Here is a 108,300-nt window from a genome sequence, read left to right as displayed (position 1 = left end):
GTCATCCCCGCTCGGCCGCCGAACCTTGCTGAGATCACCTCCATGTGTTGCGTCACCTCAAGCCGACAATGCCCGAACAGATGAAGACGCTGTACGGCTGGACGGTCGCCCAGTTCGACAGCGCGTCGTCCGCGAAGCTGTTCGGCGCTCCCATCGCGGCCAGCTTCAGCAGGTCCACGCCGCAGGAACTGTCCCTGCTGAATGCTGACGGCACCACGGTCAAGGTCGTCGCCGCGATCCTGATCGCCGCAATGATCGCTACGACGTTCCTGACTAGCCGTCAAATGATTCTGAAGGCTGGGTGGGCCGAGGACCCGCAACAGAAAATGGTGCAGCGGCTGATGCTCTACGGCGTCCCGTTCTCGCTGCTCATCTCGGGCTCGATCTTCCCGATCGGTGTGATCATCTACTGGGTGACCACGAACCTCTTCTCACTCGGCCAGCAAACGTGGGTGCTACGCAAGTACCCACCGGTGACCGTGAACAGTGGATCCGGCGCGGCTGAGCAGACGGGCCACGCCGGCGACAAGAGTGGCAATAGGGCCTCACCGGTCAAACCCACGGTGCCCGGCCCGAAAACCGGCGCGAAGCCGGTCAACCGCAAGAAGGGTGGTGGGGCCAAGCGGTAGGCGCCTCGATGTGAGCGGATGGGCCCCGTGAGGATCGACGACCGTTCATCGTTCTTGCGGATTCCGACGTTGGCAGATCGTTCCCATCGCCCGCAGGCCCATCCGGCACAGACCAGCCCGAAGGTCGAAGCGGCGATCTGCGAACTGCGCCGCGGGCATCCGCGGTGGGGCCAGCGCCGGCTGCAGTTCGAGCTGGGCCGCTTCGGCTGCCCGGGTCCGGTACCGTCGCTGAGCACCATCTACCGGGTCCTGGTACGGCACGGCCTCATTGACCCGGTCCCTCGTCGGCACTGGCGGGAGGATTACCGGCGTTGGGAACGGGATCGGCCGATGGAGCTGTGGCAGCTGGACATCGTCGGCGGAATCACGCTGGCCAGCGGCGCCGAAGCCAAGATCGTCACCGGCGTTCGACCAACCCGAATCAGAAATCGCGGCGGCCAGACGCCGGCTGCCCAGCAGACCGGCGGTGTACAGGTCCTCCAGAACCAGCCGGTCGTGAGTCTTGACCAGCCGACTGGCGACCTCGTGCAGAAAATGGCGACGCACGTTCGCGACACGCAGGTGGACACGGCCCAGCCGGGCAACAGCCTCAGCCCGGTTGCGCGAGCCTCGCTGTTTGCGGGGGACCTGGCGGGATAGACGCCGTAGCCGGGGCAGGGCGGTCCGCAGCGGGCGCGGCGGGTCAGTGACGCGCAGTCGCTGTCGGCCGGTGGTGTCGGCGGCCACGACGAGAGCGGCAAGACCCCGATCGATGCCCACCCAACCACCACCGCTGTCCGGGTCGGTGTCGGGGCGGGGCGGATGCTGGCGCGCGGGATGCAGGTCTACTGCCTCCACCGTCACCGCGATGGTCCACCGGCCGGCCCGGCCAGAGACGGTGGCATACCGGATGTGGGCTCGGCCCGTGCGGATCATCCGCCGGAGCCGTTTGAATGTCGGGAACCCCACCCGACGGCCCGGCCGGTTCCCCCGTCGCGAGTCGGCCCACGGTCGTAGATCGACGTCTGACGCACGAAAGCGCCTGTCCTGCAGGGAAGTTCGGATCGCGGGATACCGGAAGGCCCGAGGGGTGCCACACCACGGACCGGCCACCCCGCCCAGTGGGCGAGGTGGCCGGTCCTGTCAGCCGGTCGTGCTGGCCGGTCTAGAACCGGCGTGTGACTAGAGCGAAGCGCACTGTCCCTTCTTCTGACCCGTGACGACGTTGGCCCTGTCGTAGTTGGTCAGGCCCGGCTCGTTGGTCGAGCAGGACAACGAACCCTGCACGGTGTTGGCCGCCACGACGGACGCCACGCGAGTCTCGCTGCCCGTCACTGAGACGACCCCGCCCACCGAGTTCCCGGCGAGGATGAGCAACTCGCCGGCACCGGCGACGGAGAGACCACCGGCGACAGTGACTCCGGCACAGTCGCTCGGGCCCCCGCCGATCCGGACGCGCTGCCCGTCAGTGATCGCCACGTTCGAGTTGACGGAGCCGCCGCAGAACGTGACGTCCTTCGCCCCGGTGGCCGAGACCCCGCCGTTCACCGTCGAGCCGAGGGACACGAGGCTCGCGCCCGGGTTGACCGTGACCTGCCCGGTGATCGTGGCCCCGTCGAGGCAGGTCACACCGGAGGTCACCTTAAGCGCACCCCGATGCGTGCCAGTGATCGTGCTCGAACACTCCGGCAGCGCCACTCGCATCGCCAGCGTGCGGTCGCCGTGGACATCGAGCGTCTGCTGGACCAGAGCCTGGCCCGAGGTCGCCTCAAACGTGCACGTCGCGTGCGGGAAGACCCCGACGAGACGGCCAGCCGCGTCGGTGGTGCCCACCGGTCGCCAGCCGTCGCCGCAGTTCGCCCGCACCGGCGTGTCGGACAGCTTGGCGCCGTCAGCACCAGTCGCGTTGATCGTCACGGTGTTGAGCGCGTTGTAGGCCGCCGCGCCCCCGACGACGTCGAGCGTGATCTGCAGTCGCTTCGCGCTGACGTTGTCCATCGTGTCGTCCGGCCGGTGGTACTGCGGCTCGGTCGTGTACGTGCCGCGGCTGATGCTCTCGCAGGTGGCGGGCGCCTTGGGCATGTTGTAGTCGAGCCAGATGAACAGCGACGACGGAATCCCGAGGTCGAAGAACGCCTGGTGATCACTCTGCCCGAGCTTGCAGTTCTGCAGGTTGACGTCGTCACGGCCGAGCCGGTCGACGTCCTCCGGGCTCAGCCGGGCCTGCGCGTCGTACGCCGACTGGACGACGGAGTTGGACTTCCCGTCCGGGGTCAGCGCGAAGAAGCCGGCCGGCTTGTACGTGGTGCCGACCATGTCCATCTGCCATTCGCCGACGAACCGGTTGATCTCGTCCGGGGTCAGCGTCTTGGAGTAGGCGCGCGACCCGAGCAGGCCACCTTCCTCACCACCGAAGCCGCCGATCCGGATTTCCTTGTCGAGTGGGTACTGGCTGATGACACGGGCGAATTCGAGCGAGACCCCGTTGCCGGAGGCGTCGTCGTGGGCGCCGGGTCCGCCGAGCACGGAGTCGATGTGTGCGCCGACCATGACGATCGGTGCCTTCGTGCCCTGCGGGTCACCGACGGCATGCCGGGTCCCGATGACGTAGCTGCCATCGGGGTTGAGGTACTCGTGGGTCGAGATGTTCAGGGTGAGTGGCCCCTCGGCCAGCAGTCCCCGGATCCACTTGGTGTGGGCCGTGCCACCGCCCAGCACCGGGATGGTCGGCTGCGCGGTCGTCAACGTGAACGTCGGCGGGGCGGAGTTGCCGGACGGGTAGGCCAGGATGACCGCCACCGCACCAGCCTGAACGGCATTGGCAACAATGGCGTTCCGGGTCGTGGCGGTCGTCGTGTAGTCCGCGAAGACGATCTTGCCCGCGGCGCCGTCGAGGGCCCCCGGGGTGAGGCCCGTCCCGGCGTCGACGACAGCGGCACGAACGGCAGGACCGGCCTCGGTGAACTTGCCACTCGTCGAGGCGGACATCTGCCAGTTCGGTCCGCCGGGGAGCTTGGCGTTCGGCGAGGTCACCGTGCCCACGCGCTTCGTCGAGACCGGTCCCCAGTGCCCGATCTTCGCCTCGAAGCCGTAGGAAGTGAGCACGGACCCGATGTACTCGGCGGCGAGCAACTCCTGGGGCGTGCCGTTCAGACGCGGCCCGATGTCCTCGGCGAGGTGTCGGACGTGCTCGTACGAGTTGGCCGAGTCGAACTTGCTGACGATCTCCTTGTCGTAACTCGCGAGCGGTTCTGCCGACGCCCTCGCGGACGAGGCGGCGGTATCGGAGGCGGCAGCTGGGTTCGCCACCCAGGCCGCTCCTGACATGAGCAGACCCGCAGCGGCAACCGGCGCGATCAGGCGCCGGCGCACTCTTGCGCGAGTCGACGAGTGAAGCTTGATATCCATGCGAATGTCGAGCCTTCCGTCGGTCGAGGGACATCTCAGGCGGCGTCCCGAGATCGGTTCCGTCGAATCGTGCCGCTGAACGTAGCCATTTCCTGCGCATTGGACAACGGTTGACTCACGCATCACGCGCTGATATTCGCGTGCGTGACAGAGCTGCACGGGATCCCGGACGGGCTCGCACCTCCTGTATGCCGCTCACCCCGGTTCTCCAGATCCGCTGGCTCCCGCACGCAGCAGCATGGGCTCTCAGAGCAGATGTCACTGACGCGCGCGCTGTCTCGCCTCAGGTGTCGAAGCAGGTTCGAGACACAGGAAGGTAAACGCGGTCGCGGTGACGGCCAGAAGGCCCGTACTCGAGTTGGCGGAGCGAGGGCCGCGGCCCAATCTCCCCCGCACGGGGGAGGCAAAACCCCCGTAGTCCGGGAGGCGTGAGGCACCGAATCGCTGGCATGCTCGCAGCCATGGCCAACCCTGACCTCCCACATTTGTCGTCGGGCGCTACGCAGACAGGGCGCTCGGTCGGCTTCTCCGTGTCTGGAGCCGGCCTGCGGGCCGCCCTGGCCGCGTCGGCTGCGCCATTGGCGCTCGCGTTCGTCGTGGGGCTCGTGCTCCTAGCGACCCCGGCCCCGTGGCCGCAGATACATGTCTTCGGTGACTTCCCCAGCGCTGTGCTGGGTGCTGACGGCATGGGTCGCATCGCGCTCGGGCTTGCCAACCTCGCCGCGATCATGGCGGTCGCGTTGTCCCGGTACCGGCTCGGGCTGGCCTGCGTGCTGGCCACTGTCCCCTGGGTGCTCTCGCCGTTGGCGGCAACGATGGAGTGGGGTTGGTGGCTCGCCGGCTTGGCCGTGCTCGGGGTTGCGGTCTTCGACGGCGCCCGCAGACGCGCACTATGGGTCGCGGCCTTGGTGATCACCCTGGCGCTGGCCTACTGCACGACCGGGGTGCACTGGAACGTGCCGCTCGTCGGGCCGGTTAATCTGTACGGCAGCGACCCAGACCGATGGCTCGACGACACAAGGCTGTTTTACATGGCGGCGTACCTGGGCACGATAGGCGTCGTCGTATTGGCCGCCGTGCTCACCAGAGCTGCGGCGCGCCGACAGCGGGCCACCCGCGCCGCCTCGACGTCCGCACAGCCGATGGCGGCGTCCGCCGACCCGTCCACCCCGGCCGAAAGCGCACCATCGCATTCCGCCGAACGGACCCCATCAGGGCCATGGGCCAAACAGATCGCCACGCTCACCCGGCGCGAGCGGGAAGTACTGCTCGCCGCCGCCCGGGGCTTGTCCAACGCCGAGATCGCCGCTGACCTGGTCATCGGCGAGGAGACGGTCAAGACCCATATCTCCGAGGTGCTCCGAAAACTCGGCTGCCGCGACCGCGTGCAGGCCGTCATCGCGGCCTACGAGTCGGGTCTCGTAACACCCACGTCCGTATAGCCAGCGGACGGCCAACCAGCGAGATCAACAACACCGTCACAGCCGCCAACACGCAACCCGTGATCGGGATCATGCCATCGCTGCCGCACTGGACGCCTTGATCGAGGAGACGCGAGGCGAGGTCAGCGCATGACCTGGCACGTAGCGGCCCGAGAGCAGGTGAAATGACAAACGCCCTGGTGTGAGATCCTGTCCCTCACCAGGGCGTTTCGCTTTGGGTGGAGCCGAGGGGACTCGAACCCCTGACCCCCACACTGCCAGTGTGGTGCGCTACCAGCTGCGCCACGGCCCCTTGCTGTCGTCCCGGTCGCCCGGGCACGCAGAGAACTATACACACGCCGGCCAGCATGGTCATCTCGCGGGGGTGCCCCCTGCTCCGGATCAGTTCAACGCCACGTCCGGCGGGAAGTGCGCGACCGCTGCCAGCATGCCGCCCTGCCGGCGCAGCACCATCGGCCAGAGATCGTCCGGCCGGTCGACGAAGGCGTCCCCCGGTAGGGCGTCCAGAACGAGCCAGGACCCCTCCTCGATCTCCTGCTCCAGCTGCCCGGCGCCCCAGCCTGAGTAGCCGGCGAAGACCCGGATCCCGCCGATGGCCTCCCGCAGCCGTTCGGGGTCGACGGAGAGGTCGATGGTGCCCACCGCGCCCGAGACCCGGTGGAAGCCTTTCACCGGTTTCACCGGGTGGCGCATCCGGGCCAGGCAGATGGCCGAGTCGGGCTGCACGGGGCCGCCCTCGAAGAGCACCGCGGGGTGGCGGGCCAGGTCGCTCCAGTCGCCCAGGACGTCGGCGACCGGCACCTCGGTGGCCCGGTTCAGCACCACGCCGAGCGCGCCACCGTGCTCGTGGGCCACCAGCAGCACGACCGTACGGTCGAAGTTCGGGTCCTTCAGCGCCGGAGTCGCCACCAGCAGCCGCCCGGTCATCGACTCCATGGCTCGGCCACCGATCGCCTGTCCCTCACCCTGCATGTCCGACACCCGTCAGCCGCACGCCGGTGTTGTCGATCCGACGCCGTCGACCAGCCGCGCTGTCAACGCCATGTCACGCACGATAGCCTGCGGCCGGCCCGCTGGTTAAGGGCTGAACGACAGATGATCGCGACGGACAGAGGGAGGGCCGGGATGAGTTCGACGGCCGAAGTGGCGGTGATCGGCGGATCGGGCCTGTACGCCCTGCTCGACGGCGCCACCGAACACGTGCTGGACACACCGTACGGGCCACCGTCGGACGCGGTCACCATCGCCGAACTGGGCGGGCGGCGGGTGGCGTTCCTGCCCCGGCACGGACGCGACCACCGCTACCCGCCGCACCTGATCCCGTACCGGGCGAACCTGTGGGCGCTGCGGTCGCTCGGCGTACGCCAGGTGCTCGCTCCGTGCGCGGTGGGCGGGCTGCGGCCGGAGCTGGGCCCGGGCACGTTCGTGGTGCCGGACCAGCTCATCGACCGTACCAGCGGGCGCGCCCAGACCTACTACGACCGAGGTGCGGTGCACGTCCCGTTCGCCGATCCGTACTGCCCGGTCGGACGGCGGACGCTGCTCGACGCGGCGGCCGGACGCGCCGTGCCTGCGGTGGACGGCGGGACGATGGTGGTGGTCGAGGGACCGCGCTTCTCCACCCGGGCCGAGTCACGCTGGTTCGCCTCGATCGGCGGCACGGTGGTCAACATGTCCGGCCACCCGGAGGCGGTGCTCGCCCGCGAGTTGGCCCTCTGCTACACGTCGATCGCGCTGGTCACCGACCTGGACGCGGGCGTCGACGCCGGCGAGTCGGTCACCCAGGAGGAGGTCTTCCGGGTCTTCGCGGAGAACACCGACCGGCTGCGCGGGGTGCTGCTGGACGCGGCCGCCGCACTGCCGAGCGAGCGGGACTGCCCGTGCGGGCACGCACTCGACGGGATCAAACTGCCGTTCCCGCTGCCCTGACCGCTGGCCGGCCGGCCACCGCCGCCGTCGAACTTGGGAAGCGGCCGAAAAGCCGGCATCCTCCCGATACATTCGGCTGATCGGGGAACTGATCACCAAGCCGTCCCCGGCACCGTGAACGACGGAGGCTCCTCGGCGATGGCAACGGTCCGCGACACGACGTACGACCTGCTCCGCGATTTGGGCCTGACCACCGTCTTCGGCAACCCCGGCTCCACCGAGGAACCCTTCCTGCGGGACTTCCCGGCCGACTTCCGCTACGTCCACGCGCTGCAGGAGGCGGCGGCGATGGGCATGGCCGACGGGTACGCGCAGGCCACCGGCCGCCCCGCGCACGTCAACCTGCACACCGCCCCGGGCACCGGCAACGGCATGGGCAACCTGATCACCGCCTGGCACAACAAGACCCCGCTGATCGTCAGCGCCGGCCAGCAGACCCGGCAGATGCTGCTGATCGAACCCCGACTGGTCAGCCTCCGGGCGGTCGAACTGGCCCAGCCGTACGTCAAGTGGGCCCACGAGCCGGCCCGCGCGCAGGACATCCCGGCGGCCTTCATGCGGGCGTACGTCACCGCTGTGCAGCCCCCGGCCGGGCCGGTCTTCCTCTCCCTGCCCATGGACGACTGGGATCAACCCGCCGACCCGCCCCCGCACGTACGCACGGTGGCCACCCGGTTCGCCCCCGACCCGGACCGGCTGCGCGGCTTCGCCGCCACCCTCGCGGCCAGCCGCGCCCCGGTGCTGGTGCTCGGCGCGGCGGTGGACCGGGCCGACGCCTGGCCGGCAGCCGTGGCGCTGGCCGAACGGCTGGCCGCCCCGGTCTGGGCCGCGCCGGCGCCGGAACGGGCCGTCTTCCCCGAGGATCATCCGCATTTCCGGGGCGTCCTGCCGTACGCGATCGGCCCGCTCGCCGAGGCGCTGCGCGGACACGACACGGTGCTGGTGCTCGGCGCGCCGGTGTTCCGCTACTACCCGCACGTGCCGGGCGACTACCTTCCGGCCGAGGCGCAGCTACTGCACGTGACCGACGACCCGGACGAGTCGGCCCGCGCCCCGGTCGGGGAGAGCCTGCTCGGCGACCCGGGGCTGGCCCTGACCGGCCTGCTGGAGCTGCTGCCGCCGGCGGACCGGCCGGCACCGCCCGCCCGCGGTGTTCCGGAGCTACCCGCGGCGATTAGCCCACCGAGTGCCGACGCGCTCTTCGCCGCGCTGGCCCGGCACTGGCCGGCCGACGGAGTGTTGGTGCAGGAGTCACCGTCGAACCTGTCCGCGCTGCGCCGCCGGCTACGGATCAGCCGGCCCCGGTCGTACTTCACCATGGCCAGTGGGGGTCTCGGCTTCGGCCTGCCGGCGGCGGTCGGGATCGCCCTCGCCGAACGGGACACCGGGCGCGGCCGGCCGGTGGTGGCGGTGATCGGCGACGGCTCGTTGCACTATTCGGTGCAGGCGCTGTGGACCGCCGCGCAGCTGCGTCTGCCGCTCGCCGTCGTGGTCCCGGTCAACCAGCAGTACGCGATCCTCAAGGCGTTCGCCGAGCTGAAGCAGACGCCCGGGGTGCCCGCGCTGGACCTGCCCGGGTTGGACGTGACCGCGGTCGCCCGCGGCTACGGCTGCGCGGCGGAGGTGGTGGAGTCGCTGGACGGCCTCGGCGCGGCGCTCGACACCGCGCTGGCCGCCGACCGGCCGACCGTGCTGCCGGTGCCGATCAGCACCGAGGTGCCGCGCATCCTCTGAGCCGGCGTGTCAGAACGAGCGGCGTGCCCTCGCCCACGTCCAGCACCATCCTGGAGTCAGTCCTCCCCGCCCAGGTCGGTCTGGTACGCCTCCCACAGCAGGTCGGCGCCGCGCTGCCGGTGCCGGTCGAGAGCACCCAGCAGGTGCCCGACCCGGTCGCGCAGCTCCTCGGCGGACACGCCGGGCAGCGCGGCCGCCTGCTGCAGGGCGGCGATGGCCGTGGCGATGGCGTTGTGCTCGCCGGTCAGCCGCCGCACGCCGCGATCCAGCCGCGGAGCCTCGTGCAGCAGTGCGGCGTACAGACCGGTGGGGCCCTCGGTGACCCGGACGTGTTCGGCGAAGCCCTTCCGGACCGGGCCGAGGTGGAGGATCAGTTGCTCCCGCCAGCGCGGCTCTCCGGGCGACGCGGCGAGCGCCCGGGCGAGTGCGCGCACGTCGCCGAGGAAATTGGGCCGGGGCTGGCGCGCGGCGGGCGGCCGGGCCGCCCCGGCGACGGTGGACGGCTGCTGGATCGGACCGGTGACCATGGGCACCTCCCGGCTGGTGCGCTACCGCGTACCGCGATGGTGAACCCGTACGGACGGGCTGTCCAGCCCCCCGGGCGCCTCATTCGCCCCATCCGCCCCAACTGACCCAGCAGCCTCTAGTGGCCCAGAGGATTGTCCGCCATCGTCCGCAACTGGCCGGCGAGAGCGTGCGCGTCCGCGTCCCGGCCGTTGTTCGGCCGGCCTGCGGTCATCGCGTCGGCGAGCGCCCGAAGCTCGTACGGCGGCAGGGTGGCCAGCCCCATTCCCTGCAGCGGGATGGTGATCCGGCGGCCGGTGTCCCGGTCGCGGGCGACCACGGTCGGCACCCGCACCACCGCGTCCCCGCCGGCCGGGTAGGCGGCCGTCCCGCCGTGGACCTCGGCGGTGGCCAGGTCGACGGTGCGGGCGCCGAACGCGCCGCGTACGGAGGCGCGGGTCCCCTGCAGCCAGGCGGCGGTGCGCAGCACCCGCAGCAGCAGATAGAGCCCGAGCAGGACGAACGGAAGGCCGCACAGCCCGACGAGCCGGAACCTCCCCGGCGCGGCCGCGGCCCCGTCGTGCAGATCCGGCGGGAGCATCCCGGGCGGCAGGTCACGCGCGTCGTCGTACGACGGGAAGGGGTCGCCGTAGCCGGTCAGCCGGGCCAGCAGGCGGTCGGCGATCAGCGGCAGCAGCACGAAGGCCGCGCCGAACGCGCTGAACAGGAAACCCACCACCGCGGCGAAGGCCCGCTGGCCTGGCCCGGCGCCCACGGACAGCGAAATCTTCTCGTTCGTCACACGCGGCAGCCTAGACGTCAGGTGCCCCGTCCCCCACGCCCGTCGGGCATGGAAAAGGCCCTGAGAGTGTCGGACACTCTCAGGGCCTCGATCGGTGGAGGTGCCGGGAATCGAACCCGGGTCCTTCGCCGCCTTGTCAGGGCTTCTCCGAGCGCAGCTCGCTGTGCCTCTACTCGGCCCCTCCGATCACGCGAGCGAGTCGGTGTGACGGGCCCAGTCGCTGATTGATCTCGCCGCACGGACCCCGCGACCGGGTCCGATTGGCCAGCCTCCTAGCTGATGCCGGCTAACTGGGTCGAAGGCACTCCCAGGCCGACAGACTTGCTACTCGCCTCAGGCGGCGAGAGCGAAGTCAGCGCGATTGTTCTTGGCGCTTATTGGTTTCCGACGACCGATTCACGAGACGACGTCGGCTTCCTCGGCTCGCTTCCCCTGCCGCAACGTACGAAGTCGAAACCAGTCACCCCCTCGACGGCTGCCCCTGTCGGCAGCACCGCCAAGCCTAACGCCTGGCGCAACCGGATTCATCCCGAGGGCGGCCGGAAACCGGCGCCCGGACAAACCGGTCGTTTCACCCACCCATCCCCTTGCCGCGCCGGCCCACCGCGCGAACCATCTCCCGCTCGGCGTCCCGCTTGGCCAGGTCCTGGCGCTTGTCGTACGACTTCTTACCCCTGGCCAGGCCGATCTCCACCTTCGCCCAGCCGTCGGAGAAGTAGACCTGCAACGGCACCATGGTGAGACCGCTCTCCCGGGTCTTGCCGATCAGCCGGTCGATCTCCAGCCGCTTGAGCAGCAGTTTCCGGGTCCGCCGGGGCTCGTGGTTGGTCCAGGTGCCCTGCGTGTACTCCGGGATGTGCATGCCGTGCAGGTAGAGCTCACCGTCGCGCTCCTGGGCGAACGCGTCGACCAGCGACGCCCGCCCGGCCCGCAGCGACTTGACCTCGGTGCCGGTCAGCGCCATACCTGCCTCGTACGTGTCGAGGATGGCGTAGTCGTGGCGCGCCTTCTTGTTGGAGGCGACCACCTTGCGGCCCTTTTCCCGTGGCATCGGCGCCACCTCCCTTCCGATCGGTCCGCGGCCACCGCATGCTACCCGAATGACAAGGGCCCGCCCGCGCGGTTTATTCCGGCACGGGAGGGCCCTTGGAGAGCCGCCGCGGTGACTAGACCCGCAGGTAGAAACGGAGCGTGACCCAGGCGGTGATCGCGCTGACCAGGCCGCCCACGCCGGCCATCAGCGGGAACATCAGGAAGATGTCGGACCAGGAGACCGGCGTGATCAGACCCTCCAGGGCCGCCATCGAGCCGCGGGCCGCCACGACCTTCAAGGCGGCCAGCGCGGCCAGGCCGAAGATCGAGCCGATCAGGCCGGCGACCACCGCCTCCAGCACGAACGGGGCCTGGATGAACCAGTTGGAGGCACCGACCAACTTCATGACCGCCACCTCGCGGCGCTTGCTGTACGCGGCCACCTGGATGGTGTTCGCGACCAGCAGCAGCGCGGCGATCGCCATCACGAGCGCGATGGCCAGCGCGAAGTTCTGGATCCCGGTGAGGACGCCGAAGACCTTGTCGAGCAGCTTGCTCTGGTCGACGATCTCGTCGACCCCCTCGGAGTCCTTGTACTGGTCGTAGATGTTCTTGTACTGCTCCGGATTCTGCAGCTTGAGCCGGAAGGACTCGGGCAGCTGATCGGGCTTGACGGCGTTCACCAGGTCGGGAGCGTCGGCGTACATCTTCTGGAAGCGCTCGTACGCCTGCTTCTTGTCGACGTACGTGACCTGCTTGACCAGGGGGTCGCTGCTCAGCTTGGTCTCGAGGTCGGTGCGCTGCGCCTCGGGAACGTCGGTCTTGAGGAAGATCGAGACCTCGACGTTCTCGTAGTAGAGGTCCTTCATGTCCCCGACCTTCTGGTAGAGAAGGCCGCTGCCGCCCAGCATGAACAGCGATACCGCCAACGTGATGATCATCGCGATCGTCATCGTGACGTTGCGCCACAGTCCGACCAGTACCTCGGACAAGACGTACTTCATCCGCATCGGGAAATTCCTCCGGCTCTCCGGCGTGAGGTGTTCGTCGTCAGGGTCTACGGATCGTCAGCGAAGACGGCTCAGCCGTAGACACCACGGTGCTGGTCGCGCACGATGCGGCCGCTCTCGATCTCGATGACGCGGCGGCGCATCTGGTTCACGATGTTGGAGTCGTGCGTGACCATCACGACGGTCGTGCCGGTGCGGTTGATCCGGTCCAGCAGGCGCATGATCTCGATCGACGTGTCCGGGTCCAGGTTTCCGGTGGGCTCGTCGGCGAGCAGGATCAGCGGCCGGTTCACGAACGCCCGGGCCACCGCGACTCGCTGCTGCTCACCGCCGGAGAGCTCGTGGGGGTAGCGGTGTTCCTTCCCACCGAGGCCGACCAGCTCCAGCACCTCCGGAACGACCCGGCGGGCGACCGCCTTGGTCTTGCCGATCACCTCCAGGGCGAACGCCACGTTCTCGTACGCGGTGCGGTTCGGCAGGAGGCGGAAGTCCTGGAAGACGCAGCCGATGGAGCGGCGGAAGTGGGGTCGCTTCCAGGACCGCATCGACGTGACGTCCTTGCCGTTGACGACGACCCGCCCCTTGTTGGGGGTGACCTCGTGCAGCAGCATCTTGATGATCGTGGACTTGCCGGAGCCGGATGGACCGATGAAGAAGACGAACTCGCCCTTCTCGATCGAGACGGACACGTTGTCGAGCGAAGGCCGCGAGGACTTCGGGTACGTCTTCGTCACTTGCTCAAGCTGAATCACGGGTCGAGAGTCTACGCGGTGTAACCGGAGAGCCAAGCCCCCCGCCCCGCCGATGCGAGGCGCGTCATCGATTCAGCCGGTCAAACAGAGATCGACGACGCGCTCCGTCGGAGGCTGATCACGCACCGTCAGCGCTGAGTTGCTGCTGCTTGCGCCACCGGATGCCTGCTTCGATGAAAGTGTCCAGCTCGCCGTCGAAGACCGAGGACGGATTGCCCGTCTCCTGCTCAGTACGCAGATCCTTCACCATCTGATACGGGTGCAGGACGTACGAGCGCATCTGGTCGCCCCACGAGCCGGCGGCCTCGGTCTTCAGGCCCTGGAGCTTGGCCTGCTCCTCCTGCCGCTTGCGCTCCAGCAGCCGGGCCTGGAGCACCCGCAGCGCGGAGGCCTTGTTCTGCAGCTGCGACTTCTCGTTCTGGCAGGTGACCACGATGCCGGTCGGGATGTGGGTGATCCGGACCGCCGAGTCGGTGGTGTTGACGCTCTGCCCACCCGGGCCCGAGGAGCGGTAGACGTCGATCCGCATCTCGTTCTCGGGGAGCTCGATGTGGTCGGTCTGCTCGACGACCGGCAGCACCTCGACGCCGGCGAAGCTGGTCTGCCGCCGCCCCTGGTTGTCGAACGGGCTGATCCGCACCAGCCGGTGCGTGCCGGACTCGACGCTGAGCGTGCCGTACGCGTAAGGCACCTTGACCGTGAAGGTGGCCGACTTGAGGCCCGCCTCCTCGGCGTACGAGGTCTCGTAGACCTCGGTCGGGTAGCCATGCCGCTCGGCCCAGCGCAGGTACATCCGGAGCAGCATCTCGGCGAAGTCCGCCGCGTCCACGCCGCCGGCGCCGGCGCGGATGGCCACCAGCGCCTCCCGGGAGTCGTACTCGCCGGAGAGCAGCGTGCGGACCTCCATCTCCTGGATCGCCTTGGTCAGCCCGGTGATCTCCGACTCCACCTCAGCGAGCGTGCCGGGGTCGGACTCGGCCTGGGCGAGCTCCAGCAGCACCCCGGCGTCGTCGAGCCGGGAGCGGAGGTCGCCAAGCTTGTTGATCTCACCGTTGACGTACGACAGCTGCGACGTCACCTGCTGCGCCTTGGCCTGGTCGTCCCAGAGGTCCGGCGCGGAGGCCTCCTGCTCCAGGCGGGCCTTCTGCTCGCGCAGCTTGTCGAGGTCGAGGACGGCCTCGATGTTGCGGAGAGTGGCGTCGAGTTCCTTGAGCTGTTCGGCGTAATCGGCAGCGGTCACAACAGACAAGCGTACTGCCTCGGCTCGGCTGACCGGCGCAGGTGGTCAGCCCGTGGCCGGCGCAGGTGCTCAGCCGGTGGCCGGCGCAGGTGGTCAGCCGGTGGCCGGCGCGGACTTGAGCCAGGACAGGGCCGCCCGGTGGTAGGCGACCGCGAACTCCAGCGCGCTGGCGTCGTAGTTGTCGCCTTCCTTCTTGGCGTTCTTGACCTGCTCACGCGCCGCCGCCAGGGCTTCGGTGTGGTACTCGTTCGCCGTGGCGTACAGGTTCTTCAGCTGAGTGGGCGAGTGCAGGCTGCCGAAGGCGATGCGCAGCGCGACCGGGTTACGGATAGTGTCCTTGCCGGGGTTTTCGGCCAGCCAGCGGGTGAATGTCCGTTTTCCGGCGGCCGTGACCGCATACGGCTGGCTCATCCGCGGCCCCGGCTTGCCGAGCCGCACCAGGCCCTTCTCCGCCAGCACCGGGAGCTCCCGATAGACCTGACTCCGCGTCATCGACCAGTAGGGCGCCAGCCGGCGCTCGGCGGCGGCCATGAGTTGGCCGCCTGTCATGGGGCCTTCGTGCAGCAGTCCCAGCAGGGCCGCCGCAGTCGGGTTGACTCCGATTTCCGCCATGCCCTCTAAGCTGCCACTTTGCCCGACCCGGCGTCCAGGATTTGCCGTTTTCGCCACCCGATGAGTCGTCCGATGTGCACTGTCGGCGGACGACAGTCCGCCGGGGACGGGGACCCGCCCCACCGATCGGCGGGTAAGGAGGGGCCCCCTTTTAACGTCCTATTAAAAGGGGGCCCCTCGTCACCCCTCAGCCCATGTGGGGGTACGTGTGGTCGGTCGCCGGAACGAAGGTCTCCTTGATCGTCCGCGGCGACATCCAGCGGACCAGGTTGTGCCAGGAGCCCGCCTTGTCGTTGGTGCCGCTGGCCCGGGCCCCGCCGAACGGCTGCTGCCCGACCACCGCGCCGGTCGGCTTGTCGTTGATGTAGAAGTTGCCGGCCGCGTACCGCATCTTCTCGGCCACCTGGTCGACCACCCGGCGGTCGGTCGCGAAGATCGACCCGGTCAGCGCGTACGGGGCGATCGACTCGGCCTGCGCGACCACCTCGTCGAACCGGGCGTCGTCGAAGACGTGCACGCCGAGGATCGGACCGAAGTACTCGGTGGTGAAGGTCTCGTGCGCGGCGTCGGAGCACTCGAACAGCGTCGGCCGGACGAAGTAGCCGACCGAGTCGTCAGCGGTGCCGCCGGCCAGGACCCGACAGGTGTCGTCACCATTGATCAACTCCAGGGCGGCGGTGTGCCGGCTGAACGCCTTGTCGTCGATCACCGCGCCACCGAAGTTGCTGAAGTCGGTGACGTCGCCATAGGTCAGCGAGTCGGCGGTGGCGGCCAGCCGGTCCCGCAGCCCACCCTCCCAGATCGACCGCGGGACGTACGCCCGGGACGCGGCCGAGCACTTCTGCCCCTGATACTCGTACGCGCCCCGGATGAGCGCGGTGTGCAGGCCGTCCACGTCGGCGCTGGGATGCGCGACCACAAAGTCCTTGCCGCCGGTCTCCCCGACCAGGCGCGGGTAGCCCCGGTAGCGGGCGATGTTCTCGCCGACGGTCCGCCACAGGTGCTGGAACACCTTTGTCGACCCGGTGAAGTGGATGCCGGCCAGATCCGGGTCGGCGAGCACCACGTCCGAGACCTCCTCGCCGCGCCCGGTGACCATGTTGATCACGCCGGGCGGCAGGCCGGCCGCCTCGAACAGCCGCATGGTGAAGTGCGCGGCGAACTGCTGGGTCGGGCCCGGCTTCCAGACCACGGTGTTGCCGAGCAGGGCCGGTGCCGAGGGCAGGTTGCCGGCGATCGCGGTGAAGTTGAACGGGGTGACCGCGTAGACGAAGCCTTCGAGGGGGCGGTGGTCGAGGCGGTTCCACACGCCCGGCGAGGACATCGGCTGCTCGGCCAGCAGCTTGCGGGCGAAGTACACGTTGAACCGCAGGAAGTCGATGAGCTCGCAGGCCGCGTCGATCTCGGCCTGGACGGCCGTCTTGGACTGGCCGAGCATGGTGGCCGCGTTGAGGGTGTCCCGCCAGGGGCCGGCGAGCAGGTCGGCGGCGCGCAGGAAGATCGCGGCGCGCTCCTCGAACGGCAGCGCCCGCCACATCGGGGCGGCGTCCATGGCGGCCTTGACCGCGGCGCGGGCGTCGTCGTGGTCGGCGTGCCCGGTGACGCCGAGCACGTGCGCGTGCTTGTGCGGCTGGACCACCTCGATCGGCGCGCCGCCGGCCATCCGCTGCTCGCCGGCGATGGTCATCGGCAGCTCGATCCGCTCGGCGGCCAACTCGGTCAGCCGCCGCTGGAGCCGCTCCCGCTCGGCGCTGCCGGGCTGGTAGGTGTGGACCGGCTCGTTGCGCGGCTCGGGTACGGAGAACACGGCATCCATCACGGCTCCTGTGCGATCTCGACGGCGATGGCGAAATCGGCCCCACGGGCACCGGCCGGGTGGCCGGGTGCCGGACACCGCGCGGGGGACCGGTCGCGGCGGCGGGACCTCGGCCGATTCTTTCATGCAGCGCCCACGGCTCCACCTCCGCCGCCCTCTGCGAGGCCACCCGCCTCCGGACACCCGGACGCACCGCCACACACCGGACCGTAGGCATGCGGGCCCCTTTACCTGACGATCTTTCACCAGACTCCCCCTCCCCACCTCCGATCCGTCACCGCCCTCCCTCCTGTTGATCATGGGGTCGGCTGCTGTCCCGGCCCCGTGGCACGCCGACCTCACGGTCGGCAGGACGGGCCGAGCGGGTCCGGAAGGAGCCCGGCGGTGCCGCGTACCCTGGATGACCGGTGACCTGCCCGGCCCGTCGCGGCCGATCCGGCGTCCGTCGAAGGGAACACGATGAGCAACCAGCCCGGCAGCTCCACGGCTGCGGAGCCGGACCAGCCCATGGCCACCCCGGCCGACGAGGCGGAGCAGCCGGGCCCCACCCGGGCGGGCGAGGCGGTCGCCCCGGAGGGTGCCGGACGGCCGGCGTACGCGCCCGGCACGGTGGTGCTGGCACTGGTGGCGGTCGGCTGGCTCGCCGCGATGCTCTGGTCCACCCGGGCCGCGATCAGCAACGCCGCGGCCGGCGTCACCGCGATCAGCCTCTCCGCGTACGCGCTGCCCGGCGTCATCACCGCCGCGCTCGTCGCCGGGGCCGCGGTCGCCCTGGTGGCGACCAACCCGGTCGGCCGGGTCACCCTGCGCTTCCTTGCCGCCGTCGGCACCGGCCTGCTGGTCGGGCTCGCCGCCGCGGTGGCGATCAACCTGGCGTACGCCGACAACGCAACCACCAACACCATCGCCGGCACCGCCGCCGCGGCGGCGATCATCGGCGGGGCGATGGCCGGCGCCCGCAACGCCCGGGTGGTGGCCGCCCTCGCCACCGCCACGCTGGCCGCACAGGTCTTCGTGGTGCTGTTCAGCCGCGCCCGGGACCCGCTGTCCGACCTGTTCGGGGCCGGGGACAGCCAGCAGTCGATGCTCGACGCCGCGAAGTGGGTGTCGCGGACCGAGTCGCTACTCGCCGGGCTGATCGCCGGCCTGTTGGCGTTCGGCTACCTGACCTGGGCCCGCCGCCGCGCCGCCCGACGGGACAGGTCCGCGCCGCTGCGCTGGCCGGCGTACCTGGTCGCCGGGGCCGGGCCGGGCCTGCTCCTGCTGCTCACCGAGGTGATCATCCGGATCGGCGGGCACGGCCTGCTGGACCTGGCCGCCGCCCTCAGCGAGGCGGACCAGGTGGCGCAGACCTCCCTCGGCACCTCCCGCGTCGACAACGGCATCTGGGTGCTCTTCGTCGGGGCGCTCACCGCGCTCGTCGCGTTCGGCCGCACCCTCGGCCCGCGGCAGGACGAGAACGAGCCCGCCGAGGAGCCGGCCGTCTGATCCGCGGCCCGGCCGACCTGACCCGCCGCCGATCGCCCGTCCGCCGCCGATCGCCCGACCAGCCGCCGGCCACCCGACCCGCCGCCGGGCGGTCAGGAGACCTCGCGCAACAGCAGCTCGAGCTCGGTCACGTCGTACCACTCCAGCTCGTGGTCCTCGGCGCCGTCGACGGTGAACTGGGCGTCCGGGTCGCCGGCCCGGGCGTCCGCAACCACCCCGGCGGCGGCCGCCACGTCGTCGGCCGCCTCCGCGCCGTCCACGTGGATCGCGGCGACCGTCTTGACGGGCACCGGCCCGGAGAGCCGGACCAGGCTGGACCCCAGCTCGCCACCGGCCCGGCCGACCGCGCGGGCCGGCAGGTCCGCCGAGACGACCACCCGCCGCCGAGGTGCGGCCGGATCGGCCCGCAGCAGCAGCAGCGCGTCCTGGGCGGCCCGGGTGAAGGCGACATACTCGAGCTCCTCCTCGTCGCCCTCGGCGTACCACTCGCGCAGCTCCGGGGTGACCGCGTGCGCCTCGTCGGCCGCGAGCCCCTGCTCGCGCAGCCGCGCCAGCATCGGGACGGTCGCCGGCACGTACACCCGGACAAGCTCGTCGGTCACCGGTGTCTCCCCTGCTCAGGCCCGACCGGCCAATGCCGGCTCCGGGCGCCGATCATGCCGTACGCCGTGACCGTCATACACCTCGCACCCACTCGGGGAAAGTCCCCCACCGGTGTGTCCCCGCCCGGATCGCCGTGACGGTAGCTGGGGCGGGACGGCCACTGATGGCAAACTGAGGCAAACGAAGCCGACCCGGGGGGTCACCGTGGAGCCGAGGTTCCTGCTGCTGTCCGACGTGGCCGCCGAGCTCAACGTCTCGGACTCGCAGGTCTACCACATGGTGCGCAGCGGTGAGCTGCCCGCGATCAAGGTCGGCGGCCGCGGGCAGTGGCGGGTCGAGCGCGCCCGCCTGGAGGAGTACATCCAGCGCAAGTACGCGGAGACCGCCGAGTGGGTACGCGGCAACCCGCTCGCCGACCGCGACGGCGAGTGACCACACGGTTCCGAAGCGGCATTGACGGCCAGCGTCATCCTGGCCGAGAATGAGACTCTGTCGGAGGCAAACGAAGGCAAACGCAATGAACAGGGGTTGAGGATGGCCGACACCCGTCGCCCGCTGGCACCGCGTCCCCCCGTCCGGCTCCGCCCGGCCCCGCCGATCGACCCGCCCTGCACGGACGAGGGCTCCCCCTGGGCCGACGTGGACCAGCTCGCCCTCGATCTGTTCGACCCGCGGCGACGAGATCCCGGCCGACCCGCCGGGCGGGCCCCCGAGGTGCGGCCGATGCCCACCGGCCCAGGCCGGCGCGTCACCGGACCACCCGCCGCCGCCCTGGCCACCGCCACCCCCGAGGCCACCCGCGCGGCCTACCGGTTCGTCCGCACCTTCTTGGAGATCGTCAACGGCTACCGGCCACCCGGGCAGCTCCGGCCGCACTGCCTCGCCGACGCCGCGGCCCGGGTGGCCGCCGAGCTGACCCGAGCGGCCCGACGGGTGGGCCCGGTACGCCGCCGCTCGGCCCGGCCGGTCCTCCAGCTCCGCCGGTTGCGCGTCTGCGAGCCGCGCGCCGGGGCGGCGGAGGCGGCCGCCGTGTTCGCCGGGGCCGGCGGCGCCAGCTGGGCCATCGCCCTGCGCCTGGAACACCGCCGCGGCAGCTGGCTCTGCACCGCCCTCGACGTCCTCTGACACGCGCCAGCACCGCCGGCTGCGGCCGCCGGCCCGCGTGATCAACTCGGGATGTCGCACATCGCGGCATCCATTGGCACGGACTACCCCACCTGCCGCAAGTCGAGTGGAGGACGGCGGGGGTGGAGACGCGGACGGGCCCCGGCCGTGTTGTTCGGCCGGGGCCCGTCGTCGCTGCTCTGGCGGGGTCAGTTGCCGCCGTTGGGGGAGCCGTGGCACCGCTTGTACTTGCGGCCGGAGCCGCACGGGCAGGGCGCGTTGCGGGACGGGCCGTCGCCGGCATCCACCTGCCCAGGGGTGGCCCGCCGAGCGGTGCTCGCCGCGACCGCCTGGCCGTTCATCCCGGCCGCCGCCGGGCGCCGCGGGTTGCCCGACCGGGACGGGGCGGCGGGACGTGCGGTCTTGTCCGGGCTGCCGATGCCCAAGGCCGGTGCCTGCTCTTCGGGGCGCTCGATGACCGGCGCACCCCGGCCGGCCTCGCCGTCGACGCCCGGCGCGGAGTACTGCAGGCCCTGCTGCTGCGGCGCGCGGTTGAGGCCCTTGGCGCGGATCTCCACCGGCTTCTCCAGCAGCTCCACCTCCTCGGCCTCCGGCTCGGGCTCCTGGACCTGCACCTCAAGGTTGTAGAGGAAGCCGACCGTCTCCTCCTTGATGCCGTCCATCATGGTGGCGAACATGTCGAAGCCCTCGCGCTGGTACTCGATGACCGGGTCGCGCTGGGCGTACGCCCGCAGGCTGATGCCCTCCTGGAGGTAGTCCATCTCGTAGAGGTGCTCGCGCCACTTACGGTCGATCACCTGGAGCAGGACCATCCGCTCGAGCTGGCGTACCGCCTCCTCACCGAGCTGCTCCTCGCGCCGGTCGTACGCGGCGTGCGCGTCCTCCTTGAGGCGGGCGAGCAGGAAGTCCTGGTCGAGGCCGGCCCGGGAGCCCACCTCCTCCTCCAGCTCCGCGACGGTGACACCCACCGGATAGAGCTGCTTGAGGCTGGACCAGAGCTGGTCGAGGTCCCAGTCCTCGGCGTAGCCCTCGCTGGTGGCGCCGGTGGCGTACGCGGTGACCACGTCGTCGATCATGTTGCGGACCTGGTCGGAGAGGTCCTCGCCGTTGAGCACCCGCAGGCGCTCGGCGTAGACCACCTGGCGCTGCTTGTTCATCACCTCGTCGTACTTGAGGACGTTCTTCCGGATCTCGGCGTTCTGGCCCTCGATCTGGGCCTGCGCGCTCTTGATCTGGCGGGTGACCATCTTCGACTCGATGGGCACGTCCTCCGGGATGTTGAAGCGCTCCATCACCGCCTCGACGGCACCCGCCCGGAAGCGCTTCATCAGCTCGTCCTGGAGGGAGAGGTAGAAGCGGGACTCGCCCGGGTCACCCTGGCGGCCGGCCCGGCCACGGAGCTGGTTGTCGATTCGGCGGGACTCGTGCCGCTCGGTGCCCAGCACGTAGAGGCCACCGGCGGCGGCGACCTCCTCAGCCTCGGCGTCGCAGGCCTGCTTCCACGTGGGCAGGACCTCCTCCATCGCCTTGGCGTAATCCTCCGGCTGCTCGACCGGGTCGAGGCCGCGCTGACGCAGCTCGTTGGCGGCGAGGAACTCGGCGTTGCCGCCGAGCAGGATGTCCGTACCACGACCGGCCATGTTGGTGGCGACGGTGACCGCGCCCTTACGCCCGGCCTGGGCGACGATCTCCGCCTCCTTGGCGTGGAACTTCGCGTTCAGCACCGAGTGCGGGATGCCGCGGCGGCGCAGCAACTGGGAGAGGATCTCGGAGTTTTCCACCGAGACCGTGCCGACCAGCACCGGCTGGCCCTGCTCGTGCCGCTCGGCGATGTCCTCGACCACGGCGTTGAACTTGGCCTTCTCGGTCTTGTAGATGACGTCCGGCCGGTCCATCCGGACCATCGGCCGGTGCGTCGGGATGGTCACCACGCCGACCTTGTAGACCTTGTTGAACTCACCCGCCTCGGTCTGGGCGGTACCGGTCATGCCCGAGAGCTTCTCGTAGAGCCGGAAGTAGTTCTGGAGGGTGATGGTGGCCAGGGTCTGGTTCTCCTGCTTGATCTCCACCCCCTCCTTGGCCTCGATCGCCTGGTGCATGCCCTCGTTGTAGCGGCGTCCGTGCAGGATGCGGCCGGTGAACTCGTCGACGATCAGGACCTCGCCCTCACTGACGATGTAGTCCTTGTCGCGCTTGTAGAGCTCCTTGGCCTTGATCGCGTTGTTGAGGTAGCCGACCAGCGGGGTGTTGACCGACTCGTAGAGGTTGTCGATGCCGAGCCGGTCCTCGACCTTGGCCACGCCGCGCTCGCTGATGGCGATGGTGCGCTTGGCGTAGTCGACCTCGTAGTCACCCTCGCCGTCGGTGCCCGCCTGGAGGCGGGCCACCACGGCGGCGAACTCCTGGTACCAGCGGGCGGAGTGCTCGGCCGGGCCGGAGATGATCAGCGGGGTCCGGGCCTCGTCGATGAGGATCGAGTCGACCTCGTCGACCACCGAGAAGAAGTGGCCGCGCTGGACCAGCTCCTCCTTCGACCAGGCCATGTTGTCGCGGAGGTAGTCGAAGCCGAACTCGTTGTTGGTGCCGTAGGTGATGTCGCACTCGTACGCGGCGCGGTGCTCGCTGGCCGGCCGGTTGGGCAGCACCACGCCGACGGTGAGGCCGAGGAACTCGTGCACCCGGCCCATCCACGCGGCGTCGCGCTCGGCCAGGTAGTCGTTCACCGTGATCACGTGCACGCCGTTGCCGGACAGCGCGTTGAGGTAGACCGGCATGACGGAGGTCAGGGTCTTGCCCTCACCGGTCTTCATCTCGGCGATGTTGCCGAAGTGCAGCGCCGCGCCGCCCATCACCTGCACGTCGTACGGCCGCTGACCGAGCACCCGCGAGGCGGCCTCCCGGCACACCGCGAACGCCTCGGGCAGCAGGTCGTCGAGGGTCTCCCCGTCGGCGAGCCGCTCCTTGAACTGGTCGGTCATGGCGCGCAGCTCGTCATCGGTGAGGTTGACGTAGTCGTCCTCGATCGAATTGACGGCTGCGGCGATGGCCTTGAGCCGACGCACCATGCGACCCTCGCCGGCGCGAAGGACCTTTTCCAGAATCGACACGGATCAACGCTCCCCTAGACGGTCTCGAACCATCGTAGGCGCTCCATCGCGGTGATGGTCACTGGTGGCGGCGGTCTGGGCCGACGAACCCGACATAACGCCTGACCATTACGCCGAGCGGCGGGTAATCGGGTTACGCCCAACGCGAACGATCCGGCACGATGCTCGGGTGGAGACGGTGGAGATCATCGAGGACGGCCTGCTGCTGCGCCCCTGGCGGGCTGAGGACGCCGACGCGGTGTACCGCGCCTGCCAGGACCCGGACATCCAGCGCTGGACCACCGTACCCCGCCCGTACCTGCCCGAACACGCCCTCGGCTTCGTCACCGGGAGCAGCCCGGCGGCCTGGGCGGCCGGCACCGGGGCGGAGTTCGCGGTCTGCGACGCCGCCAGCGGCGAACTGCTGGCCTCCTGCGGCCTGGTCTCGATCGACCCGGGCCTGGGCAGCGCCGAGATCGGCTACTGGACCGCGCCGTGGGCGCGGGGCCGCGGCGTCGCCGTCCGGGCCACCCGGGCGGTCGCCCGGTGGGCCTTCGACGTACGCAAGCTGCGCCGGCTGATCTGGCAGGCCGAGATCGGCAACCACGCCTCCCGGCTGGTCGGGCTGCGCGCCGGCTTCCGGATCGAGGGCGAGCTGCGGCTGGCCATGCCGGCCGCAGGGGGGCGCCGGGAGGGCTGGCTCGGCTCACTGCTCCCCGGCGAAGTGCCCGCGCCCGGCGAACCCGGCCCCGCCGGCCCGGACACTCTGGAAGCCCGCCGGGCCGCCGTGTTCGGCCGCCCGCAGCCCGTCCTCCTCGCCACCGTCGGTGCCACCGAGTTGCGGCTGCGCCCGATGGCGGAGCGCGACCTGGACGAGGTCGTGACGACCTGCCAGGACGAGCAGACCGTCCGCTGGACCAGCGTGCCGCACCCCTACCAGCGGGAGCACGCCGACGGCTACCTGCACGACGTCGCCCGCGCGGCCTGGGCCCGGGGCACCGGCGCCAACTACGCCATCGCCGACGCCGACGACCGGTACGCCGGCTCCATCGACCTGCGGATCTCCCCCGCCGACCCCCTCGTCGCCGACGTCGGCTTCATGACCGCCCCGCACGCCCGGGGCCGCGGGTACATGCCCGCCGCGGTGGCCGCGCTCTGCGTCTGGGGGTTCACCACGCTCGGCCTGGCCCGGATCGAGTGGCGGGCCAACGTGGGCAACACCGCCTCCCGCCGGGTCGCCGAGAAGGCGGGCTTCGCCTTCGAGGGCACTGCCCGCAGCGGCATCCAGCAGCGGAACGAACGGCCAGACGTGTGGGTGGCCGCGCTGCTCCCGCAGGACCTGTTGTGACGCCGGAGACGATCGAGGCGTACGGGGTGCGGCTGCGACCGTCCCGCCTCGACGACGTGGCGGACACCGCCGCGGGCTGCGCGGATCCGGTCACCCAGCGGGGCATCTCCGGTCTGCCGGACCCGTACACCGAGGAGAGCGCCCGGTGGTGGATCACCGAGGGCGCGCCCGCGGCCTGGGCCACCGGCGGCGCCGCGTACGCGATCGCGGACCCGGCCACCGACCGGCTGCTCGGCAGCATCGGCCTCAGCCAACCGGTGCCGACCCGCGGGCAGTGGGAGATCGGCTACTGGGTCGCACCCTGGGCGCGCGGACGCGGCGTCGCCACGGCCGCCACCCAGGCGCTGGCCGAGCAGGCCTTCGCCACCGGCTGCGCCCGCCTGGAACTGCTCACCAACGAGGAGAACACCGCCAGCCAGCGGGTCGCGCTGGCCGCCGGGTTCCGGCACGAGGGAGTACGCCGGGCAGCGAACCCGAGCCGTGGAGGAGGTCGGCACGACCTGATCGCCTGGGTACGCCTCGCCGACGACCCGCCCGGTCCGGCCCCTCGGCTGCTGCCCGACCTGCCCGACGGGCAGCTCACCGACGGCGTGGTGGCGCTGCGCCGGGTCGCCCCCGGCGACGCGGACGCGATGCACCGGCTACACACGCTGCCCGAGGTGGTGGCGAACCGGGTGCCGCCCGTCCCGCCCTCGTGGGAGTCGATCGAGCGGCGCTGCCGCCTGGCGGAGAGCCACTGGCTGGCCGGCCGCTCGGCCGACCTCGCGATCATGGACGCGGCGTCCGGCACGGTGACCGGCGGCTGCGCCCTGGTGTACGACGAGCCCGCCACCGGTCAGGCCATGCTCGGCTGCAGCATGCTGCCCCAGGCGCGCGGCCGTGGGCTGACCAGTCGGGCGGTACGCCTCGTCACCGGCTGGGCGTTCGACATCGGGCTGGCCCGGCTCTGGGCCGGCACCCGCCCGGAGAACATCGCCGCGCAACGGGTGCTGGAGAGGGTCGGCTTCCGGCGCGAGGGGCTGCTGCGCGGCCGCCTCCCCGGCCCCGACGGCACCCGCACCGACTCGGTCCTCTACGGCCTGCTCGCATCGGATCTGCCCGGTTGAGAGAGGCCCCTGCTCGTTGAGCAGGGGCCTCTTCCTCGGTCAGAAGGTGGTATCGAGCGAGATGATTCCGTAGTCGTAGGCGTGCCGGCGGTAGACCACGCTCGGGCGGCCGGACTCCTTGTCCTGGAACAGGTAGAAGTCGTGGCCGACCAGTTCCATCTGGAACAGCGCGTCGTCGACGGTCATCGGCTCCGCGGGGTGCACCTTCTCCCGCGCGATGTGCCACGGCTGGTCGTCGTACTCCTGGTAGCCGTCCTCGTCGGGACGTTCGGCGACCGCGGTGGCCGTTCCAGTGCCGTTCAGCACCGCCAGCCCGGGGCCGTCGAGGTCGGCGACCGGCAGGTCCGCGGTGGCGGCGGCGACGGAGAGCGGCGCGTGCCGCCCACGGTGGACGCGGCGCCGGTCCGCCGCCCGGCGGAACCGGGTGTCCAGCTTGGCGATGGCTGTGTCCAGCGCGCTGTAGAAATCGCTCGTGCAGGCCTCGGCCCGGATCACCGGGCCCCGCGTCACGCAGGTGATCTCCACCCGCTGACAGTGATCGGCCTGGCGCGGATTGCGCTCGTGGAACAACTCGACATCCACGCGAATGAGCTTGTGGTCGTAGCGTTCGATCTTTGCGAGCTTCTCGGCTACGTGCACCCGGTAATGATCCGGCACTTCGACGTTACGGCCCTTGACCACGATGTCCACGTGACCTCCCTTGTTCGGACGGTCGTTTGGTCCGGTACTCGGCCGACGCCCTGGGAGAATCCCGCTCGGCGTCGACCGGTTGGTACGGCTACGCCCCCCTTCCCACGCCGGGGAGCGGCTTGGGAAACCTCCTACCCCCGACACCGAAACGCTAACTCGTGTTCTGCCGACAGTCACCCCTCGCTGTCGGGACTGCCCTCGAAATCCCGCAGCTCATACACCAAGGGGTGAAACGGAGACACGAAGCGTCACCAAAGGGGTCGCTTTTGCGTTGCTGCCAACACCACCGCGGCCTTTGGCGTCATTCCCTCAGATCGCAAGATCCGGCTCACCGCCGCCAGCGTCGCCCCGGTGGTGAGGATGTCGTCGAGCAGCACCACCGGGCCATCCACTGGTACCCCGCCGGCCCGGCGCAGCCGGAACGCATTCTCGGCCGCGGCGGCTCGCCCGGCGCTGTCCAAAACGACCGAGTCCGGCCGGGGCAGCGCCCGCAGCGGCCGGAGCACGCGTACCTGCCAGCCGGCCGCCCGCAGCCGGCCCGCCGCATGGCGGGTCAACCGGTCCAGGTGATCGCCGTAGCGGGCCCGGGCCGCCCGGGCGGTGTCCGGCACCGGCACCAACGTCACCGGCCGGGCCGGGCCCACCGCGGCGGCCACCACCTCGGCGAGCAGCGCGCCCAGCGGCCGGGCCAGCCCGTGCCGGCCCCGCTCCTTGTACGCCAGCAGCCCCTCCCGCAGCGCACCCCCGTACGGGCCGAGGGCGACGCAGGGCGGCAGGTCAGGCGGGGCCGGATCCGGGCGGGCCGGCGCGGGGTGCAGCGCCTCCAGTTCGCCGACGCAGCGCAGACAGAAGCCCTGCTTCAGGCCCGGGACCCGGTCCGCGCAGCCGGCGCAGCCGACCGGCAGCACCAGGTCGGTCAGGTCCGACCAGATTCCGCCCAGGCCCCGCACCGGCACCTCAGTAGAAGAAGAAGGGGGCGGTCGGGTTGGGCGCCCGGACGCCCGGCGACGGCGACGACGCACCCAGCACCTGCTCCCGTCTGATGTTGTCGAACGGGTTGTTCCGGAAGGCCACCTTGTCTGCCTCGTACATGTAGGAGAAGGACGGCAGCCCGCCGGCCGAACCGCCCGGGTACGCGGCCAGCTGGGTCACCTCGGCGCCGATCTCCCGCTTGAGCGCGGTGTCCAGCGCACCGTCCACGGTGGTCTGGTAGATCGCCGGCCGGCCCTCCTCGTTGCCGGCGAAGACCAGCTGGTTCTCCGCGTACCAGTCGACGGCGGTGAGTCCGGTGAGCCGGGTGACCAGCCGACGGGGCTGGTTGACCGCGATACTCCCATCCACGCTCACCGAGGCCACGTACAGCCCACCCCCGATGATCAGCGCGATCCGGTCCCCGTCGAACGAGCCGGCGACCGCGGTGACCGGGCCGGGAACGGTCAGGGCGACCGCGTTCATCGCGGCCATGCCGTCGAACCGGTAGAGCCGGCCGTCGGCCACCACCAGCCCGCTCGGATGAGCGGGATCCAGCGAGCGGACCCAGACCGGGCGGCCCACCGCGCCGAACCACCCGTCTTTTTTCTCGTCGCTGGTGATCCGGCCGGCGCTGAACTGGGTGACCGGAGCCCGGCCCGCACCGACCACGAGCCGCTGCCGCCGGTCCGACCGGGTGACCACCAGCGCGGCCAGCACCCCGCTGCCGGCGTGGCTGAGCGCCGCCGACACGACGCCCTTGTTGGCGGCGGCCGACACCGGAACCGGGCCGGCCGGCTCGCCGGCCACGGAGACCGGATGGATCACACCGTCGTAGACGCAGAACCGCTCGGGAGCCCCGGAGGTGCGGTACAACGGGTGGGTTTCCCGCTCCTGCTTGAGGTCGACGGTGCGCCGGTTCTGATCGCGGATCTTGAGCTGAAGCTCGCCGGTGAACTCCTCCCCCAACGACCACGCGAGCTGGGTGGCGAGCCGGGCCAGCCGGGGCTCGTTCGCGTTGTTCATGGTCAGGTTGACCTCCCAGCGGCCGTCCGCGCCGGTCGCGTTGTTGATCGGCGCGGTGCCCTCGGGCAGCCGGGTCACCCCCGGCGCGAGCCAGTCGGGAGGACCACCGGCGAGCCACTTGACCACCTCGGTGACCCGGCGCTCGGGCGGCACCGTCGACGGCAGGTACCGCTGGTCGGGCACCAGCCGGCTCTGGTCGGCGTTCCAGAAGTAGATGGTGTGCGTGCCGTAGTAGCGGCGCAGGGCGTCGTCGCTGAGCAGCAGCACGTTCGGCAGGTCGGTGATGAACAGCCCGCTCTTGCCGGCGTCGGCCCGGCGGAGCTGGAACACGTAGTCGGTCTCGCTCGCCACCGGCGGCGCCAGGGTGCCGTCGGGCCGCAGCACACCGACCTGCTGCACCGGCACCTTGACCCGGCTGGTGCCCTCGTTGTTCGGCGGCGAGACATCCACCTTCTCCCGCAGCCGGACCACGGTCAGCTCGACTTCGCTGCTCTGCTGCTTCGCCCGCAGCCGGTCTTGCGATTCCGGCGCGATGAAACCCTTGGCCCGGTCGTACGCCTGGTCGCGCTCGCCCGCGGCGGCGGAGAGGTAGTTGATGATGAACTCGCTGGGGTCGCTGCTCGCCGCCTGGTTCGGCGGCTGGGCGGCACGGCCGTTGAGCGAGCCGGCCTCGGCCGCCGGCCCGGTGCCGTCGACATGCACCCCGGTCTGCTCGGGGATACCGCAGCCGGCCAGCCCGGCGGGCAGGAGCACACCGGCCAGCAGCACCGCCAGCAGCCTCCGCCTCACGGGCGCCACCTCAGATCGCGACTGCGGGGCTCGCAACCCCGGCTCACTCCTCGCGCTCACGGCGCCACCTCCGCCCGGCTGGCGTCCTCGGCCGGCCCGATGGCCAGTGCCCCCGCGGCACCCGGCTCGATGGCCAGCAGCCCACCGTGACGCGGGCCGCCGAACGGCACCGGGGCGTCGGCCGGCACCAGCCGCAGCGGCGAGGTCGTCAGCCGGTCACCGGCCCGCGCCGGCAGCGTCAGCCGGAACTGGGCGCCCTGCCCGGGCGCGCCCCACGCCTCCAGCCAGCCGCCGTGCAGCCGGGCGTCCTCGAGGCTGATCGAGAGGCCGAGGCCCGTACCGCCGGTCTGCCGGGCCCGGGACGGGTCGGCCCGCCAGAACCGGTTGAACACCAGCTTCTCCTCGCCCGGCTTGAGCCCCACGCCGTGGTCCCGCACGGTGACCGCCACCGCGTTCTCGTCCATCCCCAGGGTGATCCGCACCGGCTTGGCCTCGCCGTGCTCGACCGCGTTGCCGACCAGGTTGCGCAGCACCCGCTCGACCCGGCGCGGATCCACCTCGGCGATCACCGGCGCGTCCGGCACATCCAGCTCGATGGTCACCCCCGCCCGGTCGGCGAGCCCGGCCAGCCGCTCCGTCACCCGGTGCACCACCGGCACCAGGTCGGTCGGCTCGGCGTCCAGCATCGCGAAGCCGGCGTCGAAGCGGCTGATCTCCAGCAGGTCGGTGAGCAGTTCCTCGAACCGGTCCAGCTCGGCCTGGAGCAGCTCGGCACTGCGGGCCACCGCCGGATCGAACCCGTCCCGCTCGGCGAAGATCAGGTCGGCGGCCATCCGGACCGTGGTCAGCGGCGTACGCAGCTCGTGCGAGACGTCCGAGGTGAACCGGCGCTGCAACCGCGACATCTCCTCCAGCCGGAGGATCTGCCGCTGCAGGTTGGTCGCCATCTGGTTGAACGAGGCGGCCAGCAGGGCCAGGTCGTCCTCGCCGTTGACCACCATCCGCTGGTCGAGCAGCCCGGCGGAGAGCCGCTGGGCGGTCCGGGCGGCCACCCGCACCGGGATCACCACCAGCCGGGTGACCAGGGCGGCGAGCAGGCCGAGCAGGAGCACCAGGGCGGCGCCGGTGGCGACCACGGTGGCCCGGGCGGCGGCGGCGGTGGCGTCCTGCCGGGTCAGCGGGACGAGGTAGTAGAGCTCCAACTGCCCGAACTGGGTCGGCACCGGTGAGCCGTACACGAGGTATTTGGTGCGTGGACCGCCCAGCGCCCCGGTGCGGATCTGGTGGGCGACGTTGCCGGCGGCGACCGAGGCGCGCAGGTCGGAGCCGATCAGCGGGAGCACCTCGACCTCCGGGGAGGTACGCGGCTTGATGATCTCGTGGAAGCTCGGATCGTCCGCGGTGATCGCCACCACCACGCCGCTGGTCTGTGCCGGATCACCGCCGGCCAGGTAGTTCACCGTGCCGTCGATGGTGTCCTGGAGCTGGGCCTCCTCCGGCTTGCTGTAGAGGTTGAACTGCTTCGAGGCGTACTCGCTGCCGTTGCGCAGCCGCGCCAGGACGTCGGTCTCGGCGTTCTGCAGCAAGATGCCGGTGATCTTGTCGGCGATCAGGTAGGCGAAACCGCCCACCAGCAGGCTGGACGCCACCAACGTGATGGTTACCACACGGAGCTGGAGCGATCGCCGCCAGGCCCCGCGCAGGCCGGAGGCCAGCCGGGCCCCCTGACCGACGAGGGCACGCCACAACACCCGCGCCACCCGCAGCCAGCGGGACGCGGTGGTCAGGGAATCGGAGGGCGGGGAGGTCACCACAGTGACCCCCAGGCTATCCGGTACCCGCCTTGTAGCCCACGCCTCGCACGGTGAGGATGATTTCGGGTCGCTCCGGGTCCGGCTCGATCTTGGCGCGCAACCGCTGGACGTGCACGTTGACCAGGCGGGTGTCGGCGGCGTGTCGGTAGCCCCAGACCTGCTCCAGCAGCACCTCGCGGGTGAAGACCTGACGCGGCTTACGGGCGAGCGCGACCAGCAGGTCGAACTCCAGCGGGGTCAGCTTCACCTCCTCGCCGTCCCGGCTGACCGTGTGCGCCGGCACGTCGATCGAGATCTGGTTGCCGGGCGGGCCGATGGTGAGCAGCTCCGGTGCCACGTCCTCGCCGCGGCGCAGCCGGGCCCGCATCCGGGCCACCAGCTCCTTGGGCTTGAACGGCTTCACCACGTAGTCGTCGGCCCCGGACTCCAGCCCGAGCACCACGTCGACCGTGTCGCTCTTGGCGGTCAGCATGACGATCGGCACGCCGGACTCGGCCCGGATCGCCCGGGCAACGTCGATGCCACTCATACCGGGCAGCATCAGGTCGAGCAGGACGATGTCCGGCCGACTCTCACGGAACGCGGCCAGCGCCCGTTCCCCATCCGCCACGAAAGAGGGCACAAAGCCCTCGCTGCGCAGGACGATGCCGAGCATCTCGGCGAGCGCTGGGTCGTCGTCGACCACCAGTACCCGGGCTCTCATGGGGTTTATCGTTCCATCCCCGTTCGGTTCGAAGGGTTCGACGTCTTTCCGGCACGGTACCCGCGGCCGGCGGCCCCGCACCACAGCCAACCGGCCCTACCTGCCGCGTGGCGCGCCGCGGCGTACGGGTCCACCAGTATCGGACCGGCCGTGCAACCATGATCCCCCGGCACGTCGCCGCCCGCCACCACCGCCTGCCCGCCCCGACCGGGCACGGCTGGGTCGGTCAGGAGAAGAGCGCGCGGCCCCACCAGTCGGCGGCGTCGCGGACGCCCGGCGGGCAGGCGAACAGCCCGCTGGAGACGTGCCGCAGGTACTCGTTCATCGCGTCGTTCCGGGCGAGCCTGGTCTGGATCGGCACGAACTGCTTGCGCGGGTCGCGCTGGTAGGCGATGAAGAAGAGCCCGGCGTCGAGCCGCCCCAGCCCGTCCGAGCCGTCGACGAAGTTGTAGCCGCGGCGCAGCAGGTGGGCACCGCCGTTCCGGCTCGGATGGGCGAGCCGGACGTGCGCGGTCTCGGCGATGACGGGCTGCCCGTCGTCGCCCTTGGCGGCGAAGTCCGGCTCGTCGAACTCGCGGGCCTTGCCGAGCGGCGCGCCGCTGCCCTTGGTCCGCCCGACGATCCGCTCCTGCTCGGCGAGGGAGCCGCGGTCCCAGGTCTCGATCTGCATCCGGATCTTGCGGGTGACCAGGTACGACCCGCCGGTCATCCAGTCGGGCCCGTCGCCCGGCTGTGCCCAGAGCTGCTCGCGGAGCAGGTTGGTGTCCTCGGCCTTCAGGTTGGCGGTGCCGTCCTTGAAGCCGAACAGGTTGCGCGGGGTGGCCTGGTCCCGCGACGTCGACGACGTACGCCCGAAGCCGAGCTGTGACCAGCGGACGCTGACCACGCCCATGCCGATGCGGGCCAGGTTGCGAATGGCGTGCACCGCCACCTGCGGGTCGTTGGCGCAGGCCTGGACGCAGATGTCGCCACCGGAGATCTCCAGCTTGAGCGCGTCCCCGGCGAAGTGCGGCAGGTCGGCCAGGGCGGCGGGCCGCCGGTCGGCGACGCCGAACCGGTCCCGGCCCTGGGCGTCGCGGAACAGCGTCGGGCCGAAGCCGATGGTGAGGGTGAGCTGCGACGGGGGCAGCCCGAGCGCCTCGCCGGTGTCGTCCGGCGGGGCCTCCGGCACGCCGCCGACCGCGCCGATCAGCCCGGCGTCCTGGCCGGTGGTCATCCGGGCCGCGGCGGCGGTCCACTCCTGCAGCAGCGCGACCAGCTTCGCCCGGTCCTTGGTGATGATGTCGAACGCGACGAAGTGCAGCCGGTCCTGGGCGGGGGTGGTGATGCCGGCCTGGTGTGCGCCGTGGAACGGCACCGCACCGGCGGCCGCATCGGTCGCGGCCGCGTGGGTATCGCCGCCGATCAGGGCGCCCGCGCCGGCCGTCACCCCGGCCACGCTGGCGGCACCGACCCCGACCAGGGTGATGGCCCGCCGACGGGACAGGGTGGCCCCGCGCGGCGCCTCGGCGGGTGCCGCCTCGCTGCGCTCGCTCATCATCGCTTCACCTCCGGAGCCGGTCGTCACCGGGCGACGACCGCGGCGACCTTGCTGACCGGTTCGGCCAGCGCGTTGATGCTGTCCGACAGTTCCTTCAGCTCGGCCTTGCTGAGCTGGGTGTGCAGCTTCCAGCCGTCACCGGCCCGGTGCTTGCCGAGGGTGGCCTCGACGTTGGCGAACTCGGTGTCGAGCTGCTTGACCAGCTCGGGCGAACGCTGCTCCAGCCCCGGACGCAGCGCCGCGATGGCCGCCTTGGAGCCCTCCAGGTTGGCGTTGAAGTCCCAGAGGTCGGTGTGCGAGTAACGTTCCTCCTCGCCGGTGATCTTGCCGCTGGCGACCTCGTCGAGGAGCGCCTTGGCACCGTTGGCGAGCTGGAGCGGGGTGAGCTTCTCGGCGTTGGCCTTCGCCACCAGGGCCTTGACGTCGGCGACCAGCTGGTCGGCGATCGGGCCGTCCTTGCTGATGTCGCCGCTCGTCCAGAGATCCTTCTCGAGCCGGTGGTAGCCGGTCCACTCCATGCCCTCCTCGACGACCTCCTCCCGGCCGTCGATCTTCGGGTCGAGGTCGCCGAAGCTCGCCGCGACCGGCTCGATCCGCTCGAAGTAGGTGCGGGCCACCGGGTACAGCGCCTTGGCCTTCGCCACGTCGCCAGCCTTGACCGCGGCCGCGAACTCTTCGGTCCTGGTCAGCAGCGCGTCGGTCTGGCTGTTGATGTACCGCTGGTAGCTGGCAGTGGCCTCGGTCAGCACGGCGTCGGGCGCCACGCTCGCGGCGGTGCCGGTGACCTTCAGCGCGCCCCGGATGCCCCGGCCACTCATCCCGGGCTTGCAGGCCGTCTCGTACGTCCCCGCGGGCAGTTCGACCCGCAGCTCGCGGCTCAGCCCCGGGGCGATGTTCTCCACCTCGCCCATCACCCGGTCACCGGCGGCGTAGACGTAGAACTCGTTGACCTTGGACCCGGAGTTGGTGATGGCGAACGTCACCTGGCCGGCCTCGATCTCGGTGGCGCCGACCTCACAGGCGGCGTCGGTGGCCTTGACCATGATCGGCCCGCCGGCCTTCGCGTCCTTCTTGTCGCCGCCCCCGCAGCCGGCCAGGCCGGCGACGGCGAGCAGCCCGGCGGTGGCGAGCACGACGAATCGACTGGTACGCATCGGTGCTGGTCTCCTCTGAGGCGGGACGATCAGGCGCGCTGAGGCGTGGTGGCGGCGTCGGCCGCCGCCGGGGCGGCCGGGGCAGCCGGCTTGCCCGGCTTGCGCAGGAAGAGCACCATCACCGGCACCGCGTACGCCACCCAGGCGACCATCTCGAGCAGGCTCGGCGCGGGGGTGATGTTGAACATGCCGCTCAGCAGCATCGCGTACCAGCTGCCCGGGTCGAGGACCGAGGAGATGTCGAAGGCGTGGGTGTTCAGGCCGGGCACCACGTCGGCCTCCTGGAAGTCGTGCACGCCGTACTTGAAGATGCCGGCGGCGACCAGGATCAGCAGCGCGCCGGTCCAGGTGAAGAACTTGCCCAGGTTGAGCTTGAGGGCGCTGCGATAGAGCAGGAAGCCGATCACCACGGCGGTGGCGATGCCACCGACCAGCGCGAGCATGGCGTTCCGGCCGGCGCCGCCGGCGGTGCTCTGCGCGGCGGAGTAGAAGATCAGGGCGGTCTCCAGGCCCTCCCGGATGACCGCGAGGAACGCCATTCCCGTCACCGCGAACGCGCCGACGGCGAGCGCCTCGCTGAGCTTGCCACGCAGCTCACCGGCGATGCTCCGGGCGGCCTTGCGCATCCAGAAGATCATCCAGGTGACGAAGACCACGGCGCCGACGGAGGTGACCGCGTCGAAGAGTTCGCGTTGCCTCGAGGTGTTGAGCAGCGTGGTCGACGTGTACTCGATCACCCAGCCGAAGAAGACCGACAGTGCCACGGCCAGACCGACCCCGAGCCACACGTGCGGCAGCCGGTTGCGGCGGTCCGACTTGACCAGGAACGCGACCAGGATGCTGACCACCAGGGTCGCCTCCAGGCCTTCCCGCAGGCCGATCAGGTACGTGGCGAACATCGATACTCCGTCATTGGTTAGGCACGCCTCAGCTAAGTTAGGGCAGCCATACCTTCCCTCTGATCGGGGGTCGCGTCAAGTCGTTCACGACAACGTCACCCGGTCGGAGCGACGGACCGAGACCCCACGTACGCGAAAGGGACCGGGACGACCGCGCGGCGGCCGACCCCGGTCCCCTCCGGGCGTGGCTCAGTACCGGTAGTGCTCCGGCTTGAACGGGCCCTCCTGCGGCACGCCGAGGTAGGCGGCCTGCTCCTTCGTGAGCGTGCTCAGCTTGGCGCCGAGCGCGGCCAGGTGCAGCCGGGCGACCTTCTCGTCCAGGTGCTTGGGCAGCACGTACACGCCGATCGGGTATTCGTCCGTCTTCGTGTAGAGCTCGATCTGGGCGATGGTCTGGTTGGCGAACGAGTTGGACATCACAAAGCTCGGGTGGCCGGTGGCGTTGCCCAGGTTCAGCAGGCGGCCCTCGGAGAGCACGATGATGGCGTGGCCGTCGGCGAACTTCCAGAGGTCGACCTGCGGCTTGATGTTCTCCCGGGTGACGTCCGAGCGCTTGGCCAGGCCGGCCATGTCGATCTCGTTGTCGAAGTGGCCGATGTTGCCGACGATGGCCTGGTGCTTCATCCGGGCCATGTGCTCGTTACTGATGACGTTGAAGCAGCCGGTGGCGGTGACGAAGATGTCGGCCTGCTCGACCACGTCGTCCAGCGTGGCGACCTGGTAGCCGTCCATCGCCGCCTGGAGCGCGCAGATCGGGTCGACCTCGGTCACGACGACCCGGGCGCCCTGGCCGCGCAGCGACTCGGCGCAGCCCTTACCCACGTCGCCGTAGCCGAGCACGACGGCCATCTTACCGCCGATCAGCACGTCCGTGGCCCGGTTGATGCCGTCGACGAGCGAGTGGCGGCAGCCGTACTTGTTGTCGAACTTGCTCTTGGTCACCGAGTCGTTGACGTTGATGGCCGGGAAGAGCAGGGTGCCGTTGCGGTGCATCTCGTAGAGCCGGTGCACGCCGGTGGTGGTCTCCTCGGTGACGCCCTTGAGGCCGGCGGCGATCCGGGTCCAGCGCTGGCCGTCCTCGGCGAGCGAGCGGTGCAGCAGCCCGAGGATGACCGCGTACTCCTCGGAGTCGGCGGACTCGACCGGCGGCACGACGCCGGCCTGCTCGAACTCGGTTCCCTTGTGCACGAGCAGGGTGGCGTCACCGCCGTCGTCGAGGATCATGTTGGGTCCACCGGCTCCGCCGGCATCGCCTGCTGAGCCGTCCGGCCACGTCAGAGCCTTTTCGGTGCACCACCAGTACTCCTCGAGGCTCTCGCCCTTCCAGGCGTACACCGGGACGCCGGCCGGGGCCTCGGGCGTACCGTTCGGGCCGACGACGATCGCGGCAGCGGCGTGGTCCTGGGTGGAGAAGATGTTGCAGGACGCCCAGCGGACCTGCGCGCCGAGCGCGACCAGGGTCTCGATGAGGACGGCGGTCTGGATGGTCATGTGCAGCGAGCCGGTGATGCGGGCGCCGGCGAGCGGCTGCGCCTCGGCGAACTCGCGCCGGATCGCCATCAGCCCGGGCATCTCGTGCTCGGCGAGCCGGATCTCCTTGCGCCCGAACTCGGCGAGCGACAGATCCGCCACCTTGTAGTCGCCCTCGGCGACGGTGCTCGGCCGGGATCCGGACGACGCGCCGCTGGGGGCCGCCGGGAGGGTGCTGGTCATGGAAGCTCCTGTCGAACGAAGTGCTGCCCAGCCCTCCACCTTACGCGCGTGGAGTTCATTGTCCGGTCCCGGTTGGCCGAGGACGGACGGCCCGGCGGGCGGACAGCGCACGGGGCGGTCGGTCGTGAACGGACTCTCCGCCCACGGCCCGGCCGCCCCGTGCATCCCCCCGGTTTGGTTCCCCGCGCGCCACCGAGACCTTCGTCGCGACAACGCTGCGTACCCATAGAGTCACATTCGGCAACCGACGCGTCAAGCTATTCCGGGAAAGTCGGACTCGTCCGACTGCTCATCCTGCGGTCAGTGCAGGCCGCACGTGGCCACGAACGCCTGGCCCTGGCCGCCGACGACCAGCGGGCCGCCGGTCGCGGAGCCCACCGCCGACTGTCCCGGCTCGAGGACGACCGCGCCCACCCCGTCGTCGACGGCGAGCCGGCCCGCCTGGCAGAGCACCACCCGCGGCCCCGGCAGCGCCAACCGCACCCCCGGACCACCGGCCGCCAACTCGACCCGGTGCAGCGCGAAGTCCTCGACCGGCACCGGCCAGGTCACCACCCCGGGTGCCACTGGCACCGGCGCGACCACCGGCTCGTCGAGCACCTCGAACCGCAGCACCCGTAGCAGCTCGTCCACGTCGACCCGCTTCGGCGTGAGGCCGCCGCGCAGCACGTTGTCACTGGCCGCCATGATCTCCACGCCGGCGCCCCGCAGGTAGGCGTGCAGGTTGCCGGCCGGCATCCAGATCGCCTCGCCGGGTGCCAGCCGGACGTGGTGCAGCAGCAACGCCACCAGCACCCCCGGGTCGGCCGGATAGTCGACCGCCAGGCCACGGGCCAGCGTCGCGTCCGGCCCGGCGACCTGCGCCGCCAGCACGTCCGCCACCAGCCCGGGCCGCTCCGCCGCCGGCCAGCTCAACAGCAGGCGTACGGCCTCCCGCAGCCCCGCCGGCCCGGTACGCAGCGCCGCCACCACCGGCTCCAGCGCCGGTACGCCGAACGCGGCGATCACCGCCGCCGACTCGGCCGGGTCGCGGAACCCGCAGAGCGCGTCGAACTCCGACAGCGCGACCAGCAGCTCCGGCTTGTGGTACGGGTCCACGTAGTTGACCCGGTCCGCGTCGGCCGCGTACCCCGCCCGGGCCTGCTCGGCGTCCGGATGGGCCTGCAGGCTCAGCGGTGCGTCCGCGGCCAGCACCTTCAGCAGGAAGGGCAACCGGATGCCGAACCGGCCGACAAGCCGCTCGCCCAACCAGTGATCCGGCTCGGCGACCAGCAGCTCGGTGAGGCTGACCGAGGTTCCGTCCCGCTTCACGGTGGCCGGGGCGCCCGGGTGGGCACCCAGCCACAGCTCCGCCTCCGGCCCGTCGCTCGGCACCGGGCGTCCCTGCAACCGGGCGATCGCGGTACGGGAGCCCCAGGCGTAGTCCCGGATCCGGCCCTGCAACAGCTCCACGGTCAGCTCCTGGACCGCCCGGGCGTCTCGTCGGGCCCGGCCTCCGGCTCCGGCCCCGCCACGGCGCCCGTACCCGCCCGGTCGGCCGCCGCGCGGTAGATGTCCGGCTCCACGTAGATCACCCCGGCGATCGGCACCGCGCTGCGGATCCGCGCCTCGACCGCGTCGATGCCCCGGGCCACGTCCTCGGCCGTCTCGCAGGCCGACACCGCGACCTTCACGGCCACCATCAGCTCCTCCGGGCCCAGGTAGAGCGTCTTCATGTGGATGATCCGCTCAACCTCCGGGCCGGCGGTGACGGCCTGCTCGATCGCGGCCAGGTCCTTCGGCTCGGCGCCCTCCCCGACCAGCAGGCTCTTGGTCTCGACCGCGAGGACGATCGCGATGACCACCAGCAGCACACCGATCATCGCGCTGCCCAGCGCATCCCACTTGCCGTTGCCGGTGGCCAGGGTCATCCCCACGCCGAACAGCGCGAACACCAGACCGACCAGCGCGCCGGTGTCCTCCAGCAGCACCACCGGCAGCTCGGGCGCCTTCGCCCGCCGGATGAACCGCACCCACGACTGGCCGCCCCGGATCTGGTTGGACTCCTTCATCGCCGTACGGAACGAGAAGGACTCCATGGCGATCGCGACCAGCAGCACGGCCACCGGCACCCACTGAAATCTCGTGATCGGCTCCGGGTGCGCCAACTTGTGGTACGCCTCGTAGAGTGCGAACAGGCCACCGAGGCTGAACAGCACGATCGACACGATGAACGCGTAGATGTAGCGCTCCCGGCCGTACCCGAACGGGTGCTGGGGCGTCGCCTCCCGCTGGGCCCGCCGGCCGCCGAGCAGCAGCAGCCCCTGGTTGCCGGAGTCGGCCACCGAGTGGATCGCCTCGGCCAGCATCGACGCGGAACCGGTCAGCAGGTACGCGCCGAACTTGGTGATGGCGATACCGATGTTGGCCGCGAGGGCGGCGAAGATCGCCCTCGTCCCGCCGCTCGCGCTCACGCCGCCGCCTCACTTCGCTCGCCGGCGACGCGAGGCGCCACGCTGCTGAGCCAAATGGCTCGCTCGCTCCGCTCGCTCACGCCGCCGCCTCACTTCGCTCGCTCACTGGTTTGCCAGCTCCTTCATCTCGGAGACGGCCGGCACGGCCATCGGGTCCAACCCGTGCGCCAGGGCGAGGTAGACCGAGGCGAAATCCGGGACCGACAGCAACGAGGCGAGCCGCTCCAGCGCGGAGCCACCCTCGGCGGTGACCACGTCGCAGCGCACCCCGCGCCGCTCGGCCAGCGTCTGCACCGCGTCGGCCCGCCGCTCCTCCACCGCCAGGGGCTCGTCGGTGTCGTCCCCCGCGTTGAGCCCGCCGTCCCGCAGCAGCACCAGCCGCAGCCGGGTGGCGTCCGTAGGGGTCTCGTCCGGGTCGGCGAAGATGTCCCGCTCCCCCTCGGCCAGCCCGCCGAAGACCCCGTCGAGCAGGCCGACCCGGCCCCGCCCGGCCTCACCCAGCGCCCCGGTCACCACCGGATAGCGGGCGTTGGCCGAGAGCGTGTCACCGAACCGGCGTGCGGCCACGGCGGCCAGCGGGGACGACCCCCAGACGATCGGAATCGACCCGGCCAGGCCCAGCGCCAGCGACTTCGCCGGGTTGACGAAGGACTCGGCGGTCGGACGGCACCGGTCGGCGTCCGCGTCCAACCGGGCCGCGGTCTCGGCCAGGTCCGCCTCGTTCACCTTCACCAGCCCGAGCGTACGGGCGGCGAGCAGCACCGGCACCGTGAGCGCCCAGAGGCTGGCCCGGGCCGGGGCCCGCCGGGGCACCGGGATGAACGGCGCCCGGGCCCGCTCGGCCACCGACTGAAGCTGCGAATCCGGGGCGCCGACGGCGACCAGACGGGCACCCCGCCGGTGCGCGGCCTCGGCCGCACCCAGCGCCTCCGGGCTGCGCCCCGACGCACTGACCGCGATCACCACATCGGCCGCACCCACCCAGCCCGGCACACCGGCGCTGCGATGCGGGATCACCGGCACCGGACAACGCGGCCCGGCCACCGTCGCCAGCACGTCCCCGGTCCGTCCGGCGGTACCGATGCCGGCGATGACCACCGCCCGCGGCCGGCCCTCGTCGGCGAGCACGCTCAGGTTCGCCTCGGCGGCGAGCGCGGCCGACTCGCGTACCTGGGCGCCGCCGGAGGCGGTGAACCGGAGCATGCCGCCCGGGTCCCGCTCGGCCAGCAGGTCGGGGTCGTCCAGCAACGACTCGTCGGCGTGCTGGTGCCCGCTGACCCCGGCCGTACCCTCCATCATCGCTGCGGCGCGGAGCCGCCGCGGGCGTCGTCCGGCGCGGAGCCGCCGCGGGCGTCGTCCGGCGCGGGTCCACCGCGCGCCTCGTCCAGCAGCAGCACCGGCACGTCGTCGCGGACCTCGAAGATCCGACCGCAGTCGGTGCAGGTCAGCGTCTGGGCCTGCGGGTCGTAGTCGAGCGGGGCGTGGTGCGTGTCCGGGCAGGCCAGGATCTCGAGCAACTGCGGGTCCAGGGCCACGTCGCGGCTCCTTCCACGTATGCGGTCTCACCGGTCGGCGGTGCCGTCCGGCGCACGATCTTATCGGCGAACCGCTACGGGCACCGGCCACCGCGGCAACCGATTCGGGTCACGTCACCGCCGCCCCCGTCACCGTAACCCGCGACGGGCGGCCGGACTCCGGCTCAGCGGGGCCCGTGGGGCGGCACGCTGGTCGCGTCGCCACCCGGGGCCACCGGCGACTCACCCGCCGGGGCCACCGGCGGGTGACTGGCCGGAGCCACTGGCGGCTCACCGGCCGTGGGCACTGGCAGCTGGGCGTGCTGACCGGTGAATCGCAGATCAACGGCAGCTCGCTCACCTGCCGGCGGCGCTGGCGGCGCACCCGCCGGGGCCACTGGCGGCGCGCTGGCCGGAGCCACCGGCGGCGCACCGGCCGATCGGTCGGCCGCGGGCGAGCCGTACACGTTGCCGGTCGGGCGGGGCGACGCGGCCCCGCCGTAGACGGTCGAGGTCGGCGGCCTCTGCCCGTACACCTGTCCGACCGGGACCCCGGAGCGGTAGGTGGTGCCGCCCGCACTGCGGGGCAGCGGAACCTGCGGGTAGGCAGCCGCGGACTCGTCGACCTGGTCCGCGCGGTTGCGCCGGACCAGCAGCACGATCAGGGCGGCGCCGACGAGCACCAGGCCGATACCGAACCACATGATGGGGGAACCTCCGGAGGACGAGTCGGCGGCGGCAAGGGACCCGACGGCCGGGTCGACTGCGGCCGCCGCGGTGGGCGGCGGATCGTCGTCGCTCGACGACGGGGTGACGACACTCGGGGTCGGCGACGGCTTCCGGGTCGGCGTCGGGCTCGCCGCCCTCGCCCCGCCCACCACCCGGGCGGAGGTATCGGCCTGGCCGAGGAGCCGACCGGCGGCGGTGCTCGCGACGCCGATCACGGTCAGCCGGCCACCCGGCGCGCCGGCCAGGAAGGCGACCCGGTAGCGAATCGTCATCCCCTTGCCCCTGCAGAGGGCCGGCTTGTCCGGCGAGGTGGCGGCCGTGACGACCCCGCCGTCGCCGCCGGAGACCCCGACGGGCAGCCACCGCTCGCCGGCGTTGACCGCCACCTGAACCTGGTCGGCCCGGACGCCGTCGAGCCGCAGCCCCAGGCCGGTGCGCAGCTGCACGCACCCGTCGGTGCGCCTGCGCACCTCGATCGCGACCGTTTCCGGTGACCCGCCGGCCGTGAAGCTGCGGGCCGAACGAACGTTCACCCGGTCGCCCTCGGCCAGCGCCGGGGATGCCCCCACGGCCAACAGGGCGCCCAGCATCACGCCGGCCGTGGCCAGCCGCGCCGCGTGCCGCCTCATCGACATCTCCACCTCACCGTTTCCACCCCGATGGGGTCCGCCGCGTCAGGCTACTACCGGTCCTGAGCGGTCCCCGCCCATCGAGCGCTCGGCATGTGCGCCGCGACACTCCAGATCGGCGGTCAGGCCGATGCGGCGGACAGCGCCTGCCGGCACAGCCGGTCGGCCGTCCGGGTGGTCTCCGGCAGCCGGTACCGGGGCGTCAGCTCCAGCACCCGATCGGTGGCGTTGGCGAGGCTCATCCGGTGGCCGACGCTGACGAACACCGGCTTCACCCCGTCCTGGGTACGCAGCACCCGGCCGACCACCTCACCGCCGTCGCACAGCGGGGTCCAGGCACCCCGCCGCGGTCCCGGCTCCGCCCACTCGCCGACCAGTGGCGTCTTCCCCACTCCGATCGTCGGCAGCCCGGTGACCAGGCCGAGATGGCAGGCCAGCCCGAACCGGCGCGGGTGCGCCAACCCGTGCCCGTCGCAGACCAACAGCTCGGGGCGCACGGTCAGCCGGTCCAGGGCGGCCAGCAGCGCGGGCATCTCGCGGAACGCGAACAGCCCCGGCACGTACCCGAAGGCGGGCCGGCCCGCGCTGACCGCCTCGTCGACCACCGCCAGGGTGGCGACGTCCAGCACCGTGACGGCCGCCGCGAGGCGGTCACCGCTCTCCGCGTACGCGACGTCGAGGCCGGCCACCGTCGTAGGCGCGGTCGGACCGGGCCCGACCAGGTCCACCCGCGATCGCAACTCCTCCTGTACGCGCAGCGCCTCCGCGACGTCAGCCGGCGGCACGTACGGCATTCCTCCGGTCGTCATACCTCCGGCCGTTCCTCCGGTCGTCAGTCCGGTCGCCGTTGCCGGCGCTACTGGCCCACCCGGCCGTCGATCCGCTCACGCAGCAGGTCAGCGTGGCCGTTGTGCGGGCGTACTCCTCGATCATGTGCACCAGCAGCTCGCGGAGGCTGATCTCCTCCCCGTCCGACATCCGGGCCCGGGGGCCCAGCTCCGGCGTCGCGGCCACCAGCTCGTCGGCGAAGGCGATCTCCGCCCGCCAGGCGGCCCATGCCTGCGCCACCACCGCCGGATCCGCGACCACGCCGTCGAAGGCATCGAGGTCCGCGCACTTGAGTTCGAGGGTGAGACGCTGGTCCGGAGATAGCCCAGAAGCGTCGACCGCTCGTCGTCGAAGCCGCCGTCGGAGCGCGGATCGTCCTCCGGCTTGACGAACATGTTCGACCAGGCGAACTGAGGTGCGGACTGGCCGGTCTCGGGGCTGGTACGCGCGTCAGCCATGCCCGGACCCTCGCCCGTCGCCTCGCCGCTCGCAACGCCTTTTCGCCGTCACGACGTCAGGAGGTCGCGATGCTCGGGTCGGCACCGGGGTCTCCGGCCCGCTGCAACTGCTCCTCGAACATCACGAAGGTCCTCCGCCGGATGCCCTTGATCAGCGCCTGCTCGTGCGGCGTCGGATAGCGTCGCTCTTGGCCCAGGGTTTCCTCGATCGCCCTCACCGTTTCGTAAAGCGCGAAGACTGGCCCCTCACCCCGCAGATATCGACCCCGATCATGCTCGGTCCGTTGGATGAACTCTTCACGCGTGATTTCATCGATCTCGTCGCCGCCCACAAAGATGACCTTGTCGATCAGGTTGTTGGCTGGCCGCCAGCCACCGGTGTCACGGGATAGTCGCCACCCGGCAACCCCGCCGTCTGCCGTTGCCACCAGCTTCACTGGCGACTCGTAGTAGCTGTAAAAACTGGGAAGCACTAGGCCACTTATTTGGCTCATCGTGGTGCCACCTCTCCGAGCGCTTCGTTCAGCGCCTGCCAGTAGATGTCCTGTGCCCGTCGTAGCAGTCCATCCCGAATCGCTCGCTCGGCACTTGTCAGGGATCGGCCGTCGGACTCGGACAGCGCGTCGAGATCACGGCGGACCTCGTACAGGGCATGCTCCCATTCCGCGACGCCGTCGAGCGAGCCAAGGTGCAGCCGAAGTTCGGCCACATGCCCGTTCGACATGCGCAGATTCAGTAGCACGTCTCGATAGCCGCTGAGCTGCGGTGAGAGGAACCGGTCCTTGATCTTGAGTATGACCACCTGCGGGCCGACGGCAAGCTGCCCTAAGGCTCGATATACGTCACCGAGCTTGGCGAACTGCACCTTGGCACCGGCCAGGTCCTTCAGCCTGGAGGCATCGTTCTCGTACTCGACAAGCTTGTCCAGCACCCGATCTCGGCCCTTAGGCTCAGTCCGCCACTCTGGCCGCCCGTGATTTCCTGCGACGCCGAGGGCGACGCCGTTAAGTTCCCGCTGCGCCACTGCCGCGTCGGCATATAGCTGATCAACGTAGGCGAGCCGGTAGCTCTCGTCATCGCGCCGGGAGTCGTCAAAGCCCAGTTGCACGTTCGACTGTTGTCGGGCCGCCACTGCAGCACTGATCTGGTGCTGGTCCTTCGTCAGCGGCGTCGAGCGTGGAGTCGGCCTCTCTTCCTCAATCATCGCCTCGGGCCCGTGCTCGGCGAGGTCTTCCAGGACGTCGCCGAGTACGTCGATCGCCTCTTGGTGGCTGGCCAGGTGGTGCAGCGTCAACGGTCGCGCGGTCAGCGAGTTGGCCAGTTCCGGGGTAGCCAGGATCATCCGGGCCAGGTCGGGGCGCTGCGTGAGCTGGTGCACCAACGTTTCGGCCAGCAGAGGTTCGCCGCGCGGCGGCGCCTCCCAGGTCTGGTCGAGCATGTGCTGGACCCGCGGGTCCGCGAGCAGCCGCGTCACGTCGCCGGCTGCCGACTCGTTCAGTCCGGGCATCAGGCGCCGTAGGGCCGGCGCGTCGAGGTGCTGCGCCAGTTCGACCGGGGTCACCCCGGCGGCGAAGACCCCTTCCAGACTCGTGCTCGCGGCGATCGCGTCCCGGACGAACAAGCCGGCCGAGATCCGTTCGGCGTGGGCGTCGAGGTGCGACCGCCGTACGTCGTCCGCGTCAGGAGCCGGCGCGCTGCCGGGGAACGAAGTGCCATCCGCCCGATGGAACGTCGTCGACTCCCCCAGCAGGTGGACGTGGTTGAAGTCCGGCACATCGTCCGCGCCGTCGCGCGGCGGTGACGGGGCAGGCGGCGGCGGGGCAGGCGGCCGCGGCGGGCCGGGTCGTTCCAGCGGCTCGGACAGGACGTTGAAGTCACCGGGCGGCCGGCCGGAGAGCGGCATCGGTCGCCCGTCCGGCCCCAGCACCAGGGCGTCGATCCCGACCGGGTTGGTCTTCAGCCGGATGCCGCTGTGTGGGTAGAGCGGACGGTCCGAGACGAAGCCTGACTGCGGGTCGAGGTAGAGCACCGTGCCGTTCTGGTTCAGCGCCACCCAGGCGTGCGATCCGCCGCCCTGCCAACTGCTGATGAGAAAGGCGTAGCTGCCGTGGCCACCCGCCAGCAGTTGCCCATGCAGGTCCCGGTAGCCGCGTTCGACCATCTGCCGCATCCCGAGGTCCGTTGCGGGAGCGGCGTCGGCGCACAGCTTCTGGAACCGTCCGCCGGTGACCTCCTCGACCCGGCGCGGCCCGTCCTCCTCGCCGTCGACCGGACTGCGGACGTCCCCGTGGAGGTAGCCGTCGAAGGTACGCGGCGCGGAGACCCGCGGCCGGCCGTGCATCCAGGTCTCGTACAGCGACAGGGTGCAGTCGAGACAGTTGATTCCTCTGGTGGCGTCCGCCTCCGGACCGCCGTCGTTGGCGAGCCGGAACCAGCCGCCGTACCGGGGGTCGGCCGTACGCATCACGGTGCCGTCCGGGTTGCGGGGCATCTGCCGCTCCAGGTCGGTCTGGTGCAGCGCGAGCGGCGGACGCAACCCACCCCGCATGCCGTACCGACGGGAGCGGTCGATCGGCGGCGGGTGACCGTCACCGGTGAGTGCGGAGCGGTCCGCCGTCTCCACCGCGCCCGGCGCGAGGTCGGCAACGTCGTCGTTGACCCGGTAGAAGTCGGCGTCGTCCTCGATCATCACCTCGGCCGGCACCAGCGACCCGCCCAGGACCTGCTGCGCTTCCTCGCGCAACTCGTTGGCCTCGATGCTGGCCTCGTAAGCGGCCTTCTGCCACCGCTGCGCGAGCAGCTCGACGCCGGTTCGATGCAGTTGCCGCGCCCGCTCGCCGTATTCGTCAGCCCAGCGGTGGAAGCGGTCGGCCTTGTATCGGAGCCATTCTGCCTTTTGATGCCGGCGGTTCTCCTCGTACCACTCTCGCTGATCCCGGAGGTAACTCTGGTAGCGGCGTCGGTCGAGAGCTTCCCGTTCCGCGGCTCGCCACGCCGCCAGTTCCTCTGGTGTCCGCCGGCGGGGCGGAAGCGGATCGAAGGGACCCGGTAGGGCTGGCGGCGGACCGTCGGCGGGCCGGCGCGGTGCCGGGGCCAACGCCTCGAGCAGTGGGAAACGGGGGTTCGGTGCCGGCCGGGTGTCCGGGCCGGTGACCACCGGCCCGACTATCGGATCTGCTGTGGGCCGGCTGGCCAGTGGCGGGTTCGGCGGCCCAGGCTGCGGGGCCACGGTCCCGGCGGAGGACCGTTCAGTGGGAACCGGTGACGGCACATTGGGCACCGGCGACGGAGCGTTCGAAAACGGCGATACTGCCGGGGACCCGCTCGCCATCGTCGGGGCCGTGCTCGCCTGCGCAGGAGCCACCTGGCTCGGCGTGCCAGTATCGACCCCCGTGCCCGGACCGAGCCTCGGATCGGCGGCGACCAGATGATTGGCCGCGACCGGCGACGCGACGGCGACCGAAGAGAGCGTGGGGCTGGCCGAAACCTCGGGATGCGGCCGATGGGCATCGGGCTCGGCTACCGGATGCACCGATGACGCGGCCGTGTCGGCCAGCTGCTCCACGCGCACGGCCGAGGAAAGCTGTGCTGCCGCCGAAACCTCGTCATCCAGCCGCCGGGATCCAGCCACTGCGGCATCGCCAGCCACCGCCGCATGGTGGTGGACGGTGCCGACATCAGCCACGGACGCGGCAGCCCCGATGGGCGAGGTGGTCGCCGGGCCGAGCGGGTCGGGCGACCGCTGGGCCGGGATGAACCCACTCGTATCGGCGGTCCCGGGCGGCGGAAGGGCCAGGTCCACCGGCTCCGACGGCAGGCCGGTCAGCTTTCCGTCGAGCCGGTGGTGCAGGGCGGCGTCGGCCTGACCGGTGGCGGAGCCACTGATGCCGGAAACCGCAGCCCGAGTCAGGTCCTCCAGCGAGACGTTCTGCCCGGTGGCCAGCCCTGCGGCGCCCTCGGCCAGGGTCTCGCCGACCATCTGCCGCCCGAGGTGCTCCCCGATCTGCGTGAGACGCCCGTCCGCGTGCCGCCCCAGCCCAGCGAGCGGCGCCACCGCGCCACCCGCCAAGCCACCGAGCCCCGACATGCCCACGTCGGTCAGGTCCAGGCCGTCCCGGCGTCCGGTGGAGTTCTGGTACGCCTGGGTCGCCAGGCTGGTGCCCGCCTCCTGCCCGGCCTCGACGAGACCGCCGAGCGCGGCACGTCGGCCGAGCGTTCGTACGCCGCTCTTGCCGAGCTCCTTCGCGGCCCGCTCGCCGGCCTCCTTCAGCCCCGTCCTTCAGGGCCTTGCGGGCCAGCTGCGCCACGAGCCGCTTGAAGATCTGCTGCACTGCCATCCGGCTGGCGGCGATGGCCGCCCCGGCGGCCGGTGAGGCGGCGCCGGCGGTGAGCGCGGTCGCCACCGCCAACGAGAGCAGCTCGATGACCAGGATGCCCAGCTCGATCCAGGCCTCCAGCTTGGCTCCCTCGACGTCGCAGCCGCAGGAGTCGACCAGCTTGCCCAACTCGCCGGTGAGCGCGAGCAGGACGGGCAGCGTGGCGTCCGCGCCCTCGGCCACCTTGTGCCAGGCGGTGTCGAACGCCTCGGCCACCAGGCCGACCCCGCCGTAGCCGCTGCGCACCTCACCGGCGGCGGCGGCCGCGTCGGCACCTGGGCCGGCGAGGACGCCGGCGACGCCGTACCACTGGTCGGCGAGGTCCCAGACGGCGCGCTCGTTCCCGTCCGGCCACTCCACGCCGACGACCCAGTCGAGCGCCTCGTAGATCCAGCCGGGCACGTCCCAGGGGCAGTAGTCGAGCGGGTGCGGGATCGGGCTGGGCAGCATGCTCACGCCGCGGAACCTCCGGAGGTCAGCGCCAGTGCCGGTGTGAGGTGTGATGCTGGTGCGGGATCTCGCCGAGCTGGCGACCGTTGATCTCGTCGGCCTCCACGGTCGCGGCCACAGACCGGACCACATCGGAGCCCAGCCCTTCGAGGGATCGACCCAGTACCTCCCAGGCACGCAGCAGCGTCTCTTCGTAGCCGCGGTACTGCTTGTCGAATGCGGCGCCGATGTCGTCCCGGCCCCACGGCCGCTGGCCGCTCGCCGCCGCGATCGCACCGCCGGCCTCCCGCCGGGAGGCGCTGACCGCCTCCCCTGCCAGGGTCAGGTCGTCGCCGCCACGGCGGGCCCGGTCCGGGTCCAGCCAGACCTCGACCATTGTGGTCACTCGCCGCCGCGAGAGAGAACGGCGTCCGCCCGGCCGAGCAGGGTGCCGAAGTCATTCGTACGCAGGAACTCCACCGACGGCGAGCCGGGCGGAAGGTAGCCGGCCACCAGCTCCTGGGTCGCGGCGACCGCGGCGGCGGAGGCCCGCAGGACGGTCGTGGTGATCTTCCTGCTCAAGGCCTTGGCGTCCCGGTCGTGGAAGATCGATGGTGCGACCTCCACGCTGATCAGCTCGCCCCGGGCCCCGGCCACGACGGTCACCTGGCCGTCATCGGAGCGTTCGGTCACCCGCAGCTCGGCGAGCTTACCCTGGAGTTCGTCCAATCCGGACCGGAGTCGCTGGTACTGGCCGTACACCTCGTCGAAGCGCGCGCGCAGCGCACGGTTGGCATCCCGATCCGCGCTTTCGACCACCGTCGCTCCTCCCCGTCACCGTCGGTAGGGCCGACCATACCGGGCGCCACGGAGTCTGTGGGGTCGGGTAGCTTCACGCTGTGATCGAGCGACAGCAGGCCGAGCAACTCGCCGCCGTCTGGGCGCGCCGGGACGCCGAGCGCCTGGGACACCCGTGCACGCCGCTGATCGAGGAATTCGACCTGGGCTACCTGATCACGTCCACGGTCTCCCCCGAGGCGCGCGCCCTCCCGGGCTCCCTGCCGACCACTGTGGTCGACAAGGAGACCGGTGAGGTGTCGACCTGGCCCCGGCTGCCGCTCGCCGCCATCGCGCAGCTGTACCGGCAGCGCCGGCCGCCGGAGCCGCGCGCACCTCGCACCGTCGACCCCGCCAGCCAAGTGCTTCGCGAGATCACCCGACTGCCCACGCCCGGGGCTGCGGCGCATCTCACCCTCGACGGCCGCGTCCATGTGGCCCACGGGGTGAAGGGTGACGTCGAGCTGCACCATCATCCGCTGGTCCAGTCCTACTTGGACGGGCTACCTTCCGGGCACCTGGTCCGGGGCGGTGAGCGGCACGCCGAGATGATTGTTGTCTCGGACGTGCTGCACGAGCGAGACCACCGGCGGGTAGCCGAGGGCCTTGGCCCGTTGAGCATGGAAGAGGCGAGGCAGACCCTGGGCAGCAGTCGGATCGAGTTCTTCCGAATCCGCGAGGCGGGTGATTCCGCTGGTGGGCGAGCCCAAATACCCTGCGACTCATGCATCAATTTCCTGGTGCGGTTGAACGCGCTTCCTTGGTCTGACCAGGCATATGCCCAGGAGTGGCGGTCCCGACCCCAGGTCGACCCAGAGCCGGGGCGATTTCCAACCGAGGTTGCGAATGCGCTGGTGGAAGCCGGCTGGCGCCCTCACTTCGGTGACGAAGTGTTGGCCGAAGCGTCCGTCCGAGACGTCACCGCAGTCACCGGCCGGCGGCACGCCCATGAGGTTTTTCCCGCAGCCATTTCGACCCTTACCTCCTTTCCAGGTTTGGAGAGCCGCCGACAGGGCCCTGGCGAAGAGGTATGGATTTCTCGAGTAGAGATTCGCCCCTGGGACACCGCCCATAATGCCGACACGCTCGCGGACTTCGCTGCGGTGCTCGGCGTACGGCTCTTTCCGCTCGGGACGGAGCGTCAAGAGAGCATCATCGCCGTGGACGAGTACGGGCGGATCTTCGCACTCGATCAGGCCGGCGAGTGGTTCCTCGGTCCGGACATCGACGCCGCCCTGACCACCCTCCTGCTCGGCCGCGCTCCCGCCCGGGTACGCGACGAAGGCACCTGGTGACCCGGCGGGCCGGGACGCTACAGCGCCAGCCCGGTCAGCACCATGACGCGCGGCTCGGTGTAGTCCTCCATCGCGCTGCGCAGTCCTTCCCGCCCGACGCCGGAGCCCTTCACCCCGCCGTACGGCATCTGGTCGGCCCGGTACGACGGCACGTCCCCGACGATCACCCCACCGACCTCGAGGGTCCGGGACGCGAGGAAGGCGGTCTGCAGGTTGTGCGTGAAGACGCCCGCCTGCAACCCGTACGCGGAGTCGTTGACCGTGGCGAACGCGGCCTGGTCGCTCTCGACGCGGGCGACCACCAGCACCGGCCCGAAAACCTCCTCCTGGCAGACCTTCGCGGACGACGGCACCCCGGACAGCACGGTCGGCGGGTAGGTGGCGCCCTCCCGGCGTCCGCCGACCTCGATGGTGGCCCCGGCGGCGACCGCCTCGTCGACCCACGCCTCGACCCGCTCGGCCGCTTCGACGGAGACCAGCGGGCCGACGTCGGTCAGCTCCGAGGTCGGGTCCCCGGTCCGCAGTTCCTCCACGGCGGCGACGAGCCGGGGCAGGAAGCCGTCGTAGAGCCATTCGTGCACGTACACCCGCTGCACGGCGATGCACGACTGCCCGGCCTGGTAGTTGGAGAAGGTGGCGATCCGGTGCGCCGCGAAGGTGAGGTCCTCGTCCGACGACCAGTCTTCGCAGATCACCGCCGCCGCGTTGCCACCCAGTTCCAGGGTGACGTGCTTCTCCGGCGCGGCCCGGCGGATGGCCGCGCCGACCGGCCCGGAGCCGGTGAACGACACCACCGGCAGCCGGGGGTCGGCGACCAGTTCGGCGGCGCGCTCGTTGGGCAGCGGCAGCACCGAGAACATCCCCTCGGGCAGCTCGGTCTCGGCGAGGATCTCGCCGAGCAGCAGCGCGGACAGCGGGGTGGCCGGGGCCGGCTTGACGATGATCGGCGCACCGACGGCGATGGCCGGGGCGACCTTGTGCGCGACCAGGTTGAGCGGGAAGTTGAACGGTGCGATCCCCAGCACCGGCCCCTTCGGCACCCGCCGGACCAGCGCGATCCGCCCGGTCGCCGCCGGGTCGGTGTCCAGCCGCTGCAGCTCGCCCGAGAAGCGCCGGGCCTCCTCGGCCCCCCACCGGAACGTGGAGACCGCCCGGCCCACCTCGGCCTTCGCCCACTTGACCGGCTTGCCGTTCTCGGCGGTGATCAGGGCCGCGACCTCGTCGGCGCGTTCGGCGAGCCGCCGGGAGACGTGGTCCAGGGCCGCCGCGCGGACGTGCGCGGGCAGGGCCGCGGCCGTCGCGGCCACACCGGCGGCTGCCGCGACAGCGGCTTCAACCTGGTCGGCCGTGGCGAGCGTGGTACGCCCCACAGTCCGGCCGTCGTACGGGTGGGTGACGGTCAGCTCGCCCTCGCCGTGAACGGGGCGGCCGGCGACAAAGAAGGCTCTCGGCTCCACGACCGGCAGCGTAGACCACGCAAGCCCTCGCGGAAACAGTTGCCTCAGCCCTTGTCTGTTACGGATTCAGTGGCCAAGATGGCAGTCAGATTGCGATAACCTCCGCAGACCTTCCCCCCGGCCATCCCTCGGAGACTTCTGATGAGTGATCAGCAGCAGCTGCGCAACTTCGTCAACGGCGAGTACGTCGACCCGGTGGACGGCGGCTACGCCGACCTGATCGACCCGTGCACCGGCGAGGTCTTCGCCCAGGCTCCGGTCTCCGGAGCCGCGGACGTGGACGCCGCGATGAAGGCCGCCGCCACGGCGTTCGAGACGTGGCGGGACGCCACCCCGGCCGAGCGGCAGAAGGCCCTGCTCAAGTTCGCCGACGCCGTGGAGGCCCGGGCGGCCGATCTGGTGGACGCCGAGGTGCGCAACACCGGCAAGCCCCGCCAGCTCACCGCAGACGAGGAACTGCCGCCGGCCGTGGACGAGTTCCGCTTCTTCGCCGGCGCCGCCCGCCTCCTGGAGGGCCGTTCGGCCGGCGAGTACATGGCGGGCCACACCTCGTACGTGCGGCGCGAGCCGGTCGGCGTGTGCGCCCAGGTCACCCCGTGGAACTACCCGCTCATGATGGCGGTCTGGAAGATCGCCCCGGCCCTCGCGGCCGGCAACGCGGTGGTGCTCAAGCCGTCGGACACCACGCCGGTGTCGACGCTGCTGCTGGCCGAGATCGCGTCCGAGTTCTTCCCGCCGGGCGTCTTCAACGTCGTCTGCGGCGACCGGGACACCGGCCGTGCCCTCGTCTCCCACCCCACCCCGCAGCTGGTGTCGATCACCGGCTCGACCCGGGCCGGCATGGAGGTCGCCGCGGCGGCGGCCCCGGACCTGAAGCGGACCCACCTGGAGTTGGGCGGCAAGGCCCCGGTGGTCATCTTCGACGACGCGGACATCGCGGCGGCGGCCGAGGCGATCGCGGTGGGCGGCTACTTCAACGCGGGCCAGGACTGCACCGCCGCCACCCGGGTGCTCGCCGGCCCCGGCGTCCACGACGACTTCGTCGCGGCCCTCGCCGAGCAGGCCCGCAACACGAAGACCGGCGCACCGGACGACGAGGACGTGCTCTACGGCCCGCTGAACAACGCCAACCAGCTTGCCCGGGTACGCGGCTTCGTGGACCGGCTGCCGGATCACGCGAACATCGAGACGGGCGGCTCCCAGCTCGGCGAGCGCGGCTATTTCTACGCCCCCACCGTGGTCAGCGGAGTGCGCCAGCAGGACGAGGTCATCCAGCAGGAGGTGTTCGGTCCGGTCATCACCGTGCAGCGCTTCTCCGACGAGGACGAGGCGGTGCGCTGGGCCAACGGCGTGGACTACGGCCTGTCCGCCTCGGTCTGGACCAGGGACCACGGCCGGGCGATGCGGATGACCCGTCGGCTCGACTTCGGCTGCGTCTGGGTGAACACCCACATCCCGTTCATCTCCGAGATGCCGCACGGCGGCTTCAAGCACTCGGGCCACGGCAAGGACCTCTCGGTCTACAGCCTGGAGGACTACACCCGGATCAAGCACGTCATGCACAACATCGAGGGCTGACAACCATGACTTCTTCCGACGAGCTGCACAAGCGGCGCAGCGCGGCGGTCGCCCGCGGCGTCGGCAGCGTCATCCCGGCGTACGTGGACCGGGCCGGCGGCGGCACCATCACCGACGTCGACGGACGGGAGTGGATCGACTTCGCCGCCGGCATCGCGGTCACCAACGTCGGCAACTCCGCCCCGAAGGTGGTCGAGGCGGTCCGGGCACAGGTCGAACGCTTCACCCACACCTGCTTCATGGTCGCCCCGTACGAGTCGTACGTGACGGTCTGCGAGCAGCTCAACGCGCTGACCCCGGGCAGCTTCGAGAAGCGCACGGCGCTGTTCAACTCGGGCGCCGAGGCGGTGGAGAACGCCGTCAAGATCGCCCGGCACGCCACCGGGCGGCCGGCCGTGGTGGTCTTCGACCACGCGTACCACGGCCGGACCAACCTGACCATGGCGCTGACCGCGAAGAACATGCCGTACAAGCACCGGTTCGGGCCGTTCGCCGGCGAGGTCTACCGGGTGCCGATGTCGTACCCGCTGCGCGACGGCGGGCTGGACGGGGCGACCGCCGCCGCCCGGGCGATCGAGATGGTGGAGAAGCAGGTCGGCGCGGAGAACGTGGCCGCGCTGCTGATCGAGCCGATCCAGGGCGAGGGCGGTTTCGTCGTACCCGCGGAAGGCTTCCTGCCGGCGCTGCGCGAGTGGGCGACATCCACCGGGGTGGTCTTCGTCGCCGACGAGATCCAGACCGGCTTCTGCCGGACCGGGGACTGGTTCGCCTGCCAGCACGAGGGCGTCGAGCCGGACCTGGTCACCCTGGCCAAGGGCATCGCCGGCGGGCTTCCGCTGGCCGCGGTGACCGGGCGGGCGGAGCTGATGGACGCCGTACACGTGGGTGGCCTCGGCGGCACGTACGGCGGCAACCCGATCGCCTGCGCCGCCGCCCTCGCGGCCATCGAGACCATGCACGAGCTGGACCTGGCCGCCGCCGCCCGGCGGATCGGGGCGACCATGGTCGACCGGCTGCGCGCGATCGCCGCCCGCGACCCGCGCGTCGCCGAGGTACGCGGTCGCGGTGCCATGCTCGCCGTGGAGATCGTGCAGCCCGGCACCCTCACCCCGGACCCGGCCACCACGGCGGCGATCTCGGCGGCCTGCCACGCCGCCGGCCTGCTCACCCTCACCTGCGGCACGTACGGCAACGTGCTGCGCTTCCTGCCCCCGCTAGTCATCTCCGACGACGAACTGGCCCGCGGCCTGGACATCCTGGAGGCGGCGTTCGGCTGACCGATGGTCAGCCCGTGTTCGTGGCACACCATGGGTGCAGTCCCTCCCCAGGGCACCCATGGTGTTCCACCGCCGCCGCTCAGCCCGAGCAGTTTCACCAGATTCCGGCGGACCACCTTCCGCGCGTCCCGCTCGGCGAGATCCACCGGTGCGACTCATGCGATCTGACGAAGATCGTCTCCATAGTCAAAGATGATCCGTAGCCTGGCCCCGAGGGCGTGCGCGTACCGGCTCAAGGTGGCCACCTCGTTGACGTCGAGGTCGCCGTTCTCGATCTGGCTCACCCGGCCGGGCGTCACACCCATGAGGTCGGCGACCTGCCGCTGGGTGAGCCCCAGCCGCTTCCGCTCTTCGGCGAGGTGGAAGGCACTCACCCACGCCTCGGTGCGAGCTCGCTCCTCCGCGTAGGCCGATTCGTCACCGCCAAGCTCGGCGCGGACCTCGTCCCAGTCGTAAAACTCTGTCATGACTCCCCACTTCGCTCGCGCTCATTGTCGAGCCAAACCTTGTACGCAACCTCCGCCACCGGGATGTTCTGCTGATACCAACGGGTCCAGTTCCCCGCCTTGTTGCCCGCGACGAGGAGCACGGCCTGCGACCAGGGATCGAAGACGAACAAGACACGGATCGACGACCGCGGCCTCAGCTCCTTCAGGTTGCTGATGCTGCTGCCGCGCAATGGAGGGCGGCCCAGTCCCGGCCCGACCTCCGCCACCTTGTCCACGGCGACGCGGACACTCTCGTACGACGCCGGGTCGGTGCGCCGCAGGTCCCGAAGCCATTGGCGAACCTCACCGGTGACCCGGACCGACCGACGCCCCCGGCAGCACCCATTGGTCAACTATAGCTCGAACTAAACTCCACGGAAATGGATCAGCGGGCGTCGAGGAGGGGTTGGTGGGGGTTCCAGGGCGGGCCGCCGGCGGCGTCGCGGCGGCGGCGGGCGATCGCCGACAGGGCCTCCAGCACCACCCGGTTGCCCAGGTACGCGGTGATGTCGGCGTGGTCGTACGGCGGGGCGACCTCGACCACGTCGACCCCGACCACGGGCAGCTCGTAGCAGCAGCGGCGGACGGCGTCGAGCAGCTGCCGGGAGGTGAGCCCGCCGGGCTCCGGGGTGCCGGTGCCGGGGGCCATGCCGGGGTCCACCACGTCCACGTCGACGGAGAGGAACACCCCCTCGCACTCGTCCACCGCGATCCCGAACGCCTCCGAGAGACAGGAATCCAGACCGCGGGCCACCACCTCGGTCATCTCGTACGACCGCATCCGCTGCTCGGCCATCCACGCCAACGTCTCCGGGCCCGGCCAGTAGCCGCGCAGGCCGATCTGCAGGAAGCGGTCGCCGCGTACCGCACCGGACTCGATGAGGCGGCGCATCGGCTGGCCGTGGCCGTGCAGCGAGCCGAACTCGATGTCCCCGGTGTCGGCGTGCGCGTCGAAGTGCACCAGCGACACCCGGCCGAGCCCGTGGTGGCGAGCCACCCCGGTGGCGTCGGGCAGCGCGATGGAGTGGTCCCCGCCGAGCACGATCGGGATCGCCCCGGCGGCGGCCACCGTGTGCACGGCGGTCTCCAGGGCAGCCAGCGACCGCTCGATGTCGCCGGAGAACATCTCCACGTCGCCCGCGTCGTAGACCCGAAGGTCCTGCAGGCCGTCCACGCGCAGCGCCAGCGACGGGCGGGAGCCGTCGTGCGGCAGGTAGCAGGCCTGGCGGATGGCGGACGGGCCGAACCGGGTGCCCGGCCGGTGCGAGGTGCCGCCGTCGAAGGGCGCACCGACGATCACCACGTCCGCGTCCGTGTAGGTGGCCGGCTCCTCGAGGGTGCACGGGGGCACCCCGAGGAACGTCACGTCGGGGCCGAACATCGGGCCGTAGCGGGTCAACGCTCCTCCATTCCCCATGGTGAGCCGTAGCCGGTCAGCAGGTCGAGGAAGGGCCTCGGGGGCAGCGCCTCCGGGCCGATCACGCCGGTGCCGGACCAGGCGCCGGTGGCCAGCAACTCCAGCGCGACGATCGGGTTGACCGCGGTCTGCCAGACCACCGCCTGGTGGCCGTACTCCCGCATCGACCACTCGTTGTCGACCACGTGGTAGATGTAGACCTGCCGCGGCCGGCCGTCGACCCCGGTGCCGGTCACGTACGTGCCGGCGCAGGTCTTGCCGCGCATCCGGTCACCGAGGGTGGCCGGGTCGGGCAGGCAGGCGGCCACGACGTCGCGCGGGGAGACCTCCACGCCGCGCACCCGCACCGGGGAAACAGCGTCGAGGCCCAGCTTGTACAGGGTTTTCAGCACCTCGATGAACTCGTCGCCGAGGCCGTACTTGAAGGTGACCCGCCTGGCCTTGACCCAGCGCGGGATGAGCAGCACCTCCTCGTGCTCCACGTTGACGCACTCGACCGGGCCGATCCCCTCGGGGAACTCGAAGATCTCCGGCTCGGAGAACGGCGGGGTGGTGTACCAGCCCCGCTCGGCCTCCCAGATCACCGGCGGGTTCAGGCACTCCTCGATGGTGGTCCAGATGGAGAACGACGGCGCAAAGTCGTAGCCGTCGACGGTGAGGTTGGCGCCGTCGCGTACGCCGATCTCGTCGATCTCGGTGAACAGCTCGTCGGCGGCGTAGCGGGCGAAGACGTCGGACAGGCCCGGCTCGACGCCGATGCCGCAGAGCGCGAGCCGTCCGGCCGCCGCCCAGGCGGAGGCCACGGCGAACTGGTCGTCGCCGAGTTTCACGCCGGTCTCGGCGTAGGGTGCGGTCGGGTGCGGGTGGGAGAGCGACATCGCCATGTCCAGGTAGTCGGCCCCGGCGGCAAACGCGCCGTCGAAGATCGGCATGACGAAGCGCGGGTCGACCGCGTTGAGGACGTGGGTGATCCGGTGCTCCCGGCAGAGCGCGGTGACCGCCTCGGCCGAGGAGGCGTCAAGCTGGGTGGCGACGAACCGGTCGCCGTGGCCGGCGACCGCCCGCTCGGCGCGACCGAGGTCGTGGTCGGCGACCACCATGGTCTCGAAGAAGGAACGGCGGGCGGCGATGGCGACGGCGGCGGAGCCGACGCCGCCCGCGCCGACGAGCAGGATACGCATCAGGAATCGAACCCCAAACCAAGACGATCGAGCGTACGGAGCCACAGGTTGCGCCGCCCCTCGCGCTTGTCAGCGTTGGCCAGCGACCAGCGGGTGAGATTGATGCCGGTGGCCCGGAACGGCTCCGGCGGGAACGGCAGCGGCTTGCTGCGGACCAGATCGAGCCGGGTCAGCGGGGTCTCCTCGCCGCCGAGCAGGTCGAGCATCACCCGGGCACCGAACCGGGTCGCCCCCACGCCGAGCCCGGTGAACCCGGCCGCGTACGCCAGCCGTCCCTCGTAGGCGGTGCCGAAGAACGGGCAGAAGCGGGTGCAGGTGTCGATGACGCCGCCCCAGCGGTGACTGAACCGGAGACCATCCAGCTGGGGAAACGTGGTGAAGAAGTGCTGAGCCAGGGCGGTGAAGGTGGCCGCCCGCTGCTCCAGCTCTGGGGCCATCCGGTTGCCGTAGTGGTAGACGGCGTCGTAGCCGCCGAAGAGAATCCGGCCGTCGGCGGTGATCCGGTAGTAGTGGAACTGGTTGCCGACATCGGCCAGCCCCTGCCGGTTCGCCCAGCCGATCGCCTTGCGCTGCGCCTCCGGCAACGGCTCGGTCATCAGCGCGTAGTCGTAGACCGGCACCAGCCAGGCGCGCAGCCGGCGAAGCAGCGGGGGGAACGCGTTGGTGGCGAGCACCACCCGCCGGGCCCGGATCGCGCCGGGCGCCCCGTCCGGGCCGCCGGCCGTCGCCGCGCGCAGCGCGTCGCCGTCGGAGCGCAGTCCGGTGACCCGGGTGTGCTCGTGCAGGCGTACGCCCAGGTCGAGGCAGGCGCGGCGCAGCCCCCAGGCGAGCTTCGCCGGGTCGAGCATGGCCACCCGGTCCCTGTCCCACATCCCGCCGAGGTACGTCGGCGAGTCCACCTCGGCGCGTACCTCGTCCCGGTCGAGCAGGCGGACGTCGTGGCCGTACCGGCGGGCCAGTTCGGCGTCCTCGGCGAGCCCGGCGAGCTGGTACGGCTCGACGGCCACCGCCAGCTCGCCGGTCCGCTCGAAGTCGCAGTCGATGCCGTACCGGTCGACCGTGTCGGCGATGGCGTCCAGGTTCTCCCGGCCGAGCCGTTCCAGCTCGTCGATCTCGCCGGGGAACCGGTCGACGCCGTTGGCCAGGCCGTGGGTGAGCGAGGCGGCACAGAACCCGCCGTTGCGCCCCGACGCCGCCCAGCCGCAGGTGCCCGCCTCGACCAGGAGCACGTCCCGGTCCGGCTCGGCCTCCTTGGCGAGCAGGGCGGTCCACAGCCCGGCGTACCCGCCGCCGACCACCAGCAGGTCGGCGTCGTGCGTACCGGCCAGCGGCGGCAGCGGGTCGGGGCGTTCCGGTCGGTCCAGCCAGTACGGGACGGGCGCGGCGTCCGCCAGCGCCCGGCCGGTATGCGGGAGTTTCACGATCCGCTCTTTGCCGTCTGCCTGGGTGCGGCGGTGGCCGCGAGGGCGGCGCGTCGGGCCCGCCGGCCCTGCAGCGAACTGGCCCCCACCAGCAGCAGCGCGATCACGAACATCGCCGTGCCGATGACGTTGACCTGCGGCGGGATGCCCCGCTGGGCGGCGCCCCAGACGAACATCGGGAAGGTGACGGTGGTGCCGGCGTTGAAGTTCGTGATGATGAAGTCGTCGAAGCTGAGCGAGAAGGAGAGCAGCGCGGCGGCCACGATGCCGGGCAGCACCAGGGGCAGGGTGATCCGCCGGAAGGTCTGCCACTCGCTGGCGTACAGGTCCATGGCGGCCTCTTCCAGCCGCCGGTCCATGCCGGCGAGCCGGGCCTTCACGGTCACCACCACGAACGACACGCAGAACATCACGTGCGCGATGACGATGGTCCAGAAGCCCTGCGGCACCCCGGCGGCCACGAAGAGGGCGAGCAGCGAGGTGCCCATCACCAACTCCGGGGTGGCCATCGGCAGGAAGATCAGGCCGTTGATCCCGGCCCGGCCCTTGAAGCCGTGCCGGACCAGGGCGAACGCCATCAGCGTGCCGAGGATGGTGGCGACCACCGTGGCGATCAGGCCGATCAGCATGCTTCGGCCCACCGCGTCGCACATGTCAGAGGTGGCGCAGGGCTGCTTCCAGTTGTCCAGGGTGAACTCGTTGAAGTCGTAGGACAGCCGGCCCGCCGGCCGGTTGAAGGAGAGCCCGGCGACCACCAGGATCGGCAGCGACAGGTAGCCGAGGACCAGCAGGGCGACGCCCATCACCCAGCGGTCGGCGATCCAGCGGCGCATCAGAACTCACCTTCATTCGCGACTGCGGGGCTCCGCTGCGCTGCACTCCTCGCGCTCATCAGAGGACCTCCTCCGTGCCGGCCTTGCGCAGGTAGACGAAGACGATCGCGAGGATCGCCGCCATCAGCAGGAACGACAGGGCCGCGCCCTGCGGGTAGTCCAGCCGGACCAGGAACGCCGAGTCGATGACGTTGCCGATCATGTATTGGTTCGGGGTGCCGAGTAGCTGGGCGTTGATGTAGTCACCGGTGGCCGGGATGAAGAAGAGCAGCGTGCCGGCGATCAGCCCGGGCATAGACAGCGGCAGGGTGACCTTCCGGAACGCCCGCAGCGGGCTCGCGTACAGGTCGCTCGCCGCCTCCAGCAGCCGGGGGTCGAGCCGCTCCAGGTTCGCGTAGAGCGGCAGCACCAGGAAGGGCAGGAAGTTGTACGTCAGGCCGAGCACCACCGCGGCCGGGGTGGCCAGCAGCCGGCCGTCCGGCCCGAGCAGGTGCACGTCGCGCAGCAGCGCGACCACCCAGCCGTTGTCCGACAGGATGGTTTTCCAGGCCAGCGTACGGACCAGGAAGCTGGTGAACATCGGCGCGACCACCGCGACCAGCAGCAGGTTCTTCCAGCGGCCGGCCTTCTGCGCGATCGCGTACGCCAGCGGGTAGCCCATCAGCAGGGCCAGCACCAGCGCGATCGCCGAGTAGGCGAACGACCGGACGAACTGCGGCCAGTACGCCTGCAACGCCTCCGGGTAGTTGCCGACGGCCCAGGTCATCGCGTACCCGGTGGAGAGGGATCCGCTCGGGTCGTACAGGCTGGCCGCGGCCAGCTGGAGCAGCGGCAGGGCGAAGAAGATCAACAGCCAGGCCGCGCCGGGCAGCAGCAGCAGGTACGGCAGCAGCCGGGAACGCCCTCGCCGAGCCGCCGGCGGGGCTACCGGCCCCGACGAGGTCGGTACGTGAGCCAACGCGCTCATGATCCGACACCCACCGCCGGCTGGTCGAACAGCGGAGTGGTCTGGTCGTCCTCACCGGACTCGCGGGGCAGCAGGAACGCGTGCCGCGGGTCCCAGTGCGCCACCACCGTGGCGCCGACCGGCACCTGGCCGCCGAGGCCGCTGTTGGCCGAAAAGGCGGACAGCTCGCTGCCCCACGGCGTCTTCACCAGGTACTGCGTGCTCACCCCGACGTAGGAGGCGTCGGTCACCACGCCGCCGATGTGCTGGTGTCCGGCGGGCACCTCGTCCGGGCGGGCGACCAGGTGCAGCTTCTCGGGGCGTACCCCGAGGAAGCCCGGCCCCCGCTCGACGCGGGCCCGCGCGGCGGGCACCGAGAAGCGCGTACCGTGCGCGGTGACCAGCACGTCGTCCCCGCTGGCCCCGGCGGCCTCGCCGGCGAGCAGGTTGGACTGGCCGAGGAAGTTCGCCACGAACGCGGTCGCCGGGTACTCGTAGAGCTCGGCGGGGGCGCCGAGCTGCTCGATCCGGCCGGCGTTCATCACCGCGACCGTGTCGGCCATGGTCATGGCCTCCTCCTGGTCGTGGGTGACGTGCACGAAGGTGATGCCGACCTCGGTCTGGATCCGCTTCAGCTCGATCTGCATCTGCCGGCGCAGCTTGAGGTCGAGCGCACCGAGCGGCTCGTCCAGCAGCAGCACCTGCGGGTGATTGATCAGCGCGCGGGCCAGCGCGACCCGCTGCTGCTGGCCGCCGGAGAGCTGGGCGGGCTTGCGGCGGCCGTACCCTTCGAGCTGCACCAGCGCGAGCATCTGCTCGACCTGCTCGGTGACCTTGCGGATGCCGCGCCGCCGCAGCCCGAACGCCACGTTCTCGTGGATGTCGAGGTGCGGGAAGAGCGCATAGCTCTGGAACACGGTGTTCACCGGCCGCTTGTACGGCCGCAGCCCGGCGATGTCCCGGTCACCGAGCAGCACCTGCCCGCTGGTCGGCTCCTCCAGCCCAGCGATCATCCGCAGCGTGGTGGTCTTACCGCAGCCCGACGCCCCGAGCAGGGCGAAGAACGAGCCCTGCGGGATGGTCAGGCTGAGGTCGTCCACCGCGGTGAACACGCCGAACCGCTTGGTCAGGTTGGCCAGACGCAGATCGCCGGCCGGTGTCTCGTGTCCCATCGTCCTCACGCCCCGATGACCTTCTGGAACTTGGCCTCGTACTCCCGTTCCTGTTTCTCGGTCAGGGCCATGAAGCCCTTGGTCTTCGACAGCATGTCCTCGTCGGGGAAGATGAGCGGGTTCTTGGCCAGGTCCGGATCGATCTTCTCCATCTCGGCCTGCGCGCCCTTCACCGGGCACATGTAGTTGACGTAGGCGGCCATCTTCGCGGCCACCGCCGGCTCGTAGTAGTAGTTGATCAGCTTTTCGGCGTTCGCCTTGTGGGTGGCCTTGTTCGGCACCAGCATGTTGTCCGACCAGAGCATCGCGCCGGACTCGGGCATCACGAACTTGATGTCCTTGTTGTTGAAGCCGAGCTGGATCACGTCGCCGGACCAGCAGATGCAGGCGGCGATGTCACCCTTGTTGAGGTCCTGCGAGTAGTCGTTGCCGGTGAACTTGCGGATCTGCCCAGAGTTGACGGCCCGCTCCAGCTTGGCCAGCGCGTCGTCGAACTGGGCGGTGGTGAAGTTCGAGGGGTCGGAGCCGTTGGACTGGAGCAGCAGGCCCATGGTGTCCCGCATCTCGGACAGCGCGGTCACCTTGCCCTTGAGGTCCGACCGTTTGAGCAGCTCGTCGACCGTCCGGATCTCCTTGGTCACCTTGGCGTTGTACGCGAGCGAGGAGAGGCCGGACTGCCACGGGGCGGAGAACTGGCGTTCCGAGTCGAAGGACACGTTGCGCAGCGTGGGCAGGAGGTTGGCCTCGACGTTGGGCAGCTTCGACTTGTCCAGCTTCTGGAGCCAGCCGAGGCGGACCATCCGAGCCGCCATCCAGTCGGTGAGGACCATGAGGTCTCGCCCGGTCGGCTGGCAGGCGGCGAGCTGGTTCTGCACCTTGCCGAAGAACTCGTTGTTGTCGTTGATGTCCTCGTTGTAGGTGACCTGGATGCCGGTCCTGGCGATGAAGTCGTCGATGGTGGGCCGCTTCGACTCGTCCTTCTCGTCGAGGTCGATGTATTGCGGCCAATTCGAGAAGGCCAGCTTCTTCTCCGTGGCGGACAGGTCATCGCTCTTGCAGTTGGTCTGCTGAGCGCCCTTGGTGCCGCAGCCGCCGAGGGCACCCGCCGTGGCGAGCAGCGCGGCCGAGCCGAGGGTGCCGGTGAGCAGACCACGCCGGGTGAGGGGCCGAAGGGGACTACGCATGTGACGACTCCTATGGGGGGCATCGTCGGCGGCGCGACAAGGGGGCGCGCCAACGGGAGGGTCAATGGCGATGGACGACTGATCCTGACATGAGGTGACCTCCCTTACAAGGGATTCCGTTGCGGGAATAGCCATGGACCACGAAATACGCCAGACTGCGGCGGGCACTACGCTCAGCGCGAGGCATTCGGACATGGGGAGCGCACGATGGCCAACCGGCAGATTGAGCACAGCAACGGTGCGCGCCGCGTCACCGTGCGTGAAGGTGCCAGTCACATACTGCTCGATGACGTCGCCAAGCAGATCATCGAACAGCTCCAGGAGGACGGCCGGCGCCCGTACGCGACCATCGGCAAGGCGGTCGGCCTGTCGGAGGCGGCGGTCCGGCAGCGGGTGCAGCGGCTGCTCGACGCCGGAGTCATGCAGATCGTCGCGGTGACCGATCCGCTCCAGCTCGGCTTCCCCCGCCAGGCCATGATCGGCCTGCGTACCGACGGGGACCTGGAGGCCGTGGCCGACCGACTCGCCGATCTGGAGGAGATCGACTACGTGGTGATCACGGCTGGCTCGTTCGACCTCCTGGCCGAGGTGGTCTGCCGCAACGACGAGCACCTGCTGGAGATCCTCCAGAAGCTGCGCGCCGTCCCCGGCGTGCTGGCGACCGAGGCGTTCGTCTACCTCAAGCTGCGCAAGCAGACCTACAGCTGGGGCACGGCCTGACGGCCACTGGAGCCGGCTGGCCACGGGCCAGGCGGCCATGATCAACACGGCGTGCGGCAACCTATGGTCTCCCCGACGTCCAACAGCACGACTTGCCGCATCTCGCGCACGGCCCAGCCGCCAGGCGGGCAGGGCAGGGCCGGGCAAGGGTCCGAACCACCACAGCCACCCCGACGAGGGCTCTGCGGAATCCGTTGCGGTTGCAAACTCTGTTCGCTGAATCCGTTGTCTCAGGCGGCAAGGACTTGCGTTATCAGCACTGGCTGTGGCATAACCGTGGGCAGAGCGGCCGGTGTAACCCCTGACCGGCCCGAAACCCGATGGGGCTGACATGGCCAACGCAACCGACCACCTCTGGATGCACTTCACCCGGATGGCCAGCTACTCCGCAGGCGAGGTACCGACGATCGTGCGCGGCGAAGGCGCGTACGTCTGGGACTCGCAGGGCCGCCGCTACCTGGACGGACTCGCCGGGCTCTTCGTCGTCAACGCCGGCCACGGCCGGTCCGAACTCGCCGAGGCGGCCGCCAAGCAGGCCGCCGAGCTGGCCTACTTCCCGCTGTGGTCGTACGCCCACCCGAAGGCCGTCGAACTGGCCGAGAAGGTCGCCTCGCTGACCCCCGGCGACCTGAACCGGGTCTTCTTCACCACCGGCGGCTCGGAGGCCGTCGAGGCGGCGTGGAAGCTGGCCCGGGCCTACTTCAAGCACACCGGCCAACCGAACAAGCACAAGGTGGTCAGCCGCTACATCGCCTACCACGGCACCTCGATGGGCGCGCTGTCGATCACCGGCCTGCCCGGCATCAAGAGCGACTTCGAGCCGCTGGTGCCGGGCGGCATCAAGGTGCCGAACACCAACTTCTACCGGGCCCCGGAGCACGGCGACGACCCGGAGGCGTTCGGCCGCTGGGCCGCCGAGGAGATCGGCCGCGCCATCGAGCGGGAGGGGCCGGACACCGTCGCCGCGGTCTTCCTGGAGCCGGTGCAGAACTCCGGCGGCTGCTTCCCGCCGCCGCCCGGCTACTTCCAGCGGGTCCGGGAGATCTGCGACGCGTACGACGTGCTGCTCGTCTCTGACGAGGTGATCTGCTCGTGGGGCCGGCTCGGCGAGTACTTCGGCGCCGCCCGGTACGGCTACCAGCCCGACATCATCACCACCGCCAAGGGCATCACCTCCGGGTACGCCCCGCTCGGCGCGATGATCGCCAGCGAGCGGCTGATGGAGCCGTTCCTCACCGAGACCGGCATGTTCGCCCACGGGGTGACGTTCGGCGGCCACCCGGTCTCCTGCGCGGTGGCCCTGGCCAACCTGGAGGTCTTCGCCCGCGAGGACCTGGTCGGGCACGTCCGGGCCAACGAGGCGGCGTTCCGGTCCACCCTGGAGAAGCTCAACGACCTGCCGATCGTCGGCGACGTCCGGGGCGACGGCTACTTCTACGGCATCGAGCTGGTCAAGGACAAGACGACCCGGGAGACCTTCGACGAGGCCGAGTCGGAGCGGCTGCTGCGCGGTTACCTCTCCACCGCGCTCTTCCAGTCCGGGCTCTACTGCCGCGCCGACGACCGGGGCGACCCTGTCGTGCAGCTCGCCCCGCCGCTGATCGCCGATCAGCAGCAGTTCGACGAGATCGAGCAGATCCTGCGTGCCGTGCTGACCGAGGCATGGGCACGACTCTGAGCGGCGGCTCAGGTTCGGGCGGGGCCGGGACTCGCGACGGCGAGGACCGACCCCGACCCGTCGCCCCGGCCGCCGGCCAGGACGGTGGCCACCGGGCCGGCAGCGCCGACGGTGTCGCGGACATCGGCGGCACCGACCGGACCCGGGTACGCCGGCTGCCCGACCTCGCCGTCCACGACCGGGCGGCCCTGCACGCCGTCCTCGACGCCGGCCGGGTCGCCCATCTCGCCATCGCCGACGGCGTCCAGCCGTACGCGCTGCCCGTCGCGTACGCCCGGGACGGGGAGCGGGTGCTGGTGCACGGCTCCACCGGCAGCCGCCTCTTCCGCCACCTCGCCGCCGGCGCCCCGGCCTGCCTGACCGTCACCCTGCTCGACGGTCTCGTGCTGGCCCGCAGCGCCTTCGAGTCCTCGATGAACTACCGGTGTGCCATGGTCCTCGGGAGCCTCGCCGTGCTGCACGGCGACGAGAAGCTGGCCGCCCTGGAACGGCTCTCCGAGCACCTGCTGCCCGCACGCTGGGCGCAGATCCGGCCGCCCTCGCCGAAGGAACTGGCCGCCACGCTGGTACTCGCCCTGCCGCTGGTCGATTGCTCGGTGAAGATCAGCGCCGGGCCGCCCGACGACCCCGAGGACGACCTCGACCGGCCGGTCTGGGCCGGCGTGGTGCCGGTCGTGGAACACTACGGCATCCCGCAGCCCGATCCGCGGCTGCGTCACGACCTTCCCCCACCGGAGTGGTGATGCGCTACCAGGACCTGTCGTACTGGCTGTCCAGCGTGGACGAGCCACTCACGCCGCGCCCCGGGCTGGCCGGCGACACCGACGCGGACGTGGCGATCGTCGGCGCCGGCTACACCGGCCTGTGGACGGCGTACTACCTGGCGGTGGCCGACCCGTCGTTGCGGATCGTCGTACTGGAGAAGGAGATCGCCGGGTATGGCGCGTCCGGCCGCAACGGCGGCTGGTGCTCGGCGCTGCTCCCCACCTCGCTGCCCGCGCTGACCCGGCGACACGGCCGGGACCGGGCCCTGGACATGCAGCGGGCCATGCACGACACCGTCCGCGAGGTGGGCCGCGTGATCGCCGCCGAGGGGATCGACTGCGACTGGCGGCCCGGCGGGACGGTGGTGCTGGCCCGTAGCGACGTCCAGCTCGGCCGGGCCCGGGCCGCCGTGGCCGAGGCCCGGGAGTACGGCCTGGCGGACGAGGACCTGGTGCTGCTGGACGCCGCCGAGGCCGCCGCCCGCTGCCACGCCGAGGGGGTACGCGGTGCCACGTACACCCCGCACTGCGCCGCGGTGCACCCGGCGAAGCTGGTCCGCGGGCTCGCCGGGGCGGTGGAACGCCGGGGCGTACGGATCTTCGAGCGGACCCCGGTCACGGCAGTGCGCCCTGGGACTGCGGTAACCCCCGCCGGGGTGGTCCGCGCCCCGGTGGTGGTCCGGGCGACGGAGGGCTTCACCTCCGCGCTGCCCGGCCAGCGGCGCACCGTCGCGCCGGTCTACTCGCTCATGGTCGCCACCGAGCCGCTGCCCGAGGCGACCTGGGCGAAGATCGGGCTGGCCGAGCGGGAGACGTTCTCCGACTACCGGCACGTCATCATCTACGGCCAGCGCACCGCCGACGGTCGCCTCGCCTTCGGCGGCCGGGGCGCGCCCTACCACTTCGGCTCCCGGGTCCGCCCCGACTACGACCGGGAACCTCGGGTCTTCGCCGCGCTGCGGCGCGTGCTCGGTGAACTGTTCCCGGCGCTCGGGTCGGAGGTGCCGGTGAGCCACACCTGGGGCGGTCCGCTCGGCGTGGCCCGCGACTGGACCGCCTCGGTGGGGCTGGACCGGACGACCGGTCTCGGCTGGGCCGGCGGCTACGTCGGCGACGGCGTCGGCAGCAGCAACCTGGCTGGCCGTACGCTGGCCGACCTGATCCGGGGCGAGGCGAGCGACCTGACCGCGCTCCCCTGGGTCAACCACCGCTCCCCCCGGTGGGAGCCCGAGCCGCTGCGCTGGCTGGCCGTGAACGCCGGCCTGAGGATCATGTTCTCCGCCGACGAGGCCGAGCTCCGCACCGGTCGCCCCTCCCGCCGCGCCGCCGCCTTCTCCCGCCTCCTCGGCCACTGACCGCCCTCCACCCGGCCCTCCCCAGCGGTGTTGGTCAAGGGGAGCAGGGGTGGGGTCAGTGGGTGGGGGGGATTACGCGGAGGTGGCCTCGGCGGCCGGTCTGCTGGGGGTGCTGAGGGGCTACCTGGCCGTCCTCCGGGGGGCGGGGCGGTGCGGGGCGGGCGGCCTCGCGGACCGCCTCGGCCAGGGCCACCAGGTCGTCGGTGGTGGGCGGCGGCGGCTCGAACTCGCCCTCGTGCCGCACCACGTCCCAGCCGCGCGGCGCGGTCAGGCTGCGGGCGTGCGGCTCGCAGAGGTCGTACGTGTGCGGCTCGGCGAAAGCCGCCAGCGGACCCACCACAGCCGTGGACTCGTTGTAGACATAGGTCAATGTGGCGACCGCTTGCCGGGGGCAGCCGTTACGGGAGCAGCGCCGTGGTGACCTCACGGCGGCAGGGTATCTCCAATACCGGGTTCGGCGCACCGCTTCGCGTTGCGACACGCCCGTCTTGGTGATCACAATTCGTCCGATCGGATCACTGGCGCGCCGCACCAGCGGCGCAACGGCGGGCGGCCGGGTGACGGGGACTACCCTGTGCGTCATGACGAGCCCGGAACACCGCCGCCCCGGCTCCGGCCGGCGCACCCATCGCGACCGCCACGGGCGGGGGCTGCGGGGGCGGTTGGTGCCGGCCACGGTACCGCTGGCCCGGACCAAGGCCGAGGTCTTCGACGACCTGGTGCTGGACACGGTCGAGACCCTCGAACGGCGCTTCGCCAAGGAGCTGGCGGGCGTCGAGTTCGCCGTCGAGGACGTCCCACCGGACCTGAACGTCTACGACTCGGACGTGCTGGAGGACGGTGAGGTGCCGCTCGCCCGGCTGTTGCCGGGGCGCCCGGGCCGGCAGGAGGTGCCACCGCGGATCGTGCTCTACCGGCGGCCGCTGGAGTTCCGTGCCATGGACCGCGAGGATCTCGCGGATCTCGTGCACGACGTGATCATCGAGCAGGTGGCGAACCTGCTCGGGGTCGATCCCGACGAGCTGGCCTGAGCCGGCCGCCGTCGCCGGTCCCGGCCGGCCCCCGCCGGCCGGGCTGCCGGCCCGAGCCCCGGGCGGCCCCCACCGCCCCGGCCCGGTACGCGTCAGGCGGCGACCCGCCGCTTCAGCTTGCGCCGCTCCCGCTCGGAGAGCCCACCCCAGATTCCGAACCGCTCGTCGTGCCCGAGGGCGTATTCCAGACACTCCGTCTTGACTTCACACCGCGAGCAGATCCGCTTCGCCTCGCGCGTCGAGCCGCCCTTCTCGGGAAAAAACGCCTCCGGGTCGGTCTGCGAGCAGAGTGCCCGCTCCTGCCACTCCGGCGCGTTTCCGAGCAGGTCGGCCACTTCGAGCTGGCCGTCCATCAATTGCCTCCTTGTCGCGCACCGGCGTCATCGCCGCTGCAACCCCCCACGCGAAAGGCGTGCTTGTCCGTCCGGTCACAATTTGTTGCGTTCCGAGCGAACAACCCCATTCAAATTACACGCGTGTAATACATGCGTCGTCAAGCCAAACTTGATAATGGAGTCGCCCTCCCGACACGTTCCGAGCCTCGCAACCTGCCCTATCGATTCAGACCCCGGACGGGTAACGCTCCTTCCGGCGAGTTGCCCGACTTTTCTGCCGTGGCGCACCCGCGCGGACACCGCCGGCGGCCCCCCGGTGGAGGCTCCGGTGGGCCGTACCCGGGCGGCCGTCGCGACACCGTCCAAGATCAGCATTGTGGTGGGGGAAAGGTTAACGCGCCCGACGCCGTACCGCCCGCCGAGCCGGTGAACGCCGACCGCGCTCCGTCCACATGCGAATCTCGAACCGGACGTGGTCGCCGAACCCGGAGAAGTACGGCGGGGAAGACTCGACGCTACGCGCCGAGGTGGCCGTACGCGGTGGTCCGTTTGCGGGCCGGTCGGCCCGCCGCCGCGGCGATCGCCCGCAGCTGCTCCTCCGTCCGGGCCGAGCCGTTGCCCGAGCCGGCCATCCGGGAGATCGTCTCCTCCATCAACGTGCCACCCAGGTCGTTGCAGCCACTCTGGAGCATCGCCACGGTGCCCTCGTCGCCGAGCTTCACCCAGGAGCACTGGATGTTGTCGATCCGGCCGTGCAGCAGCAGTCGAGCCATCGCGTGCACCGCCCGGTTCTCCCGCCAGGCCGGCCCGGGTCGGGCGATCCCGGCGAGGTAGATCGGCGCGTTGGTGTGCACGAACGGCAGTGCCACAAACTCGGTGAAGCCGCCGGTGCGGTCCTGCACGCCGGCCAGCACCCGGAAGTGGGCGAGCCACTGACCGGGGTGGTCGACGTGGCCGTACATCATTGTGGAGCTGGACCGGATGCCCAGCTCGTGTGCCGTGGTCACCACCTCGACCCAGGCGGCGGCCGGCAGTTTGCCCTTGGTGAGCACCCAGCGCACCTCGTCGTCGAGGATCTCCGCGGCGGTGCCGGGGATGGTGTCCAGGCCGGCCTCGCGGAGCTGGAGCAGCCACTCCTTCACCGGCACGCCGGCCTTCGCCGCGGCGGTGACAATCTCCATTGGGGAGAACGCGTGCACGTGCATGCCCGGCACCCGAGCCTTGATCGCCCGGACCAGGTCGGCGTAGCCGGTGACCGGCAGCTTCGGGTCGATGCCGCCCTGGAGGCAGACCTCGCTCGCCCCGGCCGCCCACGCCTCCTCGGCCCGGTCGGCCACCTGCTCCACCGAGAGCCGGTACGCGTCGGCGTCGCTCTCCCGCTGAGCGAAGGCGCAGAACCGGCAGCCGACGTAACAGACGTTGCTGAAATTGATGTTGCGGTTGACCACGTAGGTGACGTCGTCGCCGACCGCGTCCCGGCGGACGTCGTCGGCGATCCGGCACAGCTGGTCCAGCGCGGGCCCGTCGGCGCCGAACAGCGCCAGCGCCGCGTCGGTGTGCCCGGGCTCCAGCAGCGCCGCCGGGTCGTCCGCGGCCAGCCGCAGCCCGGTTGCCAGGTCACCGGCCCCGACCGGTACGCCCCCGGCGGTCAGCTTGCCGGCGACCTCGGCCCAGTCGCCGTAGACGCTGTCGAAGTCGCCGCGCCGGTCCCCGGTCCGGCCAGTGGTGTCGATGGTGGCGTGCAGGTCGGTACGCCCGCCGAAGACCTCCTCCGGCTCCTGCCAGGGGCGGCCGACCGGGCGGGCCTCCTCGACCGCGAGCCCGGTCGCCGGGTCGGCGAGGGCGGTGACGTGCGGCAGCAGGCGCGGGTCCAGCCACGGGTCACCCGCCAGGACGTACTCGGGGTAGATGGTCAGCCGCTCGCGCAGGGTGAAGCCGGCCCGTGCGGTGTGCCGGGCCAGCTCGTCCAGCTGCGGCCACGGACGCTCCGGGTTGACGTGGTCCGGGGTGACCGGCGAGACCCCGCCCCAGTCGTCGATGCCGGCGCGCAGCAGCAGGTCGTACTCGCCCTCGATGAGGTTCGGCGGGGCCTGGATCCGGGCCTTCGGCCCGAGCAGCACCCGGGCCACCGCCACCGTGGCGGCCAGGTCGTGCAGCTCGGCATCGGGCATGCCGCGCATCGCAGTGTCCGGCTTGGCACGGAAGTTCTGCACGATCACCTCCTGGAGGTGGCCGTACTCCCGGTCGGCGCGGCGGATCGCGAAGAGCGCGTCGGCCCGCTCGGCCAGGGTCTCCCCGATGCCGATGAGGATGCCGGTGGTGAACGGCACCCCGACCCGGCCGGCGTCGTCGAGCACCCGGAGTCGGACGGCCGGCTCCTTGTCCGGCGAGCCGTGGTGCGGACCGCCGGACTCCGACCAGAGCCGGGTCGCCGTGGTCTCCAGCATCATGCCCATGCTCGGCGCGACCGGCTTGAGCCGCTGCAGCTCCGACCAGGACAGCACGCCGGGGTTGAGGTGCGGCAGCAGGCCCGTCTCCTCCAGCACCGCGACCGCGCAGGCCCGCAGGTAGTCGAGGGTGGAGTCGTAGCCGCGCTCGTCCAGCCACCGCCGGGCCGCCGGCCAGCGCTCCTCCGGCCGGTCGCCGAGGGTGAACAACGCCTCCTTGCAGCCCTGCGCCGCGCCCTCCCGGGCGATCGCGAGGACCTCGTCCCGGTCCAGGTACGCGGCCGGGACCCGGTGCGGCACGGTGGCGAAGGTGCAGTAGTGGCAGCGGTCCCGGCAGAGCCGGGTCAGTGGGATGAAGACCTTCTTCGAGAAGGTGACGACTCCCGGGCGGCCGGCCTCCCGCAGCCCGGCGTCGCGTACCTCACCGGCGATCCGGAGCAGCTCGTCGAGCGCGGCCCCGCGCGCCGTCAGCAGGGCGCTCGCCTCGTCGGCGTCCAGCGCCCGGCCGGTCGCGGCCCGGCGCAGGGCCCGCCGCACGCTCGCCTCGCTCGGCACGGACTCGCTGAGATCAACCACCCGTCCACCCTAAGCGCTGCCCACCCCGAGGCACGCCGGGGCGCGGATTCACGGAAAGGGTGGCCGTCGCCCGGCCGGAGGCCACGCTTCGGGGAAAGCGTGGCCTCCGGCTGGGGTTCAGCGCGGGTAGTTCGGGTCGTCCCGGTCCAGGCGCTGGGTACGTTCGCTGTCGTCCACGACGGGCTGGGCGGGCTCGACCGGCTGGCGCGGAATGGCCTGCGTCGGGTCGGCCGACGGGGGCTGGCCGAAGGGCGGCGCCGGGTGCGGGGCACCGAACGACTGCGCGGGCTGCGGAGCGTGCGGCGGCGCGGACTGCGGAGCGCCGAACGACGGCGCGGACTGCGGAGCGTGCGGCGGCGCGGGCTGCGGAGCGTGCGGCGGCGCGGTGTTGAACGGCGGCTGGCCGTACTGGCCGTGGGCCGGGTAGCCGCCCTGGCCGGGGTAGGCGCCCGGCTGGCCGGGCGCGGGATAGCCACCCGGCTGCTGCGGCCAGCCCGGCTGCGGCTGCCCGTACACGCCGGGCTGCGGCTTCGGCTTGGGGACGTAGTAGAGGGTGCGCCAGATCCGGTACACGACGAACGCGGCGACCCCGAAGATCGCCAGCCAGGCCGGCCGGATCAGCAGGCCGAGGAACGCGTCCAGCACCTCGCCCTCGGCGAGCCGGCCGACCAGCCAGATCAGGAAGCTCAGCGCGCCGAACAGGCCGGCGAGGGCGTACTCGCCGAGGGCCACCTCGGTGACCAGCTTCGCCCGGGACAGCGCCGGGCGTACGTGGGTGGCGAGCAGGACGGCCAGCACCGGCAGCACGGCCGACTCGACGCCGACGAAGACGAAGAAGGTGCTGCCCGCCCGGGCGCCGAAGGTGCTGTAGGCGTCGGTCGGCACCAGCAGGCGCACCAGGCCGACGAAGAGCAGCACGGCGTTCGCGCCGAGCAGGACGAGCGCGGCCAGTTCGCGCAGTGGCTTGGTCACCTGGCTGGCCTGCGTGGTGTCGCCGGACGTGGGCTCGGCGGGGCTGGTCACGGACTCCCCCTTGGGGACGAAAGCGGACAGTTGCCGTCGTGAGCCTAGTCTCCCCGGCCACCGGCCGACCGACGGCGGCGCGTGCGGAAGGATGGACGCCATGCACATCGTGGTTCTGACCGGCGGAATCGGGGGCGCCCGGTTCCTGCTCGGCGTCCGGGCGTACGCCCGGGAGGTGGGGGCCGAGGTGACCGCCGTGGTCAACGTCGGCGACGATCTGCTGCTGCACGGGCTCAAGGTGTGCCCGGACCTGGACAGCGTGATGTACACGCTGGGCGGCGGCGCCGACCCGGAACGGGGCTGGGGCCGGGTGGGCGAGACCTGGACGGTCAAGTCCGAGCTGGCCGCGTACGGCGCCGAGCCGAGCTGGTTCGGCCTGGGCGACAGGGATCTCGCCACCCACCTGGTCCGGACGGCGATGCTCAACGCCGGCTACCCGCTGTCCCAGGTGACCGAGGCGCTCGCCGCCCGGTGGCAGCCCGGCGTACGCCTGCTGCCGGCCACCGACGACCGCCTGGAGACCCACGTCGTGGTCGACCTGGACGGCGGCCAGCGGGCGATCCACTTCCAGGAGTGGTGGGTGCGGTACCGGGCGGAACTCCCGACGCACCGGTTCGTCTTCGTGGGCGCGGAGACGGCGAAACCGGCACCGGAGGTGCTGGCGGCCATCGGCTCGGCCGACGTGGTGCTGGTCGCGCCGAGCAACCCCGTGGTGAGCATCGCCCCGATCCTGGCCGTGCCGGGGCTGCGGGACGCGGTCACCGACGGGCGCGCCCCGGTGGTGGGCGTGTCCCCGATCATCGGCGGGGCCCCGGTACGCGGCATGGCCGACCGCTGCCTCGCCGCGCTCGGCGTGGAGTGCAGCGCGGCCGGGGTGGGCGGCCTCTACGGTGGCCGGTCGGCCGGCGGCCTGCTCGACGGCTGGCTGGTCGCCCCTGAGGACTCGGGAACGCTGGTGCCGGACGTGACCGTACGGTCGACACCGCTGCGAATGATCGACGAGGCGGCGACGGCCACGATGGTCCAGGCCGCGTTGGAGTTGGTGTGAAGCTGGAGATCCTGCCGGTGCTGGGCATCGGCGACGTGACCGAGGGCGACGACCTGGCCGCGCTGATCGCCACCGCGGCGCCGTGGCTGCGCGACGGCGACGTGCTGGTGGTGACCAGCAAGATCGTGTCGAAGGCGGAGGGCCGGCTGGTCGACGTGCCGGCCGACGGGCCCGAGCGGCTGGCCGCCCGGGACGAGGTGCTCGCCGCGGAGACCGCCCGGGTGGTGGCCAACCGCGGGACGACCCGGATCGTGCAGACCCACCACGGCTTCGTCATGGCCACCGCCGGCATCGATGCTTCAAACGTGGACAAGACCCGGCTGGTGCTGCTGCCGAAGGACCCGGACGCGTCCGCCCGGGCGCTGCGGGCCGCGCTGCACGACCACTATCACCTGGACGTCGCGGTCATCATCAGCGACACCATGGGCCGGCCATGGCGCAACGGGCTCACCGACGTGGCGCTCGGGGTGGCCGGGATGCCGGCGATCCGCGACCACCGGGGCGAGATCGACCCGTACGGCAACGAGCTCCAGCTCACCCAGATGGCGGTGGTGGACGAGCTGGCCGGCGCCGCCGAGCTGATCAAGGGCAAGCGCGACCAGGTGCCGGTTGCGGTCGTCCGCGGCTACCTGGGCGTGGCGCGGAGCACCGACGGCGAGGGCGCCCGGGCGCTGATCCGGGACGCCGCGCTGGACCTGTTCTCGCTGGGCACCGCTGAAGCGAGGGCGGCCGGGCTGCGGGAGGCAGCGGTCCTGGCCGACGGCCCGGGGCCGGCGCCGGCCGACCCGGCCGTCGTGGACCGGGCGATCGCCGCCGTCGCCGAGGTGGTCGCGCCGGGCACGGTCTTCACGCACGTGACCGATGACGAGGTACGCGCCGGCCTGGTCGCCACCGTGCCCGGCTGGCCCGAGCAGGCCGGCGGACTCGCCCTCGGGGCTCCGCCGGCCCCCGTCGACCAGGCGGACCTGGTGCGTTTCGGCGCCGACCTGCAACGCCTGCGGACCGCGCTGGCCGCCGAGGGCGTCTCCTCGGCGCTGCTTCCGCCACCGGCGGGCAGCACCGCCAGCGCCGCCCTGGCCCTCTGACCGTTGCGGGCGGGTGTCAGGCGTCGAGGACGGCGCGGCCGAGCGGGGTGAGCGTGTGCAGCACGGTGTTGCGGTCCCGGTGGCTGACCAGCAGGCCGGCGTTCCGCAACACCGTGGTGTGCTGGCTGGCCGCGGCGGCCGAGATGTGCAGGCGGCGGGCCATCTCGCCGGTGGTGCAGCCGTCGTCGGCGGCTTCCAGGACGGCGGCGCGGGTGCGGCCGAGCAGGGCGGCGAGGGCCTCCCTGGTGCCGTCCGGGTTCCGCCCGCCGCCGCCGTGCGGAGCGAGGCCGCCGAGCCGGTCGACGGGATAGACCAGCACCGGGGGTAGCGCCGGGTCGAGGAGCGCGACGGGCGTCCGCGCGCAGAAGAACGACGGGACCAGCAGCAGTCCTCGGCCGTCCAGGTGCAGTTCCCGGCTGTCCGGGTAGTCGAGGACCTCGAGCACCCCGTCCGCCCACCGCATGCCGGGCCGGAGGCTCGCCAGCAGGCCCTCCGGCCCGCCGTCGAGCATCGCCCGCGCCCGCCGCGCCCGATCGGCCTCCACCGCGGCCTGGATCCGGGGCCAGTACGGGGTGACGGCGAGCGAGTGGTAGCGCGCCATCGAGGCGGTGAGGTGGTGAAGCGCCTCGGGCTCGCCCCGGGCCAGCGCGGCGGCCGGGGCCGGCAGCCGGTTCTCCTCCGCGAGCCGGGTCAGGTCCCGGCGCAGCAGGTCGACGGGGGTGCCACGAACGGCCTCCAGCCCCGCCTGGAAGCCCTCCCTGCTCGCGTACGGGGTGAGAAAGTCGGGGAAGTAGCCGCGCGGGGGGTTGAGGGCGAGCAGGAGGCGGAACCGCTCGGCGGAGCTGTCCATCCGCAGGGTGCGGGCCGTGGCGCGACGCCATTCGGTCAGCAGCGGCTCGCGCCCTCGACCTTGGAGCAGGTGCAGGCTGAGAATCAGTTCCCAGACCGGATCCGCGGCGGGGGCCACCCTGGTTCGCAGGATGTCCTCGCTCGTGAAAATGATCTTAAGCATCGGCGCGCTCCCGGGGCGGACCGCAGGAACGCCCGCCACCGTTGGCACTGTACCCGGCGTAACTTATCTCCATCTTTAAGCGTGGGCTGAAAAACCTCGACGACGCGGGGGCCGTTCGGCAAAACTTCCCTTGCCCGCCGGTGCCGGGTGTCAGCACCCCGGCCGAGGCAACCGGGCCTCGGGGAACGGACGCCCGGGCGGCACCAACGAGGGTCTGCGGCACTCGCCGTAGGGGTGCCATCCGGTCGTCCCACCTGGCCGGGATACGCCAGGACGCGCTCGTAGAGTATCCGGATGCCCGACACTCGCACCGACCTGCCGACGTACGCCGACCTGCACGCCGACGCCACCACGGTGCTGAGCCGCTGGACGCCGACCAGCCCGGCCGCCGCCGCGGCCCGCGACCGGACCCTGGAACTGCTGGCCGCCGGGCCGGTGGCGATGGGCCGCGCCCACCGCGCCGGGCACCTAACCGCGAGCGCGCTGGTGCTCGACGCGACCGGCGAGCGGGTGCTGCTCTGCCTGCACGGCAAGCTCCGCAAGTGGGTGCAGCTCGGCGGGCACTGCGAGCCCGGCGACCGGACGCTGGCCGCCGCCGCGCTGCGTGAGGCCACCGAGGAGTCCGGGATCGCCGGGCTGACGGTCGACCAGGAGCCGATCGACGTGGACATCCACCCGGTCGGCTGCCAGGGCGGCTCACTGCACTACGACGTACGGTTCACCGTCTTCGCCCCGCCCGGGGCGGTGGAGCGGGTCAGCGACGAGTCCGAGAAACTCGGCTGGTTCCCGCCGGACCGGCTGCCCGAACCGCTGGCACACGCCACCGAACAGCTCGTCGCGCCGGCCCTCGCCGCGCGGGCCCGCCGCGCCACCGCCTGAGCCGCCCTGGCCCGCCGCGCCACCGATCAGAGCAGGCCCTCCTCGCCGCGGTCCTTGAGCTCGTCGACGACCTTCTTGACGTCCTGTGCGCGGTCGCGGGGGCAGACCAGCAGCGCGTCCGGAGTGTCCACGACGATCAGGTCGTGCACCCCGACGGTGGCCACCAGCCGGCCGGACTGCGGCACCACCACGGTGCCTGTGGTGTCGTGCAGCAGCACGCCCGGCTTGGCGTCGGCGCCGAGCACCACGTTGCCGGCCTCGTCGGCGGGGAGCACCTCGCCGAGGGTGTGGAAGTCGCCGACGTCGTTCCAGCCGAAGTCGCCCGGTACGGTGGCCACCCGGCCGGCGGTCGCCGCGCCCTCCATCACCGCGTAGTCGACGGAGATCTTCGGCAGCGTCGGCCACGCGGTGCCGAGGACGTCGTCCTGCTCGGGGGTCCCCCACGCCGCCGCGATCGCGACGATCCCGGCGTGCATGGCCGGCTGCTGCCGGGCGAGTTCGGCCAGGAAGACGTCGACCCGCCAGACGAACATGCTGGCGTTCCAGAGGTGCCGCCCGGAGCGGACGTATTCCTCGGCCACCTCGGCGGCCGGCTTCTCCTTGAACTCGACTACCGGGCGCAGCGGACCGTCGCCCGTCGGCTCGCCGGTCTCCAGGTAGCCGTAGCCGGTCTCCGGCCGGGTCGGGGTGATGCCCACCGTCATCAGCAGCCCCTGCTCGGCGCCGCGGATCGCCTGGCGTACGGTCTCGGCCCAGGACGCGGCGTCGCCGATCAGGTGGTCGGCGGCGAACGAGCCCATCACCGCCGTCGGGTCGCGTTCCGCGATCACCGCCGCGGCCAACGCGATCGCCGCGCACGAGTCGCGCGGCGAGGGCTCGACCAGGATGTTCTCCTCGGGCACGCCAGCCAGTTGCCGGGCCACCGCCGCGACATGCGCGGCACCGGTGACCACCAACGTGCGCTCGGGGGCGGTCAGCGGCGACAGCCGGTCCACCGTCGCCTGGAGCAGCGAAGCCGGGGTGCCGGTCAGCGGGTGGAGGAACTTGGGATGGCCGGCCCGGGAAAGTGGCCACAACCTCGTGCCACTGCCCCCCGCCGGGATGACGGCATAGAACATCAGCACATCATGCCCGAAACGCCCAACCCGGGGCCGGGGGTCGGCGGTACGGCACCCGGTTCAGGAACGGGCCCGGCCCCACGCGGCGATGTGCACCTCCGCGCTGGACTCCCAGGTGAACTCCTTGGCCCGGTCGAAGCCGGCCTTTGCCAGGGAGAGCCGGCGCTGCTCGTCGTCCAGCAGGGCGGCCAGGTCGGTGGCGATCTGGGCCGGGTCCTCGCTGGTGTACGCCACCGCGTCGCCCCCCACCTCGGGCAGCGAGAGCCGCGGCGTGGTCAGCACCGGCGCCGCGCATGCCATCGCCTCCAGGATCGGCAGGCCGAAGCCCTCGCCGTACGACGGGTAGGCGGCGACCAGCGCGCCGCCGAGGAAGCCGGGCAGGTCGGCGTAGCGGAGGTAACCCGGGCGGAGCAGCCGCAGGTGCGACGGGACCTCGGCCACCGCACGGTCGATGTCGTCGTCGTGCCCCTGGCCGCCGGCGATGACCAGCGCCGGGGGATTCGCCCGGTCGGCCACCGCCCGGGCCCAGCCGCGGATCAGGTTGGGTACGTTCTTGCGCGGCTCCTTGGCCCCGAGGAACGCGATGTAGCTGCTGCCGCCCAGCCCCAGGCGGGCGCGGACCCGGGCCTTCTCCTCCTCGCTCGGGGCGTGGAAGGCGGCCTGGTCGACCCCGTGGTACGCCACGTCGATCCGGGTCGGGTCGGCGTCCAGGAGGCGGATCAACTCGTCCCGGGTGGCCTTGCTCGGCACGATCACCCGGTCGGCCCGGCGCAGCGAGGTCTTGATCGCGCTGCGGAAGAACGTCCGGCGCGACTTGTCGTAGTGCTCCGGCTCGGTGAAGAACGTCGCGTCGTGCACGGTGACCGTCACCGGGCAACCGGCCCGCAGCGGGCAGGTGTAGAAGGGCGAGTGCAGCACCTCCGCGCCCACCTGCTGGACCAGCAGCGGCAGGCCGGTCTGCTCCCAGGCGAGCCGGGCCGGACGGTGCGCGACCGCCGCCGGGGCGGGGATCACCTCGGCCCCGGGCAGCATCCGGGTGTAGCGCTCCAGGTCGGTGCGGAGGCTCACCACGACCAGGTCCACGCCGGAGCCGCAGACCCGGCCGAGGGCGCCGAGCAGCCCGTCGACGTATCTACCGACGCCGCCTCGGTCGGCGGGGACACTCGTGGCGTCGATGAGCACGCGGGGCGGGCGACCGGCGGTCACGGGGCGACTCCTCAGGCAGGTCGGGTCTGTGGGGGACGACACTGTCGGCAAGCCTACGCCGGGCCCGGGTCCCAACGCTGACTGCGACCCGACGGTACGCCGACTTGTCGCTGTCATCGAGTACGGGTCCCGAGCGCGTATCGTTCGCGCCGATGGCCGACAACATTGCCCGGGTCTTCGCCGACGCGATCGCGACCGACCCCACCCGACCCCTGCTGACCTGGTACGACGACGCCACCGGCGAGCGCACCGAACTGTCCGGCGCGACTCTGGCCAACTGGGTGGCCAAGACGGCCAACCTGCTCGTCGACGAGGCCGCCCTCGGCCCCGGCGACACGGCCGGCGCGCTGCTGCCGCCGCACTGGCAGACCGCCGCGGTGCTGCTCGGCTGCTGGTCGGCGAAGCTGACCGTGGTCGACGCCCCGGGCGCCGTCGACGTGCTCTTCGCCGCCGCGGACCGGGTCGACGAGGCGGCGGCGTGGCCGGCCGGCGAGCGCTACGCCCTCGCGCTCGACCCGTTCGCCCTGCCGATGCGGCAGGTGCCGCCGGGCTTCGCCGATTTCGTGTCGGCGGTACGCGGCCACGGTGACCACTTCACGCCGTACCCGGGGGGCGGCGAGGCGGACGCGGCGCTGCTGGCCCGCGCGGAGGCCCGCGCCGCGGAGGTCTGCCTCACCCCCGGCGACCGCCTGCTGGTCGACACCGGGCGGTACCCCGACCCGATCGACTGGCTCCTCGCCCCGTTGACTGCTGGCGCCACCCTGGTCCTCTGCGCCAACCTCGACAGGTCCCGCCTCGACGCCCGTACCGCGGCCGAGAAGACCACCCGCATCCTGACCTAGTGTCGATCTGAAGTGGCGGCGCCCGAAATAAGGTGATCCGCCCCCTTCGCGAGGGTTCGCCACTCCGCGATCGGCGCGGCTACGGGGCGGGGGTGGGGTTGTCGGTGTGGGCGCGGCGTTGGGCGAAGGCGGCGAAGGCGGTCAGGGACTCCGGGTTGGCCAGGGCGCCCTTGGCGGCCGCGTTGTCGATCGGAGTGCCGGTGAGGATCTTCTTGACCGGGACCTCGAGCTTCTTCGCGCTCAACGTGCGCGGGACCGCGCGGACCTGGTGGATCTCGTCCGGGACGTGCCGGGGCGACAGCGCGGTCCGCAGCTCGCGGCAGATCTTCTTGCGCAGGTCGTCGTCCAGTTCCAGCCCTTCGCCCAGCACCACGAAGAGCAACAGTTCACCGGCCCCGCCCTGGTCGTCCTCCAGGTGGACCACGACCGAGTCGACCACCTCGTCCAGCCCCTCGACCACCGAGTAGAACTCGGCGGTGCCGAGGCGTACGCCGCCCCGGTTCAGGGTGGCGTCCGAACGGCCGGTGATCACGCAGCCACCCCGCTCGTTGATCGTGATCCAGTCGCCGTGCCGCCAAACGCCCGGGTAGACCTCGAAGTACGCCTCGCGGTAGCGCGAACCGTCCGCGTCGTTCCAGAAGCCCACCGGCATGCTCGGCATCGGCTCGGTGATCACCAGCTCACCCAGCTGGCCTATCACCGGGGTACCGTCGGCGGAACGGGCCTCCACCTTCGCCCCGAGCGCCCGGCAGGTGATCTCACCCGCGTACACCGGGAGCAGCGGCACGCCGCCGACGAAGCCGGTGCAGACGTCCGTGCCGCCGGAGAGCGACTGGAGCTGCAGGGTGTCGCTGACGTTCTCGTACACCCAGGTGAAGCCCTCCGTGGGCAGCGGCGCGCCGGTCGAGCCGAGCCCGCGCAGCGCGGACAGGTCGGCGATGTCCGCAGGCACCAGGCCGGTCTTGCGGCAGGCCAGCAGGAACGGCGCGGAGGTGCCGAAGTACGTGGTGTCGCTCTGCTCCGCCAGCCGCCACAGCGCGCCCAGGTCCGGGTGTCCCGGGTTGCCGTCGAAGAGCACGATCGTCGCGCCCACCGCCGGCCCGGAGACCAGGAAGTTCCACATCATCCAGCCGGTGGTGGTGAACCAGAAGAACCGATCGGCCGGGCCCAGATCGTGGTGCAGGGCCAGCATCTTCAGGTGCTCCAGCAGGATGCCGCCGTGGCCGTGCACGATCGGCTTCGGCAGTCCGGTGGTGCCGGAGGAGTAGAGCACGTAGAGCGGGTGGCCGAACGGCACCGGGGCGAAGGTCAACGGCTCGTCGGTCTCCGCCGCCAGCTCGGCCCAGGAAATCCCGCCCACTGGGGGCACACCGGCCGGGTCGAGGTACGCGATGCCGACCGTGTGCTCCACCGACGGCAGCGCGGCCCGGATGGCGGCCACCTCGCCCCGCCGATCAACCGGCTTGTCGCCGTACCGGTAGCCGTCGACGGCGACCAGGACCTTGGGCTCGATCTGCTGCCACCGGTCGGTGACGCTGCGGGTGCCGAACTCGGGGGCGCAGGAGGAGAAGATCGCACCCAGGCTGGCGGTGGCGAGCAGCAGCACGAAGGTCTCCGGGATGTTCGGCGCGTACGCCGCCACCCGGTCGCCCGGCCCGACCCCGAGCCGGCGCAGCCCGGCCGCCACCCGGCGGACCCGCTCGCGCAGCTCGGCGGCGGTGAGCGTCTCCGGCTCGCGGGTCTGCCCGTACGCGATCACCACCGGGTCGTCGTCGGCCCGGCCGGGCATCCGCAGCACGTTCTCGGCGTAGTTGAGCGTCGCGCCGGGGAACCAGCGGGCGCCGGGCATGGCCCGGTCGGCGAGCGTGGCGGTCGGCGGGGTGTGCGCGACCACCTCGAAGTAGTCCCAGATCGAGCGCCAGAACGCGTCGAGGTCGGTCACCGACCAGCGCCACAGCGCGTCGTAGTCGGCGAACTCGAGCCCCCGGTGCTCGGCCAGCCAGCGCAGGTAGTCGCCGATCCGGGACCGCTCGCGCACGTCGGCCGGCGGCGTCCACAGCATGTCACCCACTGCTCCACCCTTCCTGAGGCCCCGGTCACGACACTGTGCCCGGGCCGTGGCGCCATCTTGCCCTACCCCGCGACGCCATTCTCCGCACCAGGTGCCCGCCAGATCGGCGTGCCCCGCCCACACCCCCAACCCACCGCCCATGTGGGTGCGGTGTAAGGAGGGGCCCCCTGTTAACGCCTGGCGTTGTACAGGGGCCCCCTCCTAACACCTCAGCCGGCGCGGTGGGCCTGGATGGCACGGCGGCGAGCCAGCCGGTGGGCCCGACGGATCTCCGCCTCCCGGTAGCGCCGCTCGTCCTCCAGGGTCTCCGGCAGCACCGGCCGGACCGGGCGCGGCGACCCACCGACGTCCACACCCACGAAGACCAGGTACGCCGTGGCGACCCGGACCGGCTCGTCCTCGGCCGAGTCCCAGCGCTCGGCGACCACCTTCACCCCGACCTCCATCGAGGTGTACCCGGTCCAGTTGACCTGGGCGTGCGCGTGCACCAGATCCCCCACCCGGACCGGCTCGGAGAAGACGATCTCGTCGATCGAGGCGGTGACCGCGGTGCCGCCGCTGTGCCGGGCCGCCGCCGCCCCGGCCACGTCGTCGACGAACTTCATCAGTACCCCACCGTGCACGGTCCCGTACAGATTGACGTCGACGGCAGTCATGATCCGACTCAACGTGACCCGCGAGTACGAGGTCGGCTTGCCCGCCGGCTTGGCGGAGGGGTGATCTGTCATGCGGAAAACGGTACGGTGCGCGGATGCGACATCTCTGGAGCTTCCTCGCCGGGTTGGTGGTGGCGCCCGTCACCTGGGTGTTCGTCACCCTCGGTCAGGACGGGTCTGGACGCACCGTGCACCGCTGGGTGGAGATCGGTACGTACAGCACGCCCAACCTGATCGAGCCGGCCGTCTACCTCGGCGTCGCCGGCATCCTGCTCGGCCTGCTCGGCACGCTGCGCTTCTCGCCGCTCGGTCCGCTCGTGGCCGGGCTGCTGCTGGTCGTCCCCTACCTCGGCCTGTTCGTCGCGCCATTCACCATCCGTGACCAGATCCCCGACGGGTGGAAGATGCTCGGGGACCCGATGCCCCTGCGCCAGCCGCTGGAGAACGGCACGCTGTTCCTGATCGGCCTGCTGCTGCTGGTGGCCGGGTTCAGCAAGCAGCGGTGGCGGCAGTGGCCCGGGAAGCCGGCGGCCGAGCCGGGGCTGCCCCCGACCGACAAGCCGATCGAGCACACCCAGCCGCTCGGCGGCCTGCCCCCGTCCGACGTGAACGACAAGGACACCGCCCCGCTCACTCTGGGCTATCCCGAACCGACCCCCACCGACGCCCTGCCCCGCCGCGGCAGCGGCGAGTCGCCGTGGTCCGCGCCCCCGCGGGCGAGCGGCCGATCGTAGGGCACCACCGAGACCGTTGACGACCGCGGGCGGGCCGGAACTCCGGCCCGCCCGCCCGATCGTCGTGGTTCGGGTCAGCCCTTGAGGAGCTGGCGCGCCATGACGATGCGCTGCACCTGGTTGGTGCCCTCGTAGATCTGGGTGATCTTGGCGTCCCGCATCATCCGCTCGACCGGGTAGTCGCGGGTGTAGCCGTACCCGCCGAGCAGCTGCACGGCGTCGGTGGTGATCTCCATGGCGGCGTCCGAGGCGAAGCACTTCGCGGCGGCGCCGAAGTAGGTCAGGTCCGCGTCGCCCCGCTCGGACTTTCCGGCGGCGGTGTACGTGAGCTGCCGGGCCGCCTCCAGCTTCATGCCCATGTCGGCGAGCATGAACTGGACGCCCTGGAAGTCGGCGACGGGCTTGCCGAACTGCTTGCGCTCCTGGACGTACCCCTTGGCGTAGTCCAGCGCGCCCTGCGCGATGCCGACCGCCTGCGCGGCGATGGTGACCCGGGTGTGGTCCAGGGTGCGCAGCGCGGTCGCGAAGCCGGTGCCCTCGGCGCCGATCATGCGGTCCGCCGGGATCCGGACGTTGTCGAAGTAGACCTCGCGGGTGGGCGAGCCCTTGATGCCGAGCTTCTTCTCCGGCGCGCCGAAGCTGACCCCGGCGTCGGACTTCTCCACCACGAAGGCCGAGATACCCTTGGACCGCGCTGTGGGATCCGTCACAGCGAAGACGGTGTAGTACTCCGAGACGCCCGCATTGGTGATCCACCGCTTCACGCCGTTGAGCACCCAGTGATCGCCGTCCCGGACGGCCTTCGTGGTCATCGAGGCCGCGTCGCTGCCCGCCTCCGGCTCCGAGAGGCAGTACGAGAACATCGCCTCGCCGGTGGCGACCGGGGTCAGATACTTCCGCTTCAGCTCCTCCGAGCCGGCCAGGAGCAGCGGCATGGTGCCCAGCTTGTTCACCGCCGGGATCAGCGAGGAGGCGGCGCAGGCCCGGGCCACCTCCTCGATCACGATGGCCGTCGCCAGCGCGTCCGCGCCGGCACCGCCGTACTCGACGGGGATGTGCGGGGCGTGGAAGTCGGCGGCGCGCAGCGCGTCGTACGACGCCTTGGGGAACTCACCGGTCTCATCCGCCTCAGCGGCGTGCGGAGCCACCTTCGCCGCACAGACCTCACGAACCGCTTCGCGGACCGCCTCGTGCTCCTCCGGCAATCGGTAGACGTCGAATGACTGCTCTGCGGCCATGTCGGCCCCTCCCCTTCACCGCTAAAATGCGCAGTCCGAGCCCCGTGATGCCGCCGGCCGCACAGAGTGAAGGATAGCGACCGAGGAACCGGTGCTCCTTACCGCCGCGTAGGCTCGTGCATGATGGGCGTTGGAGCCGAGCGGCGACCACAGAACCACAGCAAGGTCCCCCACCGGTGCCCGGCCAGGCGCCGCAGCAGATTGCGACGCAAGGAAGCGCCGCCAGTGCGAGCGGAGATACAGGCGTGACGATCCCGTACCCGAACACCAAGCCGGTGCCGGCCATCGCTGCGGTGACCCCGCCCTCGGGCGCGGCCCGGCCCCGGGTGACCTTCCTCGGCACCGGCTACCTTGGTTCGACGTACGCGATCTGCTACGCGGAGCTTGGCTACGAGGTGCTCGGCTACGACGTCGACGCGGACAAGATCGCCAAGCTGAACGCGGGCGAGGTGCCGATCCACGAGCCCGGCCTGGACGAGCTGCTGCGGCGCAACCTGACCGCCGGCCGGCTGCGGTTCAGCACCGACATCGCCGAGACCGCAGACTTCGGCGACGTGCACTTCATCTGCGTCGGCACCCCGCAGCGGGCCGACGGCATGGGTGCCGACCTGTCGTACGTCGAGGCGTCGGTGACCAGCCTGGCCCAGCACCTGACCCGCAAGGCGCTGATCGTCGGCAAGTCCACCGTCCCGGTGGGCACCGCCGACTGGGTGGAGCAGCTGGTCGGCAAGCACACCCCCGCCGACCTGGGCGTCGAGGTGGCGTGGAGCCCCGAGTTCCTCCAGGAGGGCTTCGCCGTCGACGACGTGCTGCGCCCCAACCGGATCGTGGTCGGCGTCAAGAGCGAGTGGGCCAACGGCATGCTCTACGCCGCCCACAAAGGCGTCTTCGACCTGGCCGCCACCGAGGACCGCGAGGTGCCGCTGGTGGTCACCGACTTCGCCACCGCCGAACTGGTCAAGGTCGCCGCGAACGCCTTCCTGGCCACCAAGATCTCTTTCATCAACGCGATGGCCGAGGTCTGCGAGGCCGCCGGCGGCGACGTCACCCAGCTGGCCCGCTCCATCGGGTACGACCCCCGCATCGGCAACCGCTTCCTGCAGGCCGGCCTCGGCTTCGGCGGCGCCTGCCTGCCCAAGGACATCCGCGCGTTCCAGGCCCGCGCCCAGGAACTCGGCGCCGGCGAGGCACTGCGCTTCCTGCACGAGGTCGACCTGATAAACCAGCGCCGGCGTACCCGGGTCGTGCAGCTCGCCGCCGACCTGCTCGACCGTCGCTCGGGCCCGGCCGGGCCGGACCTCTCCGGCACCCGGATCGCCGTGCTCGGGGCCACGTTCAAGCCGAACACCGACGACGTGCGAGACGCCCCGGCCCTCGCCGTCGCCTCGCTGCTCGGCAAGGCCGGCGCCGACGTGCACGTGTTCGACCCACAGGGCATGGAAAACGCCCGCCGGGCGGTGCCCGAGCTGACGTACGAGCAGACCATGAACGACGCCGTACGCGGCGCCGACCTGGTCTGCGTCCTCACCGAATGGGCCGAGTTCCGCAACGCCGACCCGGTCGCCCTCGGCGAACTGGTCAACGGCCGCCGGGTGGTCGACGGCCGCAACTGCCTGGACTCCACACTGTGGACCCAGGCCGGCTGGGCGTACCGCGGCATGGGCCGCCCCTGACCCAGCGCCACTCCGGCTCGGCGAGCCGGAACCAGCAACCGGCCGGCCGTGGATCCGCTCCGCGGCCGGCCGATTTTTTGTCACCCCGGAACGCGCCGGCAACGGTCGAAATCCGCGCCCCGCCAAGGCATGCTGCGAGGGTGGTCCACAGTGCGGGCCGGCCGGACGGAGGGGTGTCGTGCAGGACTTCAGGTGCGCCTCGTGCGGGCGGGAGATCAAGCCGGCCGTCGTCTGCCCGCACTGCGGCGCCGACCAGCCACAGCGGGCCGATCACCTCGCGGAGATCGAGCGCTCGATTGCGGAGATGAAGGCGCGCGACGCCGAGATCGCCCGCGAACAGCGGCAGATCGCCGCCAAGATGCAGGCCGCGCTCTTCCAACGGGACATCCTCGCGCACGCCGATGAGAGACGGCAGAAGCAGGGCACCCGGCCGCGTCGGGTGCTGCGCCGACGGCCCACCCGCCGCCCGCCGACGGCCAGCGCCGGTGCCCCGCCGCGAGTGCCACGTCAGGGCACCCCGCCGCCGAGCCCCGACGACCTTCCGCCCCCGGGCAGGCCCCCATGGCTCGACGTGGACGCCCCGGAGCACCCGCCGGAGGCGTCCTCCCGGGAGGTGCAGAACATTCCCCTCGGGCTCGGCGCCCTGCTGCTCGGCGTCGCCGCGGTGGTCTTCGCCGCGGTCGCCACCAGTTCGATGGACGCGCTGGCCCGGCTCGGTGTGCTGTTGGTGGCGACGGTGTTGATGCTGCTCGCCCCGCCGGTGCTGGCCCGCCGGGGGCTCACCTCGACCGCCGAGACGATCGCCGCGGTGGGCCTGCTGCTGGTGCCGCTCGCCGGGTACGCGCTCTGGGCCGTGGACCGGATCGGCGGGGCCTCCGGCTCGGCCTTCGCCGGATCGATCTTCCTGGTCACCACCGTCGTCGCTTTCGGGTACGCGCACTGGACCGGGCTGCGTGCGCCGCGCTTCGCCACCGTGCTGGCCGCCCAACCGGTGCTGCCGCTGCTGGCGTACGACCGGATCACCCAGCCGGCCGGCTGGGCGCTGGCGCTGGCCGTGGTGGCCGTCGTCGACCTCGCCCTGGCCCGCTCGGCGGTGGTCGTCGAGCGGCCGGTCCGCCGGGACCTGCCCATCCCACCGGCGGCACCCACCCCGCCCCGACAGCGCACCGCAGACGGCCGACCCGAGATGGACCCCGAGGAGTCCGCGGAGGTGCTGGGCGCGGAGCCGGCCGGAGACGGCCCGGCCGCCCCACCGGCTCGTCCGGTGCCCTGGCTGCCCGAGCTGACCTGGACGCTGCACGGCGCGGCGGTCGCCGTCGCCCTGGCGTACGCGGTCACCGCGCTGCTGCGCGCCGCCACGGTCCCGGTCGCCGCCGGCGCGGGTGCGGTGCTACTGCTCGCCGCGCTGGTCGGGCTGGCCGGGGCCCTCGTGCTACGCCGGCCCCCGCTGCCCGACGTGGGCGCCGGCATCGTCGCCCTCGCGGTGATCGGCGCGCTGGGCCGGGTCGCCTCGGTCGCCTTCCCCGGCCGGTCGCTGCTGCTCATCGCCGCGGTCATCGCGCTGACCGGGTTCGCCGTCCGAGGCGTACCCGAGGGGGCCCGGCGCGGGCCGCAGCTCGCCTCGGCCGTGGCGCTGACTGTCAGCGGGCTGGTGGTGGCCGGCGGCGCGCTGCGCGCCGGGCTGGCGCCGGTCCGCGCGGCGCTGCCCGCCTGGTCGGCGGAGCTGGACCGGTGGCACGCCGAGCTGGCCGCGGCGGTCGGGCCGACCGGCTGGCAACTCGCGGCGAGCGCGCTGCTGCTCACAATCGCCGCGGTGGTCGCCCTGCCGCCGGAGATCCGGCGCGAATTCGCGGTGGTCGGAGCGGCGCTGACCGCGCTCGCCGTGCCGGCCTCCCTCGGGCTGGGTTGGGCGGCCGCCTGCTGGCCGATGCTGCTGACCGCGGTGGGGATCGGCGTGCACGGGCTCACCGCGGGCACCAGACGCTCCGCCGTGATCCACGCCGTCACCGCCGCCGGGCTGGGCGTGCTCGGTGCCGGCGCCTCGCTCGCCAGGCCGGCGCTCACCGCCGCCGCGCTGACCACCCTCGTCCTGGCCGGCGCGCTGGTGTCGCTGGCGCCCCGAGTCCGGATCGCCGCTACGGCCGCCGACACGGTCTGCGGCTGGGCGGCCGGCGGGGCGGCGTTCGCGTTGCCCGGAGCGGTGGCCGCCTTCGTCGCCGCGACCGTGCCGGTCGACCCGACCCCCACCCCGGCGAGCCTGCGCGAGGTCACCGTCCCGATCCTCGCGGCGAGCTTCCTCGGCGTCTGCGTCACCCTCGGCTACGCCGCCCTCGTCCAGGTGGCGCAGCGACACCTCTCCGCGCCGCACGCGATCGGCACCGTGCTCGGCGCGGTGGCGGTCGCCGCGGCCGGGTTCGGCGCGCCCGGCACCACCGCGGCCGACGCCTGGGTGGGCGGGCTGCTGCTGCTCGCCGCCGCGCTCCTGGCGCTGGCCCCACGGGTCGACGCGGGCCGCCGCTCCGACCGGTCGCTGGACGGGTCGGACCTCGCACTCGCCGCCACCACGGCGGCGCTCATCGCCACCCTGGCCCGGATCGCCGCCGTCCTCGCGCCCGGCGGTCAGCTCGTGGTGGCGGCCGGGCTGGTGCTGGTGATCGCCGTCGCCGCCCGCGCGATGCCCGACGAGTGGCGACGCGGTCCGATCCTCGGCCTCGCGGCCGGCGGCACGCTGGTCGGCCTGATCGCCGGCTGGAGCGCGCTACGCGGCGGGGTCGGCGTCCTGGCCACCCCCGGTCCGATCTGGGCCGGCGACCTGAGCGGCTGGCCGGCCGCGCCCACCGGCGGGTCGGCCTGGCAGGCACCCGTCGCGCTGGCGCTGCTTGCGGTGGCCGCCGGCATCCTGCTGCCACCGCCCTGGAAGTACGACGTCGCCGGGGCGGCCGCCGTGCTCGCCACCATCGGCACCCCGGCCGCCTTCGGCCTGCCCTGGTGGACGCCGGTGCTGGTGGGCGCCACGGTCGCCACGGTCTTCGGGATGGCGGCGGCGGCCACGGTGGACCCCCGCGCCGCCCTGTCCCGGGCCACCGTGGCCGGGGTGGTCGCCCTGCACGCGGCCGGCGCCGGGCTGGTCCGCCCGTGGACCACCGCGCTGGCGCTGGGCAGCATCGCGCTGATCGGCGTGGTGGTGGCCGCCCTGGCCCGGATGCTCGCGCCGGTGCTCGTCGAGGACGTCCGTACCGAGGGGCTGCCGCCACACCTGGTGCAGATCGGTGGCGCGGCGACGGGTGCCGCGCTGCTCGCCCTGCCCGGGGCGGTCGCCGCGCTGGCCGTCGAGTTCGGCCGCGCACCGCAGGTGGTGCTCACCGCCGCGCTGGCCGCGTCCAGCATCGGCCTCGCCGTGGTGGCAGCGGTCCGCCGGCAGGTGCCGCAGTACCTTCCCTACGCGAGCGTGGCCGTGGTGGGCGGCGCGACCATCAGCGCGGCCGCCGCGGTGATCGCCCACCTGCCCTCCGGGGTGTACGCCGCCGCGGCGGCGCTGCTCGGCGTGCTCGCGGAGCTGGTCCGGGCCGCCACCACTCCGCCGGTCGGCTCGGCCCGACCGGTACGCCGCTGGTCGGGGCTGCTCGACGGGGCGCTGCGCCGGCTGCCGGACGACGGCACCGAGCTACGCTGGCGGGTCAGCCCGGCCGCGGGGGCGCTCGCCGCGGCGGTGCTGCCGACCGCGCTGGCCCTGATCAGCCTGGCCCCGCCGCTGCTGGTGGCGCTGGTCGAGCCGTTCCAGGTGCTGCCACGGATCTGGCAGGGCGCACCGCCCGAACTGCTCACCCCGCCCGCCGAGGCCGTCGATCCCACCCACGTGCTGACCGCGCTGCTGCTCACCGCGGCGGCCTCGCTCGCCGCCACCGGCTTCAGCGGGGGCCGACGCTCCCGGGCCGTCCCGGTGGTGCTGCCCGGCGCGGCGGTCACCCTGCTGATCACGCCGGTGGCCCTCGGCCGAGGCTGGCCGGACAGCGCACTGGCCGGGCTGGCGGTCTTCACCCTCGCCATGCTGGGGCTGGCACTGACCCCGCCCCCGCCGATGGTCGAGCCGGCCCGTTCGCTGCGGGTCACGCGGGTGTTGGTCTTCGCGATCGGGCTGGCCGCCGGGGGCGCCGGGCTGGCCGGCAGCCTCGCCACCCGCCAGCTGACCCTGTTCACCCTGGGCGGCGCGGTCGCCGTGGGCGTGGTCGCCGCGCTCTTCGGCACCACCCAGCGCGCCCGCATCCTCGGCTGGCTGTTCGCCTCACTGATGGCCGAGCTGTTCGTACTCACCCTCGGTCTGGTCGCCGGGCTCGCCGCGGTCTGGTCGGCGTTCGGGGTGCTGGCGGTCGGGGCGGCGCTCCAGGTCTTCGCCGCCACCCTCCCCCGGCTGCGTCGCCCGGAGGCCTACCGGGAGGCGGCCACCGTGGAGTGGAGCGGGTACGCGGCCGCGCTCATCGCGCTGGCCCTGGCGTACGACTCACCCCGGCACATCGCCGCGCTCCTGGCCGCCTGGGGTGCCGTCCTCGGGGTGGCGGCCGGCCGCCCGGGCCGCCGGCCGGTGGAGCGACGGATCCTGTTCTGGTCGGTGGTGGGCTGCGAGATCAGCGCCTGGTGGATTTTGATGCGGGTGGCCGATGTGGCGCTGCCCGAGGCGTACACCCTCCCGTTCGCCGCGCTCGCCCTGCTGGTGGGGTTGCTGGAGCTGCGGCACCGGCCGGACCAGTCGAGCTGGGTGGCGTACGGGCCGGCGCTGGTCGCCGCGTTCCTGCCGACGCTGGCGATCGTGCTGGCCACCGACACCAGCATGCTGCGGCAGGTCCTGCTGCTGCTCGGCGCCGTGGCGGTGCTGATCTTCGGCTCGATGAGCCGGCAGCAGGCACCGGTCATCGTCGGGGCCACGGTCACCGCGGTGGCCGCGTTGCACGCCTTGATCAGCCTCGGCCCGTGGCTGGTGCTGATCCCGGTCGGCATCATCCTGCTGGCGCTCGGTGCCAGCAACGAGCGCCGCCGCCGAGCCCAGGAGCGGTTGCAGACCGCCCTGCGCGCCCTGAGATGAAACGGGCGCGGTCGATCAGGGCAGGGCGGCGCGGAGGGCGGCGTCCTTCTCGGCCACCAGGTTCTCCAGGCTCTGCTGAAAGTCGGCCATCCGTGCGCGCAGGGCCAGGTCCGAGGCGGCCAGGATCCGGACGGCGAGCAGGCCGGCGTTGCGGGCGTTGCCGATCGACACGGTGGCCACCGGCACGCCGGCCGGCATCTGCACGATGGAGAGCAGCGAGTCCATCCCGTCGAGATGTCTGAGCGGCACCGGCACGCCGATCACCGGCAGCGGGGTGACGGCGGCGACCATGCCGGGCAGGTGAGCCGCTCCACCCGCGCCGGCGATGATCACCTTGAGCCCCCGGTCGGCGGCGGACCGGCCGTAGTCGATCATCTTGACCGGCGTGCGGTGCGCAGACACCACGCCGACCTCGTACGTCACCTCGAACTCGTCGAGCGCCTCGGCGGCGGCGTTCATGGTCGGCCAGTCCGAGTCGCTGCCCATGATCAGCCCGACGGTGCTCACCCGCGTCCCTCCCGCAGCCAGCGGGCGGCGCGCGCCGCCCTGGCCCGTACCTCGTCCAGGTCCTGCCCGAGCACCGTGACGTGCCCGATCTTGCGGCCGGGTCGCACCTGCTTGCCGTACAGGTGGACCTTTGCCCCGGGTTCGGCGGCGAACAGGTGGTGCAGCCGCTCGTCGATGGGCATCCCGCCCGGCTCGCCGCCCAGCACGTTGGCCATCACCACGACCGGCGCGGTGAGCGAGGTGTCCCCCATCGGGTAGTCGAGCACGGCCCGCAGGTGCTGCTCGAACTGCGAGGTACGGGCACCCTCGATGGTCCAGTGCCCCGAGTTGTGCGGCCGCATGGCCAGCTCGTTGACCACGAGGCCGTTGGCGGTTTCGAACAGCTCCACGGCGAGGAGGCCGACCACGCCGAGCGCGGTGGCCAGGTCGATCGCGAGCTGCTGGGCGGCGACCGCCAGTTCCTCGGGCAGGCCCGGCGCCGGGACGAGCACCTCGACGCAGATGCCGGCCCGCTGCACCGTCTCCACCACCGGATAAGCGGCGACCTGCCCGAACGGCGAGCGGGCCACCTGCACGGCCAGCTCCCGGCGCAGCGCCACCCGCTCCTCCACGATCAGCGGGGTGCCCCCGGTGAGCAAAGTCGCGGCCAGCTCGCCGGCCTGGGCGGCGTCGTCCACCAGCCAGACACCCCGGCCGTCGTAGCCGCCCCGGGCCGCCTTCAGCACCACGGGCCAGCCGACCTCCTCGCCGAAGGCGACCAGGTCGGTCGGGTCCTCCACCGGACGCCAGGCCGGGTTCGGCGCACCCAGCTCGCCGAGCCGCTCGCGCATCACCCGCTTGTCCTGCGCGTGCCGCAGCGCCTCGGCCGGCGGGAAGAGCTTCACGCCCTCGTCGGCGAGGGTGCGGATGTGCGCGGAGGGCACGTGCTCGTGGTCGAAGGTGACCACGTCGCAGCCCTTGGCAAAGGTGCGCAGGGCGGCGAGGTCGGTGTGGTCGCCGTACTGGACGTCGGCCGCGACCAGGGCCGCGCCGTCGTCCGGGGCGAGCGCGAGCACGCGCAGCGACTGGCCGAGGGCGATGGCGGCCTGGTGGGTCATCCGGGCCAGCTGGCCTCCGCCCACCATGCCGACGACAGGCAGTCCGGTACGGGAATCCATAACGCAGCCAGCCTATCCGGGCGGGTGTCGGGGTCCACCCGCCGGGCTGTCTCGGGCCCACCGCATCGGCGTACGGCCGGCACTGGTCAGCCACGCCGACTCAGCGTCCGTCGGTTACCAAGATCCGGCGCTGCCGGGCCGCCTCCCGAGCGGTGGCCCGGGCGACCAGCAGCGAGCCGATCACCGTGGGCGCGAACCAGGCGACGAGGTTGCCGTCGGTCGTCTGAACGGCGAAACCGGTGACGAAGGCGATCAGCGTGCTGCCCATCATGTTGATGTGCCAGGCCCGCCAGCCACGACCGCCCGTCACCGCCGGACGGCGGCGGGCGAACCAGAGGCCGCCGACCAGCCAGCCGAGGGTGAGCGCACCCAGCAGGGCCAGCCCCCACAGCCGGGCCGGGTCGAAGGCGAAGAGACCGAAGGCGCTGAGGCCCAGGCCGGTGGCGGCCCCCACGTAGACCCGGCCGAGGAGGGTGTGCCGGCCGCGCCGCTTCGGCGCGAGCAGCACGGGCAGGGCGAGCAGCAGCCCGACGGTGCCGCTGACGGCGTGGACCACGACGAGAACGGTACGCATGACACCCCCCGACATCCCACTTTGACAGGTCGATACCACCATCCTGCGACCTGACACAATGGGATGTCAAGCGGGTTCGCCAACCTGTCGGACCCACTACAGCCAGCGGATTGACATGATCACGTCATGACGATCCGCGAGACGCTGCGCGCACTCCCGGTGCTGGCGCACCAGATGCCATCCTTCGACCCCACCGACGTGCCCGGTACGCCGAATGCCCTCTTCGCCCTCTGGTTCGACGCAGCGGCCACCGCAGGCGTGGACGAGCCGCACGCGATGACCGTCTCGACCGTGGACGCCGACGGCGCACCCGACGCGCGGGTGGTCATCCTCAAGGACCTCGACGACGAAGGATGGCACTTCGCCACCACCGCGACGAGCGCCAAGGGCCGGCAGATCGCCGACAACCCGCGGATCGCCCTGAGCTTCCACTGGCGCGAGCTGGGCCGGCAGGTCCGGGTCCGCGGCGCCGCGCAGCCGGCCGGCGTCGAGGTCTCCCGGCGGGACTTCCTGGCCCGGCCGGTCGGCTCCCGGGTCGCCACGCTGGCCGGCCGGCAGAGCGAACCGCTCCCCGACCGGTCGGCCCTCGACGCCGAGTTCGCCCGCGTCCAGGAACGGGTCGCCGCCGACCCGGAACTCGTCGCGGAGTCACACACGGTCTACCTGGTGCGGCCCGAGACGGTGGAGTTCTGGCAGGCCGACCGGGAGCGCCGGCACGTGCGGCTGCGCTACCGCCGCACGGCGGACGGCTGGGAGCGCGGGCTGCTCTGGCCGTGACCGGCCCCAGGTCAGCGAAGCTGCGCAACCAGGTCGTCCACGGAGGCGACCGGCCGGTCGCAGACGAACCCCCGGCAGACGTACGCGGTGGAGCGCCCGTCCAGCGCCGGCCGCTCGGCCAGCAGCGGCACCCCCGGCTGGTCGGTGCGGCCCGCCACCACGACCGCGCCGGGCGGGGCGTGGCGATGGGCCGCCGCCACCAGCGGGTCGCCCACCGGGTCGTCGGTCACCACCGCGATCTCGTACGGCCCGGAGAGCAGCGCCTCGCCGACGGTGGCCGCGTACCCGGTGAACCGGGCGTGCCGGCCGACGATCGGCGCGACCGTCGACAGGGTCGCCTCGGCGGCCTCCCGGTGGCGGGTCTCCCCGCTCAACGCCGCGTACGCGACCAGCGCCGCGACGATCGCCGACCGGCCGGCGGGCGTGGCGTTGTCGGTCGGGTCCGCCGGCCGGGTGACCAGCCGCTCCGCGTCGTCTGCGGTGTCGTAGAAGCCGCCGTCCGGCGCGGCGAACCGGGCCAGCGCCACCTCGAGGAGCTGACCGGCCAACGCCAGCCAGCGCCCCTCGCCGGTGAGCTGGTGCAGCGCGCAGAACGCCTCGGCCACGGAGCCGTAGTCCTCCAGCACGCCGGCTGGCTCGCCGACCACCTTGTCCCGGGAGACCCGGCGCAGCCTGCCATCCACGACGTGCGCGTCCGCCAGGTGCTCGGCGGCGTCCCGCATCGCGCCGTCGGACACGATGACGACGCCCTCCATCAGGTTGGCGTCCTCGTCGTCGGGGGACGCGTAGAGCGCGGCGACCTGCTGGAACTCGGCGATCGCGGTGATCGCCAGACCGTTCCAGGCGGCCACCACCTTGTCGTCGCGGGCCGGCTGCGGGCGGGTGTCCCGGGCGGCGAGCAGCCGCCCCACCACGCCCTGCCAGCGGGCCCGGATCTCCGGGTCGGCGTCGTCCACGTCCCGCGCCAGCCGCAGCACACTCGTGCCGTGCTCGAAGGTGCCGGACTCGGTCACGCCGAACAGGTCGGCGGCCCAGCGGCCGTCCTCCTCGCCCAACGCCTCGACCAGCTGCGCCGGGGTCCAGACGTAGGTGAGGCCCTCGACGCCCTGGGTGTCCGCGTCCAGCGCGGACGCGAAGCCCTCACCCGGCCGGTGCAGCTCGTCGGCCAGGAACCGGGCGGTGTCCCGGGCCACCCGCCGGGCCAGCCGGTCCCCGGTGAGCCGCCAGAGCTGGGTGTAGACCCGCAGCAGCAGTGCGTTGTCGTAAAGCATCTTCTCGAAGTGCGGCACGGTCCAGTGGCCGTCCACCGAGTAGCGGGCGAACCCACCGGCGAGCTGGTCGTACAGGCCGCCCCGGGCCATCGCCTCGCAGGTGTGCCGGACGATCTCCAGGCTCCGGGCCGAGCCGGTGCGCTGGTGGTGCCGGAGCAGGAAGAGCAGGTTCATGTGCGGCGGGAACTTCGGCGCCCCGCCGAAGCCGCCGTTCGTCTCGTCGTACTCCTGGGCAAGCTGCGCGGCGGCAGCGTCGAGCAGGTCGGCGGTGAGCGGGGCGGTGAGGCCGCCCACGGCCTGGGCACCGCCGATCGCCTCGACCACGGCGGCGCCCTGGCGCAGGACGGCCTCCCGCTGGTCCCGCCAGGCGGTGGCGACGGACCCGAGCAGGCGGATGAAGTTCGGCCGCGGGAAGTACGTGCCGGCGAAGAAGGGGGTGCCGTCCGGGGTGGCGAAGACCGTCATCGGCCAGCCGCCCTGGCCGGTCATCGCCTGGGTGGCGGTCATGTAGACGGCGTCGACGTCCGGCCGCTCCTCCCGGTCCACCTTGATCGAGACGAAGTCGTCGTTCATGAGCTGGGCGACGCCCTCGTTCTCGAACGACTCGTGCGCCATCACGTGACACCAGTGGCAGGCCGCGTACCCGACCGAGATGAGCACCGGGACGTCTCGCCGCTTCGCCTCGGCGAACGCCTCCTCGCACCAGGGCCACCAGTCGACCGGGTTGTCGGCGTGCTGCAGCAGGTAGGGGGACGTGGCGTCGGCGAGTCGGTTCACCCGACGACCATATCGAGCGTGGCGTCAGGACGCGCCGTCAGCGCGCAGCGGGTAGACGTTGCGGCGGGCGGCGTCCATCAGCGACCCCAGCACCGCGCCGATCTTGTCCGCCGGCATCGGCTTGAAGAAGTGGTAACCCTGGGCGGCGGTGCAGCCCAGCTCTGCCAGGGCGGTCCGCTGCTCGGCGGTCTCCACCCCCTCGGCCACCACCCGCAGCCCCAGCTCGTGGGCGAGCCCGACGGTGGTCCGGACGATCGCCGCCGCCTCCGGCGAGTCGGCCATCCGGATCACGAAGGAGCGGTCGACCTTCAGCTCGTCGACGGCGATCCGGGTCAGGAAGGTCAACGACGAGAACCCGGTCCCGAAATCGTCGACGGCGAGCTGCACCCCCATCGACCGCAGGGTGGCGAGCACCTCGTCGATGACCTCCAGCTCGCTCATCACCACCGTCTCGGTGATCTCCAGGACCAGCCGGCGCGGCGGCACCTGATGCCGGCGCAGCGCCTCGCCGATCTCCGCCGGCAGCCGCGGGTCGAGCAGGCTGCGCGCCGAGAGGTTCACCGAGATCGGCAGGTCCAACCCCGCCCGGGCCCACTCGGCGGCCACCGCCAGCGCCTTGTCCAGCACGTACCGGGTGAAGCAGCCGAGCTGCTCGCTGTTCTCCACCGGGCGGATGAAGTCGGCCGGGCCGAGCCAGCCCCGCCGCGGGTGCCGCCAGCGGATCAGCGCCTCCACCCCGGTCGGGGCGCCGGTGGCCAGGTCCACCGCCGGCTGCAACGCCAGCACCAGCTGGTCGTCGGCCGCCAGGGCCTCCCGCAGCTCCGCGAGCAGCGCCAGGTGGTCGGTGCTCGCCGCGTCCCGGGAACTGTCGTACGCGGCGACGCTGCCGCCGCCCTCCTTCGCCTGGTACATGGCGATGTCCGCGCGGCGCAGCAGCTCGGTCAGGTCGGCGGTGCCCGCCTCGGCGACCACCACCCCGACCGACACCTCGACGGACATCCGTACGCCCGCCACCTCCGTCGGCGCGGCGAGCCGCTCGGTGATCTCCCGGGCCTGCCGCAGCGCGTACGTCAGGGGAGCGGCCCGGTCGTCGACCAGCGGGACCGCGGTCAGCAGCAGGGCGAACTCGTCGCCGCCGAGCCGCCCGAGCAGGTCGCCCGGGCGCGCCAGGGCGGCCAGCCGGTTCCCGGCCAGCCGCAGCAGTTGGTCGCCGGCCGCGTGCCCCAGCGTGTCGTTGACCTCCTTGAACTGGTTGATGTCGAGCAGCAGCAGCGCCACCGGGTGGTCGTGGGCGCGCTGCCGCAGCGCCTGGTCGCCCTTGGTGAGCATGGCCGCCCGGTTGAGCAGCCCGGTGAGCTGGTCGTGCACCGCCTCGTACGACGACCGGGCGGTGACCAGCCGCAGCTCACGGTGGGTCGCGGCGTCGTGCAGGGCGGCGGCCAGGGCGTCACCGAAGGCGGCGACCGCGTCCCGTTCCCGTGTGGACGGCGGGGCGGACCGGGGAAAGTGGACCCGCAACTGGCCGACCTCGACACTCCCCACGGTCAGCGGCCGGATCAGCTCCTGCTCGCTCGGCTCGGTACGCGCCGGCGACGCCACCTCCCGATCACGTACCTGGCCGCCGTTGTCGCCCCGGTAGCGCCGCCACCGGCCGTCGCCCCGGGCGACGTCCACCTCGACCAGCTCGGCGCCGAAGAGGGCGAGTGCCCCGCTCACCGCGGCGATCGCCACGCCCCGCTCGTCGAGCTGGTTGAGCGCGGCGGTGGCCTCGGCGAAGGCCCGCCAGGTGCGCCGCTCCTGGTCGGCCCGGAGCCGGTGCCGGTAGGTCTGCTGGAGCAGCCAGAGCGGCGGCGGGAGGAGCAACAGCCAGCGGACGTCGAGTTCCAGCAGCGTGACCACCACCAGGCCGACGGCCACGTTGCCGACGAACATGAGCAGCTTGCCGCGGAGCGCGGCGAGCAGCGGTAGTCCGATCGGGACGCCGTGCCGCAGCGCCAGCGTGGCGCCGCCGAGCCAGGCGGTGGTGAGCAGGTAGGTCACCGAGCCGGCGATCAGCGCGAGAGCGAGCTCGGGGGTCGGCGCCGCCAGCATCGGCCGGCCGAGCGCGCTCGCGACCGCCGCGGCGAGCGCGGTGGCCGCGGTCAGCGATCCGGTGATCCGGATCAGTTCCAGCGCGGGCCGGCGGTCGGCGAGCAGGGACATCGCGGTCCAGGCGGCCCCGGTGCCGAGCAGGGCCGCGGCCGGCAGCCAGCCGGCCGGCACGAGATAGAGGCAGACGATGAGTGCGGCCTCGCCCCAGGTGATGCTGACCATCCCGGACGCGGTCCGGAAGCGTAGGCGGGCGAGGTGGGCGACGGCGAACGCGGCGACCGCGACACCGAACCGGGCGGAAGCCGGCAGCGGGTCGTCGGGCGGGAGGGAAACCGTGACGGTCAGACCGAGCACGGCGGCCAGCAGGGCGGTGACCCCGACGGCGAAGGTCAGCAGGAGCACTCCGGTCGGCATATTGCGGAGGCCCAGCCGATCGAAGAGTTGGCCGTCCCTGCCGGGGCTCACGGACCCACCCTGTCGGCCGATGGTCCGCGGGCACGGCGGGTGGCCACTGCTGCCACGGACATCGCGACGCCCCCTCCCGCGCACGGCTCGAGGACTTGTGGTCCCCCGGCGGAAGGCTAAGCCAAAGCCGGTGGCCGCAACAGGGGTCGGCCACCGGCTTCCGCGTGATTCACGCGCCGATTACCCGTTCCGGCGCTGCTGGGAGCCGTTGGGAGTGTTCGTGGATGATTCCTGCGGCGCGGTCCCGTCCGCCGGATCGACGACCGTCGCCTCGGCCCGGTCCCCGTCGGCCGGACCGGGCTGCTGCGGGAACCGGTCCGGCAGCCGGCGCAGCCGGGCGTTCATGTTGCGGATCAGCAGGATGGTGGCGGTGGCCAGCAGCACGATGAGGAAGAGGCCCATCGGGCCGGCCAGACCACCCGTGCGCGTGTCACCGAAGTTGTTCTGGGCGAGCACCTGGGCGGTGGTCAGCATGGTGTTCCTCCGATGTGCGGTTGCCGACCAGCGTAGCCCGCCGAGGGGTCAGCGGGCATGGCACGTCTCGCGGACCCCGGCGAAGAGGTCGGACTCCGGAAACGGGCTGTCCACCAGCGAGCGGGCGAGCTGGAAATCCTCGGTCGGCCACGCGCGCTGCTGCAACTCCATCGGCACCTGGAACCAGAAGCCGTCCGGATCGATCTGCGTGGCGTGGGCGCGCAGGGCGTCGTCGCGGACCGGGAAATATTCCGCGCACCCGACCCGGGTGGTGATCCGGGCGCCCTTGTCGGGGCGCTCGTCCCAGCGCTTGATCCAGTCCGGGTACGGCGACTCGAGACCGGCGGCGAGCATGGCCTCGTGCAGGGCCATGATCTTGCCCTTGGAGAAGCCGACGTCGTAGTAGAGCTTCAGCGGCTGCCACGGCTCACCCAGCTCCGGGTGGCGCTCCGGGTCGCCGGCGGCCTCGAAGGCGGCGACGCTCACCTGGTGGGTCATGATGTGGTCCGGGTGCGGGTAGCCGCCCTCCTCGTCGTAGGTGGTGACGACGTGCGGGCGGAACTGCCGCATCAGCCGCACCAGGGGGGCGGCGGCGACCTCCACGTCCTGGAGGGCGAAGCAGCCCTCGGGCAGCGGCGGCAGCGGGTCGCCTTCGGGCAACCCGGAGTCGACGAAGCCGAGCCAGGCCTGCTCAATGCCGAGGATCGCCCGGGCCGCGTCCATCTCGGCGCGGCGGATCTCGCCGATGTTGGCCCAGACGTCCGGCCGGTCCATCTTCGGGTTGAGGACGCTGCCCCGCTCGCCGCCGGTGCAGGTGACGACCAGGACATCCACCCCCTCGGCGATGTATTTCGCCATGGTCGCGGCGCCCTTGCTCGACTCGTCGTCGGGATGGGCGTGCACGGCCATGAGACGCAGCTGTTCTGCCACCTTCGGCGCTCCTCGTCTGTGCCCGCCGGCCGGGCCCGCCCGGGACCAACCGGCTGACCTGCCGGAATCCTCCCCCGCGCCCGCGAAAGCCCCCGTGCCGGCCGGTCGGCGGCGGGGCCGACCTGCCATCCTTGGCTCAGCGCCGGGCTGGGAAGATGGACTCTGCCATTCTTGCCGATGCTGCCGACAACAACGCCAGGAGATACCCGCCGGTGAGCGAGACGCACGCCACAGTCGCACCGGGTGCGCTGGTCTTCCCGCCCGGCCGCTACGGCCGACGACGAGAGCCGGGGCGCCGCCGTCCTGCCCTGCGGGCGCTGCTGGCGGCCGTCCTGCTGGCGGTCCTGGGCCTGGCGGCCGCGAAGCTCTACACCCAGTACGGCGACCCGGAATACCGGGCCGACGTGATCACCTACACCGGCATCACCGACTCCCGGGTGGTGGTCGACTTCCGAGTCACCGTGCCGCCTGGCGGCTCGGCGACCTGCCTACTACGGGCCCGCTCCCACGACGGCGCCGAGGTGGGCCACGCCGAGGTCACGGTGACCGCCGGCGCCGGCGAGCGGCAAGTCACCGCCCGGCGTGAGGTGCCCACCACCGCCCGCCCGTTCATCGGCGAGGTGCTGCGCTGCCGGCCGGCTGCCTGAGCGCGACCGCGTGTGAGCTGCGGGAACGGGTATCCGGGGTGCTGCCGCCGGCCCCCGGTTGATCGAGCACACCCGGAGGTGCCCCGCACTGGTAGCTTAGTAGTTTCACCTGTCAGCCAGTCCGCCCGACCGAGGAGATCGCCTGTGTCCACCAATGACCACGAGGCGCCCGCCACCTGGCTGTCCCAGGACGCATACGACCGCCTGCAGGCCGAGCTCGACGAGTTGATCGCCAACCGGCCGGTCATCGCCGCCGAGATCAACGCTCGGCGCGAGGAGGGCGACCTGCGGGAGAACGGTGGCTACCACGCCGCCCGCGAGGAGCAGGGCAAGGCGGAGGGCCGGATCCTCTACCTGAAGGAACTGCTCCGCACGGCCAAGGTCGGCGAGGCGCCGACCGTCGACGCGGTGGCGCCCGGCATGGTCGTCACGATCTACTTCGACGACGACGCCGACGACACGGAGACCTTCCTGCTCGGCTCCCGGGAGATCGCCTCCACCACCGACCTGACCGTCTACAGCCCCGAGTCCGCCCTCGGCACGGCGATCCTGGGCGGCAAGGCCGGCCAGGCCTACACCTACACGGCGCCCAGCGGCGCCGACATCAAGGTGACGGTCGTCAAGTTCGAGCCGTTCTCCGGCTGACCCGAGGCACGGCCCGCCCTCCCTCATCACGTGTCGCGGGAAAATGGTGCCAACCGTCACAAACTTTTCTTCGCAGGTAATGGCAGCTAGGGTGCCACGGGTACCGACCCGCAATCACCTGGGGAGTCTCCGTGACGACACCATGGGCGGGCCGTCGCCTGCCGACGCTTGAGGAGCGCTTCTCCTCACGACACAACGCCCTCGGACTGATCCGCCTGGTGCTGGCCTCCGCCGTCGTCGTCGGTCACGCGTGGCCACTCGGCTTGGGCCTCGACCAGCCCGGCCGGGGCGGCACGGGAGGCCAGACCGACCTCGGGAACCTGGCGGTCTTCGGATTCTTCGTGCTCTCCGGCTTCCTCATCACCGGCAGCGGCCTGCGGTTCACCGCCGGTCGCTACACGTGGCACCGTATCCTGCGTATCTTCCCCGGGCTCTGGGTCTGCCTCCTGGTGACCGCACTGGTGATCGCACCGGTCGTCGCGCTCTACGAGAGAGGCAGCCTCGACGGTTTCTGGCACCATCCGCTCGGACCGTTCGACTACATCACGAGCAACTGGTTCGCCGCGATGACCCAGTACCGGATCTCCAACCTGCTCACCGAGGGGCCGTACGGCCAGTCGTTCGGCGGCAGTCCCACCGCCTTCGACGGCTCGCTGTGGAGTCTCAAGTACGAGCTGATGTGCTACGCGCTGGTCGCCGCCCTGATGGTCACCGCGGTGCTGCGCAAGGCTCCCCGGGCGGTGCTGCTGCTCGCCGCGGTCTGCTACGCCTTCATGCTCGCCGACCTGCTCCACGCGAAGGAGTGGACCATCGAGCCGCCGGGGCGGGGGACGATCGGGCCACTCCCCCTGCTCGGCACGTTCCAGATCCGTCACGTGATCTATCTCGGCTTCGCGTTCCTGCTCGGGGCGGCGGCCCGGCTGTACCGCCACCGCCTCCCGATGCACGGGGCAGTGGCCGCGGCGGCCGGCGTCGTCATGGCGCTCACCCTGTGGCATGGCGGCTTCCACACCATCGGGCTGCCCGCGTTCGTCTACCTCCTGCTCTACCTGGCCGTCGCGCTCCCGGGCCGGCTGCAGAACGTCGGCCGCAAGCGCGACTACTCGTACGGCATCTACATCTACGGCTGGCCGGCGCAGCAACTGATCGCGCTGGTGGGCGGCACCCGCTACGGGATGCCCGTCTACGTGCTGTTGTCGCTGCTCGGCACGCTGGTGTTGGCGGTGCCCTCCTGGCACCTGGTGGAGCGCCCCGCGATGAGCCTCAAGGACCGCACCCTTCCGGTACCCGGTTGGCTGCGGCGGTGGCGCGACGGGCGCGAGCAGGCGGCCAGCGCCCGCGAGGAGCGTGCACCGCTCAGGCCGTTGCCGGCTCCGGGATCCCAACAACCCGCGCCCGCACCGCACTTGGAAAGGGAACTGGCCGACGCTCCGCACAGCGGCGGCTGATCCGCTTCCGGCAGAAGAGGGCACCAACGGGCTCCCGGCCACTCCGGCCAGGAGCCCGTTGCCGTCGTGGTGGCCTGTCTCGTCGCGAGCCGGCGGCCCGGTGACCGGTCACCCCTCGCCGGCGAACACCACCTGGTAGCCGCTGGCCCGCAGGGCGCTGATCAGCGTGTCCGAGTGCTCCACGCCGCGCGTCTCCACCGACAGCGCCACCTCCACCTCACCGAGGCTCAGGCGCGGGTTGGCCCGCTGGTGTTCCACGTCGACCACGTTGGCCCGGTGCTCGGCGATCTCGTGCAGCAACGAGGCGAGCTGACCCGGCCGGTCCGAGCACCGCACGGTGACCCGCAGGTAGCGGCCGGCCGCCGCGAGACCGTGCTCGATCACCCGGAGCATGAGCAGCGGGTCGATGTTCCCGCCGGAGAGCACGGCCACCACCGGCGCCTGCACCTCGACCGCCCCGGCCAGCAGCGCGGCCACCCCGACCGCACCGGCCGGCTCCACCACCTGCTTGCCGCGCTCCAGCAGCATCAGCAGCGCCCGGGAGATGTCCTCCTCCGACACGGTGACGATCTCGTCGACCAGCTTGCGGACGTGGGTGAAGGTCAGCTCGCCGGGACGGCCCACGGCGATGCCGTCGGCGATGGTCGAGAACGACGGCAGGCGTACCGGCGCGCCGGCCATGAGCGAGGGCGGGAAGGCGGCGGCGCTCGCGGCCTGCACTCCGATCACTCGTACGTCGGGACGCAGCGCCTTGGCCGCCACCGCCATGCCGGAGATCAGGCCACCGCCGCCCACCCCGGTGATGATGGTCTTCACGTCCGGACACTGTTCGAGGATCTCCAACGCCACCGTGCCCTGGCCGGCGATGACGTCCGGGTGGTCGAACGGGTGGATGAACACCGCCCCGGTCCGCTCGGCGAAGGTCTGCGCCGCGACCAGCGACTCGTCCACGGTGTTGCCGACCAGCTCGATGGTGGCGCCGTACCCCTTGGTGGCGGCCACCTTCGGTAGCGGCGCGTTGACCGGCATGAAGACCGTGGCGTGGGTGCCGACCAGGCCGGCGGCGAGGGCCACCCCCTGCGCGTGGTTGCCGGCGCTCGCCGCGACCACGCCGCGTTCCCGCTCCTCGGCCGAGAGCCGGGAGATCCGCACGTACGCCCCGCGCACCTTGTACGACCCGGCGCGTTGCACGTTCTCGCATTTCAGCCACGCCGGCCCGCCCAGCACGGCGCTGAGCGGCCGGGAGGGTTCCAGCGGGGTGGTGCGGGTGACGCCGGCGAGCAGTTCCCGCGCGGCTCGTACGTCGGCGAGACCGACCAGTTCCGTCATGCCCCGATCGTGCCATCCGCCCCCGGCGGCACCTGCGGCGACGCCACCGTCGCGCCGGCCGCCACCTGCGGCGAAGCCGTGCCCGGGTGCGTGGGTGCGCACCCGGGCAGACGATCATGCGTGGGCCGGCGACCCCGTTCCGACCCGCGGATAGCCGGGGGCGTGCCGCTGCCAGGGAGCCTGCAACTCGAACTGGCCGGCGACGCCGAGCAGCAGCAGCTCGGAGCCGGGCGGGCCGACGAACTGCACGGCGACCGGCAGGCCGTCCGGGCGTCGGCCGACCGGCACGACGATCGCCGGCAGCCCGGCGATGTTCCACGGGGCAGCGTACGGGGCGTACCGGATGTTGGCCTTCATGTTCGCCAGCCAGGACCGGCCGGACCAGTCGACGGCCTCCGGCGGCGGCCCGGCCAGCGCCGGGGTGAGCAGCAGGTCGATCGAGTGGTCGGCGAAGAAGGCCACCGACCGCTCGCGCCAGGCGCGCCGGTCGGCCTCCCGGACATACCCCCGGCGCTGTGCCCACTCGCCGAGCACGACGTGCCGGCGGCTACGCCGCTGGAGCCCGCTCCGCTGGAGCCCGGCGGCCTGCGCGTCGGCGGCGGCCGCGGCGAACCAGGTGGCGAGCCCCTTGAGGCCCAGCGAGGTCGGATAGACCGGGTCGGCGGGCACGGTGTCATGCCCGGCGGCGGCCAGCAGCCGACCGGCGGCGGTCACCGCGTCCCGGTTGGGCGCGTCCGGCGCGACGCCGAGCACCGGCGAGCGCAGCGATACGCCGACCCGCAGCCGCGACGGCTGCTCCAGCTTGTCGGGGCGCCGCCCGGCCAGCACCGAGAAGCCGACCACCGCGTCGGCCACCGTGCCGGTGAGCACGCCGTGTTCGGCGAGGCCGAACCAGTCGTCCGCGCCGAGCTGGTAGGGGATCACCCCCCGGCCGGGCTTGAGTCCGACCAGGCCGCAGCAGGCCGCCGGGATGCGGATCGAGCCGAGGCCGTCGTTGCAGTGCGCCATCGGCACCAGCCCGGCGGCCACCGCGGCGGCCGCGCCGCCCGACGAGCCGCCGGGGGTACGGGACAGGTCCCAGGGGTTGCGGGTGACGGCCGTCTCGTCGTCGGTTACCGCCCAGAGGCCGAGCTCCGGCATCCGGGTCACCCCGAGGATCACCGCGCCCGCGCCGCGCAGCCGCCGGACCACCTCGTGGTCGGCCTCGGCCACCGGCGTACGCACGGCGGCGGAGCCGTTCCAGGTGGGCAGCCCGGCCACGGGAGTGTTCTCCTTGACCGCGACCGGCACCCCGGCGAGGGGAAGGTTGGCCAGGTCCTCCTGCTCGTCGACCTTCTCCGCCTCGGTGATCGCCGCCCCGCCGCGTACCGTGCGGAACGCGGCGAGTTCGACGTCCGCGTGGGCGATGTGGTCCAGGTGGTCGGCCACCACCTGGGTGGCCGAGACGTCACCCCGGCGTACGCCCCGGGCGATCTGTTTGGCGGTCGCCCCCACCCAGGTCGTCGGCATGATGTCCGGCACGGCCATCCTCCCCAGCCAGCGGTCAGCCCAGCGCCTGCTCCAGATCGGCGAGCAGGTCGTCGACCGTCTCGATGCCGACAGACAGTCGCACGAGATCGCCGGGAACTTCAAGCGGCGAGCCGGCGGCACTTGCGTGTGTCATCCGTCCCGGGTGCTCGATGAGGGACTCGACGCCACCGAGGGACTCGGCGAGCACGAAAAGCTTCGCCCGGTTGCAGATCTCCACGGCGTGCTCCTCGCCGCCGGCCGCACGGAAGGAGATCATGCCGCCGAATCGACGCATCTGCTTGGCGGCCACCTCGTACCCGGGGTGCGAGGGCAGGCCGGGGTAGAGGACCTCGGCGACCTTCGCGTGACCGTCCAGGTAGGCCGCGATCCGCTCGGCGTTGTCGCAGTGCCGGTCCATCCGTACGCCGAGGGTTTTGATGCCGCGCAGGGTGAGCCAGGCGTCGAACGGCCCGTTGACCGCGCCCATGGCGTTCTGGTGGTAGCGCAGCTGGTCGCCCAGCCCGCCGTCGGCGACGACCAGGGCGCCGCCGACCACGTCGGAGTGTCCACCGATGTACTTGGTGGTGGAGTGGACCACCACGTCGGCGCCGTGCGCGATCGGCTGCTGCAGGTACGGCGAGGCGAAGGTGTTGTCGACCACCAGCAGCGCGTCCGCGTCGTGCGCGACGGCGGCCAGAGCGGCGATGTCGGCGATGCCGAGCAGCGGGTTGGTCGGCGTCTCCACCCAGACGATCTTCGTGCTGCCGGGGCGGATCGCGGCCCGCACCGCGTCCGGGTCGGAGACCTTCGCCGGCGTGTAGTCCAGGCCCCACCGCTCAGCGACCTTGGCGAACAGCCGGTAGGTGCCGCCGTACGCGTCGTCCGGGATGACCACGTGGTCGCCGGGCCTGCAGACGGTACGCAGCAGGGTGTCCTCGGCGGCCAGGCCGCTGGCGAAGGTCAACCCCACCGGCCCGCCCTCCAGCGCGGCCAGGCACTCCTGAAGCGCGTCGCGGGTGGGGTTGCCGGAGCGGCTGTACTCGTAGCCCTGTCGGGGTGCTCCGACGGCGTCCTGGGCGTAGGTGCTGGTCTGGTAGATCGGTGGGATCACCGCGCCGGTACGGGTTTCCGGGTCCTGGCCGGCGTGGATGGCGAGCGTCTCGAAGCCGTGACTCATTCCCGAGACGTTAGTCCGCCTGCTCGTCCCCGCGGGGTTGAACCCAGCGCGGGTCGCACCCGGCATCGTGTCGTACCGCTGGGCCATACTGCCCGGGTGACCTCGACCGTTTCGCTGCCGTCCCGTCTGATCGGCGTGGCCGACCGGATCCCGGCCTCGCTGTCGCTGCTGGCCGGCCCAGATCATGGCCGCATGAGTCTGCCACTGCGCCTCGCCTGGTCGGGGCCGAGCGACTTCGACATCAGCAACCCAGACGAACGCCTGACGCTCTACTGCCTCCTGCTCGACTGCGGGCAACGCGGGGATGTCGTCCGGTACGTCAACGCCACGCTGCTGCGGCGGGACTGGCCCCGAATCAGACGCCTGACGGCTCGCCGAGTGGTCGCCCTCTGGGAGCGCCGCCTGCCCGACCTGGCCGCCGCCTGAATGGACGCGTTGCATCGCCGGCTCCTCGAGATCGGGTTCGCCGCAGGCGACGATCTCGGGCTGGTGCTCGCCGGCGGATACGCC

91 protein-coding genes, 1 tRNA gene, 1 other RNA gene and 4 pseudogenes (1 of these 97 running past the window's edge) are annotated in these 108,300 nt (G+C 72.0%); 32 read left to right on the top strand and 65 right to left on the bottom strand.

The window, feature by feature from the left end; translation table 11 throughout:
- Nucleotides 1–41: 41 nt before the first annotated feature.
- Together ACNAW0_RS01765 and ACNAW0_RS01760 are read left to right on the top strand one after the other, a co-directional pair.
- Nucleotides 42–629: pseudogene (locus ACNAW0_RS01765) on the top strand (YidC/Oxa1 family membrane protein insertase); the annotation flags it as partial.
- A 69-nt stretch (nt 630–698) separates the two neighbouring features.
- Nucleotides 699–1,037, top strand: a pseudogene (locus tag ACNAW0_RS01760) (helix-turn-helix domain-containing protein); the annotation flags it as partial.
- Nucleotides 1,038–1,139: 102 nt separating this feature from the next.
- Here the strand turns inward: ACNAW0_RS01760 and ACNAW0_RS01755 are convergent.
- Nucleotides 1,140–1,544 (bottom strand): annotated as a pseudogene (locus tag ACNAW0_RS01755) (transposase); the annotation flags it as partial.
- Between the two features lie 246 nt (nt 1,545–1,790).
- Nucleotides 1,791–3,917 carry a M28 family peptidase gene (locus ACNAW0_RS01750; RefSeq protein WP_416285857.1) on the bottom strand — a complete coding sequence of 709 codons (2,127 nt, stop codon included), beginning with the start codon at nt 3,915–3,917 and terminating at the stop codon, nt 1,791–1,793.
- Nucleotides 3,918–5,248: 1,331 nt separating this feature from the next.
- Here ACNAW0_RS01750 and ACNAW0_RS01745 point away from each other — a divergent pair.
- Nucleotides 5,249–5,458, top strand: a pseudogene (locus ACNAW0_RS01745) (response regulator transcription factor); the annotation flags it as partial.
- A 219-nt stretch (nt 5,459–5,677) separates the two neighbouring features.
- On the opposite strand, the gene ACNAW0_RS01740 reads toward ACNAW0_RS01745, so the two are convergent.
- Together ACNAW0_RS01740 and ACNAW0_RS01735 are read right to left on the bottom strand one after the other, a co-directional pair.
- A tRNA-Ala gene (locus tag ACNAW0_RS01740) sits at nt 5,678–5,750 on the bottom strand.
- A gap of 89 nt (nt 5,751–5,839) precedes the next feature.
- Nucleotides 5,840–6,430 carry a YqgE/AlgH family protein gene (locus ACNAW0_RS01735; RefSeq protein ID WP_416285856.1) on the bottom strand — a complete coding sequence of 197 codons (591 nt, stop codon included), beginning with the start codon at nt 6,428–6,430 and terminating at the stop codon, nt 5,840–5,842.
- A 153-nt stretch (nt 6,431–6,583) separates the two neighbouring features.
- Here ACNAW0_RS01735 and ACNAW0_RS01730 point away from each other — a divergent pair, with 153 nt between their 5' ends.
- Nucleotides 6,584–7,387, top strand: a complete 804-nt coding sequence (locus tag ACNAW0_RS01730; RefSeq protein WP_416285855.1) for an S-methyl-5'-thioadenosine phosphorylase — start codon at nt 6,584–6,586, stop codon at nt 7,385–7,387.
- 138 nt (nt 7,388–7,525) lie between these two features.
- Nucleotides 7,526–9,121, top strand: a complete 1,596-nt coding sequence (gene mdlC / locus ACNAW0_RS01725) for a benzoylformate decarboxylase (protein WP_416285853.1) — start codon at nt 7,526–7,528, stop codon at nt 9,119–9,121.
- 56 nt (nt 9,122–9,177) lie between these two features.
- On the opposite strand, the gene ACNAW0_RS01720 is transcribed toward mdlC, so the two are convergent.
- From ACNAW0_RS01720 to pruA, 9 genes are all read right to left on the bottom strand, one after another.
- Nucleotides 9,178–9,648, bottom strand: a complete 471-nt coding sequence (locus tag ACNAW0_RS01720; protein WP_416285852.1) for a hypothetical protein — start codon at nt 9,646–9,648, stop codon at nt 9,178–9,180.
- Nucleotides 9,649–9,764: 116 nt separating this feature from the next.
- Nucleotides 9,765–10,427, bottom strand: coding sequence for a hypothetical protein (locus ACNAW0_RS01715; protein ID WP_416285851.1), 663 nt, complete (start codon nt 10,425–10,427; stop codon nt 9,765–9,767).
- Nucleotides 10,428–10,519: 92 nt separating this feature from the next.
- Nucleotides 10,520–10,895: a transfer-messenger RNA gene (gene ssrA, locus ACNAW0_RS01710) on the bottom strand.
- Nucleotides 10,896–10,998: 103 nt separating this feature from the next.
- On the bottom strand, nt 10,999–11,478 hold the full coding sequence (smpB, locus tag ACNAW0_RS01705; RefSeq protein ID WP_416285850.1) for an SsrA-binding protein SmpB: 480 nt from the start codon (nt 11,476–11,478) through the stop codon (nt 10,999–11,001).
- Between the two features lie 115 nt (nt 11,479–11,593).
- The gene (ftsX, locus tag ACNAW0_RS01700) at nt 11,594–12,469 is read right to left on the bottom strand and encodes a permease-like cell division protein FtsX (RefSeq protein WP_416285849.1); all 876 of its coding nucleotides are present in this window, start codon (nt 12,467–12,469) and stop codon (nt 11,594–11,596) included.
- A gap of 71 nt (nt 12,470–12,540) precedes the next feature.
- Nucleotides 12,541–13,221 carry a cell division ATP-binding protein FtsE gene (gene ftsE, locus ACNAW0_RS01695; protein ID WP_416285848.1) on the bottom strand — a complete coding sequence of 227 codons (681 nt, stop codon included), beginning with the start codon at nt 13,219–13,221 and terminating at the stop codon, nt 12,541–12,543.
- 118 nt (nt 13,222–13,339) lie between these two features.
- The gene (gene prfB, locus ACNAW0_RS01690) at nt 13,340–14,461 is read right to left on the bottom strand and encodes a peptide chain release factor 2 (RefSeq protein ID WP_416285847.1); all 1,122 of its coding nucleotides are present in this window, start codon (nt 14,459–14,461) and stop codon (nt 13,340–13,342) included.
- A gap of 93 nt (nt 14,462–14,554) precedes the next feature.
- A complete protein-coding gene (locus ACNAW0_RS01685) occupies nt 14,555–15,073 on the bottom strand; it encodes a helix-turn-helix transcriptional regulator (RefSeq protein WP_416285846.1) in 519 nt (172 codons plus the stop codon).
- 187 nt (nt 15,074–15,260) lie between these two features.
- Nucleotides 15,261–16,889, bottom strand: coding sequence for an L-glutamate gamma-semialdehyde dehydrogenase (pruA, locus tag ACNAW0_RS01680; RefSeq protein ID WP_416285845.1), 1,629 nt, complete (start codon nt 16,887–16,889; stop codon nt 15,261–15,263).
- A gap of 459 nt (nt 16,890–17,348) precedes the next feature.
- Between pruA and ACNAW0_RS01675 the strand changes: the two genes are divergently transcribed.
- Nucleotides 17,349–18,377, top strand: a complete 1,029-nt coding sequence (locus tag ACNAW0_RS01675; protein WP_416285844.1) for a hypothetical protein — start codon at nt 17,349–17,351, stop codon at nt 18,375–18,377.
- 92 nt (nt 18,378–18,469) lie between these two features.
- Here the strand turns inward: ACNAW0_RS01675 and ACNAW0_RS01670 are convergent, their stop codons facing one another.
- Entirely contained in the window at nt 18,470–18,979 is a 510-nt protein-coding gene (locus ACNAW0_RS01670; protein ID WP_416285843.1) for a DUF6912 family protein, read from the bottom strand.
- A gap of 205 nt (nt 18,980–19,184) precedes the next feature.
- Between ACNAW0_RS01670 and ACNAW0_RS01665 the strand changes: the two genes are divergently transcribed.
- Both ACNAW0_RS01665 and ACNAW0_RS01660 read left to right on the top strand, forming a co-directional pair.
- Nucleotides 19,185–19,412, top strand: coding sequence for a helix-turn-helix domain-containing protein (locus ACNAW0_RS01665; protein ID WP_416285842.1), 228 nt, complete (start codon nt 19,185–19,187; stop codon nt 19,410–19,412).
- 102 nt (nt 19,413–19,514) lie between these two features.
- Nucleotides 19,515–20,105, top strand: coding sequence for an Rv3235 family protein (locus ACNAW0_RS01660; protein WP_416285841.1), 591 nt, complete (start codon nt 19,515–19,517; stop codon nt 20,103–20,105).
- Between the two features lie 188 nt (nt 20,106–20,293).
- On the opposite strand, the gene secA is transcribed toward ACNAW0_RS01660, so the two are convergent.
- On the bottom strand, nt 20,294–23,212 hold the full coding sequence (gene secA, locus ACNAW0_RS01655; RefSeq protein WP_416285840.1) for a preprotein translocase subunit SecA: 2,919 nt from the start codon (nt 23,210–23,212) through the stop codon (nt 20,294–20,296).
- Nucleotides 23,213–23,381: 169 nt separating this feature from the next.
- On the opposite strand from secA, the gene ACNAW0_RS01650 reads away from it, so the two are divergent.
- Together ACNAW0_RS01650 and ACNAW0_RS01645 are read left to right on the top strand one after the other, a co-directional pair.
- Nucleotides 23,382–24,539 (top strand): GNAT family N-acetyltransferase, encoded by a 1,158-nt coding sequence (locus ACNAW0_RS01650; protein ID WP_416285839.1) that lies wholly within the window; start codon nt 23,382–23,384, stop codon nt 24,537–24,539.
- On the top strand, nt 24,536–25,645 hold the full coding sequence (locus tag ACNAW0_RS01645; RefSeq protein WP_416285838.1) for a GNAT family N-acetyltransferase: 1,110 nt from the start codon (nt 24,536–24,538) through the stop codon (nt 25,643–25,645). The genes ACNAW0_RS01650 and ACNAW0_RS01645 overlap by 4 nt, the downstream gene beginning before the upstream one ends.
- A gap of 39 nt (nt 25,646–25,684) precedes the next feature.
- Here ACNAW0_RS01645 and hpf read toward each other — a convergent pair whose 3' ends face one another.
- The 18 genes from hpf to ACNAW0_RS01555 form a co-directional block, all read right to left on the bottom strand.
- Nucleotides 25,685–26,335 carry a ribosome hibernation-promoting factor, HPF/YfiA family gene (gene hpf, locus ACNAW0_RS01640; RefSeq protein WP_416285837.1) on the bottom strand — a complete coding sequence of 217 codons (651 nt, stop codon included), beginning with the start codon at nt 26,333–26,335 and terminating at the stop codon, nt 25,685–25,687.
- Between the two features lie 248 nt (nt 26,336–26,583).
- The gene (locus tag ACNAW0_RS01635; RefSeq protein ID WP_416285836.1) at nt 26,584–27,285 is read right to left on the bottom strand and encodes a ComF family protein; all 702 of its coding nucleotides are present in this window, start codon (nt 27,283–27,285) and stop codon (nt 26,584–26,586) included.
- A gap of 7 nt (nt 27,286–27,292) precedes the next feature.
- Nucleotides 27,293–29,119, bottom strand: coding sequence for an LpqB family beta-propeller domain-containing protein (locus ACNAW0_RS01630; RefSeq protein ID WP_416285835.1), 1,827 nt, complete (start codon nt 29,117–29,119; stop codon nt 27,293–27,295).
- Between the two features lie 56 nt (nt 29,120–29,175).
- Nucleotides 29,176–30,933, bottom strand: a complete 1,758-nt coding sequence (gene mtrB / locus ACNAW0_RS01625) for an MtrAB system histidine kinase MtrB (protein WP_416285834.1) — start codon at nt 30,931–30,933, stop codon at nt 29,176–29,178.
- 13 nt (nt 30,934–30,946) lie between these two features.
- Nucleotides 30,947–31,636 (bottom strand): MtrAB system response regulator MtrA, encoded by a 690-nt coding sequence (gene mtrA, locus ACNAW0_RS01620; protein WP_416285833.1) that lies wholly within the window; start codon nt 31,634–31,636, stop codon nt 30,947–30,949.
- A gap of 226 nt (nt 31,637–31,862) precedes the next feature.
- Nucleotides 31,863–33,173: an iron uptake transporter deferrochelatase/peroxidase subunit gene (gene efeB / locus ACNAW0_RS01615; RefSeq protein WP_416285832.1), complete on the bottom strand. Its 1,311-nt coding sequence runs from the start codon at nt 33,171–33,173 to the stop codon at nt 31,863–31,865.
- Between the two features lie 26 nt (nt 33,174–33,199).
- Nucleotides 33,200–34,330, bottom strand: a complete 1,131-nt coding sequence (gene efeO, locus ACNAW0_RS01610) for an iron uptake system protein EfeO (RefSeq protein WP_416285831.1) — start codon at nt 34,328–34,330, stop codon at nt 33,200–33,202.
- 29 nt (nt 34,331–34,359) lie between these two features.
- Nucleotides 34,360–35,229: an iron uptake transporter permease EfeU gene (gene efeU, locus ACNAW0_RS01605; RefSeq protein ID WP_416285830.1), complete on the bottom strand. Its 870-nt coding sequence runs from the start codon at nt 35,227–35,229 to the stop codon at nt 34,360–34,362.
- A gap of 189 nt (nt 35,230–35,418) precedes the next feature.
- Nucleotides 35,419–36,942 carry an adenosylhomocysteinase gene (ahcY, locus tag ACNAW0_RS01600; RefSeq protein ID WP_416285829.1) on the bottom strand — a complete coding sequence of 508 codons (1,524 nt, stop codon included), beginning with the start codon at nt 36,940–36,942 and terminating at the stop codon, nt 35,419–35,421.
- 300 nt (nt 36,943–37,242) lie between these two features.
- Entirely contained in the window at nt 37,243–38,394 is a 1,152-nt protein-coding gene (gene manA / locus ACNAW0_RS01595; protein WP_416285828.1) for a mannose-6-phosphate isomerase, class I, read from the bottom strand.
- 2 nt (nt 38,395–38,396) lie between these two features.
- Nucleotides 38,397–39,395: a cation diffusion facilitator family transporter gene (locus ACNAW0_RS01590; RefSeq protein ID WP_416285827.1), complete on the bottom strand. Its 999-nt coding sequence runs from the start codon at nt 39,393–39,395 to the stop codon at nt 38,397–38,399.
- 102 nt (nt 39,396–39,497) lie between these two features.
- Complete coding sequence (locus tag ACNAW0_RS01585) at nt 39,498–40,694, bottom strand: SIS domain-containing protein (protein WP_416285826.1); 1,197 nt, start codon at nt 40,692–40,694, stop codon at nt 39,498–39,500.
- Nucleotides 40,691–40,930 (bottom strand): Trm112 family protein, encoded by a 240-nt coding sequence (locus ACNAW0_RS01580; RefSeq protein ID WP_416285825.1) that lies wholly within the window; start codon nt 40,928–40,930, stop codon nt 40,691–40,693. Before ACNAW0_RS01580 ends, ACNAW0_RS01585 begins: the two co-directional genes overlap by 4 nt.
- Nucleotides 40,931–41,094: 164 nt before the next feature.
- A complete protein-coding gene (locus ACNAW0_RS01575) occupies nt 41,095–42,267 on the bottom strand; it encodes a hypothetical protein (RefSeq protein ID WP_416285824.1) in 1,173 nt (390 codons plus the stop codon).
- Nucleotides 42,268–42,389: 122 nt separating this feature from the next.
- The gene (gene nfi / locus ACNAW0_RS01570) at nt 42,390–43,076 is read right to left on the bottom strand and encodes a deoxyribonuclease V (protein ID WP_416285823.1); all 687 of its coding nucleotides are present in this window, start codon (nt 43,074–43,076) and stop codon (nt 42,390–42,392) included.
- Nucleotides 43,039–43,356, bottom strand: coding sequence for a DUF664 domain-containing protein (locus tag ACNAW0_RS01565; protein ID WP_416285822.1), 318 nt, complete (start codon nt 43,354–43,356; stop codon nt 43,039–43,041). The genes nfi and ACNAW0_RS01565 overlap by 38 nt, the downstream gene beginning before the upstream one ends.
- A 253-nt stretch (nt 43,357–43,609) precedes the next feature.
- The gene (locus tag ACNAW0_RS01560) at nt 43,610–43,990 is read right to left on the bottom strand and encodes a hypothetical protein (RefSeq protein ID WP_416285821.1); all 381 of its coding nucleotides are present in this window, start codon (nt 43,988–43,990) and stop codon (nt 43,610–43,612) included.
- A 53-nt stretch (nt 43,991–44,043) separates the two neighbouring features.
- Entirely contained in the window at nt 44,044–47,607 is a 3,564-nt protein-coding gene (locus ACNAW0_RS01555) for a toxin glutamine deamidase domain-containing protein (protein ID WP_416285820.1), read from the bottom strand.
- A 260-nt stretch (nt 47,608–47,867) separates the two neighbouring features.
- Here ACNAW0_RS01555 and ACNAW0_RS01550 point away from each other — a divergent pair, with 260 nt between their 5' ends.
- Entirely contained in the window at nt 47,868–48,164 is a 297-nt protein-coding gene (locus ACNAW0_RS01550) for a hypothetical protein (RefSeq protein WP_416285819.1), read from the top strand.
- A 240-nt stretch (nt 48,165–48,404) separates the two neighbouring features.
- Here ACNAW0_RS01550 and ACNAW0_RS01545 read toward each other — a convergent pair whose 3' ends face one another.
- Both ACNAW0_RS01545 and ACNAW0_RS01540 read right to left on the bottom strand, forming a co-directional pair.
- Entirely contained in the window at nt 48,405–48,755 is a 351-nt protein-coding gene (locus ACNAW0_RS01545; protein WP_416285863.1) for a hypothetical protein, read from the bottom strand.
- A gap of 5 nt (nt 48,756–48,760) precedes the next feature.
- A complete protein-coding gene (locus ACNAW0_RS01540) occupies nt 48,761–49,177 on the bottom strand; it encodes a YbaB/EbfC family nucleoid-associated protein (protein WP_416285818.1) in 417 nt (138 codons plus the stop codon).
- Between the two features lie 80 nt (nt 49,178–49,257).
- Between ACNAW0_RS01540 and ACNAW0_RS01535 the strand changes: the two genes are divergently transcribed.
- Entirely contained in the window at nt 49,258–50,490 is a 1,233-nt protein-coding gene (locus ACNAW0_RS01535) for an SUKH-3 domain-containing protein (RefSeq protein ID WP_416285817.1), read from the top strand.
- A gap of 17 nt (nt 50,491–50,507) precedes the next feature.
- On the opposite strand, the gene ACNAW0_RS01530 is transcribed toward ACNAW0_RS01535, so the two are convergent.
- Nucleotides 50,508–51,947 (bottom strand): aldehyde dehydrogenase family protein, encoded by a 1,440-nt coding sequence (locus ACNAW0_RS01530; RefSeq protein WP_416285816.1) that lies wholly within the window; start codon nt 51,945–51,947, stop codon nt 50,508–50,510.
- Nucleotides 51,948–52,088: 141 nt separating this feature from the next.
- On the opposite strand from ACNAW0_RS01530, the gene ACNAW0_RS01525 reads away from it, so the two are divergent.
- Together ACNAW0_RS01525 and gabT are read left to right on the top strand one after the other, a co-directional pair.
- Nucleotides 52,089–53,525: a gamma-aminobutyraldehyde dehydrogenase gene (locus tag ACNAW0_RS01525; RefSeq protein ID WP_416285815.1), complete on the top strand. Its 1,437-nt coding sequence runs from the start codon at nt 52,089–52,091 to the stop codon at nt 53,523–53,525.
- Between the two features lie 5 nt (nt 53,526–53,530).
- The gene (gene gabT / locus ACNAW0_RS01520; protein WP_416285814.1) at nt 53,531–54,802 is read left to right on the top strand and encodes a 4-aminobutyrate--2-oxoglutarate transaminase; all 1,272 of its coding nucleotides are present in this window, start codon (nt 53,531–53,533) and stop codon (nt 54,800–54,802) included.
- A gap of 155 nt (nt 54,803–54,957) precedes the next feature.
- Here gabT and ACNAW0_RS01515 read toward each other — a convergent pair whose 3' ends face one another.
- From ACNAW0_RS01515 to ACNAW0_RS01475, 9 genes are read right to left on the bottom strand one after another with little or no spacing between them, the layout of a single operon-like run.
- Complete coding sequence (locus ACNAW0_RS01515) at nt 54,958–55,269, bottom strand: helix-turn-helix domain-containing protein (protein WP_416285813.1); 312 nt, start codon at nt 55,267–55,269, stop codon at nt 54,958–54,960.
- The gene (locus ACNAW0_RS01510) at nt 55,266–55,643 is read right to left on the bottom strand and encodes a type II toxin-antitoxin system RelE/ParE family toxin (protein WP_416285812.1); all 378 of its coding nucleotides are present in this window, start codon (nt 55,641–55,643) and stop codon (nt 55,266–55,268) included. Before ACNAW0_RS01510 ends, ACNAW0_RS01515 begins: the two co-directional genes overlap by 4 nt.
- 32 nt (nt 55,644–55,675) lie before the next feature.
- Entirely contained in the window at nt 55,676–56,689 is a 1,014-nt protein-coding gene (speB, locus tag ACNAW0_RS01505) for an agmatinase (protein WP_416285811.1), read from the bottom strand.
- The gene (locus ACNAW0_RS01500) at nt 56,686–57,888 is read right to left on the bottom strand and encodes a saccharopine dehydrogenase family protein (RefSeq protein WP_416285810.1); all 1,203 of its coding nucleotides are present in this window, start codon (nt 57,886–57,888) and stop codon (nt 56,686–56,688) included. Before ACNAW0_RS01500 ends, speB begins: the two co-directional genes overlap by 4 nt.
- Nucleotides 57,888–59,309, bottom strand: a complete 1,422-nt coding sequence (locus ACNAW0_RS01495; protein WP_416285809.1) for an NAD(P)/FAD-dependent oxidoreductase — start codon at nt 59,307–59,309, stop codon at nt 57,888–57,890. Before ACNAW0_RS01495 ends, ACNAW0_RS01500 begins: the two co-directional genes overlap by 1 nt.
- Nucleotides 59,306–60,142 carry an ABC transporter permease gene (locus ACNAW0_RS01490; RefSeq protein ID WP_416285808.1) on the bottom strand — a complete coding sequence of 279 codons (837 nt, stop codon included), beginning with the start codon at nt 60,140–60,142 and terminating at the stop codon, nt 59,306–59,308. The genes ACNAW0_RS01495 and ACNAW0_RS01490 overlap by 4 nt, the downstream gene beginning before the upstream one ends.
- Nucleotides 60,143–60,200: 58 nt before the next feature.
- Nucleotides 60,201–61,109, bottom strand: a complete 909-nt coding sequence (locus tag ACNAW0_RS01485) for an ABC transporter permease (RefSeq protein ID WP_416285807.1) — start codon at nt 61,107–61,109, stop codon at nt 60,201–60,203.
- Nucleotides 61,106–62,260 (bottom strand): ABC transporter ATP-binding protein, encoded by a 1,155-nt coding sequence (locus tag ACNAW0_RS01480; protein ID WP_416285862.1) that lies wholly within the window; start codon nt 62,258–62,260, stop codon nt 61,106–61,108. Before ACNAW0_RS01480 ends, ACNAW0_RS01485 begins: the two co-directional genes overlap by 4 nt.
- A 5-nt stretch (nt 62,261–62,265) precedes the next feature.
- Nucleotides 62,266–63,444 (bottom strand): ABC transporter substrate-binding protein, encoded by a 1,179-nt coding sequence (locus ACNAW0_RS01475; protein ID WP_416285806.1) that lies wholly within the window; start codon nt 63,442–63,444, stop codon nt 62,266–62,268.
- Between the two features lie 207 nt (nt 63,445–63,651).
- On the opposite strand from ACNAW0_RS01475, the gene ACNAW0_RS01470 reads away from it, so the two are divergent.
- The 4 genes from ACNAW0_RS01470 to ACNAW0_RS01455 all read left to right on the top strand — a co-directional run bounded on the left by ACNAW0_RS01470 (nt 63,652) and on the right by ACNAW0_RS01455 (nt 67,961).
- Entirely contained in the window at nt 63,652–64,164 is a 513-nt protein-coding gene (locus tag ACNAW0_RS01470) for an Lrp/AsnC family transcriptional regulator (RefSeq protein WP_416285805.1), read from the top strand.
- Between the two features lie 331 nt (nt 64,165–64,495).
- Entirely contained in the window at nt 64,496–65,842 is a 1,347-nt protein-coding gene (locus ACNAW0_RS01465) for an aspartate aminotransferase family protein (protein ID WP_416285804.1), read from the top strand.
- Nucleotides 65,827–66,585 (top strand): pyridoxamine 5'-phosphate oxidase family protein, encoded by a 759-nt coding sequence (locus tag ACNAW0_RS01460; protein ID WP_416285803.1) that lies wholly within the window; start codon nt 65,827–65,829, stop codon nt 66,583–66,585. Before ACNAW0_RS01465 ends, ACNAW0_RS01460 begins: the two co-directional genes overlap by 16 nt.
- Nucleotides 66,585–67,961, top strand: coding sequence for an NAD(P)/FAD-dependent oxidoreductase (locus tag ACNAW0_RS01455; RefSeq protein ID WP_416285802.1), 1,377 nt, complete (start codon nt 66,585–66,587; stop codon nt 67,959–67,961). The genes ACNAW0_RS01460 and ACNAW0_RS01455 overlap by 1 nt, the downstream gene beginning before the upstream one ends.
- Nucleotides 67,962–68,016: 55 nt before the next feature.
- Here ACNAW0_RS01455 and ACNAW0_RS01450 read toward each other — a convergent pair whose 3' ends face one another.
- Complete coding sequence (locus ACNAW0_RS01450) at nt 68,017–68,388, bottom strand: DUF3499 domain-containing protein (RefSeq protein ID WP_416285801.1); 372 nt, start codon at nt 68,386–68,388, stop codon at nt 68,017–68,019.
- A gap of 154 nt (nt 68,389–68,542) precedes the next feature.
- Between ACNAW0_RS01450 and ACNAW0_RS01445 the strand changes: the two genes are divergently transcribed.
- Nucleotides 68,543–68,992, top strand: a complete 450-nt coding sequence (locus ACNAW0_RS01445) for a metallopeptidase family protein (protein WP_088963879.1) — start codon at nt 68,543–68,545, stop codon at nt 68,990–68,992.
- Between the two features lie 92 nt (nt 68,993–69,084).
- Here ACNAW0_RS01445 and ACNAW0_RS01440 read toward each other — a convergent pair whose 3' ends face one another.
- From ACNAW0_RS01440 to ACNAW0_RS01430, 3 genes are all read right to left on the bottom strand, one after another.
- Nucleotides 69,085–69,345 carry a WhiB family transcriptional regulator gene (locus tag ACNAW0_RS01440; protein WP_013284161.1) on the bottom strand — a complete coding sequence of 87 codons (261 nt, stop codon included), beginning with the start codon at nt 69,343–69,345 and terminating at the stop codon, nt 69,085–69,087.
- A 497-nt stretch (nt 69,346–69,842) separates the two neighbouring features.
- A complete protein-coding gene (locus ACNAW0_RS01435) occupies nt 69,843–72,350 on the bottom strand; it encodes a bifunctional FO biosynthesis protein CofGH (RefSeq protein ID WP_416285800.1) in 2,508 nt (835 codons plus the stop codon).
- Nucleotides 72,351–72,467: 117 nt separating this feature from the next.
- Nucleotides 72,468–73,373, bottom strand: a complete 906-nt coding sequence (locus ACNAW0_RS01430) for a hypothetical protein (RefSeq protein WP_416285799.1) — start codon at nt 73,371–73,373, stop codon at nt 72,468–72,470.
- 100 nt (nt 73,374–73,473) lie between these two features.
- On the opposite strand from ACNAW0_RS01430, the gene cofD reads away from it, so the two are divergent.
- Both cofD and ACNAW0_RS01420 read left to right on the top strand, forming a co-directional pair.
- Nucleotides 73,474–74,421, top strand: coding sequence for a 2-phospho-L-lactate transferase (gene cofD, locus ACNAW0_RS01425; protein ID WP_416285798.1), 948 nt, complete (start codon nt 73,474–73,476; stop codon nt 74,419–74,421).
- Nucleotides 74,418–75,506: a coenzyme F420-0:L-glutamate ligase gene (locus ACNAW0_RS01420; protein WP_416285797.1), complete on the top strand. Its 1,089-nt coding sequence runs from the start codon at nt 74,418–74,420 to the stop codon at nt 75,504–75,506. The genes cofD and ACNAW0_RS01420 overlap by 4 nt, the downstream gene beginning before the upstream one ends.
- A gap of 16 nt (nt 75,507–75,522) precedes the next feature.
- Here ACNAW0_RS01420 and ACNAW0_RS01415 read toward each other — a convergent pair whose 3' ends face one another.
- Nucleotides 75,523–76,518 carry an ArsR/SmtB family transcription factor gene (locus ACNAW0_RS01415; RefSeq protein ID WP_416285796.1) on the bottom strand — a complete coding sequence of 332 codons (996 nt, stop codon included), beginning with the start codon at nt 76,516–76,518 and terminating at the stop codon, nt 75,523–75,525.
- A gap of 294 nt (nt 76,519–76,812) precedes the next feature.
- Between ACNAW0_RS01415 and ACNAW0_RS01410 the strand changes: the two genes are divergently transcribed.
- On the top strand, nt 76,813–77,397 hold the full coding sequence (locus ACNAW0_RS01410; RefSeq protein ID WP_416285795.1) for an NUDIX hydrolase: 585 nt from the start codon (nt 76,813–76,815) through the stop codon (nt 77,395–77,397).
- A gap of 26 nt (nt 77,398–77,423) precedes the next feature.
- On the opposite strand, the gene ACNAW0_RS01405 is transcribed toward ACNAW0_RS01410, so the two are convergent.
- Together ACNAW0_RS01405 and ACNAW0_RS01400 are read right to left on the bottom strand one after the other, a co-directional pair.
- A complete protein-coding gene (locus ACNAW0_RS01405) occupies nt 77,424–78,515 on the bottom strand; it encodes a mannose-1-phosphate guanylyltransferase (protein ID WP_416285794.1) in 1,092 nt (363 codons plus the stop codon).
- Nucleotides 78,516–78,575: 60 nt separating this feature from the next.
- Nucleotides 78,576–79,721 carry a glycosyltransferase family 4 protein gene (locus tag ACNAW0_RS01400; protein WP_416285793.1) on the bottom strand — a complete coding sequence of 382 codons (1,146 nt, stop codon included), beginning with the start codon at nt 79,719–79,721 and terminating at the stop codon, nt 78,576–78,578.
- Between the two features lie 152 nt (nt 79,722–79,873).
- On the opposite strand from ACNAW0_RS01400, the gene ACNAW0_RS01395 reads away from it, so the two are divergent.
- Nucleotides 79,874–80,563 carry a TIGR03089 family protein gene (locus ACNAW0_RS01395; protein WP_416285792.1) on the top strand — a complete coding sequence of 230 codons (690 nt, stop codon included), beginning with the start codon at nt 79,874–79,876 and terminating at the stop codon, nt 80,561–80,563.
- 79 nt (nt 80,564–80,642) lie between these two features.
- On the opposite strand, the gene ACNAW0_RS01390 is transcribed toward ACNAW0_RS01395, so the two are convergent.
- Together ACNAW0_RS01390 and ACNAW0_RS01385 are read right to left on the bottom strand one after the other, a co-directional pair.
- Nucleotides 80,643–82,634: an acetoacetate--CoA ligase gene (locus ACNAW0_RS01390; protein ID WP_416285791.1), complete on the bottom strand. Its 1,992-nt coding sequence runs from the start codon at nt 82,632–82,634 to the stop codon at nt 80,643–80,645.
- A gap of 209 nt (nt 82,635–82,843) precedes the next feature.
- Complete coding sequence (locus ACNAW0_RS01385; RefSeq protein ID WP_416285790.1) at nt 82,844–83,362, bottom strand: acyl-CoA thioesterase; 519 nt, start codon at nt 83,360–83,362, stop codon at nt 82,844–82,846.
- A gap of 23 nt (nt 83,363–83,385) precedes the next feature.
- Between ACNAW0_RS01385 and ACNAW0_RS01380 the strand changes: the two genes are divergently transcribed.
- Complete coding sequence (locus tag ACNAW0_RS01380) at nt 83,386–84,024, top strand: hypothetical protein (protein ID WP_416285789.1); 639 nt, start codon at nt 83,386–83,388, stop codon at nt 84,022–84,024.
- A 74-nt stretch (nt 84,025–84,098) separates the two neighbouring features.
- Here ACNAW0_RS01380 and ACNAW0_RS01375 read toward each other — a convergent pair whose 3' ends face one another.
- Nucleotides 84,099–85,262 carry an acyl-CoA dehydrogenase family protein gene (locus ACNAW0_RS01375; RefSeq protein WP_416285788.1) on the bottom strand — a complete coding sequence of 388 codons (1,164 nt, stop codon included), beginning with the start codon at nt 85,260–85,262 and terminating at the stop codon, nt 84,099–84,101.
- 245 nt (nt 85,263–85,507) lie between these two features.
- Between ACNAW0_RS01375 and ACNAW0_RS01370 the strand changes: the two genes are divergently transcribed.
- Together ACNAW0_RS01370 and ACNAW0_RS01365 are read left to right on the top strand one after the other, a co-directional pair.
- Nucleotides 85,508–86,935 (top strand): UDP-glucose dehydrogenase family protein, encoded by a 1,428-nt coding sequence (locus ACNAW0_RS01370; protein WP_416285787.1) that lies wholly within the window; start codon nt 85,508–85,510, stop codon nt 86,933–86,935.
- Nucleotides 86,936–87,113: 178 nt separating this feature from the next.
- Entirely contained in the window at nt 87,114–92,012 is a 4,899-nt protein-coding gene (locus tag ACNAW0_RS01365) for an SCO7613 C-terminal domain-containing membrane protein (RefSeq protein WP_416285786.1), read from the top strand.
- 15 nt (nt 92,013–92,027) lie between these two features.
- On the opposite strand, the gene purE is transcribed toward ACNAW0_RS01365, so the two are convergent.
- The 3 genes from purE to ACNAW0_RS01350 all read right to left on the bottom strand — a co-directional run bounded on the left by purE (nt 92,028) and on the right by ACNAW0_RS01350 (nt 94,250).
- Complete coding sequence (purE, locus tag ACNAW0_RS01360; protein ID WP_416285785.1) at nt 92,028–92,519, bottom strand: 5-(carboxyamino)imidazole ribonucleotide mutase; 492 nt, start codon at nt 92,517–92,519, stop codon at nt 92,028–92,030.
- On the bottom strand, nt 92,516–93,676 hold the full coding sequence (locus tag ACNAW0_RS01355) for a 5-(carboxyamino)imidazole ribonucleotide synthase (protein WP_416285784.1): 1,161 nt from the start codon (nt 93,674–93,676) through the stop codon (nt 92,516–92,518). The genes purE and ACNAW0_RS01355 overlap by 4 nt, the downstream gene beginning before the upstream one ends.
- Nucleotides 93,677–93,776: 100 nt before the next feature.
- Entirely contained in the window at nt 93,777–94,250 is a 474-nt protein-coding gene (locus ACNAW0_RS01350; RefSeq protein ID WP_416285783.1) for a hypothetical protein, read from the bottom strand.
- Between the two features lie 126 nt (nt 94,251–94,376).
- Between ACNAW0_RS01350 and ACNAW0_RS01345 the strand changes: the two genes are divergently transcribed.
- Nucleotides 94,377–95,027, top strand: coding sequence for a pyridoxine/pyridoxamine 5'-phosphate oxidase (locus ACNAW0_RS01345; RefSeq protein WP_416285782.1), 651 nt, complete (start codon nt 94,377–94,379; stop codon nt 95,025–95,027).
- An 11-nt stretch (nt 95,028–95,038) separates the two neighbouring features.
- On the opposite strand, the gene ACNAW0_RS01340 is transcribed toward ACNAW0_RS01345, so the two are convergent.
- From ACNAW0_RS01340 to mca, 4 genes are all read right to left on the bottom strand, one after another.
- A complete protein-coding gene (locus tag ACNAW0_RS01340) occupies nt 95,039–97,075 on the bottom strand; it encodes a thioredoxin domain-containing protein (RefSeq protein WP_416285781.1) in 2,037 nt (678 codons plus the stop codon).
- 24 nt (nt 97,076–97,099) lie between these two features.
- Nucleotides 97,100–99,580 (bottom strand): putative bifunctional diguanylate cyclase/phosphodiesterase, encoded by a 2,481-nt coding sequence (locus ACNAW0_RS01335; RefSeq protein ID WP_416285861.1) that lies wholly within the window; start codon nt 99,578–99,580, stop codon nt 97,100–97,102.
- 231 nt (nt 99,581–99,811) lie between these two features.
- A complete protein-coding gene (locus ACNAW0_RS01330; protein ID WP_416285780.1) occupies nt 99,812–100,105 on the bottom strand; it encodes a hypothetical protein in 294 nt (97 codons plus the stop codon).
- A gap of 48 nt (nt 100,106–100,153) precedes the next feature.
- Nucleotides 100,154–101,035: a mycothiol conjugate amidase Mca gene (gene mca / locus ACNAW0_RS01325; protein WP_416285779.1), complete on the bottom strand. Its 882-nt coding sequence runs from the start codon at nt 101,033–101,035 to the stop codon at nt 100,154–100,156.
- 212 nt (nt 101,036–101,247) lie between these two features.
- Here mca and ACNAW0_RS01320 point away from each other — a divergent pair, with 212 nt between their 5' ends.
- The 3 genes from ACNAW0_RS01320 to ACNAW0_RS01310 all read left to right on the top strand — a co-directional run bounded on the left by ACNAW0_RS01320 (nt 101,248) and on the right by ACNAW0_RS01310 (nt 103,775).
- Nucleotides 101,248–101,682 carry a DUF4307 domain-containing protein gene (locus ACNAW0_RS01320; protein ID WP_416285778.1) on the top strand — a complete coding sequence of 145 codons (435 nt, stop codon included), beginning with the start codon at nt 101,248–101,250 and terminating at the stop codon, nt 101,680–101,682.
- 144 nt (nt 101,683–101,826) lie between these two features.
- Complete coding sequence (gene greA, locus ACNAW0_RS01315; protein WP_416285777.1) at nt 101,827–102,327, top strand: transcription elongation factor GreA; 501 nt, start codon at nt 101,827–101,829, stop codon at nt 102,325–102,327.
- Between the two features lie 131 nt (nt 102,328–102,458).
- Complete coding sequence (locus ACNAW0_RS01310; protein WP_416285776.1) at nt 102,459–103,775, top strand: acyltransferase family protein; 1,317 nt, start codon at nt 102,459–102,461, stop codon at nt 103,773–103,775.
- 108 nt (nt 103,776–103,883) lie between these two features.
- On the opposite strand, the gene ilvA is transcribed toward ACNAW0_RS01310, so the two are convergent.
- From ilvA to ACNAW0_RS01295, 3 genes are all read right to left on the bottom strand, one after another.
- Nucleotides 103,884–105,104 carry a threonine ammonia-lyase gene (gene ilvA, locus ACNAW0_RS01305; RefSeq protein ID WP_416285775.1) on the bottom strand — a complete coding sequence of 407 codons (1,221 nt, stop codon included), beginning with the start codon at nt 105,102–105,104 and terminating at the stop codon, nt 103,884–103,886.
- A 114-nt stretch (nt 105,105–105,218) separates the two neighbouring features.
- Nucleotides 105,219–106,631 (bottom strand): amidase, encoded by a 1,413-nt coding sequence (locus ACNAW0_RS01300; protein ID WP_416285774.1) that lies wholly within the window; start codon nt 106,629–106,631, stop codon nt 105,219–105,221.
- A gap of 16 nt (nt 106,632–106,647) precedes the next feature.
- The gene (locus ACNAW0_RS01295; RefSeq protein WP_416285773.1) at nt 106,648–107,790 is read right to left on the bottom strand and encodes a cystathionine gamma-synthase; all 1,143 of its coding nucleotides are present in this window, start codon (nt 107,788–107,790) and stop codon (nt 106,648–106,650) included.
- A 96-nt stretch (nt 107,791–107,886) separates the two neighbouring features.
- On the opposite strand from ACNAW0_RS01295, the gene ACNAW0_RS01290 reads away from it, so the two are divergent.
- Both ACNAW0_RS01290 and ACNAW0_RS01285 read left to right on the top strand, forming a co-directional pair.
- On the top strand, nt 107,887–108,216 hold the full coding sequence (locus tag ACNAW0_RS01290; protein WP_416285772.1) for a hypothetical protein: 330 nt from the start codon (nt 107,887–107,889) through the stop codon (nt 108,214–108,216).
- On the top strand, nt 108,217–108,300 hold the 5' end (the start) of the coding sequence (locus ACNAW0_RS01285) for a hypothetical protein (protein ID WP_416285771.1). 414 nt of this gene lie beyond the right edge of the window; 84 of the gene's 498 nt are visible here — the first part of the coding sequence; the start codon lies at nt 108,217–108,219; its stop codon lies off the right edge, out of view. It begins immediately after the preceding gene.

The organism is Micromonospora sp. SL1-18, from assembly GCF_047921505.1.
Taxonomy (GTDB): Bacteria; Actinomycetota; Actinomycetes; order Mycobacteriales; family Micromonosporaceae; genus Micromonospora.
Note: the sequence above shows the minus strand (reverse complement) of the source record. Positions and strands in the feature narration are given on the sequence as shown.

What these genes read in the sequence shown, in the direction of transcription:
- cofD (WP_416285798.1), top strand. Translation starts at nt 73,474, where the DNA reads ATGCACATCGTGGTTCTGACCGGCGGAATCGGGGGCGCCCGGTTCCTG.
- ACNAW0_RS01405 (WP_416285794.1), bottom strand. Translation starts at nt 78,515, where the DNA reads ATGTTCTATGCCGTCATCCCGGCGGGGGGCAGTGGCACGAGGTTGTGG.
- ACNAW0_RS01660 (WP_416285841.1), top strand. Translation starts at nt 19,515, where the DNA reads ATGGCCGACACCCGTCGCCCGCTGGCACCGCGTCCCCCCGTCCGGCTC.
- ACNAW0_RS01300 (WP_416285774.1), bottom strand. Translation starts at nt 106,631, where the DNA reads ATGGCCGTGCCGGACATCATGCCGACGACCTGGGTGGGGGCGACCGCC.
- ACNAW0_RS01730 (WP_416285855.1), top strand. Translation starts at nt 6,584, where the DNA reads ATGAGTTCGACGGCCGAAGTGGCGGTGATCGGCGGATCGGGCCTGTAC.
- ACNAW0_RS01375 (WP_416285788.1), bottom strand. Translation starts at nt 85,262, where the DNA reads ATGGCCGCAGAGCAGTCATTCGACGTCTACCGATTGCCGGAGGAGCAC.
- ACNAW0_RS01735 (WP_416285856.1), bottom strand. Translation starts at nt 6,430, where the DNA reads ATGCAGGGTGAGGGACAGGCGATCGGTGGCCGAGCCATGGAGTCGATG.
- mtrA (WP_416285833.1), bottom strand. Translation starts at nt 31,636, where the DNA reads ATGAGAGCCCGGGTACTGGTGGTCGACGACGACCCAGCGCTCGCCGAG.
- ACNAW0_RS01480 (WP_416285862.1), bottom strand. Translation starts at nt 62,260, where the DNA reads ATGGGACACGAGACACCGGCCGGCGATCTGCGTCTGGCCAACCTGACC.
- ACNAW0_RS01460 (WP_416285803.1), top strand. Translation starts at nt 65,827, where the DNA reads ATGGGCACGACTCTGAGCGGCGGCTCAGGTTCGGGCGGGGCCGGGACT.
- ACNAW0_RS01525 (WP_416285815.1), top strand. Translation starts at nt 52,089, where the DNA reads ATGAGTGATCAGCAGCAGCTGCGCAACTTCGTCAACGGCGAGTACGTC.
- efeU (WP_416285830.1), bottom strand. Translation starts at nt 35,229, where the DNA reads ATGTTCGCCACGTACCTGATCGGCCTGCGGGAAGGCCTGGAGGCGACC.
- ACNAW0_RS01490 (WP_416285808.1), bottom strand. Translation starts at nt 60,142, where the DNA reads ATGCGCCGCTGGATCGCCGACCGCTGGGTGATGGGCGTCGCCCTGCTG.
- ACNAW0_RS01410 (WP_416285795.1), top strand. Translation starts at nt 76,813, where the DNA reads ATGCCCGACACTCGCACCGACCTGCCGACGTACGCCGACCTGCACGCC.
- ACNAW0_RS01445 (WP_088963879.1), top strand. Translation starts at nt 68,543, where the DNA reads ATGACGAGCCCGGAACACCGCCGCCCCGGCTCCGGCCGGCGCACCCAT.
- ACNAW0_RS01465 (WP_416285804.1), top strand. Translation starts at nt 64,496, where the DNA reads ATGGCCAACGCAACCGACCACCTCTGGATGCACTTCACCCGGATGGCC.
- ACNAW0_RS01415 (WP_416285796.1), bottom strand. Translation starts at nt 76,518, where the DNA reads ATGCTTAAGATCATTTTCACGAGCGAGGACATCCTGCGAACCAGGGTG.
- ACNAW0_RS01585 (WP_416285826.1), bottom strand. Translation starts at nt 40,694, where the DNA reads ATGATGGAGGGTACGGCCGGGGTCAGCGGGCACCAGCACGCCGACGAG.
- efeB (WP_416285832.1), bottom strand. Translation starts at nt 33,173, where the DNA reads ATGAGCGAGCGCAGCGAGGCGGCACCCGCCGAGGCGCCGCGCGGGGCC.
- ACNAW0_RS01440 (WP_013284161.1), bottom strand. Translation starts at nt 69,345, where the DNA reads ATGGACGGCCAGCTCGAAGTGGCCGACCTGCTCGGAAACGCGCCGGAG.
- ftsX (WP_416285849.1), bottom strand. Translation starts at nt 12,469, where the DNA reads ATGCGGATGAAGTACGTCTTGTCCGAGGTACTGGTCGGACTGTGGCGC.
- ACNAW0_RS01685 (WP_416285846.1), bottom strand. Translation starts at nt 15,073, where the DNA reads ATGGCGGAAATCGGAGTCAACCCGACTGCGGCGGCCCTGCTGGGACTG.
- ACNAW0_RS01475 (WP_416285806.1), bottom strand. Translation starts at nt 63,444, where the DNA reads ATGCGTAGTCCCCTTCGGCCCCTCACCCGGCGTGGTCTGCTCACCGGC.
- ACNAW0_RS01385 (WP_416285790.1), bottom strand. Translation starts at nt 83,362, where the DNA reads ATGACAGATCACCCCTCCGCCAAGCCGGCGGGCAAGCCGACCTCGTAC.
- ACNAW0_RS01350 (WP_416285783.1), bottom strand. Translation starts at nt 94,250, where the DNA reads ATGCGTACCGTTCTCGTCGTGGTCCACGCCGTCAGCGGCACCGTCGGG.
- ACNAW0_RS01470 (WP_416285805.1), top strand. Translation starts at nt 63,652, where the DNA reads ATGGCCAACCGGCAGATTGAGCACAGCAACGGTGCGCGCCGCGTCACC.
- ACNAW0_RS01455 (WP_416285802.1), top strand. Translation starts at nt 66,585, where the DNA reads ATGCGCTACCAGGACCTGTCGTACTGGCTGTCCAGCGTGGACGAGCCA.
- pruA (WP_416285845.1), bottom strand. Translation starts at nt 16,889, where the DNA reads ATGGATGCCGTGTTCTCCGTACCCGAGCCGCGCAACGAGCCGGTCCAC.
- ahcY (WP_416285829.1), bottom strand. Translation starts at nt 36,942, where the DNA reads ATGACCAGCACCCTCCCGGCGGCCCCCAGCGGCGCGTCGTCCGGATCC.
- ACNAW0_RS01295 (WP_416285773.1), bottom strand. Translation starts at nt 107,790, where the DNA reads ATGAGTCACGGCTTCGAGACGCTCGCCATCCACGCCGGCCAGGACCCG.
- smpB (WP_416285850.1), bottom strand. Translation starts at nt 11,478, where the DNA reads ATGCCACGGGAAAAGGGCCGCAAGGTGGTCGCCTCCAACAAGAAGGCG.
- efeO (WP_416285831.1), bottom strand. Translation starts at nt 34,330, where the DNA reads ATGCGTACCAGTCGATTCGTCGTGCTCGCCACCGCCGGGCTGCTCGCC.
- ACNAW0_RS01575 (WP_416285824.1), bottom strand. Translation starts at nt 42,267, where the DNA reads ATGAGGCGGCACGCGGCGCGGCTGGCCACGGCCGGCGTGATGCTGGGC.
- ACNAW0_RS01345 (WP_416285782.1), top strand. Translation starts at nt 94,377, where the DNA reads ATGACGATCCGCGAGACGCTGCGCGCACTCCCGGTGCTGGCGCACCAG.
- ACNAW0_RS01335 (WP_416285861.1), bottom strand. Translation starts at nt 99,580, where the DNA reads ATGCCGACCGGAGTGCTCCTGCTGACCTTCGCCGTCGGGGTCACCGCC.
- ACNAW0_RS01515 (WP_416285813.1), bottom strand. Translation starts at nt 55,269, where the DNA reads ATGACAGAGTTTTACGACTGGGACGAGGTCCGCGCCGAGCTTGGCGGT.
- ACNAW0_RS01500 (WP_416285810.1), bottom strand. Translation starts at nt 57,888, where the DNA reads ATGCGTATCCTGCTCGTCGGCGCGGGCGGCGTCGGCTCCGCCGCCGTC.
- ACNAW0_RS01485 (WP_416285807.1), bottom strand. Translation starts at nt 61,109, where the DNA reads ATGAGCGCGTTGGCTCACGTACCGACCTCGTCGGGGCCGGTAGCCCCG.
- gabT (WP_416285814.1), top strand. Translation starts at nt 53,531, where the DNA reads ATGACTTCTTCCGACGAGCTGCACAAGCGGCGCAGCGCGGCGGTCGCC.
- ilvA (WP_416285775.1), bottom strand. Translation starts at nt 105,104, where the DNA reads ATGACGGAACTGGTCGGTCTCGCCGACGTACGAGCCGCGCGGGAACTG.
- ACNAW0_RS01675 (WP_416285844.1), top strand. Translation starts at nt 17,349, where the DNA reads ATGAGCAACCAGCCCGGCAGCTCCACGGCTGCGGAGCCGGACCAGCCC.
- ACNAW0_RS01380 (WP_416285789.1), top strand. Translation starts at nt 83,386, where the DNA reads ATGCGACATCTCTGGAGCTTCCTCGCCGGGTTGGTGGTGGCGCCCGTC.
- ACNAW0_RS01355 (WP_416285784.1), bottom strand. Translation starts at nt 93,676, where the DNA reads ATGGATTCCCGTACCGGACTGCCTGTCGTCGGCATGGTGGGCGGAGGC.
- ACNAW0_RS01330 (WP_416285780.1), bottom strand. Translation starts at nt 100,105, where the DNA reads ATGCTGACCACCGCCCAGGTGCTCGCCCAGAACAACTTCGGTGACACG.
- nfi (WP_416285823.1), bottom strand. Translation starts at nt 43,076, where the DNA reads ATGACGACCGGAGGAATGCCGTACGTGCCGCCGGCTGACGTCGCGGAG.
- ACNAW0_RS01395 (WP_416285792.1), top strand. Translation starts at nt 79,874, where the DNA reads ATGGCCGACAACATTGCCCGGGTCTTCGCCGACGCGATCGCGACCGAC.
- mdlC (WP_416285853.1), top strand. Translation starts at nt 7,526, where the DNA reads ATGGCAACGGTCCGCGACACGACGTACGACCTGCTCCGCGATTTGGGC.
- ACNAW0_RS01720 (WP_416285852.1), bottom strand. Translation starts at nt 9,648, where the DNA reads ATGGTCACCGGTCCGATCCAGCAGCCGTCCACCGTCGCCGGGGCGGCC.
- ACNAW0_RS01545 (WP_416285863.1), bottom strand. Translation starts at nt 48,755, where the DNA reads ATGGTCGAGGTCTGGCTGGACCCGGACCGGGCCCGCCGTGGCGGCGAC.